The sequence below is a fragment of the Pseudomonas sp. 22515 genome (genome assembly GCF_052044625.1).
GTDB classification, from domain to species: domain Bacteria; phylum Pseudomonadota; class Gammaproteobacteria; order Pseudomonadales; family Pseudomonadaceae; genus Aquipseudomonas; species Aquipseudomonas alloputida.
Window position 1 is genome coordinate 188,697 of sequence record NZ_JBQENN010000002.1, and the last position, 110,516, is coordinate 299,212.

Genomic DNA, 110,516 nt, shown 5'->3' on the forward strand with positions numbered 1-110,516 from the left:
GCGGGCTTGCCCGCGAAGGGCCGCAGAGCGGCCCCATTTTCCCAGAAAGCACAAACCCCGGTGCGTGGCCGGGGTTTGTGCTGTTACTTCAAGCGAACCTTACAGGGCAGCGATGGCGCTGTTCAGGGTCTGGCTTGGGCGCATCACCTTGGCGGTCAACTCGGCATCCGGGGCGTAGTAGCCGCCGATGTCGGCTGGCTTGCCCTGAACGGCGTTGAGCTCGGCGACGATGGTCGCTTCGTTCTCGGCCAGGGTTTTTGCCAGTGGTGCGAAGCGTGCCTGCAGGGCAGCGTCGTCCGTCTGAGCAGCCAGGGCTTCGGCCCAGTACAGGGTCAGGTAGAAGTGGCTGCCGCGGTTGTCGATACCGCCGACTTTGCGCGACGGCGACTTGTTGGTGTCGAGGAACTTGCCGGTAGCCTGGTCCAGGGTGTTGGCCAGAACCTTGGCGCGCGGGTTGTCGTAGGTGTTGCCCAGGTGCTCCAGGGAAGCGGCCAGGGCCAGGAATTCACCCAGCGAATCCCAACGCAGGAAGTTCTCTTCAACCAGCTGTTGCACGTGCTTCGGAGCCGAACCGCCGGCGCCGGTTTCGAACAGGCCACCGCCGCTCATCAGCGGTACGATCGACAGCATCTTGGCGCTGGTGCCCAGCTCCATGATCGGGAACAGGTCGGTCAGGTAGTCACGCAGCACGTTGCCGGTCACCGAGATGGTGTCCTTGCCTTCGCGGATGCGGGCCAGGGAGAACTTGATGGCGTCGACCGGTGCCAGGATGCGGATGTCCAGGCCGGTGGTGTCGTGATCTTTCAGGTACTTCTGCACCTTCTCGATCATGACGCCGTCGTGGGCGCGAGCCGGGTCCAGCCAGAACACCGCCGGGGTGTTGCTCAGGCGGGCACGGTTGACGGCCAGCTTGACCCAGTCCTGGATCGGCGCGTCTTTGGTCTGGCACATACGGAAGATGTCACCGGCTTCGACGTTCTGCTCCAGCACCACGTTGCCCTTGCCATCGACTACACGAACCACGCCGTCAGCCTTGACCTGGAAGGTCTTGTCGTGGGAGCCATACTCTTCGGCTTTTTGCGCCATCAGGCCAACGTTCGGCACGCTGCCCATGGTGGTCGGGTCGAAGGCACCGTTGACCTTGCAGTCTTCGATGGTGGCCTGGTAGATGCCGGCGTAGCAGCGGTCCGGGATCACGGCCTTGGCGTCTTGCAGTTCGCCTGCGGTGTTCCACATCTTGCCCGAGTCACGGATCATGGCCGGCATCGAGGCGTCGACGATCACGTCGCTCGGCACGTGCAGGTTGGTGATGCCTTTGTCGGAGTTGACCATGGCCAGGGCCGGGCGCTCGGCGTACAGGGCCTGGATATCGGCTTCGATCTCGGCCTGCTTGTCGGCTGGCAGGTCCTTGATGCGGGCGTACAGGTCGCCGATACCGTTGTTGGCGTTGAAGCCTACTTCGGCCAGGGCAGCGGCGTGCTTGGTCAGCACGTCGTTGTAGAATTCTTCGACGATGACGCCGAACATGATCGGGTCGGAGACCTTCATCATGGTGGCTTTCAGGTGCACCGACAGCAGCACGCCAGCGGCCTTGGCATCGGCGATCTGCTCGGCGATGAAGGCTTTCAGGGCCTTGCGGCTCATGGTGGCGCAGTCGATGACTTCAGCGGCTTTGACGGCGGTTTTTTCTTTCAGCACGGTGGTGCTGCCGTCTTTGCCGACCAGCTCGATGCGCAGGCTGTCGTCAGCTTCGATCAGCGCGGCCTTTTCGCTGCCGTAGAAGTCGCCTTGAGTCATGTGGGCAACGTGCGACTTGGAGTCGGCGGCCCAGGCACCCATCTTGTGTGGGTGCTTGCGGGCGTAGTTCTTGACCGACAGCGGCGCGCGGCGGTCGGAGTTGCCTTCGCGCAGCACCGGGTTCACGGCGGAACCCTTGATGCGGTCGTAGCGGGCACGGGATTCTTTTTCTTCCGCGGTGGCCGGCTCGTCGGCGTAGTCAGGGATGTTGAAGCCCTTGCCTTGCAGTTCCTTGATCGCGGCTTTGAGCTGCGGTACCGAGGCGCTGATGTTCGGCAGCTTGATGATGTTGGCTTCAGGGGTGGTAGCCAGCTGGCCCAGTTCCGCCAGGTGATCGCCTACTTGCTTCTCTGCGCCCAGTTGCTCCGGGAAGGCGGCAAGGATACGGCCAGCCAGGGAGATGTCGCGAGTTTCGACAGCGATGTCAGCCGAAGCGGTGAACGCTTCGATGATCGGCAGCAGCGAGTAAGTGGCGAGGGCGGGGGCTTCGTCGGTGAAGGTATAGATGATCTTGGAACGGGTGGGCATGCGGGTTAACTCTCTGTGTGCTGAGCGTGCTCGAGTCTCGTGGTGCGCAGGGTAGGCGCATCGCCCTGGCAGCGCCATGAGCGGAAAGTCGAGAGGCTGCGAGCGGTGATGGTGGATGCATCAGTCGAGCGTCAAGTGCTGAGCTGCGGTAACAACCCAGGCTTTATGGCCATTCATGGCCTAGGGCGGTCCGCATTTTCCTGGGATTCGCCCCGATGACCCTTCGGTCGCGGCGGAGTATACCAAACCATTCGGGCTAATCAGCAAGGCCAAGTGATATCGGCCCATTTATAAGACCAAAGACTAAGCGGCAATGCGGCGGGTTGTCGCATGCCTTGCAGGTCGGCAGATGTGGTTTAGGCTCAGTGGATCGCACAATGTCCAAACCACACCCGACAGCGGAGTAGTGCAAGCATGGGATACCAGAAAATCAAGGTTCCGACCGACGGCAGCAAGATCACCGTCAATGCAGATCATTCGCTCAACGTGCCTGATCATCCGATCATTCCTTACATTGAAGGCGACGGGATCGGCGTCGATGTTTCGCCGGTAATGATCAAGGTGGTCGATGCCGCCGTGGAGAAGGCCTACGGCGGCAAGCGCAAGATCGCCTGGATGGAGGTATACGCTGGCGAGAAAGCCACCCAGGTGTATGACCAGGATACCTGGCTGCCGCAGGAAACCCTCGATGCCGTGCGTGATTACGTGGTGTCGATCAAGGGCCCGCTGACCACCCCCGTCGGTGGCGGCATCCGCTCACTCAACGTGGCCCTGCGCCAGCAACTGGACCTGTATGTATGCCTGCGGCCGGTGCTGTGGTTCCAGGGTGTACCGAGCCCGGTGAAAAAGCCGGGCGACGTCGACATGGTGATCTTCCGCGAGAACTCCGAAGACATCTATGCCGGCATCGAGTGGAAGGCCGGCTCGCCCGAGGCGAACAAGGTGATCAAGTTTCTCAAGGAGGAAATGGGGGTCACCAAGATCCGCTTCGACCAGGATTGCGGTATCGGCGTCAAACCGGTGTCGAAGGAAGGTACCAAGCGTCTGGTGCGCAAGGCCCTGCAATATGTGGTGGATAACGACCGCGAATCACTGACCCTGGTGCACAAGGGCAACATCATGAAATTCACCGAGGGTGCCTTCAAGGACTGGGGGTACGAGGTGGCGCGTGACGAGTTCGGCGCTGAGCTGCTCGATGGCGGCCCTTGGATGAAGTTCAAGAACCCCAAGACCGGTCGCGAGGTCATCGTCAAGGACGCCATCGCCGACGCCATGCTGCAGCAGATCCTGCTGCGCCCTGCCGAGTACGATGTGATCGCCACCCTCAACCTCAATGGTGACTACCTGTCCGATGCCCTGGCGGCGGAAGTGGGCGGTATCGGCATTGCCCCGGGCGCCAACCTGTCCGACACCGTGGCCATGTTCGAGGCCACTCACGGCACGGCGCCCAAGTATGCCGGGCAGGACAAGGTCAACCCGGGCTCGGTGATCCTCTCGGCAGAGATGATGCTGCGCCACATGGGTTGGACCGAGGCCGCCGACCTGATCATCAAGGGCACCAATGGCGCCATTGCGGCCAAGACCGTGACCTACGATTTCGAGCGGTTGATGGAAGGCGCCAAGCTGGTAAGCAGCTCAGGCTTTGGCGATGAAATGATCAAACACATGTAAGGCAACAGAAAACCGGCCGTCTCCTGTAAAGAGGCGGCCGGTTTTTTCGTCTATCGGCACAGCGCAGGCAGTCAGGCTTTTGCAGTTTCGCTTTGCGGCTCACCCACGGGTCTGGCAGCCTCTGCCGCGGCGGCCGCAGCATCTTTGATTTCAACGGCGTGCAAGCCTTTGGGGCCCTGGACGATGTCGAATACCACGGCCTGGCCAGCCTTCAGGGTCTTGTATCCGTCCATTCGGATGGCGGAATAATGGGCGAACAGGTCATCGGATTTACCTTCCTCATTGATGAATCCATAGCCCTTGGCATTGTTGAACCACTTGACTTTACCGCTTGCCATCCCTATGTCCCTCTGCAAAGGACTCCATCACTGGAGTATCATCCACTTCATCCGCATACGAACCTTGCGAAAAATCTGGTTGACTGCGCGGATCTTTATCGACCACGGTGGGTTCTTATTGGTTGTAACACCGTTTTGCCGATAGTCAAGGTCACGCGGCGCCTGCGCTGGCGGTGGCCTGTGCAGTCAACCCGCAACCTTAACCTGACGCTCATGATGAAATTCTTTCCATGCATGCACCTAGTGAGATTCGACTAACATTCAATCAGGATCGCCCGCAATCGAATGAGGACGACGGCTCAGGTCTTGCAGTTCAGGAAGCCAAGCCGATCCTGCAGGCGCCACCGATGTACAAGGTGGTTTTGTTCAACGATGACTACACACCAATGGATTTCGTCGTCGAAGTGCTCGAGACGTTCTTCAGTCTGAACCGCGAGCTGGCGACCAAGATCATGCTGACTGTCCATACCGAGGGGCGGGCAGTGTGCGGATTGTTTACCCGTGACATCGCCGAAACAAAGGCCATGCAGGTCAACCAATACGCCAGGGAAAGCCAGCATCCGCTACTCTGTGAAATCGAGAAGGACGGTTAATCGCCGACCACTTGGGTATGAGGTGAAGCTATGTTAAACCGCGAGCTCGAAGTCACCCTCAATCTTGCCTTCAAGGAGGCCCGTTCGAAGCGTCATGAGTTCATGACCGTCGAGCATCTGCTGCTGGCACTCCTTGACAATGAGGCTGCCGCGACCGTTCTGCGCGCCTGTGGCGCCAATCTCGACAAGCTCAAGCATGACCTGCAAGAGTTCATCGACTCCACCACGCCGTTGATCCCTGTCAACGACGAAGACCGTGAAACCCAGCCAACCCTGGGCTTCCAGCGCGTGCTGCAGCGTGCCGTGTTCCACGTGCAAAGCTCTGGCAAGCGCGAAGTGACCGGCGCCAACGTGCTGGTGGCGATCTTCAGCGAACAGGAAAGCCAGGCCGTGTTCCTGCTCAAGCAGCAGAGCGTGGCCCGTATCGACGTGGTCAACTACATCGCCCATGGCATCTCCAAGGTGCCAGGGCATGGTGCGCAATCTGAAAGCGACCAGGACATGCAGGACGAAGAGGGCGGCGAAACCTCCTCTTCGAGCAACCCGCTGGACGCCTACGCCAGCAACCTGAACGAGCTGGCCCGTGCCGGCCGTATCGACCCGCTGGTCGGTCGCGAGCAGGAAGTGGAACGCGTGGCGCAAATCCTGGCCCGTCGGCGCAAGAACAACCCGCTGCTGGTGGGTGAGGCTGGCGTGGGCAAGACGGCCATCGCCGAAGGCCTGGCCAAGCGCATCGTCGATGGTCAGGTGCCTGACCTGCTGGCGCAGAGCGTGGTGTACTCCCTCGATCTGGGCGCCTTGCTGGCCGGTACCAAATACCGTGGTGACTTCGAGAAGCGCTTCAAGGCGCTGCTCGGTGAGCTGCGCAAGCGTCCGCAGGCCATCCTGTTCATCGACGAAATTCACACGATCATCGGTGCTGGTGCGGCGTCGGGCGGGGTGATGGATGCCTCCAACCTGCTCAAGCCGCTGCTGTCGTCGGGTGAAATCCGCTGCATCGGTTCGACCACGTTCCAGGAGTTTCGCGGCATCTTCGAGAAGGACCGTGCCCTGGCGCGTCGCTTCCAGAAGGTGGATGTCAGCGAGCCATCGGTCGAAGACACCGTGGGCATTCTGCGCGGCCTGAAAGGGCGTTTCGAAAGCCACCACAACATCGAGTACAGCGACGAAGCCTTGCGCGCCGCCGCCGAACTGGCTTCGCGCTACATCAACGACCGGCACATGCCTGACAAGGCCATTGATGTGATCGACGAGGCTGGGGCCTACCAGCGCCTGCAGCCAGAGGCCAATCGCGTCAAGCGCATCGATGTGCCGCAAGTGGAGGACATCGTCGCAAAGATTGCGCGAATTCCGCCGAAGCACGTCACCAGTTCCGACAAGGAGCTGCTGCGTAACCTTGAGCGCGACCTGAAACTGACCGTGTTTGGCCAAGACCAGGCAATCGACTCGCTGGCCACCGCGATCAAGCTGTCCCGTGCAGGCCTCAAGTCGCCAGACAAGCCGGTGGGTTCGTTCCTGTTCGCCGGCCCTACCGGCGTCGGCAAGACCGAAGCGGCGCGGCAACTGGCCAAGGCGCTGGGTGTGGAGTTGGTGCGTTTCGACATGTCTGAGTACATGGAGCGTCACACCGTGTCGCGTTTGATTGGTGCGCCGCCGGGTTATGTTGGTTTTGACCAGGGTGGCTTGTTGACCGAGGCGATCACCAAGCAGCCGCACTGCGTATTGTTGCTCGATGAAATCGAGAAGGCCCACCCGGAAGTCTTCAATCTGCTGCTGCAGGTGATGGACCACGGTACCTTGACCGACAACAACGGGCGCAAGGCCGACTTCCGTAACGTGATCCTGATCATGACCACCAACGCCGGTGCAGAAACCGCGGCGCGGGCGTCGATCGGCTTCACTCATCAGGACCACGCGTCCGATGCCATGGAAGTGATCCGCAAGAGCTTCACGCCAGAGTTCCGCAACCGTCTGGATACCATCATCCAGTTTGGCCGCCTGAGCACGGAGACGATCAAAAGCATCGTCGACAAGTTCCTTATCGAATTGCAGGCGCAACTGGAAGACAAGCGTGTGCTGCTGGAAGTCAGCGATGAAGCGCGCGGTTGGCTGGCGGTTTCGGGCTATGACGTGCAGATGGGTGCGCGGCCAATGGCGCGGCTGATCCAGGACAAGATCAAGCGGCCGCTGGCCGAGGAGATCCTGTTTGGCGAGCTGGCCGAGCATGGTGGCGTGGTGCATGTCGACCTGCGCGATGGCGAACTGGTGTTCGACTTCGAAACCACCGCTGAGGTCGCGTGATGTGCAGGGGCTGCCTTGCAGCCCCTGCAGTTTCAAAAGGCACAAAAAAGCCCGGCACCTGGCCGGGCTTTTTCATGGCTTGAGTTTAGCGCGCACGGTAGGTGATGCGGCCCTTGCTCAGGTCGTACGGCGTCAGTTCGACGCGGACCTTGTCGCCAGTGAGAATACGGATGTAGTTCTTGCGCATCTTTCCGGAGATGTGCGCGGTTACGACGTGCCCGTTTTCCAACTCCACGCGGAACATGGTGTTGGGCAGGGTGTCGACGACAGTACCTTCCATTTCGAAGCTGTCTTCTTTCGACATGCAGTTGAGCCCTCGGATCCAGTGTTAGCCCGACGCATATCCGCACCGGGCAAAAAAGTGGCGTGGATTATGCCGGAAAACTGCGTGTCAAGCCAATGCTTTCAGTTGAGGGTGACCCAGCGCTGGTTTATCAGCAGCTCGATTGGTCGGTACTGCGTCTTGTAGTTCATCTTCTTGCAGTTCTTGATCCAGTAGCCTAGGTAAACCGCCTCCAGGTTCTGGCGCAGCGCTTCGGTGATCTGCCAGAGAATGGCGAAACGGCCAAGGCTGCGGCGCTCCTCGTCCGGCTCGTAGAAGGTGTATACCGCTGACAGGCCATTGGGCAGCAGGTCGCACACTGCCACCGCCATCAACCGGCCTTCCAGGCGAAATTCGTAGAACCAGCAGAACGGCAGGTCGCGTACCAGGAAGGTGGAAAACTGATCGCGGCTGGGCGGGTACATGTCGCCATCGGCGTGGCGCGTTTCGATATAGCGCCGGTACAGCTCGAAGTACTCTTCCTTGAACGCCGGACGCGCTGCGGTTACGGTCAGGTCGGCGTTACGTTTGAGTATGCGACGCTGCTGGCGGTTGGGGATGAAACGCGCCGCCGGGATGCGCGCCGGCACGCAGGCGTTGCAGTTCTGGCAGTGTGGGCGGTACAGGTGGTCGCCACTGCGGCGAAAGCCCATTTCCGACAAATCGGCGTACACGTGCACGTCCATCGGCTGGCTGGGGTCGAGGAACAGCGTGGTCGCCTGCTCCTCCGGCAGGTAGCTGCAGGAGTGGGGCTGAGTGGCATAGAACTTCAACCGCGCCAACTCTGTCATGATCAACCCCTTCGGTGAGACTTTGTTTTAAGTGTAAGCCAGCTACGGGAACTCGCCTAGGCAACCCATGAAGCACTGTTGGGTTGGTCAAGGTGGCGTGCCAGGTAGCTGGCGAACTCGGCACGGCTGATGGCGTGGGCGCCCAGGCTGTGCAGGTGGTTGGTCGGCATCTGGCAGTCGATAAGCACGAAGCCGGCGTCTCTCAGGTGGTTGACCAAGGTCACGAAGCCGACCTTGGAGGCGTTGTCGGCGCGGCTGAACATCGATTCGCCAAAGAACAGCTGGCCCATGGCGAGGCCGTACAGGCCCCCGACCAGTTCGCCGTCCTGGCGAACTTCGACCGAATGGGCGATGCCACGGCGGTGCAGCTCGCAGTAGGCGTTGCGCATGGTGTCGGTGATCCAGGTGCCGTCAGCGTAGTCGCGAGGCGCGGCGCAGGCGGCGATCACGGCCGGGAAGTCGGTGTCGAAGCTGACCTGGTAGCGGCCTTGGCGCATCAGCTTGGCCAGCGAGCGTGACACATGTAGTTGGTCAGGCAACAACACCGTGCGCGGGTCGGGTGACCACCACAGGATCGGTTGGCCGTCCTGGTACCACGGGAAGCAGCCATGGCGATACGCCTGCACCAGGCGCTCGGGGCTCAGGTCACCGCCGGCGGCCAGTAGGCCGTTGGGGTCGTGCAGCGCCTTTTCCAGGGGCGGGAAGGTCAGCGAGTCGCGGGTCAGCCAGGTGAGCATGGTCTATCGTGCGGTGGGGGAGGGGAGAGGGCAGCATGGCTTGGGTCAAAAGCGGGGTCAATCTCTTTGGGTGCCTCAAAGCCTGCGCGGTAACCTGCACAAGCTACCCCCTACAGGGAGGTGAGGCCGTTTTGCGGCAATTCAGGGCAATTTCCTACACATTCATCCAACCGCAGGCACCATCCGCTACATTTGCTGTCACACCTGTGCAAAAACACAGCATAAGCCTTTGTCACAAAAGAAAATGCATGCTCAAATTGCAGCTATATGAATTCGCCCCCGGCCAAACCCCCATACGGCGTGCCGCCATGGCGGCTGGCGGGCAGTAATGTTAAAAGTAGTGGTTCGTTGGTCGCGCAGCGGCCGATCACTATTGGACGCGCACCACGCGCAGGAATAGACGCGTTTTGAAGAAATCCACCGCAACTCCAGCTCCATTGCCTGTGCCACTGTGGCGGCAGCAGCTGCATTATCGCCTCAAGGAAGGTGCGTTGATCGCTGTCGGCGCGCTGTGCCTGTACCTGTGGATGGCGCTGCTGACCTACGATACGTCGGACCCGGGCTTCAGCCACACCAGCAACGTCGACCAGGTGCAGAATGCGGCCGGGCGTGCCGGTGCCTACTTCGCCGACATCCTGTTCATGGTGCTGGGTTACTTCGCCTATATTTTCCCGCTGCTGCTGGCGGTCAAGACCTGGCAGATTTTCCGCGAACGCCACCAGCCGTGGGATTGGAGCGGCTGGCTGTTCTCCTGGCGGCTGATTGGCCTGGTGTTCCTGGTGCTGTCGGGGGCAGCGCTGGCGCATATCCACTTCCACCCGCCCGCCAGCCTGCCGTTCTCCGCCGGTGGTGCACTGGGCGAAAGCCTGGGCGACCTGGCGCGCAACCTGCTGAACGTGCAGGGCAGCACGCTGATGTTCATTGCCCTGTTCCTGTTCGGCCTGACCGTCTTCACCGACCTGTCGTGGTTCAAGGTGATGGACCTGACCGGCAAGATCACCCTCGACCTGTTCGAACTGGTGCAGGGGGCTGCCACCCGCTGGTGGGAAGCGCGCAACGAGCGCAAGCGCCTCGAGGCACAGCTGCGCGAGGATGAACCGGTGTTCAAGGCCGCGCCGATGGCTGCCGAGAAGCGCGAGCCGGCCAAACCGTCACTGCGCGAGCGCATCCTCAAGCGTGAAGAGCCACCCGCTCAGCCGGTCGAGCCACGTGAGCCAACCCTTGCACGCGAACCGATTGTGCCGCCACGTGAAACGGCGCCTGAGGCATTGGCGCCGCGTGAAACCGTGGTGCCCCGTCAGCAGCACGCAGCGCCCACCATTGTGCCGCCTTCAGCCGCCAAGGCGCCGGAGCCGAGCAAGCGGGCGATGAAGGAAAAGCAGGCGCCGCTGTTTGTCGACAGCGCCGTGGAAGGCACCTTGCCCTCGATTTCCATCCTCGACCCGGCCGAACAGAAAAAGATCGAGTATTCGCCAGAATCCCTGGCCGGCGTCGGTCAGTTGCTGGAAATCAAGCTCAAGGAGTTCGGTGTGGAAGTGGCGGTGGATTCCATCCACCCCGGCCCGGTGATTACCCGTTATGAAATCCAGCCGGCCGCCGGCGTGAAGGTCAGCCGCATCGCCAACCTGGCCAAGGACCTGGCGCGTTCGCTGGCCGTGACCAGTGTGCGAGTGGTTGAGGTCATCCCTGGCAAGACCACGGTAGGTATCGAGATACCCAACGAAAACCGCCAGATGGTGCGCTTCTCCGAAGTGCTGGCCACGCCGCAGTACGACGAGCAGAAATCGCCTGTCACGCTGGCGCTGGGCCACGACATCGGCGGCAAGCCGGTGATCACTGACCTGGCCAAGATGCCACACCTGTTGGTGGCCGGTACTACCGGCTCCGGTAAGTCGGTGGGTGTGAACGCGATGATTTTGTCGATCCTGTTCAAGTCCAGCCCGGAAGACGCGCGGCTGATCATGATCGACCCGAAAATGCTTGAACTGTCGATCTACGAAGGCATCCCGCACTTACTGTGCCCGGTGGTCACCGACATGAAGGACGCCGCCAACGCCCTGCGCTGGAGCGTGGCGGAGATGGAGCGGCGCTACAAACTGATGGCGGCCATGGGCGTGCGTAACCTGGCCGGTTTCAACCGCAAGATCAAGGACGCCCAGGAAGCGGGCGAAATCATCCATGACCCGCTGTATCGCCGTGAGAGCATGGACGATGAGCCACCTGCGCTGAAAACCTTGCCGACCATCGTGGTGGTGGTGGACGAATTCGCCGACATGATGATGATCGTCGGCAAGAAGGTCGAAGAGCTGATCGCCCGTATCGCGCAGAAGGCACGGGCGGCCGGTATTCACCTGATCCTCGCCACCCAGCGCCCGTCGGTGGACGTGATCACCGGCCTGATCAAGGCCAACATTCCGACCCGTATGGCGTTCCAGGTGTCGAGCAAGATCGACTCGCGTACCATCATCGACCAGGGCGGTGCCGAACAGCTGCTGGGCCATGGCGACATGCTGTACATGCCGCCGGGCACCAGCCTGCCGATCCGGGTGCACGGCGCATTCGTGTCCGACGACGAAGTGCACCGCACGGTCGAGGCGTGGAAGCTGCGTGGCGCCCCGGACTACAACGACGACATCCTCAACGGCGTCGAAGAAGCCGGTAGCGGCTTTGATGGCGGCGGCGGCGGTGGCGAGGGTGACGATGCCGAAACCGACGCCCTGTATGATGAGGCGGTGCAATTCGTGCTTGAGAGCCGTCGCGCCTCCATTTCTGCCGTGCAACGCAAGCTGAAGATCGGCTACAACCGTGCCGCGCGCATGATCGAGTCGATGGAGATGGCCGGCGTTGTCACCCCGATGAACAGCAACGGCTCGCGGGAAGTGATAGCCCCGGGCGGCCCGCGCGACTGATGAACACCCTGCCGGGTGCCAACGGTGGCGCCCGGCCTTTTCAACGCTCAATGAGGATTCCCATGCGCGCGATTCGCATGCTGTTGGTTTCTGCCCTTACCCTGGGCTCGGTTACTGCTTATGCCGGTGAGCAAGACGTACAACGCCTGACCCAGTTACTGGAAAAGTCGCAGACCATCGAGGCCAACTTCTCCCAGCTGACCCTGGGCGCCGATGGCACCAGCCTGCAGGAAACCTCGGGCAAGATGACGGTCAAGCGCCCTGGCCTGTTCTACTGGCACACCGATGCACCGCAGGAGCAGGTGGTGGTGTCGGACGGCAAGAACGTCACCCTGTGGGACCCGGACCTGGAGCAGGTCACCATCAAGAAGCTCGACGTGCGCCTGAACCAGACCCCGGCGCTGCTGCTGTCAGGGGATGTGTCGAAGATCAGCCAGAGCTTCGACATCGCCTCGAAGGAGCAGGGTGAGGTGATGGACTTCACCCTCAAGCCAAAGACCAAGGACACGTTGTTCGACTCGCTGCGCGTGTCGTTCCGCAAAGGCCTGATCAATGACATGCAGCTGATCGACAGCGTCGGCCAGCGCACCAACATCCTGTTCAATGGCGTCAAGGCCAACCAGGCGGTGCCGGACAGCAAGTTCAAGTTCGACATCCCCAAAGGCGCGGACGTGATCAAGGAGTAACCAGAGCTCGCCATGGACCTGTTTCGAAGCGAACCTGTCGCCCAGCCCCTGGCCGCCCGTCTGCGCCCGTCCAGCCTGGATGAGTACGTCGGCCAGGAGCACCTGCTGGCGCGCGGTAAACCGCTGCGCGAAGCGCTGGAACAAGGTGCGCTGCACTCGATGATCTTCTGGGGGCCGCCCGGGGTCGGCAAGACCACGCTGGCGCGGTTGCTGGCGCAGTTCTGCGATGCGCACTTCGAAACGGTGTCGGCGGTGCTGGCCGGGGTGAAAGAGATTCGCCAGGCGGTGGAGGTGGCCAAACAGCAGGCTGGCCAATATGGCCGTCGCACCATCCTGTTCGTTGACGAGGTGCACCGTTTCAACAAGTCGCAGCAGGACGCGTTTTTGCCCTATGTCGAGGACGGCACCCTGCTGTTCATCGGTGCCACCACCGAAAACCCGTCGTTCGAGCTGAACAACGCGCTGCTGTCGCGGGCGCGGGTGTATGTGCTCAAGAGCCTGGACGAAGCGGCCCTGCGCAAGCTGGTCAACCGTGCGCTGACGGAAGCGCGTGGCCTGGGCAAGCGCAACCTGCGGGTGGGCGACGACGCCTTCAAGATGCTGATGGCCGCCGCCGACGGCGATGGCCGGCGCATGCTCAACTTCCTTGAGAACGCCTCGGACCTGGCTGAAGACGGCAGCGAGATCGACGTCGAGATGCTACAGAGCCTGCTGGGTGACAGTCGCCGCCGCTTCGACAAGGGCGGCGAGGCGTTTTACGACCAGATATCCGCGCTGCACAAGTCGGTGCGCGGCTCCAACCCCGATGGCGCCCTGTACTGGTTTGCACGTATGCTCGACGGCGGCTGCGATCCGTTGTACATCGCCCGCCGCGTGGTGCGCATGGCCAGCGAAGACATCGGCAACGCCGACCCGCGTGCGCTTAGCCTGTGCCTGGCAGCCTGGGATGTGCAGGAGCGCCTTGGCAGCCCCGAGGGCGAGTTGGCGGTGGCACAGGCCATCACCTACCTGGCCTGTGCACCCAAGAGCAACGCGGTGTACGTGGGGTTCAAGACCGCCCTGCGCGAAGCGGCCGAGCATGGTTCGCTGGAGGTGCCGTTGCACCTGCGCAATGCCCCGACCAAGCTGATGAAGCAGTTGGGCTATGGCGACGAGTACCGCTATGCCCACGATGAACCTGACGCCTACGCCGCCGGTGAGGATTACTTCCCCGACGAGCTGGAACCGCGCCAGTACTATCAGCCGGTGCCCCGTGGCCTGGAACTGAAAATTGGCGAGAAGCTGCGCCATCTGGCCGACCTCGACCGCAACAGCCCCCGCCAGCGGAGAAAACCGTGATTGCACTCATCGCCGCGGTCAGCGCGGGTGGTATTGCCGGCACCTTGTTGCGCTTTGCTACCACCAACTGGGTAGCGGCCCACTGGCCACGGCACTTCTATGCCGGTACGCTGGCGGTCAACCTGGTTGGCTGCCTGCTGATCGGCTTGCTCTATGGCTTGTTCTTGCACAAGCCGCTGGCGCCGGTCGAACTGCGCGCCGGCCTGATTGTCGGCTTCCTCGGGGGCCTGACGACCTTTTCCTCCTTCTCGCTCGATACCGTGCGCCTGATGGAAAGCGGGCAAGTGCCCCTTGCCTTGGGCTATACCAGTATCAGCGTAGTGGGCGGGCTGCTCGCAACCTGGGCTGGCCTGTCCCTGACCCGATTCTGAACCAACACCTACACATAACGAGAGAACGATATGCTCGATTCCAAACTGTTACGCGGCCAACTTCAGGAAGTGGCGGATCGCCTGGCCTCCCGTGGCTTCAGCCTGGATGTCGCGCGCATCGAATCACTGGAAGAGCGCCGCAAGGCGGTGCAGACCCGCACCGAACAGCTGCAGGCTGAGCGTAACGCCCGTTCCAAGTCCATCGGCCAGGCCAAGGCCAAGGGTGAAGACATCGCCCCGCTGATGGCGGACGTCGAGCGCATGGCCAACGAACTGGCCGCCGGCAAGGCTGAGCTGGACGCCATTCAGGCCGAGCTGGATGGCATCCTGCTGACCATCCCCAACCTGCCGGACGCCAGCGTGCCGGTCGGCGCCAGTGAAGACGACAACGTCGAAGTGCGCCGTTGGGGCACGCCGAAGGCGTTCGACTTCGAAATCAAGGACCATGTGGCCCTCGGTGAAATCAGCGGTGGCCTGGACTTCGAAGCGGCTGCCAAGCTGTCCGGTGCCCGTTTTGCTGTGCTGCGTGGTCCGGTTGCCCGTCTGCACCGCGCCCTGGCGCAGTTCATGATCAACCTGCACACCGGCGAACATGGCTACGAGGAACACTACACCCCGTACATGGTGCAGGCGCCCGCGCTGCAGGGCACTGGCCAGTTGCCGAAGTTTGAGGAAGACCTGTTCAAGATCACCCGCGAAGGCGAGGCTGACTTCTACCTGATCCCGACCGCCGAAGTGTCGCTGACCAACCTGGTGGCGGGTGAAATTCTCGACGCCAAGCAGCTGCCGCTCAAACTGGTTGCCCACACCCCTTGCTTCCGCAGCGAAGCCGGCGCTTCTGGCCGTGACACCCGCGGCATGATCCGCCAGCACCAGTTCGACAAAGTCGAGATGGTGCAGGTGGTAGAGCCGTCCAAGTCGATGGAAGCCCTGGAAGGCCTGACCGCCAACGCCGAGCGCGTGCTGCAGTTGCTTGAGTTGCCATACCGCGTGCTGGCCCTGTGCACTGGCGACATGGGCTTTGGTGCGGTGAAAACCTACGACCTGGAAGTGTGGGTGCCAAGCCAGGACAAGTACCGCGAAATCAGCTCGTGCTCCAACTGTGGTGACTTCCAGGCGCGCCGCATGCAGGCTCGCTGGCGTAACCCGGAAACCGGCAAGCCAGAGCTGGTACACACGCTCAACGGCTCCGGTCTGGCCGTAGGCCGTACCCTGGTGGCTGTGCTGGAGAACTACCAGCAGGCCGACGGTTCGATCCTGGTGCCGGAAGTGCTGAAGCCTTACATGGGCGGCGTCGAGGTCATCCGCTAAATGGATTACCTGCCGCTGTTCCACAAGCTGCAGGGCGGCCGCGTGCTGGTCGTCGGTGGCGGTGAGATCGCCTTGCGCAAGGCGCGCCTGCTGGCCGATGCCGGCGGCGTGCTGCGCGTGGTGGCGCCGGACGTCGACGGCCAGTTGGCCGCGTTGGCCCGGGAAGGTGGCGGTGAGGTGCTGGTGCGTGGCTATCAGGCAGCCGACCTGGTCGGTTGCCGGCTGGTGATCGCGGCCACCGACGACCCTGGGCTGAATGCCCAGGTGTCGGCTGATGCGCAGGCCCTTAGCGTCCCGGTCAATGTGGTGGATGCGCCAGCCCTGTGTACGGTGATCTTCCCGGCGATCGTAGACCGCTCGCCGCTGGTAATTGCGGTTTCCAGCGGCGGTGACGCCCCGGTACTGGCGCGCCTGATTCGCGCCAAGCTCGAGGCTTGGATCCCTTCGGCCTATGGTGAACTGGCCGGGCTGGCGGCACGCTTCCGGCACAAGGTCAAATCCCTGTACCCGGACGTCAACCAGCGTCGTGGCTTCTGGGAAACCGTGTTCCAGGGGCCGATCGCCGAGCGTCAGCTGGCCGGGCAGGGTGCTGAAGCCGAACGTCTGTTGCAGGCGATGGTGGACGGCGCACCGGTGCAGCAGGGCGGTGAGGTGTACTTGGTTGGTGCCGGCCCGGGTGATCCGGACTTGCTGACCTTCCGTGCCTTGCGCCTGATGCAGCAGGCCGACGTGGTGCTGTACGACCGCCTGGTCGCACCCGCCATCATCGATATGTGTCGTCGTGATGCCGAGCGCATCTATGTAGGCAAGCGCCGCGCTGATCATTCAGTGCCGCAGGACCAGATCAACCGCCTGTTGGTCGATCTGGCTTGGCAGGGCAAGCGGGTGCTGCGCCTGAAGGGTGGCGACCCGTTCATCTTCGGCCGGGGCGGCGAAGAGATCGAAGAGCTGGCCGAGCATGGCATTCCGTTCCAGGTGGTGCCGGGCATTACCGCGGCCAGCGGCTGCTCGGCGTATGGCGGCATTCCGCTGACTCACCGCGACTATGCCCAGTCGGTGCGCTTCGTTACCGGGCACCTCAAGGACGGCACAAGCAACCTGCCGTGGACTGACCTGGTGGCGCCGGCGCAGACCTTGGTGTTCTACATGGGGTTGGTGGGCTTGCCGACCATCTGTGCCGAGCTGATTCGCCACGGGCGTGCCGCGAGTACCCCGGCGGCGTTGGTGCAGCAGGGGACCACGCGTAATCAGCGCGTGTTCACCGGCACCTTGGCGGACTTGCCAGACCTGGTGGCCCAGCACGAGGTGCATGCGCCGACCCTGGTGATTGTGGGGGAGGTGGTGCAGTTGCGTGACAAGCTGGCCTGGTTCGAAGGTTCGCAGAACAGCTGAAATCGTGGGGGCCGCTTTGTGGCCCATCGCACATGCCCCAGGCATTGCAAGGTCCTTGTGTGTGGGCCTTGTGTCGCGATGGGCTGCAAAGCAGCCCCGGCTTTCTCAAGCCTGCCAAATCCCTTTGCCCACCAACCGCTCTCGATCATGCGGCAAGCCAAAGTCCTGCAAAGGCCCTTTAGGCACAATCCCGTTCGGGTTGATGGTCTTGTGGCTCATGTAATAGTGCTTCTGGATATGCTCCATGTTCACCGTGCCCGCCACCCCAGGCCACTGGTACAGCTCACGCAGCCAGTTCGACAGGTTGTGGTAGTCGCTCAGGCGGCGCAGGTTGCACTTGAAGTGCCCGTGGTACACCGCATCGAAGCGCACCAGTGTAGTGAACAGGCGTACATCAGCCTCGGTCAGGTACTCACCCGCCAGGTAGCGATTGCGGCCTAGCAAGGCTTCCAGGTAATCCAGCTCGTTGAACACGTCGTCGAAGGCAGCCTCATAAGCGTCTTGCGTGGTAGCAAAGCCTGCGCGGTACACGCCGTTGTTCACCGCGGGGTAGATACGTGCGTTCAGTGCTTCGATGGTCGGGCGCAGCGATGCGGGGTAAAGGTCCAGGGTATTGCCGGTCAGCTCGTTGAATGCGCTGTTGAAAATGCGGATGATTTCTGCCGACTCATTGTTGACGATGCGCTTCTCTTTCTTGTCCCACAGTACAGGCACCGTCACGCGTCCTGTGTAGTGCGGGTCATCCTGGGTGTAGCGCTGGTGCAGGTACTGCAGGGCGTCTAGGTGGTCCCCGCTGGAGCCTTGCTGCTGATCGAAGGTCCAGCCATGGTCCTGCATCAGCCAGCTGACCACCGACACGTCGATCAACGGCTCCAGGCCTTTCAGCGCGCGAAAGATCAGGGTGCGGTGGGCCCATGGGCAGGCCAGCGACACGTACAGGTGGTAGCGGCCGGCCTCGGGGGCGGGCAACTGATTGCGGCGCTGGGCATTCTCCCGCTTGAACGTGCCGTCCTTGCCGTTTTCATACCACTGGTCGTGCCAGCGGCCGTCGATCAATAGGCCCATTGTGAGCTCCTGAAACAAAGTTGTTTGTCGTTGGAGCCCAGTCTAGGCCAAATCGTTCGAAGAAATAACGCAAAGATCGCGGTTCTATTATCGGCTAAATCGATCTATTTCGAGTGTCCCAGTAGCCTTGCGCTGTGACGAACGCCTGCTCGCGGTGCTGTCCCAAGCCACGCAGGGCCAGCGCCATGGTCGCAATCAGGGCCTTCTCGCCATAACTGTCTTCCACTTCGCCACGCCAGAACGCCAGCAAGTGTTCTGCCTGCAGGCTGGGCGGCTTGACATGGCGACGTTCGCTCAGCGCTGGCCACTCTTCATCCCACGCCTCACCCGCCGTGGTGCCGTAGAGATGGCTGATGACATCGGGATTGACCTCGATTTCGCCGCCATCACCCTTGATCACCACGGCATGGTCGCCCAGCAAGCGGCTGGCTTCGCGGTGCACGGCCTGGTAACCGGGGTGAAAGATGCTCTGCAATCCACAGCGAGCGCCCAGCGGGTTGAGCACTCGCGCCAGCGAGTGGATGGGCGAGCGCAGGCCCAGGGTGTTGCGCAGGTCGATCATGCGTTGCAGCTGCGGCGCCCAGTCGTGCAGCGGGAAGAATGCCAGCTGGTGCTGGTCCAGCGCGTTGCCGACGGCGGCCCAGTCGCGGCACAGCGGAATCTGCAGCAGGTCGAGCAGTTGTTCTGTATACATACGCCCGGCAGTGTGTGCGCCGCCGCCGTGCATCAGAATGCGCACGCCATTGTTGGCCAGGCACTTGGCGGCCAGCAGGTACCAGGGCAGGTGACGCTTCTTGCCGGCGTACGTGGGCCAGTCCAGGTCAACGGCGATGCGCGGCGCCTGCAGGTGGGCGCGCAAGGCCTCGGTGAAGCCGGCCAGCTCTTCGGCGCTTTCTTCCTTGTGCCGCAGCAGCATGAGAAAGGCACCGAGCTGGGTGTCTTCGACCTTGCCTTCCAGCAGCAGGGTCATGGCTGCACGGGCCTCCTCGCGGGTCAGGCCACGCGCGCCGCGCTTGCCTTTGCCGAGAATGCGCACGAATTCGGCGAACGGGTGTTCGGCGGGGGTTTCCAGAGTGAGCGGACGAGGTTCAGTCATATGCAGTTGGTCGGCTTGGGCAGGCCCGCCAGCTTGGCGGCAAGTTTGGCGGGGGTGCCGTTGAACAGGCGGTTAAGGTGCGGGCTGTTGCCCTTTTCAGGGCCCAGCTTGAGGGCTGTGTACTTGATCAGCGGGCGGGTGGCCGGAGACAGCTGGTATTCCTGGTAGAACTGACGGAGCAGTTCGAGGATTTCCCAGTGGTCCGCCGTCAACGGGATACCCTCGCGCTTGGCCAACGCCTCGGCGGCGTCGTGGGACCAATCTTGCAGGTCGACCAGGAAGCCATCCTTGTCCAGGGCGATCACCTGATCGCCAACGGTGAGCGTATTCATAGCCAGCTGTTGACCTTGTCGTATTGCAGCGACAGTTCGACGAACCCGGCGTAGTCCACGGCCTTTGCCAGGTCGTTGCCGACCGCGCGGGCCTGTACATCCTCGTCCAGGGCGAACAGGCGCTGGGCCAGGCCGGCGGCTTGCAGATGGCCATGCGGCTCGCTGCCGCTGCGCAGGGCATACACGGCATCGCCGCACAGCAGCAGGGCATCTTCGGCACCGAGCAGGCGCAGGCAACTGGCCAGGCGCTCGTCGCCAAACGGGGAATGGGCAATTACATGCAGGGTCTTCATCAGAGCGTTATCACCTGGTCGAAACGGGCTATCAGCGCGGTCAGCGCTGCGTCATCGAGCACTTGCACCGGCAGCGCCAGGGTCTCGGCTGCCAGGCCACGGCGGGCCAGGCTGTGGTTGCAGGCGAACAGTTCTTCGACACCGAACATCGGCAGCGCCTGCAGGTTGGCGGCCAGGTTCTTCTGTTGCACGGCGGCGGGTTGCTGGTCCGGCGCGAGCTGGAACACACCATCGTCGAGGAACAGCATGCCCAACGGCAGGTCGAACGCGCCGCCGGCCAGGGCGATGTCCAGCGCCTCGCGGGCAGAGGGGCCATTCCACGGTGCCTGACGGCTGATGATCAACAAAGACTTGGCCATATCAGTCGCCTCCGAAGCAGACAAGACGATCGGCCACTTGCGCGGCCTCGTGCAGCTGGCCCAGCCCCGACAGTTCCCAGGGCTTGGGCAGGTTCACGGCCGGGCGCTGGTAGCGGTTGGCCTCGGCTTCGTCGAGCACGCCACGGCGCAGGGCGGCGGCGATACACACCACGGCGTCCAGCTGATGGGTCTGTATGAACGTGCGCCACTGGCCAGCCACGTCCAGTTCGTCCTGGGGGGCGACGACGTTGGCCGAGGCACTGTGCACCCCGTCCTGATAGAAGAACAGTCGGGCAATCTCATGCCCGCCGGCCAGCACCGCCTCGGCGAAGCGCAGGGCGCGTCGCGAAGAGGGCGCATGGGCCGGGGAGAACACCGCGATAGCGAATTTCATGGCTAACTCATGCAAAGGAATGGTGCCATGATAAAGCAAAAAAGCCCGCACCCGCTTGTGCAAGCGGGTGCGGGCTTATCATTCAATCTCCAGGTTCAAGCCTGCTCCTTGCCCTCCGGCAAGAACCAGTTCAGCACCAGCGCACAAATCCCCCCGGTAGCCACACCCGACTCCAGCACGTTGCGAATCGCCGCCGGCATGTGCGCCAGGAATTCCGGCACCTGCGCCACGCCCAGCCCCAGCGCCAACGACACCGCAATAATCAGCAGCGCCCGACGGTCCAGCCGGGTGCTGGCCAGAATATTGATCCCCGACGCCGCAACCGCGCCAAACATGACCATCGCCGCGCCGCCCAGCACCGGCTCCGGCACGGCCTGAATCACCCCGGCAACACTCGGGAACAGACCCAGCAACACCAGCATCACGGCAATCCACATACCGATATGACGGCTGGCAATACCGGTCAGCTGAATCACCCCGTTGTTCTGGGCAAAGATCGAGCTAGGGAAGGTGTTGAACAGGCCGGCCAGCAGCGAGTTGGCGCCGTTGACCAGCACGCCCCCCTTGATCCGCTGCATCCACACTGGCCCTTCGACCGGCTGGCGCGACACCTTGCTGGTGGCGGTAACGTCACCGATGGCTTCCAGCGAGGTGACCAGGTAAATCACCAGCATCGGAATGAACAGCGCCCACGAGAAGCCCAGGCCAAAGTGCAGTGGTGTCGGCACCTGGAACAGCGCGGCCTCGTGCATGCCGGTAAAGTCCAGGCGGCCCAGGAAACCGGCCAGCGCATAGCCGACCGCGAGGGCGATGACGATGGCGCAGCTGCGCATCCACACCACCGGGATACGGTTGAGAACGACGATGATCGCCAATACCACGCCCGACATCAGCAGGTTTTCGCCATTGGCAAAGGTGCCATTGGCCATGGCACCAAAGCCGCCTCCCATGCTGATCAGGCCGACCTTGATCAGTGTCAGGCCGATCATCAACACCACGATGCCAGTCACCAGCGGGGTGATCAGGCGTTTGACGAAGGGCAGGATGCGCGACACGCCCATCTCGACGAACGAGCCTGCGATTACCACACCAAAAATGGCCGCCATTACGCCCTCAACCGGCGTACCTTGCTTGACCATCAGCGCACCGCCGGCAATCAGCGGGCCGACGAAGTTGAAGCTGGTGCCCTGAACGATCAGCAGCCCCGCGCCAAATGGGCCGAAGCGTTTGCACTGGACGAAGGTGGCGATACCCGAGATCACCAGCGACATCGAAACGATCAAATTGGTATCACGTGCAGATACGCCCAGCGCCTGGCAGATCAGCAGGCCAGGGGTGACGATAGGTACGATGATCGCCAGCAGGTGCTGCAGGGCTGCCAACAGGCCGATCAACAGCCGTGGCTTGTCCTCCAGACCAAGCACCAGTTCATTGGCAGGCGCCGCTGCGCCTGGGCTGTGTTCGTGTGAGCTCATTGCTGAAAGCCGCCCCGGAAGAAAAAAGGAGCGCATTCTACGGGGTGATGAAAGATAGCGGTAGAGAAAAGCAGGATGGCGACATGATCGGCGACCATTTGCCTGGTTATCTGACTTTTTGGTCAGTTATTGCGGTTGCCGGCATAATTGGCTCGAAACTGATGTAGGAGCGAGCTTGCTCGCGATGCGCTGCGCGGGCGCCGCTCGATCTATCAGGCGCTGAACCTCTTCCGACGAACATCCCGCAGCCCGCCCCATTTCCAGCGCCTACAAAAAAGCCCGCCTAAGCGGGCTTGTTGCGGCACAGCAATCAATCAGTCATCACGACCCATGATGCCAAACAACTGCAGCAGGCTGACAAACAGGTTGTAGATCGACACATACAGGCTGATGGTCGCCATGATGTAGTTACGCTCACCACCGTGAATGATCGCGCTGGTCTGGAACAGGATGCAGACCGACGAGAACAGCACGAAGCCAGCGCTGATTGCCAGTTGCAGGCCGCTGATCTGGAAGAAGAAGCTGGCAACGACAGCACCCAGCAGAACGAAGAAACCTGCAGTGATGAAGCCGCTGAGGAAGCTCATGTCCTTGCGGGTGATCAGCACGTAGGCCGACAGACCACCAAATACCAGCGCAGTCATGGCGAACGCGGAGCTCACTACCTCGGCGCCACCGGCCATGCCCAGGTAACGGTTGAGGATCGGGCCGAGGATGAAGCCCATGAAACCGGTGAGCGCGAAGGTGGACACCAGGCCCCAGGCCGAATCACGCAGTTTGTTGGTAAGGAAGAACAGCCCGTAGAAGCCGATCAGCACCACGAACACGTTCGGGTAGCCGACGCGCATCTGCTGGGCAACGAAAGCCATGACACCGCTGAAGGCGAGAGTAAGCGCCAGCAGGCTGTACGTGTTGCGCAGGACCTTGCTGATCTCCTGCTGCTCGACCTGCTGGCCGTGGTGGACGGCGTAATCCTGTTCGCGCATGGCGACACTCCTTGGTAAACCTGTGGTTTCGGACGTTCAGATGCTAGGAGTCTACCATTGCTCCTGCAACCCGCGACACAGAGAGTTTGACAGCGTGTTTCATTAAGGTATTATGGCGGCCGCAAAACGAGCTGGAAGCGTGGCCGAGTGGTTTAAGGCAACGGTCTTGAAAACCGTCGATGGGCAACTATCCTAGAGTTCGAATCTCTACGCTTCCGCCATATTCAAAGCCCTGATTATTCAGGGCTTTTTGCGTTTTTGGGACTTCGATTTTCTGCCCTTGTCTTACGGATCGCGCCCGCATTTCTCTGATCATTTCCGCATGCTGTGTGTGAGCTGTTGGTATTGGCCAAGTGGTCCTGGGCGCTGCGCAACATTCTTCCTCGGCGACCGCAGGCGGTAACCCGTCGTTGAGCTGATGCGGCCGTTTCTAGATGTGCCGTTGTTTCAGGAATCTACGATATCCTGCTGGGCTGGCGATGCGTTCATGTCAAAGACCGAGCACAACAGGTCAGCCGGCGCTTCGGAGCAGAGTTGATCTATTAACGCGAGCGCACCTGCTCCTCGGTCATCAAGCGCTCGGTAGCTCTTTAGGATCGATTTCTCCTGCCCCTGCCAATTGATCCGCGCTTCCAGTTCCTGGATTTTTTGCTGCTCAGGCGTTAGCGCTTTACTGGTCGGTGTGACACCGCCACGTTCCTGCAGAGGCTGGGCGATTCACCTGGGCAAGGCTGACTCAACCAGTCCAAACCACCGAGCCGCCTCGATGTTGTAGCCTAGTCGAGCACCAAGCGGACGCCTTCGGGCACTTCTCTCTGGTGGGCAGGTGTAGCTACTCGTAAATATTTATGTGATGGAAGGATGGGTGGGAAATTTGACATTACCCATACATTTCACCTCTGTTGTGAGTTCAGTGGTTGTCGAGCCCGCGACTATTTCCTCTGGCGTATATATAGAAGTCAAAAGTTGTTCTGTATTCGACGTAGTCACTACTTATTTGCTGTGAAGACCTCTCGGCATGCCACCCTAATATGGGGCTTCAGTTGGTGCAGTTGCTCACGCTGGCTTGTGTGAGGTTTCCTCTCCTAAGCACGAGTTTTTATCCATTGCGCAAAGCCCCCTGGCAGCTCTAGCCTTCAGCCATCCAATAAGCCTTTGGCGATCATAACAAGAGAGGGTTTCGATGAAGTACGCAGACAAGAAAATCGCCGTGGTTACAGGCGGTGCGATGGGTATCGGTGCTGAAGCTGCCGTTTCACTGGCAAAGGACGGGCATCATGTCGTCATTTGTGACATCAACGTCGACGCGGCTGAGCAATTTTCGCGACAGCTCCGTGCGGAGGGCTTCACAGCTGACGCGTGCCAGGTAGATGTAGCCTCGGTGGAGTCTGTAAGAGATGCATTTTCTTGGATCGATAGCGAGTTCGGCAGATGCGATGTGCTGGTGAATTCCGCAGGCATCGCCAAGACCATGCCGTTCCTGGAGTTTGATCTAGACGTTTTCAACAAGACCATGCACATCAACGTCACTGGCACGTTCATGTGCTGCCAACTCGCCGCTCAAATCATGCGGAAAAATGGGTTCGGCAGAATCATCAACATCGCGTCGGTCGCTGGTATGCGTGCCGTGGGTAAGGGGCGAACCGCTTACGGTACCTCTAAAGGTGCAGTCATTGCGTTGACCCGGCAGATGGCTGTGGAACTCAGCGAATACGGGATCACTGCTAACGCTATTGCGCCGGGCCCGGTCGATACCCCGATGACCAAGGAGTTGCACAGCGACACCTTCCGCCAGGCTTATAGCAATGCTATTCCGGCTAAGCGCTACGGAACGACTCAAGAAATTGCCGGCGCAGTTAGCTATCTGGCATCTGACGTAGCCGCTTACGTGAATGGTGTTGTGCTGCCTGTGGATGGCGGGTTCCTGGCCTGGGGCGCAGGCGACCTGTAATCGGCACTATTGCAAGCGCCCAAGCGGGCGCTTGTCTAGCTTTGCGCCATCTCTTTTTTTATCCACTTTTCCAAATCTGCTGTATCGGGGCGTAGCCTTGCATTGGGTGAAACCCACAGAACCAACTTTGCCGCCCCTTGTGCAAAGCCAAACGGGGCCAACAAGGCGCCACTCTCAAGCTCTGCCTCCACCAGCATGCGTGGGACACAGGCGAACCCCAAGCCGAGCTTGGCTGCCTGAATGAGTAAATAGAAGTGCTCGAAAAACTCCATCTCAAGCAGCTCACCAGGTTCTTGCTCAATAGACGCATACCAGTCCTTCCACGCGTGGGGACGGGTTTTTGTGGTTAGCAAGCGTTCCTTGGTTAAGTCGCTCACCTCTGTGACGCCGGACGCAGCCAGATAAGCAGGCGAACAGATCGCACCTACCCATTCGTTGGTTAAGGGTATCGGCTCGATCCCTGGAGGTGGTTCGATGCTGTCGAGGCGTATCGCTACGCTGACGCCTTCGTGGGCGAAATCAATGGGGCCGTGACCCGTTTTCAAGCCTAATTCCATGGTGGGAAAGCTGCTGTGGAGCTTGGCGAGTCGAGGTAGCAGCCAATGCATCATGATCGACGCCGAGCAGGAGAGCTCAAGCGGGCGAGGGCGAACTTCATCAATGCTTTCTTGTATCAAGGCAAAAGCCCTGGCCAAGCCTGAGGCGAGGCGTGCTCCCTCTGGAGTGAGTTTGGTGCCATGTGCATTTCGGGTCAGCAAAATTACACCTAGGGCGTCTTCCAGGCTTCGAACATGACGGCTGATAGCCCCGTGAGTCACGCACAGAGCATCCGCTGCATCGCTGAACGATCCTTTGCGCGCGATCATTTCAAACGCTCGTAGGGCATTGAGCGAAGGCCTGACTGGCGACGTCATATACGCACCTCCGTAAGACCGAAGCCTCGGCCATAGCTAGAATTCTAGTGTGAGTTTTTCTCACGATCGAAGGAAATCATATCGGTTGGATTGATACAGGGTCAATGTATATTGATTTGAAACTGCCTTGGGCATTTCGGGCAGATTCACAATAACAAATAGATTTGAGGCACCCATCATGGTCGATCACAAGGCCGGGCGAGAGGAGTTTACTGCCCGATTTTTTGTAGAGAGCAGCTACCCGATTGAACGGGTTAGCGAGGTAATCGCAGGGGAGCAATCCAGCGGTACCTTCCTCTCACTTCCTGGCGAATCGGCGGAGCTTAAAGAACGCTCTCGTGCTCGTGTCGTAGCTATCGAGCCGCTGCCATCCGTTTCCAGCCCTTCTCTGCACAGCGACTACCTGGCTCGCCACAATCCCTCTGAGACCTACCATCGAGGTGAGGTCACAATCGCGTTCCCTACAGCCAATATCGGAACGAATATCCCAGCGTTGCTCACCACCATTGCCGGCAATCTCTTTGAGATTGGCGAGGTGAGCGGGCTGAGGGTGCTGGATCTGGAGCTTCCCGAGCGGTTCGCATCGGGATTCATTGGCCCTCAATTCGGAATTGAAGGCACCAGGGCGCTAGCCGGTGTTCATGACCGACCTATCATTGGAACCATCGTCAAGCCGAGTATCGGCCTTACTCCAGAGCAGACAGCTTCTGTGGTCGATGAGCTCTGCGCCGGAGGTATCGATTTCATCAAGGATGATGAGTTGCTTATCGATCCTACCTACGCTTCGTTCGATGCCCGTCTCGGTGCTGTGATGCCTGTGCTTCACAAGCATGCAGATCGCCTCGGACGCATGCCTATGTACGCTATCAACATCTCGGGCAGCATCGACGAGATGATGCGCCGCCAAGATGCAGTGCTTGAGGCGGGTGGTACCTGCGTGATGCTTTGCCTGAATTGGGTTGGGCATTCGGCGGTTGAGCACATTCGAAAGCATGCCCAGTTGCCTATTCATGGTCATCGTAATGGCTGGGGAGCTCTGACTCGTTATCCCCAGCTAGGTTTCTCATTCGAGGTGTATCAGAAGATCTGGCGGCTGGCCGGGATCGACCATCTGCACGTTAATGGTATTCAAGGCAAGTTCTATGAGGCGGACGACTCCGTAATCTCCTCTGCCAAGAGTTGCCTTGCTCCATTTGCCGGCATGCGCCCCTTGATGCCTGTCTTCTCCTCCGGTCAATGGGCGGGCCAGGCGCCTGAGCTTTTCAACAGGCTTCAATCTGTTGACCTGATGCACCTCGCTGGCGGCGGCATCATCGGTCATCCGATGGGGATCGAAGCAGGCGTTCAAAGCATGCGTGAAGGCTGGGAAGCTGCTGTACAGCATGTGCCTCTTGAGCGTTACGCAGAGGGTAGGCCAGCCCTGTCAGCGGCCCTTCAGAAGTTTGGAGGCAACTAAGTCATGACCTCCCATCACGTTACCAAGCTGCCGTTGGTCTTTTATGGTGATGACTTCACTGGCTCGACCGATGCTCTAGAGGTTCTGACGGCTGCTGGACTTAAATGTGCCCTGTTCCTCGCTCCTCCGACCCCAGAACGCCTGGCGGAACTCGGCGAATTTGACGCCATCGGCATCGCTGGTGATAGCCGTGCTTTGTCCAATGGCGAGATGGATGCGGTGTTGCCCGGGATTTTTGAGGGCATCAAACGTCTATCGCCAGCGTTGATTCACTACAAGGTTTGCTCGACTTTTGACAGTGCCGACTCCGTGGGCAGCATTGGGCACGTCATTGAGCTGGCATCTCGCATCTATGATGTCAAAGGGATCCCGATCATTGCAGGCAATCCCGCATTGGGCCGCTACTGCGTTTTCGGCAACCTCTATGCCTTGTCCAAGACAGATCACAAGGTTCACAGGATTGACCGGCACCCTATCATGAGTGCCCACCCGATTACCCCGATGCATGAAGCGGACTTGAGTATCCATATCGGCAAGCAAAAGAGCTTGTCGATTGGCAAAGTCGATATTCGCCAGCTCGAAAAGACTGCAGAGCTCAGCCGATTAGTCGACGAGATGACACAGCAGCATGATGCAGTGCTGTTTGATGGTACCGACGACTCTCATATGACCACCGCTGGCCAAGTATTGACCGAGCTTTCATCAGGCGCAGCTCCAGTCTTCGTCGTCGGTTCTTCCGGCGTGGAGTACGGCCTCACACAATATTGGCGTACCGCTGGGGTGTTTCCGCCACGAGCGTCGCTGGCCGTACCTCTGAAACCTGCAGACCAGGTACTGGTTATCTCAGGCAGTGCTTCGCCGTTGAGTCAGTCCCAGATTGAAACGGCAATTGATTACGGGTTTGTAGAGCTTGAAGTCGATGCTGCCGCATTGATTACTGAGTCCCGAAAAAGTGCCGCAATACGAGATGTGGTCATGGCCGCTGTATCCCACCTGGAAGAGGGGCGGTCGGTTCTGATTCACACTGCCAAAGGCCCATGCGATTCTCGGATCGAGCAGATGATCGAGGCAATGCTGCAAAAAGGCCTGCCTCGTGATGAGGCGAGGGTTCAGGGTGGGAAGCAGCTAGCAATGGAAGTGGGTCAAGTTGCGCTTGAAATCCTTAAGGCATTCCCGTTGAAAAGATTGGTGGTTTCGGGCGGCGACACATCGAGCCAAGTAACCAAAGTGCTTGCACCCGATGCTCTGGTTATCAAGTCTGATATTTCTCCCGGCGCTCCTTTGTGCCAAATGCACTCTCGCGAGCCGTACCTAAAGGATGTGGAGATTGCTCTCAAAGGTGGGCAGATGGGAGATCGTGATTATTTCGTCAAAGCACTCAGAGGTCTTGAATAATCTCTGAGGGTCTTTCAGCAAGAAAATACTTGCATATCTACAATAACAAAAGGTGAAACCATGCATACCTCTATATCGAGCCCTGTCGAAAGTGACCTCGATCACATGGATCATGACGAGAAGAAATCCATGAAAAATGTTGTGGCCGGAAGCCTGTTCGGAACAGCATTAGAGACCTACGACCTCTACCTTTATGGCACCGCAGCTGCCCTTATTTTTGGGCCTCTGTTTTTTCCAGGGACTGACGAAACAGTTTCCCGACTGGCCTCTCTTGCGTCATTCGCAATTTCTTTCGTGGCGCGTCCACTAGGGTCGCTTGTACTTGGTCATTTCGGGGACAGGATTGGCCGTAAAAAGCTGCTGTACCTCACGCTCATCATTATGGGCTTGAGCACTGTAGGTATTGGTCTTTTGCCTACCTATGCCAGCATTGGCATTTGGGCACCTATCATGCTCTGCGTGCTCCGCTTCATCCAAGGCTTCGCTTTTGCGGGTGAGTACAGTGGCGCTGTGCTGATGCTCTTAGAGCATGCCCCAAGAAGAAGGAGGGGATTCTATGCGGCGATCAATAACATCGGCCCAGTCTTTGGTTTCATCGCATCCGCTGGCATGCTTTTGATCGTGAGTGCCTTGCTTTCTAAAGAGGATTTCACCGCTTGGGGATGGCGTATTCCTTTCATCGCCAGCCTTGCGCTGCTGATAGTAGGGGTGTTTGTCCGCTCCAAAGTCCCTGAGTCTCCAGTGTTTGAAAAAACTGCTGAGAAGAGGGCTGCAACCCCAGGCGATTCGCAATCTCCAGCGCTCCGCTTGTTCACTCGCTATCCTAAGCAACTGATGTTGGTTGCAGGCGCTAACATCTGCCACTTCTCGACCTTCTACCTCTTCACTGTATTTGCCCTGAGCTATGGCCAGCGAGAGCTAGGCCTGTCCAATGCCTTCGTGTTGTCAGTCGCAATGGTTGCAATCTGTACTCACCTGGTAGTCGTACCCTTTGCAGGGGCGCTGGCAGATCGTATTGGCCGCCGTACCATGATGCTGATTGGTTTTGTCGTGACGGCACTTGCCGCCTTTCCTTTCTGGCACCTCTTTTCAACCGGCGAGTTCTGGCCGATGGTCGCTGGATCATGCCTGTTCATGACCGGATATGGCTTGGTATACGGTGCAGTGCCATCGTTCACTGGCGAAGCTTTCGGGCCTAGCGCTCGCTTCACTGGTTTCGCGATGTCTACTAACGTTGGTGGAATTGTAGGCGGTGGTACTGCTCCAATTGTAGGGGCATTCCTCCTCAGCCATTACGGTACGCCTTACGCGATCTCGATGCTCACGATAGCTCTCGCGGCGTTCTCTGGACTCTGTGTCTACCTGTCTGCTGAGACAAAAGACGTGGACATCGTCGACGAGTGACCCTGGCATTTGCGTGCCTCCCCGGGGGCACGCAGTCTCGGCTGTAAATCCCACCTTGTATTGCTGAGTGCTCAGCCAGCATAACTTTTCGAACTTACTCAGTGAGATGAGAGAATCCTCGTCCCTGGAAGGTATCGGTATGACCATCCGTAGAACCAAAATTGTTGCAACTCTAGGCCCTGCTAGTAATTCGCCGCAAGTCATTGAAGCGCTGATCTTGGCCGGGCTAGATGTAGCGCGTTTGAATTTTTCTCATGGCACTCCAAGTGAGCACATTACTCGCGCTCGCTTGATTCGTGAGATCGCTGCCAAACACGGTAGGCACGTGGCTTTGTTGGGCGATTTGCAGGGCCCTAAAATTCGTATTGCGAAATTCACTAACAAACGGATCGAGTTGAAGGTTGGCGATACCTTTTCGTTCTCCACGAGCCATCCCCTCATGTCAGGCAATGAGCAGGTTGTAGGGATTGATTACCCTGACCTAGTGAAGGACTGTGGTGTCGGTGACGAGCTACTGCTTGATGATGGGCGCGTGGTTATGCGTGTTGAGTCAACTACGCCCGAAGCCTTACATTGCATCGTCACTGTGGGCGGGCCTCTGTCAGATCACAAGGGGATCAACCGCAAGGGGGGCGGGCTCACTGCTCCTGCCCTTACCGAAAAAGACAAAGCTGATATCAAACTCGCTGCCCAAATGGATCTCGACTATTTGGCCGTTTCATTCCCTCGGGATGCCAAGGATATGGAGTACGCCCGCAAGCTGCGTGACGAGTCAGGAGGGACAGCCTGGCTGGTGTCGAAAATCGAACGAGCAGAGGCTGTTGCCGATGATCAGACGCTCGATGAGCTGATCGCAGCGAGTGATGCGGTCATGGTCGCTCGGGGAGATCTTGGTGTGGAGATTGGAGATGCGGAGCTAATCGCTATCCAAAAGAAGATCATTCTGCATGCCCGGCGTAACAATAAAGCGGTGATCGTTGCGACCCAGATGATGGAGTCGATGATCTCCAGTCCGATGCCTACCCGCGCTGAAGTGTCAGATGTGGCCAATGCGGTACTCGACAATACTGACGCCGTAATGCTGTCCGCTGAAAGCGCTGCCGGGGCATACCCCATCGAGGCAGTACGTGCCATGGCTCGTATTTGCAGCGGTGCTGAAAAGCATCCAACCAATGTAAAGTCTAGTCATCGATTGCATACGACCTTTGGGCGTTGTGACGAAAGCATTGCGCTGGCCGCACTCTACACAGCGAACCACTTTCCTGGTGTTAAGGCAATCATCTCGCTCACAGAGAGTGGCTTCACACCCTTGATTATGTCTCGGCTTCGTTCTCATGTGCCGATCTATGCGCTTTCGCCTCATCGCGCTACCCAGGCTCGCTCCTCGCTGTTCCGTGGTGTTTATCCAATAGCGTTTGATCCTGCCTCACTGCCCTCTGAGACAGTAAGCGAGGCCGCCATCGGCGAATTGCTGAAGCGTGATTTGGTACAGCCTGGAGACTGGATCATTCTCACTAAGGGTGACAGTTACAATGTGGTGGGTGGTACGAACGGCATGAAAATCCTCCAAGTCTAACTCTCAGTTAATTTAAATAATTCTAGAGGCGGATGCATCAGCTTTGATGCTTATAAGGATCTGCCTCTAATCCTTGTCGGATATATACGGCGGTGCCACGCAATCGGTACTCACCTAGGTGTAGCTCCGGGGTATGGTCGCTATTGTCAGGGAGTTTCCAAATGGTTGTTCAACAGAAAATTTTTGAGTCTGGTTTGGATCAAGATTTGAAGCCTAATGACTGGCCACGCGATTTTGATATTCGAGCTGAGTTTGCCGAACAACAAGAGTTGCTGGACGCTAATTATCAATATGCTGGATGTACATCGCAATGGGAGGAAGTAGTGATGAGTGAGTTCACTCGCATCAAGAAAGTCTTCGCTCGCGAGATCTTGGACTCTCGAGGCAACCCTACCGTAGAGGCTGTGGTTACTTTAGGTTGTGGAGTAACAGGTGAGGCAAGCGTACCGTCAGGCGCTTCCACCGGCTCCCGTGAAGCCCTTGAATTGCGTGATGGCTCATGGCGTTACAAGGGAAAAGGCGTAATGCGTGCCGTCGAAAATGTGAATGTCGCGATTCACGAGCGCATTCTAGGCCTGGACGCACTGGATCAGCGCATCATTGATCAAGCGATGATCTCTCTTGATGGTACGGACTCGAAATCTATTCTTGGTGCTAACGCAATTCTCGCTGTTTCTTTGGCCGCGGCTAAAGCTGCCGCAGCATCCCAAGGTATTCCATTGTACGAACACCTTGCGAAACTATTCAGTGCGACCCCCACTTACTCTATGCCTGTGCCGATGATGAATATCCTCAACGGTGGTGAGCATGCGGATAATAATATCGACATCCAAGAGTTCATGATTCAGCCAATTTCAGCTCCGAATTTTAGGGAGGGTTTGAGAATTGGTGCTGAAATATTTCATACCTTGAAGGCCGTGCTTTCAGAGCGTGGTTTGAGTACCTCTGTTGGTGATGAGGGGGGCTTCGCACCCTCCTTGGCCTCGAATGAAGAGGCGCTCGTTGTTATTGCCGAGGCTGTTAATCGCGCAGGCTACGAGTTAGGGCGAGACGTAACGTTAGCATTAGATTGCGCGGCTTCCGAGTTTTACAAGGATGGTAAATACACGTTGGCAGGTGAGGGGAGGTCTCTGACTTCCGAGCAGTTTGTTGACTATTTAGCTGATCTCTGTAGCAAATATCCGATTGCTTCTATCGAAGATGGTCTGGATGAGAGTGATTGGGATGGATGGGCATACTTAACCGCTCAGCTGGGCCAGAAGGTTCAACTGGTGGGGGATGATCTTTTCGTCACTAATCCAAAAATTCTGCGCAGGGGTATTGAGCAAGGAGTTGCCAATTCCATTTTGATTAAACTTAATCAAATCGGAACTCTAAGTGAGACGTTTGATGCCATACGTATGGCGCAAGAGGCTGGTTATGCTGCTGTGATTTCCCATCGATCCGGGGAAACGGAGGATACAACGATTGCCGATTTGGCCGTAGCGACTAACGCCGGGCAGATCAAAACCGGCTCGCTGTGTCGTTCAGATCGTGTTGGGAAGTACAACCGCTTGCTTCGTATTGAAGAGGCTCTTGAAGGCCAGGCGTCCTAAGGTGCTGGGACGATCCTCGTAGATGCCGACTGACCATTGCGCGCACGGTTTAGCTCTAAGTAGATGTATGAGTCGTGCGCGCCAGGAATATCATTCAGAGGTTCTCATATGACAACCTGCACTCTAATTGTTTTGGATGGAATTGGACTGAGGTCTCAGCAGGAAGCCAATGCAGTAGCTGCTGCCAACACTCCGACCCTGGACTACCTTTTCGAAAATTACCCTTACAGTGAGATTGCGACGTCCGGTATGGCTGTAGGGCTTCCTGATGGTCAAATGGGAAATTCCGAGGTCGGTCATATGAACCTCGGAGCGGGCCGGATCGTTTATCAAAATTTTTCGCGGATCAACAAAAGTATCGAAGATGGCTCATTCTATGAGAACGATGCTTTTCTAGAGGTTTTGAAACGTACAAGGCAACGAGGTGGTTCAATTCATCTGCTTGGCTTATTGTCACCTGGCGGTGTTCATAGTCACTTGGAACATTTTGTTGCAGCAGCCAGTTTGGTTGCGGCGAATGGTATCGAACAGTGCTATGTTCATGCGTTCCTTGATGGGCGAGATACCCCACCCAAAAGCGCTTCAGAATCTATTTCTGCCCTTGAGCTTGAATTGGCCAACAATGGCGGAGGTAGGATCGCGTCGTTAGTAGGGCGTTACTATGCGATGGATCGCGATAACCGCTGGAGTCGGGTAGAGGCGGCCTACAGGTTAATTGTTCAAGGGCAAAGCAAGTTTCACTATGAAACTGCGCTGGAGGCTCTTCAAGAAGCCTATGCACGTGGCGAAAGCGATGAGTTTGTCCAGGCAACATCGATTGGCAGCCCTGTTATAATTAGTGGAAACGATGCAGTCATACTATTAAATTTTAGGCCTGACCGATCTCGTCAAATGTGTAAAGCGCTCACTGACTATAATTTTTCTGAGTTCAAGAGACCTTTTGTCATAGGCAAAGAGCAGATGCTCACTATGACGCGCTACGCAGAAGAGTTTGATGTATTGTGTGCTTTTCCGCCAGAGCCTATTAGGAATAGTCTGGGTGAGTACATGGCCCGGCTGGGAAGGTCTCAACTTAGAATTGCCGAAACAGAAAAGTATGCCCACGTTACGTTTTTCTTTAATGGGGGGCAGGAAGAGCCATTCTCATTGGAAAAAAGGATTCTTGTTAAATCTCCGCTGGTGGAGTCCTACGATCTTCAGCCCGAGATGAGTGCCTTTGAATTGACGGATAATTTAGTCGCAGAAATCTTAAGCGCCAATCATGACTTGATTGTATGTAATTATGCAAATGGGGACATGGTTGGTCATAGTGGTGTTTTTGAAGCTGCTGTAAAAGCTGTGGAGGCCGTCGATCAATGCCTGCGGCGTGTTGTAGACGCAGTGCTTGTGTCGGGTGGCAATTGCCTGATAACTGCAGATCACGGCAACGTTGAGCAGATGTGGGATCCGGAGTCTGGACAAGTTCATACTGCCCATACTCTTAATGCCGTACCTCTTATCTACATTTCCGGTGGGAAGAAATTCGGCCTAAGTAATGGGCGGCTGTGTGATATCGCTCCAACCATTCTAGATATCCTAGATCTTCCGCAGCCCAAAGAGATGACCGGTGTTTCGTTATTGAAGTCCAGGTTCAATAATATTTAGGTTGTCTGTGTTCGAGTTGTTAAGGCTTGGTGTATAAAGCTCCCAAGCCTATAGCTCAAGTCACCACTTAGGACTAACAGCCGGTAGCGAGTTCGGTCAGAGGTAGCAGGCTCGGAGACACATTAGCTAGGGTGAGGCGTGGCGTTCGTCAATCACGGAGCTGTTGGCGAATGCTTCAGCTATAAACTCCATGAATACCAGCGCTCTTTTAGGCATTAGCCGATCCGCAATGTAAACAAACTGGATAGGTACGGGAGGCGGATAAAACTCCTGAAGTATCAGTTTAAGATTTCCATTGCTCAAGCCCGCCTCGTATAGCCATTCGGGCCCTTGTGCTATCCCCACACCCGCATTGACCAACTCTCGGGTAGCTTCTGGAGAGTTTACTCTGAGCTTTCCGGTGACAGGTATGTCCACATTACGAAAACGCCATGTGGCCCCGGTGCTTAACAATGTATATATTATACAGTCATGATTTTCGAGATCTTCTGGCGTCGAAGGGGTGCCACGCTTGGCCAAATAATCTGAACTAGCGATGCATACGCGCTTGAATGAACCTAATTGTTTAGTTCTAAGTGTCTTGTCATCGAAGTGACCGATCCGCAGTGCTAGGTCAGCACCCTCATCTACAAGGTTTACGAAGCGATCATTAATCTGCAGGTCTAGGGTCATTTCCGGATAAAGGCTTAGAAATCTGGGTATTTCAGGAACGATAAAGGTATGTGCCAGAGCAGTAGGGCAGGCCACCCTCAGCAACCCAGAAGGCGTAACGTCGTTCTTCAGTGCTGATTCCGATTCAGCTACTGCATCGAGAATTCGGCGTGCATCCGCGTAGTACCGCTCTCCTTCAGACGTGAGTGACAGCTTCCTGGTAGACCTGTGAAGCAATCGAGTTTTCAGATGATCTTCCAAGGCGGCTACATAGCGGCTTACGTTCGGTTGGCCAAGGCCTAAATCTCGACCTGCCGACGAGAAGCTACCCGTTTCCACAGTGCGTACAAAGCATGTCATCAGTAGCAGACGATCCACGTTCCATTCTCCGATTTATGCTTGGAGGGCATGAATGCTATTCAATTTCGCCATCTTATCAATTATTCGGCATAGGTACATAGTACACCTAACCGGGGCATGAAGGCCCCGCACACCAGGAGAATTTCCAATGGCAAGATTGCAAGGCAAACGCGCACTGATCACCGGTGGCACCAGCGGAATTGGTCTCGAAGCCGCTAAACATTTTCTGAATGAGGGGGCCAGAGTTGTCGTTACAGGCGTGAACCCAGATTCAATCGCTAAAGCTAAGAATCAGCTAGGGAGCGAGGTACTTGTGCTCCAGGCGGACTCCGCTGACGTGGAAGCCCAGAAAAAACTCGCTCTCGACATCCGTGATCATTTTGGACAGCTTGATATCGCTTTCCTCAATGCTGGTGTTTCTGTATGGATGCCTATGGAAGCGTGGACTGAAGAGATGTTTGATCGGTCTTTTGACATCAATGTCAAAGGGCCTTACTTCCTGATCCAGGCACTCCTGCCGGTGTTCGCAAATCCGGCTTCCGTAGTATTGAATACTTCTGTGAGTGTTCATGTGGGTGATGCCAACTCTTCGGTTTACGCGGCGACCAAAGCAGCGCTGCTGAATATGTCGAAAACACTTTCAACAGAGCTGCTTGATCGCGGTGTTCGTCTGAATGCTGTGAGTCCTGGCCCTGTGGATACACCACTTTATGACAAGCTCGGTATTCCAGTTGAGTACAGGGAGCAGGTAAACGCTGAAATCGTTTCTTCCATTCCCGCAGGTCGTTTCGGCACGCCAGAAGAGATCGCCAAAGCGGTAGTGTACCTAGCATCTGATGAGTCCAAATGGACGATTGGGTCTGAAATCATCGTGGACGGCGGACGTCGACTGTAAAAGTCCCTTACTTATCACTTCAGCGCGTGGGCGGGGCAGTGTAGGGCTTAGTAGGCCTAGATGTACTCGCTGTCTCGCCCTCCTTTCAATATAGGCCTAAGAAATGCCCAATAACCTCAAGCTCGTGAGCCATGGATTGTGTCCGTTTGTCCAGCGTGTCGCCATTGCGTTGCTCGAGAAAAATATTGCCTTCGAGCGTGAAACCATCGATTTGGCTAACAAGCCAGAATGGTTCCTCGCAATCTCGCCGTCCGGCAAGGTACCGCTATTGATCGTAGGTGAGGAGGAGGAAAGTCAAACTGTTTTATTTGAAAGCTTTCCGATATGTGAATTTATTGAAGACGAGTATCGCCAGGTACCATTACACCCGACTGTGCCTTTGAAGCGAGCTAAACATCGAGCATGGATGGAGTTTTCCACAGCCGCAATGGGGGATGCTTGGGGAATGATCAACTCTCCCGATAAAGAGGGTTTCGTTCATAAGGCATTCGAACTTCGTGGAAAACTAATGAAGCTTGATTCTGCCTTGGTCGCTGGGCCGTACTTTGAAGGGGCTGAATTCAGTATGGTCGATGTTGTTATGGCACCGATTTTCAGGTTTTTTGAAGTGCTTAACTCCCCAGCCCAGAATGTCGTGCTGGATGGGCTCCCTCGAGTTGAAGCCTGGAAGCAATCGCTAATGACTCGACCAAGCGTGCGTCAGGCTGTATCAGCGGACTATTCCGAAAATTTAAGAAAATTCTTGATTGATAAAAGTACTTACGTGGTCAGTGATTGCCCCGTTTAAGTCATTTTCTTGAAAGGCGTTGCCTTGTCAGGTCAATTTTGCAAATGGTGCGCCGAGAGCATTTTCGAGTTCTTCTATGGAAAACAACTCTTTCCGATTTGCCTGCAACGGATGTGGGGTCTGCTGTAAAGGACGGCTGATTCCACTTACGCTGTATGAAACGAGGCAGTGGCTAAACAGAGGGCATGAGGTAGCAATTCTGCTTGAGGCATTTGACGAGCTTCATTGGAGTTCAAGTCCGGAGGAGTTTGCTCATGCCAAAGGCCGAGCCGTGGAGGTCACCAGTGGTCATGCCTCAATCTATGTCATTGCAGTATTCGCGGGCAATGCCCTAAATGGCTGTCAGAACCTGGGTGATAACAACCTTTGCGGCATCTATGACGAGCGTCCGTTGGTATGTCGAATCTATCCTGCGGAAATAAATCCGTTCATCCCACTGAATCCTGCGAGCAAAATCTGTCCGCCTGAGGTATGGGATGAAGGTGAAGTATTATTTACTGACCGTATCATTGACCCCGTTCTGGCGAAACAGATTGAGTGCTCTCGAAAAGCAGATAGAGACGATGCTCGGGCTAAAATCGCTGTCTGTGAAATCTTAGGGCTAAATGTTGCTGCGTGGAAAGGCAATGCATTTACTGTGTACCTGCTTGATCGAGAACAGCTACTCGATGCTTTTGTTTTTTACGACGCACTCATGAGAGCTAGCCAAATTCGAACGGATTGGAAAGTCCGGGTCGACATTCCAGTTCTGCGGCAGAGACTTAAACAGGCTGGTGTGGCATTGGATGGCCAAGAGGGAGGTGACTATATATTTCATCCGCTTTAGTGCTTTGGGGCGTCAACGTCATTGTAATATCAGAATGATTTCCATGTTCTAGAACTAGGGGCTAATGATTTTGGATTCGTTGGCCATTCGAATGCTAATTTGAGGGAACTCAGAACAAGTTGCCCATCAGCCGGAAATGGACGGCTTGGGGATGCCGAGAAGCCCGATTTTCAGCCGCTGATTATTGGAAAACCAAGGCGCAAACTTAATTTTTTGCCCTCACGGACGCACCTCTCCCGCAGCAGGCAATAATTGCCGGCGCACCATCCACAGATTAGACAGCGCAAATAGCGTGGTCAGTTGCGCCATGTTCTTGGCCAAGCCACGAAAGCGAGTCTTCACATAGCCGAGCTGGCGTTTGATCACCCGGGACGGGTGCTCCACTTTCGCACCCTTTGTCTCGCAGGTACGCGTTGATGGTTTCCAGAATACCCGCCGCCAACGGGTGCTTCTGGGATAGCACACCTGACTCTGCTAAATGGGCTGTTGCTGCCAAGCCTGCGGCGTCATCCCAACGGATCTCATAAACGTCCGACAGAAGTGCGGCTGGTCGTAGAAGCCGCATTCCAGAGCGATCTCGGCGAGCATCATCGTCGACGCCTGCAGCAAGTCCTTACTCTTCCTGAGCCGCTGCTCCCGCAACCACTGCTGCGCAGAGATCTGTGTGGATTCCTTGAACATTCGCGAAAAATGGCTGCGCGACAGCCCGCATGCTGCAGCAAGCGCGGTGACCGATATGCCGGTATCCAGATGATCCAACATCATCTGCTTAGCCGTTGTGACCTGCCAGGGTTTGAGCCGCCCAGTCGACTGAATCGCGACGGTGGCTATAACGATGCCTTTAGTACTGTGCATGGGATCAATTCATCCTGAAAATCTGTAGATGGCTTGATCCGGGCAGCACGATTCGCTGAAGCCTCGTCTGACGCTTCAGAACACTCCGTAACGATTGGTAGCCCGGATCAGCTCGAGCTAGCCCCGCTTGTTGATCAGGAACCAACTTTGGGGCTGATCAGGCATCAGACCGATGCGGGCACGGGGGCCAGGGTTGGGCCGTGTTGAACGCGCTCTGGCGCTTTGTGCACCATGGTGTAGGCATAGTCGACGCCCATGCCGTAGGCACCCGAATGCTCTTTGACCAGTTCCATGACCGCATCGTAGGTGTTGCGGTTTTTCCAGTCGCGCTGCCACTCCAGTAGCACCTGCTGCCAGGTAACTGGTACCACGCCCGCCTGGATCATGCGCTGCATGGCGTAGTCGTGAGCCTCCTTGGTCGTGCCCCCGGAAGCGTCGGCAACCATATAGATCTCATAGCCTGCATCGTGCATGGCGGACAGCGCGAAGGTGGTGTTGCAGACCTCAGTCCACAGGCCCGAAACGATGATCTTGTTTCGACCATTCTTCTTCAGCGCGTCACGTACCTTTTGGTCGTCCCAGGAGTTCATGGACGTGCGCTCGAGCAGCGGAGCGTCAGGGAAGACCGCGAGCAGCTCGGGGTAGGTATGCCCGGAGAAGCTCTCGGTTTCGACTGTGGTGAAGATGGTGGGAACATTAAAGATCTTGGCTGCTTTGGCCAGGCCCACGGTGTTGTTCTTCAGCGTCTGCCGGTCAATGCTCTGCACGCCAAAAGCCATTTGCGGTTGCTGATCGATGAAGATCAGTTGGCTGTTGAGCGGGGTCAGGACTTCAGTGTGTGGCTTGCTCATTGTTCTTCCCTTTTGCTGAACGGTGGCGAGAGTTTTTCGGCGGGATGTCGCCGAGTGCCAGCACAAGATAGCGAAACACTCAGCGAAATAGTGGCGCACATTTGCGCTCTTGTGGGCGCATTAATGCACCATGGATGACGTTCAATCCGGTGCTAGGATCTCGGCCAGTCGGATCACGTCGATCCATTTTTCGCCAAGGAGAATCCAATGGCTGCTTCACGACCTTTCAACGACGACACCGCCTACTGGGGCGTTTCATGGGAAGAGGGCTACGGCTATCCGCAAGCGCGGCGAGTTGGCAACGAGATCTTCATCTCGGGGCAGTTCAACCATGACGAAGAGGGCAACCTGGTAGCGCCGGCGCCACTGGATGCTGACGGTCGTCCGAGCGATTTCTCGTCAATGGGCGAACAGATGCGGGTTTCCTACAACAACATCGCCAAGCTGTTGGCCTTGTATGGCGCTACGATGCAGGATGTCGTTGAGGAGACGCTGTATGTGTTGGACATGGAGGCAGCCTTTGCCGTAGTCGGCAAGGTGCGCAAGGCGGCCTATGGCACCGAGCGACCGCAGGCGGCCAGTAATATCATCGGTGTATCGCGGCTTGCACAGCGCCCCCAGCTGATCGAGATCGTGTGTCGTGCTGTGATCGGCGCCCAAGCCAAATAAACGGCGCCTCCGATTTCAACTAGGAAGCAGGGATGGCCTGCTGACCTTCGACCAGAGGTTTAAGGTCCGCCACGGCAGCCGCGCAGAACGTCATGAATGCTTTTACCCGCCAGGACTTTCTGATGTCCTGGTGGGTGAGCAGCCATAACTCATCCTGAAGCTCCTGCACCACTGGGCCGGCTCGAACCAAACCTGGGGTGATGTCGCCCAGCATGCAGGGGAGGAAACCAAAACCGAGGCCCGCCGCAATAGCGGCACTTGCTGCCGCCACGGAATCAGTGCGGTAAGCAATATGCTCCGAGGGCACTCGACATTCGACGTAGCTCGTTGCCTTCAAACCGCACAGGCCTCCCGAGTAGGATACCCATGCCTGACCCTCAGCGAAGGGATCGGTAATCGCCGCCTGCTTGACGCTGCCATATGCCGCCCACGCGATGTTGGCGAGCTTGCGGCCCACGAGGGTGTCCGTTGGTTTTTTGGTCGCGCGTACCGCAATATCCGACTCGTCCCTTGCCAAACTCAACGTCTGGTTGCCGACCAACACCTCGATGGAAATCCCCTCATTGAGGGCTTTGAAGTCCGCGATGATCGGCGTGAGAAAGTACAACAGCAGCGAGTCGCTGGTGGTGATTCGCAGCTTTCCCAGGGGGCCTTGGCCGGCGCGGGACACCCTGCGGGTGACACTGACGATGTCCAGCTCAACGCGCTCGGCCAGTGCACGCAGCTCGACGCCTTCGGCAGTCAGCAGATACCCCGCCTTGCGATGATCGAAAAGCGCGACCCCAAGCGTCTTCTCAACTTGCGCGACCCGGCGCGAGACGGTGGACACATTGATGCCGAGCTTCTTGGCCGTGGCAGAGCGGTTGCTACAGTCACTTAGCGTTTTAATGATCCGCAAGTCGTCCCAGGAAAGTTGGCTGACAGCTTCGCCGACATCCCACTTCGGGCCGTTGGCATTCGCAGGGATGGACTGGGCACTTCCAGGTGACGGCTTCACGACAATCATTCCAGGTGGGGAGGGCTGATGATACGAGAAGGAGCTTGGCCAACCAAGGTGGGGTTAGAAGGCGTGCCTGGTTAATGGGCAGAAGAATGCCGGCTGCTAGGCGGGCAAGCACTATCACGCGGGGATAGCTCGAGTCACTCGATCCAACGATTTATGAAGCCTCACCCGACTGCTTGTCTGCCGGAGCTCCATGAAGAGACCTCAGTTTCGGTGTCGACCCGCACTCAAACTGAACGGCGAGATCAGCGTGAGGGTCGGAACGATAACTGTCACGAAAAAGGATGTTAACGATGAAAGCGATGACTCGACTGTTCACAGGCTTCGCCATGGTCGCCGCAATGGCAAGCACTGCAGCATGGGCGGATCAGCCTGGAGCAGATTGGAAAGTAACCAAGGATCAGGCCGAAGCTACCTTAAAAGGCGCCGGCTACACGCAGATCACCAAGATCGAGGCCGATGATGGTCATTGGGAGGGCGAAGGTATGAAAGCTGACGGCAAGCAGTACGAGTTTCAGGTCGATCCGCACGACGGCAAGATCATCAAGGACGAGCTGGATAACTAATCAGGGCGGTTGTTGCTCTCTGATCGGCCCGCGATTTGTGCGCGGGCTTTTTTTCGCCTATCAACTGGGAAAACTGTACTGTTTCGTTAGCCGGTCATTCCGTCATTCTTGAATGGTGGCTTCGAAGATATTGGGGAAGCCAGGGTTATCCCTCTCCCTGGCTATTTGCTCAGCGATTGTCTTCCGTCATTCCGCTGTCTTCGTCCTGAATCGCTTGCGACTCATCGTCCATACTTTCCTCCCGGTCAGATTTAATGCCGGTGGAATGGCCTCCTTGGCCACCCCGTTGGGTTGCACCACCGGCACGCTGAGGATCGTCTTCCTGAAGGTTACTGCCGCTGCCATGCCCCGTTTGCTGATTCTCAGGTCTCCCGCCGGACATTTGACCACCTTTCTGGCCGGCTTCAGACGCCCGTTGTGGATCATTGGCAAAATTGCCAGGGTTGTTTTGAGCGGTGCCGCCTTGCTGACCAGCCTTGTCTTGATCGTTAGCCATGATCTCGCACCTCGTGTGTTCACACAGAGAGTCTGTGTTTTCTTCGGATGCCGGGAGAGTGCGGGATGCTTCCTTTACTTTCGTGCGAGCTGACCGGGGGCGCGAAAGATGGTAAAGCGCAACGTATCGTGTGATAAAGATCGTTGCAATGGTATAGGTAGGTGTGGCTATCTGAGCGCGGCTAGATAACTTCCAAGAGTGCCAGACGCTGCCGGATGTCGGCGATGAGCCGTCTGCCTTCTGCCTGCATCAGATCGCCATAATTGGCAATTGCGCCACACCTTCGGCACGTGAGGATGGCCTTTTTGTTCAACTTTATTGGTGTCACAAGGTCTTGCCCATCGCATTTCCCTATTGGCTGGAACGGCTGTTCGCTTTCTCAGATGTCGACGTGGCGGGACGATGCAGATGAGCACCTGTTGGATCGGTGATCTGAATAACGTTGCCGTGTTGCCAACCATCCGCCTTGGGATCAGCCGCAGGGATTTGAATGTCAGCCCGCTGAGCTTTGGTTTTTGCCGCATCCACCCCCAGACGGCGATTGCGCTGCTCGACCATCGCCGGGTCAGCCTGGCCATCCATTGTGAACCCCATCATCAACTGCGGAACGCCCACAGGAAGAGCTTTATCCTGGTCGGTGTGCCACGTGTGCCATGTCTTCCCGTAGGTATGGGCAAGCCGCTCCATCAGCGCATGTTCAGCAGTCGCGGGGATGCCTGGTGCAACCAACTGACCGGACGAGACTTCATAGCCGTGGCTGTGCCACATCGCCTTCTCGTTGGCCGGCAGACCAGCAAACAGCTTTTCGTCGATGATGTACTCGACACCCATGATCTTCGCTTCCTTGGTATTACCGTCGAAGATGACGCACTGGATGACATCCTCATTCAGGATGGAGCAGTAGTGATGCGCTTCCATCTGCACATCAGGATGTCCGTTGTAAAAGTGGAAGCCATCCAGATAGGCGTTGATGGCCTCAATGGGCGGCTTCGCCTGCAAGGTCGCGGCGCCGGCTTCCAGCAACTGAGTCTTTGCGGATTCGGGCCTGCCAGGCGTCTCCACAGGCGACTTCGTCTCAGGAACAGAGCAAGCCCAAAGAAGACTACAGGCCAGGGGAAGGGCTACGAATTTGATGAGTTGTGGCATGAGAGTGGCTCTAGCTAGTGTCCTCAAGGGACAGCCTGGGCCTGTTGAACGGACAACTCAGAAGACAAACGGCCGAATTCTAGGCAAAAGAAAGCCCGCTGCTAGGCGGGCTAATGGGAGCTTCTATCACACGGGGGATAGGACGAGTGTTGCCTAGGTGTCGTGAAAATGGGGTGAAAGAAAAGTCCCTACAATGTCATCGCAGGGTTCTCCAACGCAGGGCCAGCCTATGCGCGTTATCTGCGACAGAGATATGCGACGGTTCACGTCATTGAATCTTGTGGTCAAATGGCAAGCGCAGCGCGCCGGCCCAATGGGACAAAGGCGTGAGGAAAGCCCTGATTATTCAGGGCTTTTTGCGATTCTTAACCGATGCACGTTCCCCTCCTGCCGCAAGGTCAGGGCTTGGTTTACCGTGGCTTCCCCGACTTTCACTTCCACGGCAATAGCGATTCGTAATCCTCAATCTTCGCGGCATGCGGCAAGTCCTCCAGTACGTGGCGAAGCCATGCATAGGGTTCTTGGCCGTTGGCTTTGGTGGTTCAAGCAAGCTCTACAATTGTGCGCTGACTGCAGCGACGTTCGTGGCAACTGGCCTGCGGGCCTCATCGCTCACACCTTCAACTCTCGCTCAACGGCGAACGAGTGTTCGCCACACGCAAGGCGTCACGGGGCAGGGCGGCTGAATAAGGACGTTCCCCGTCGAGTATTTACATTCAATTCGTATGATAATAAGGTTTTAATCATACGAGCTGTATGTATTTTACCTTGAGCGTGACTGCACAAGGGCCTTTCGATAAGGAGAGTCGAGCGTGTTCAGTACCTACCGCGAGTTGTTCCAGGCCAGAGGCGCCAAGGGCTTCGCCTTGGCCGGCCTGCTGGCCCGGCTGCCGTTGCCGATGACCGGTATCGGGATCATCACCATGTTGTCTCAGATCACCGGCAGTTATGGCCTGGCCGGTGCGGTGGCGGCCACCTTCGTGCTGACCTATGCACTGATGTCGCCGCAGATCTCGCGCCTGGTCGACCGCCATGGCCAGGGCCGCTTATTGCCGGCCGCCGCCGGGCTCAGTGTGCTGGGCATCCTTCTGCTGTTGGCTTGCAGCTATTGGCGGCTGGCGGACTGGACCCTATTCGTCGGGGCCGCGCTCGCCGGCTTCATGCCCAGCATGTCGGCGATGGTGCGCGCGCGCTGGACCGCGATTTACCGCGGCAAGGCGCAACTGAAGACAGCCTACTCGCTGGAAACCGTTCTTGACGAAGTCACCTTCATTGCTGGCCCGCCGATTTCGGTAGGGCTGAGCGTGGCGGTACTTCCGCAGGCCGGTACATTGGCTGCTGTCGTGTTCCTGGCCGTCGGCGTGTTCGCCTTGGCGGTGCAGGTCGGCACCGAGCCGCCAGTAGAGGCCGATGCCGCCACCGGGCAAGACAGCATGTCGGTGTTCAGGCTGGCCGACGTACGCCTGCTGACCTTGCTGATGGTCGCTATGGGCTTGATCGTCGGTACGGTCGACATCGTCAGCGTGGCATTCGCCGAGCAGATGGACATGCCGGCTGCGGCCAGCGTGGTGCTGTCCTGTTATGCCATCGGCTCCTGTGTCGCGGGGCTGGTGTTCGGTGTCCTGAAACTCGATACCCCGCTACACAAGCTGCTACTGCTGGGTGGGTTGGCGACGGCGGCGACAACCTTGCCGCTGCTGGTGGTGGGAGACATCATCGGGCTGGCCATTGCCGTGCTGGTTGCGGGCCTGTTCTTCGCCCCGACCATGATCGTGGCGATGTCGCTGGTAGAGCGCATCGTTCCCGAAAGCAAGCTGACTGAAGGGATGACCTGGTTGCTCGCCGGTCTCAACGTTGGAGTTGCCGGCGGTGCCGCAGCGTCTGGGCAGGTGGTCGATATGTGGGGTGCCCAGGCCGGATTCAACGTGGCCTTGGCCGCCGGGGCCGCAGTGTTGTTGGTCGCGCTTTGGGGCTACCAGCGCATGCGCGCCCGAGCCCGACAGGCGTCGTATTCGCTTTGATCGGCTTCAGGGCTGGCCGCCAGGCTTGGTGGCTCGGTCACCGCGCGACGATACGACAGGCTTGTCAGTGCGCCTCGCGCCCAAGACAATGCGTGCAAGCGGTATGAATACTCGTATACGCCTACCCCATGCCGCCAGAACACAAGGAATAGCTGGATGGTTCGCCGCACCCGCGCCGCAATGCAAGAAACCCGAGCCCTGTTACTGGCCACCGCCCGCCAGATGTTCAGCGAGCAGGGGTTTGCGCACGCCTCGATGGATGATCTGACCGCTCGGGCGGGATTGACGCGGGGGGCGTTGTACCACCACTTTGGCGACAAGAAGGGGTTGCTGGCAGCCGTCGTTGAGCAGCTCGACGCTGAAATGGACGAGCGCCTGCGTGCTATTACCGAGACCGCCGATAACGCTTTGGACGGCTTCCGCCAACGCTGCCACGCCTACCTGGAGATGGCGCTGGAGCCCGAGATCCAGCGCATCGTGCTGCGCGACGCCAGAGCGGTGTTGGGGGGCGGCTCGCCTGAGGCCCAGCGGTATTGCATAGAGTCGCTGCGCCAGTTGATCGACAACCTGGTACTACAGGGCGTTTTCGTCAACGCGCACGCTCAAGCGCTGGCTGCGTTGATCTACGGCAGCTTGGCTGAAGCGGCTGTGTGGATCGCGGAGGCCCAAGACGGCAATGCTCGCTTGGCGCAGGCCGTCAAGGCGTTCGACCTGCTGTTGCTCGGGGTGCTAAAGCGGCCAACAGACTCTACGGAGGCGTGAATGCGCGCGACAGTTCCGCCCTGTTGGGAGCCCCGTACCCCTCAGGGCAGTTCCGCTACCTGACTACCCGTTAACGTCTGGCAGGGCAGGCTTGGTGCTGCTCAAGGTTTTTCGGTAGCGCTCGGTTGGCGAGCGGCGGGTTCTGTGGAAGAAGACGCGGCAGCATGAAGCTTGTCGGTAATCTGCTTGGCCAAGGCATGGTAAAGCGAGACTGGAGACACCCATCCAGAGATCGCCGCCGCCATCAGTGTCGCGGCCAACATGGGAATGGCCAGGTCCGGGCTGTGTGTCAGTTCAAGCACGATGACCGAGGCGGTCAGTGGCGAGCGTGTCACACCGGCCAGGTATGCGCCCATGCCGAGAAGTGCGCCTGCCTGAGGGTCAACATCGGGCAGCAAGCTCAACAGCGGCGCAAAGGCGGCGCCGATGCTCAGTGACGGCGAAAAGAGCCCGCCTGGAATCCCGGAGAGATAGGACGCGACGTTGGCCAGAAACTTCCACAGGAGAAAGCTTGTGTCTGTGATCGGCTGCCCCTCCAGCAACGCACGTGTTTCTTCATACCCGGTGCCGAATACATGATTCCCAGAGACGAGCCCCAAGGTGGCCAGCAGCAACCCACAGGTGGCAGCAAAGCGCACTGGATAGCGTCCGCGTAACGTACAGACCTGGCCGAGTATGCCCTTGTCGGTGGGCAGCACAAGCTTGGCGTAAAAACCACCCAGCAGCCCGCCCAGCACTGCACAGGCAGGAACGACGCTCCAGCCCCAGCCCACCGGCATCCGACCGCTGATCTCTCCAAAGTAGGCGTAATGCCCCATCAGCCCCAGCGTCACGACCCCGCCGATCAGCACCGCAGTGAGCACCAAGCCACTGAAACGTTGCTCGAACGTGCGGCTCAATTCCTCAATGGCAAAGACTACCCCCGCTAACGGTGTGTTGAAGGCTGCCGCAATACCCGCAGCGCCTCCGGCTAGCACCAGGCCAGCGATGGTGCGCCGGCCGTGCAGGCCTAAGCGTCGGCCAAAGGAATAGAGCACTGCGGCGCCGATGTGGACGGTCGGGCCTTCCCGGCCAACCGAACCGCCGACCAGCAGGGCGCCCAGCGTCAGGCTCATGCGTGCTGCAGCCACAGGGAGCGAGAGTAATCGGGCGCGCAGCCGGCGAGAGGGCATTTCCAGGGCGGCGATGACTTGGGGAATGCCGCTACCCTTGGCATTTTCAAACCATCGTTGCGTCAGATAAGCCAGGGCCGCGAAACCCAGCGGAGTGATGAGAAGAGGTGACCAGGGTGCCCATTCCAGCAAGCGCTTGAACGAAGCGAATGCCGCGTCGGCTAGCCAGGCGAATGCCAGCGCAACGAGCCCCACCAGCAATGCCCCGATCCAGAACGCCAGTCGCTGACGCCATTCTCGCCAGCGTGAACGGCGGGGGAGTGAAGGAGCAGGTCGGGTAGGGTCGGACATTGCCCACACATGGCTGACTTGGAATACCGAGAGTATGGCGTGTTTTCCCGCACAGGCCTACCCGACACAGGTTGTAGCCGCGCCGGGAGTGGCGATCCGCTTGCCCAACTGCAAGGGATCGCCAGTCCGGATGTAGCTAGGTGGGCGAACCTGCTTTGGTAGCAGACGCTGCGCTACGTAGGCTCCACACCCCCCAGGTCAAACCCAGCACGGCCGCGATCAACGATGCAGATAGCACGCCGAGTTTCGCTGCCCCAAGTGAGCCAGGGTCGACGAACGCGAGGTTGGCGATGAAGATCGACATGGTGAAACCGATGCCGGCCAGCAGCCCGACCAGGACAATGCTACGCCAGTTGACCTCGGCGGGAAGCACGCACCAGCCCAGGCGGACCATCAGCCAGCTGACGCTGACGATGCCCAACGGCTTTCCTGCTACCAGGGCGACAGCGACGGCGATCATGACCCACTGGGGGCCTTCAACGGACAGGTCGACACCCGAAAGGCTGACCCCGGCGTTGGCCAAGGCAAACACCGGCATGATGCCGAAGGCTACCCAGGGGTGCAGGGTACCTTGCATGCGCACCACCGGCGGCAGCAGTTCGCGCTGGGCCAGGCGCAGTCGTTTCAACGGGTCCATGAGGTCGCTGGCATCTTGCTCAGGCGCCTTGGCGCGCCCCAGCAATTCGCCGGTGAAGCGGGTAATGGCATCCAGTGGGCGCTCACGCATCGGCATCGCGGTCACAGGTGTCATCAGGCCCAGCACGACGCCTGCGAGGGTCGGGTGGGCGCCGGTCAACAAGATGCCCAGCCAGACGATCGCACCGGGAAGGACGTAGGCGTAGGCTGAACCCACACCGATCTTTTGAAGCCCGATCACCATTAGCAGGCCGATCAGTGCAACGCCGAAACCGGTGTAATCAAGGCCGCCTGAGTAGAAGAACGCGATGATCAGGACTGCGATGATGTCATCGATGATTGCCAGGGCGAGGAGGAACACACGTACGTTGGACGGGATCGACTTGCCGAGCAGTGCCAATACGCCCACCGCAAAGGCGATATCCGTCGCCGTTGGCACGGCCCAGCCTTGCTGGTCTGCCGACGCGTGACCAAAACTCAGGTAGAGGAGTGCGGGTACCGCTACGCCGCCGACAGCGGCTGCCATGGGGAGTGTGGCTTGGCGCAGGCTGGACAGTGCACCCTCGTGGATTTCGCGGCGGATCTCCATGCCCACGACCAGGAAAAAGATGGTCATCAAGCCATCATTGATCCAGAAATGCAGAGACTGCGAATAGACATGCGAGCCCACGCCGAATGTCAACGGCGTATGCCAAAGGGCTTCATAACTGTCGGCAGCCGGGGAATTGGCCCAGATCAGGGCAGCGACTGCGGCAATCAACAGAACGATGCCGCTGACCGCTTCAATGTGCAAAAAGCGTTCAAGGTTGGCGAAGGCGCGCTCAGCCAGTTTCTGGGCGCGAGGTAATTCTACTTTATGCATAGGCACAGGTGCTCCCGCATGGCGGCCCGACCTGCGCTGTTCTTTAACCTGCCCCACTGCACCGTGCAGCTGGCACCCGTGCGGTAGTCTACCGAATAACCACTCTCAGATGAACAACAAGCGCCAAACCATTCACTCCCATGGGGCGTCGGTCTGGGATTTTTCCCTGCGGACGTTACGGTTTATGGTGATTACCGAGCACACGGGGCTTGGCGAACGGCAATTTATCCAACTGATCACCGCCACCTGCACATTGTGAAGACAGTGCGCTCGCCTTGTTTGCTTTCCTGGAGCATTTTCCGTTCTTCAGCATCATTGTCGTTGGGCGCGGTACTTAGGGTGGTCGTGTTCTGTCTCAAGGTGCTGTGCACGCTGCGACTTTGGGGTTCGGTAATGCCTTCGCCCAGCGTTCGACACCGTGCTGCCACGCGAGGGTAAAATCGAGCAGTGGCAGGCTGGCCCAGGCTACACCGCCTAGCCCACCGCAAAGGCGGGGCATGCGGGGAGTCCAGAGGTCTTCTGGCTGATTGGTTGTATGACCTCAGGCCTAGAATCGCCAGAAGGCCGGCGAGACCAGTACCAGTACGGTGAGGATCTCGAGCCGTCCAAGTAGCATGCCAACCGTCAGCAACCATTTCGCTGCGTCCGGCAACGAGGCGAAATTACCTACAGGCCCGATAATCGTCCCCAGGCCTGGGCCGACGTTGCACACCGCGGTGGCCGCCCCGCTCAACGCCGTCATCCAGTCGAGCCCTATCAGAGAGAGGCCAAGGGCGATGACTGCGATGGTGACGGAGAAGAAGAAGGAGAACGTCAGCAGTGACCGTACGATCTCTTCATCGATGGGGTGCCCATTGTATTTCTTCGAGATCGTTGCCCGTGGATGGATCAACTGCTTCAGGCTGCTGACAAGCAAGGCAGCGGCCACCTGGAAACGGAATATTTTCAAACCGCCGGCGGTGGAGCCCGAGCACCCGCCGACGAACGTCAGGTAAAAGAACAGCATGATGGCGAAGCTGCCCCAGAGCGTGTAATCACCCAAGGCAACGCCTGTGGTGGTCACCACCGAGGTCACATTGACCGCAACGATACGAAACGCATCCCACCAGGCCAGGTCGCTGTGCAAGCAGAGCCAGGTTCCGACCGTGAGCCAGACGAAGACGAGAAAACCAATGAAACCGCGAACTTGATGGTCCGTGAGCAGGATGCCTCGATGGCCACGTAGCGTGGCGACATACAGCGTGAAGGGCAGGCTGCCGAGTATCATGATGACCACAGCTACCCAATGCACCGCAGGCTGTGGCCAATGAGCCAGCGAGGCATCCGAGGTCGAGTAACCACCGGTTGAAATCAGCGACATCGAATGATTGATGGCTTCGAACGGGGTCATGCCGGCAGCCCACAACGCCCCTGTTCCCAATGCTGTCAGGGCCAGGTAGACCAGCAGTATCATCTTGGCAGCCACATGCGAACGTGGCGTCACTTTGTCAGACCAATCCGAAGACTCGGTCTGGAACAGGCGCATGCCGCCCACGCGCAGCAGTGGCAGGATCGCCACGGCCATGCCGATAAATCCAATGCCTCCCAGCCAGTGCAGCAGGGAACGCCATATCAGTAGCCCCGGTGATGCACTGTCCAGGCCTGTCAGCACGGTCGAGCCGGTGGTGGTAATTCCCGACATGGTTTCGAAGAACGCGTCCGTGTAACTGATGTCGCGAATTAACACCATCGGCAGCGCCGCAAATGCACACACGATGACCCAGCTTGCCGTCGTGAGGAAATACATGTCCCTGGTCCGCAGTTGCGGTATGTCGGGGACGCCCCGGGCTACCGGAAGCAGGCCGACGCACAGAACGATCAGGCTCGACCAGACGAATGCGCCGAGGTCGTCGCTGCGGTCGTACCACAGCAACGTCAGCATCGGAATCACCATGCTGACGGCCAATGTGATCAGGAATACGCCAATAATGAAGGCAATGAAACGCAATGCAGGCAGCGGCATTGAGGGAGCTCGTTGGGACAGTGCCGGCAGTATTGCTTGCTTTACGGTAATGTCGAGTAAAAAAGGCGTAAAGTCGCGGTCGGGGATTTTGCACGCCGCTTTCTGGCTCTCGCTCGATGGCTTATTGGGCTGATCTCTACGCGTGTTCCCGTCTGTCAGCTCCCAAACGGTTGGAAGAGAGGCCTCAAGGCCGCGCGCCCCCTTCGCAGGTTGGCGGAAACAGCGCAAGCCTTGTGTCGCGAAAGGGCTGCGGAGCAGCCCCTGGATTTCAGCGTGGATACACGAATTGCCGGGGCTGCCGTGCAGCGCTAGTGCGGCACTGTTGAGAGTGCCGCAGTGGGCATGGAAAGCCCGCGGGCTTTCTGGATTACTTGATTAGCGGCACGCCACTGAGTTTCTGCAGTTCGTCAAAGTCGATGTCCGCGCAGATTTCGACCACTTTCAGCCCTTCCGGTGTCACTTCCAGCACGGCCAGGTCGGTGTAGATGCGGCTGACGCACGCGATACCGGTCAGCGGGTAGGTGCACTCGGGCACCAGCTTGCTTTCGCCGGTCTTGGTCAGGTGGTCCATCATCACGAACACCTGGCGGGCGCCGGTGGCCAGGTCCATTGCGCCGCCTACGGCCGGGATCGAACCTTCGGCACCCGTGTGCCAGTTGGCCAGGTCGCCCTTGACCGACACCTGGAAGGCACCCAGTACGGCGATGTCCAGGTGGCCGCCACGCATCATCGAGAACGAATCGGCATGGTGGAAGAAGGCACCACCGGTCAGCAGGGTGACGTGCTGCTTGCCGGCGTTGATCAGGTCATCGTCTTCCTCGCCCGGCGCAGGGCTTGGGCCCATGCCCAGCAGGCCGTTTTCGCTGTGCAGGAACACTTCCTTGTCGCCCAGGTAGTTGGCCACCAGGGTTGGCGCGCCAATGCCCAGGTTTACGTACGCGCCTTCCTGGATGTCTGCGGCCACGCGTTGGGCCATCTCGGTGCGGGAGAGCTTTTTGGTGATGGTCATGGCAGGCCTCAGACAGCTTTGGCAATCGAAGAAGCGGCAGCACCGGTGACGGCGACCACGCGCTGGACGAAGATACCCGGGGTGATGATGTGTTCCGGGTCCAGTTCACCGAGTTCGACGACCTGGTCGACCTGGGCGATGGCGGTCTTGGCAGCCATGGCCATGATCGGGCCGAAGTTGCGGGCGGCCTTGCGGTAGGTCAGGTTGCCCCAACGGTCACCCTTGTGCGCCTTGATCAGTGCGAAGTCGGCGTGCAGCGGCATTTCCAGCACGTACATGCGGCCGTCGATCTCACGGGTTTCCTTGCCCTCGGCCAACAGGGTGCCGTAGCCGGTCGGTGAGAAGAACGCACCAATGCCGGAGCCTGCGGCGCGGATACGCTCGGCCAGGTTGCCCTGCGGGACCACTTCCAGTTCGATCTTGCCCGCCCGGTACAGTTCGTCGAACACGTAGGAGTCGGACTGGCGCGGGAACGAGCAGATCACCTTGCGCACGCTGCCTGCCATGAGCAGGGCGGCCAGGCCGATCTCGCCGTTGCCGGCGTTGTTGCTGATGATGGTCAGGTCGCGGGCACCGGTGGCAATGAGGCCATCGATCAGCTCGGACGGCATGCCAGCCGTGCCGAAGCCACCGACCATGATGGTCGAACCGTCGGTGATCCCTTCCACCGCGCTGGCGATGGACTCGTACGTTTTATTGATCAAGGCGAGCTCCTGGTTGTTCCTGGAGTTGTGGTTGTCGGGCTGGCCGGAGCGCGTGAAGCGATGGGGCCTGTCAGCACTTGAAATGGCTTGCTGACTTTCGCTATAGCGTGCCGCAAGATAGGGCAACAGTAGAGAGGGTTTGGCTGAATTTGTGCGATTATCGAACTGTTGTGCGATCTGCGAGCAGTTCTGAAGGCTATTTGTCTCATTTCAGTTGAATGCTTAAACCCCTCATTTTTGCCCCTGCCTGGTGCGCTCCGGGGTTTACCTGCCGGCACCTTGCACTGATGAAGTGCATCCACTCCGCGGGACGGCCGATTAATCACGCCTCCCGCCGTTGGCGTGCGACTTGCTATCAGATTGCCATTCGATGTCGCGTATGGTGAAGATAATGTCGCTTTCCAGTGGTTCGATGCAGTTATCGTCGAGTGAAAAGGGTTGGCTGCCGTGGTTTGGCAAAACCGGCAAATTCAGCATGGGCTGGGCGTGCCGCCTTAATCGGGCCAGTTACCCGCAGGTCGAGCAAACGTTCGAAGCCATCGCCCAGACCCGCGTGCAGTTGCTGCATGAGTGGGTGCGCGAGCAGTGGGAACACCTGGCCGACCTGGCCGAGCAGGTGGCGCCCGGGCTCGCTCAAGTCGATAGCGCAATGTTGCGCAACACGCTGGCCCAGGCTGAGGACTTTTCCGAGCTGTTTGTCGTCGATGCCCACGGCATCGTCATCGCTTCGACCTGGCCCCAGCGTGGCACGCCACGCATCGAGCACTTGGCAGCCCTGGCGCAAGGGCTGAAAGCACCGTTTCTGCACGGGCCCTACAGCGACCCGCTGACCTTGCAGGTCGGCCCGTCTTCCTCGCGCTTCCACGATGAAGTCACGTTGATGTTCTACCAGCCCCTGATGCACGAGAGCAAAGTGCTAGGTTGTTTGTGTGGGCGGGTGCCCAACGATGTGCTGGGTGACCTGATCCAGCGCGAGGCAGGGCACATTTACCCCGAGTCGGGCGACAACTACCTGTTCATGGCGCAATCGCGCTTCGACCCTGGCATACAGCCCGGTACCGCGTTGTCCCGTTCGCGCTTCGAGGACGCCACCTTCACCCATGGCGAAAACCTCAAGAACGGTGTGCACACCCCCTGGACCACCGTGCAGGTCCAGCGTCATACCGAGCTGGAGCTTCGTTTCACCGACCCTTCCACGCGGGAACTGCACCCAGGCGTGAGGGAGACGATCAGGCGGGGTGCCAACCTGTTCGTGACCTACCCCGGCTATTCCGACTACCGTCATGTGCCAGTGGTGGGCAAGGGCGTGACCTTCCAGTTGCCAGGCTCACCCGACCGCTGGGGCATGATGTGCGAGGCAGATCTGGAGGAGGTCTATCGCCGGCGTTCGCTGAGCTACGGGTTGATGAAACCCTATGTAGCGATCATGGCGGGGCTGTTCGGCTGCAATTACTGGGTGCAGCACTATGCAGGCCTGCCGCAAGGACTGACTGACGCGATCGAGGCCTTGAGCATGCTGGGCGCCACCTTGTTGTTCGGCGTGCTCGGGCCCAAGCGCCTGGCCGCCAGGTTGAATGGCATGAGCAGTGTGCTGTGCACCATCGCCGAGGGTGAAGGCAACCTGCGCCAGCGCCTGGATACCAGTACCTTGGCCAATGATGAGAGCGGCGACATGGCGCGCTGGATCAACAGCTTCATCGACCGCCTGGACACGGTGGTCGGGCAGGTGGTCAAGGCCAGTCGCACGGTTGGCAGCACCAACCAGATGATGCTCGGGCGCAGCCAGGAGGCCAGCGTAAGCTCCGCCGACGTGGCCGACGCCGTGCACCAGATGATGATCATCATGGAAGAGCAACTCGGCGAACTGCAGCAGGCCTCGGTCAGCGCCGAGCAGATGAAACAGGCCATGGACGAAGTGGTCAGCCGCGCACGCGCGCAGTACCAGGCGGTGCAGGCGGGCACCCAGTCGATCCGCGATGTGGTGGCGCGCTCATCATCCAGCGTGCAACGGCTCGACAGCCGCATGGTCGAGATCGACAACATCACCGGGTTGATCAGCGAAATCACCAACCAGACCAACCTGCTGGCGCTCAATGCCGCTATCGAGGCGGCGCGGGCCGGGGAGCATGGTCGTGGCTTCGCGGTGGTGGCCGACGAGGTGCGCAGCCTGGCCGCACGCACCTCGCGTGCCGCCAACGACATTCGCCATATGGTCGAGAGCCTGCAGGGCGAAACCCGGCAGGCGGTAAGCTTCATGGAGCAGGGCGTGCAGGATGTCGACAACAGCCTGCGCCTGGCGGAGGACGCGTCTTCCGAAAATGTGCAACTGCACCAGGCGGTGGAGGGCATGTTCGCCATCATCCAGCAGCTCAACCGTCGCAGCGTGGAATACGGCAAGACGATCGAGCAGGTCAACCAGTCCTCCAGCGAGATGCGCCAGACCGCCCTGGTGCTGCAAAGCAGTGCGCAGAAGGTGAAGGTGGATGCTGGCAAGTTGCAGAAGCTGGTGGGGCAGTTCGAAGTCAGCGATGATGGCGAACGAGGCGTCGCTGCTTGAGTAACGCACCTGTCCGGTCATCGCCAGTTGATGATCGCCGTGGGGCTGGTGGCGGTGTTCATCCGTCGCCATGCTCGCCGGGCATACCCGCACGCCGATGCAGTTGTGCGTGGCGTTGCTGCTGATCAACGTTGGCTGGGTGCAACTCACGCCGCTGATCAGCATCTCGTCGATGGGCGCATTGCCCCTGAAACAGCCGCTGCCTGGCTTCATTCAGCCCTTGGCGATGGGCTCCGGCAAGCCTTTGACGCCTGGGTTCAATGCGAATACGCCACCGGCCAGGGGCTGGTCGCTCAGGTCGATGCCTTGCGGGCGAATCGACGTCACGAACAACGTTTCCAGTTGCGGGCCACCGAATGCGCACATGGTAGGTTTCTTCACCGGTAGCGGCAGGGCGCGGTCCAGCTTCCCGTCGGGAGTAAAGCGCAGTACCTGGCCGGCATCGATCGCACAGATCCAGTAGCAACCTTCGGCATCTACCGCAGCCCCATCCGGCCGGCCGGGGTGCTGGTTCATGTCGACGAAGACCCGGCGGTTGTGCGGGCTGCCGCTGTCGATGTCGTAGTCGAAAGCCCAGATCATCTGCACGCTCGGGTGTGAGTCGGAGACGTACATGGTTTTGCCGTCCGGGCTGAACGCCATGCCGTTGGGAACGGACAATGTGCCCAGCCGTGCCTGCAATGGCCCTGCCGTGCCATCTGCCATCGCGTCATACCGGTACAAGGCACCCACCGGTTCGGCGGCCATGCTGGTTTGCATCGTACCGGCCCAGAAGCGCCCCTGGCGGTCACAGCGCCCGTCATTGAAGCGCATGCCGGGTCTGGCGTGTTCGACACTGGCACGCTTGCCGGCCAGCAGACGGCCGTCTGCCTGGGGGGTGAGGTGGAAGATCCCGCTCTCCTGGGCCCCCAGCCAATGGCCTTGGTGGCTGCGGGCAATGCAGCCTAGCATTTCGTCTGCGGTCCAGTGGTGGGTCTGGCCGTCCGGTTGCCAGCGGTGCAGGCGGCCTGCCGGAATGTCCACCCAGTACAAGGCATTTTCCTGCGGGTGCCAGACCGGGCTCTCGCCCGTGACATTGCGTGCATCGATAATCAGTTCGGCTGTCATGGAAGCATTCTGCACTCTATCGGGGGTCAGTCGCCAAAAGGTCCGGCAGCGGTGAAGGCGCCACCTTGCAGATGAGCAGTCGGGTCATTCGCGGCGGGTTTCGGCTGCTGCTCCAGTGCCGGGCGGAAGCGTTCGGCACTGTCCTTCGGGTTGAAACCCAGGTGCGCGGCGTAGCGGTTGCTCCACCACAGGTCGCGGTTGGCGGAGACGCCATACACAACGGTGTGGCCAACGTTCTCGGCCAGCAATGCGCGCTCCACCAGGTGTGCCAGGTCGCCATAGCTCAGCCAGGTGGACAACATGCGCACATTGCGGGGTTCGGGGAAGGAGGAGCCGATACGCAGGCTGACGGTTTCGATGCCGTAGCGGTGGAAGTAGAACGTTGCCAGGTCTTCGCCGTAGGCCTTCGACAGCCCGTAATAGCAGTCCGGCCGGCGCGGCGAATGCGCATCCACTTGTTCGCCCTGGGGGTAAAAGCCGGTGACGTGGTTGGAACTGGCAAAGACCACACGTTTGATCCCGTGCTTGCGGGCAGCCTCGTAGATGTGGAAGGTGCCGATGATGTTCGCTTGCAGGATTTCTTCGAAAGCGCGTTCGGTAGAGATCCCACCCAGGTGCACGATAGCGTCTACACCGTTGGCCAGGGCCAGTACGCCGGCCTTGTCCGCCAGGTCGCAATGGATAACTTCTTCATGCTCGTCCTCGGCCGGTGTCATTGGGCTGATGTCCGATACGCGCACGATGTCGGCGTGTGCTTGCAGTGCTTCGCGAAGCACGTGTCCGAGCCCGCCGGCAGCACCGGTGAGCAGCAGGCGGTTGAAGGGTTTGCGGGTGGTCGTGGTCATTGTGCTGGGGCCTTTTACGGAAATTGCATGAAGGTGCCGTGCAGGAACGACACCGGCATGGGCGGGCGGTAGCCCTTACAGGAAGTTGTACTGGATACCCAGGCGCCAACGGGCCTGGCGATCGTCCGTGTAACTGTTGACCTTGATGTCGCCCACCTCCATGAACGGTGCCCACTGTTTGTTGAGCTTGTACTTGATGATCAGGTTCTGCTCGTAGTCGCGCTTCTTGTTGTCGTAGCGGATGTAGTCGGTGGTGAAGTGGATGTACTGGTATTCGAATGCCCATGGGCCGCTGGGGGTATAGCCGAGCCAGCCTTCAAGGCGGGTGGTGTTCTGGTTGTCCTTGGCGCGGTCCGGCTTGCTGTGGTCAATCTGGTCGCGGTCGAGGTTGCGTGCGTCGTGGCGCACGCGGGTGGCGACGTACCAGGTGTCGCTGAGCTTGTAGTTGTACTTCAAGCCGAACTTGTAGGTGGTCGCATCCTTGGTGCTGTCCATCTGGAAGGCGGGTGTCCAGGTCGACCGGGGGCTCATCTTGTAGTTGTAGTCCACGGTGAACTCATGGCCGTTGTTGACCATGTTGTCGTAGGCGACGTCTTCGCGGTCGCCGGCAGTCTTGTATTTGATTTCTGCGGCAAACCCCAGGCCGCTGTCCTTGCGGTAACTCAGCTTTATCCGGTCGGAATGAATGCTGTCATCTTCGGTGAACGTGTGCCGGTAGTTGATGCTGGCGGAGTCTGCACAGGCGTAGAACGACAGGCCGAGCGTACTGGCGGCGATGAGGCGGCGAAGTGTGATGTTCATGCGATCTCTTTTTTTGTTTTTGTTGAGGACGTGATGAGGCGGGTGAGCAAGGTGGTCGAGGTGGTCGAGGTGGTCAGCGCTCCGTGATTTTTAAAATAAGTTATCGTACGACTGTGGGGCTGTCTACGAATTATTGAAATGTTGTCTGATCACTTTGATTGATGGCTCTATTCGGCGTGTTTCAAGGGTGTGTTTGCTTTTATATCGGGGTCTCATGATTGCTGTAGGCATCATGAACCGGAGGTTTTATCGGGTTTTAACTGGCGCTTTTCAAATGTTGTATGATGACGTAGGATGGCCCCAGAGCGTGACTCACTCGCCACAAATCCAATAAGAAGGCTCAGACGTCCATGATCATTACTGCTGTAACCGTCCAGGTATTTTCCTACCCCACGCGCCGCGCCGTAGACAGCGCCGGCCATGCCCACCCAGGTGATGTGACCCAGGCCAGGATGGCCCTGCTGCGCATCAGGACCGAGTGCGGCAGCGAAGGCTATGCGCTGGGCGCACCCGAGCTCATTCGCCCTTATGTGCTGGATAATTTCGTGCGCAAGGTGCTGGTTGGCGCCAATGCCTTTGACCGCGAAAAAATCTGGCACGACCTGGCGCACTGGCAGCGCGGCAGCGCCAGCCAGCTGACCGATCGTGCCCTGGCGCTGGTCGAGCAGGCGCTGTGGGATTGGGCCGGTCGCAAGCTGAACCTGCCGGTGCACAAGCTGATCGGCGGCTACCGCGACAAGGTGCCGGCCTATGGCTCGACCATGTGCGGCGATGAGCTGCCCGGCGGTCTGTCCACTCCGGAAGAGTACGGTCGCTTCGCTGAAACCCTGGTCAACCGTGGCTACAAGGCGATCAAGCTGCACACCTGGATGCCGCCGGTGTCGTTCGCGCCCAGCGTGAGCATGGACATCAAGGCATGCGCCGCCGTGCGCGAGGCCGTGGGACCGGACATTGCGCTGATGATCGATGGCTATCACTGGTACAGCCGCACCGAGGCCCTCACTATCGGCCGTGCCCTGGAGAAGCTGGACTTTGCCTGGTTCGAAGAGCCGATGATGGAAGACTCCGCCGAGTCCTACGCCTGGCTTTCCGGGCAGCTGGATATCCCGGTGCTAGGCCCGGAAAGCCTCGGCGGCAAGCACCTGAGCCGGGCGAGCTGGGTCAAGAATGATGTGTGCGACATCCTGCGTGCGGGGGTTGCCGGTGTGGGTGGCATTGCACCGTGTCTGAAGGTTGCGCACATGGCCGAATCGTTCGGCATGGATTGCGAGATCCATGGCAACGGCGCCGCCAACCTGGCGGTCGTGGGGGCAATCAAGAACTGCACCTGGTACGAGCGCGGTCTGCTGCACCCCTACCTTGACTACGACGAGGTACCTGCCTATCTCAAACGCCTGGTCGACCCGATGGACGAAGACGGCTATGTGCACCTGTCGAACTTGCCTGGCCTTGGGGAAGATATCGACTTCGACTACGTCGAAACCAATACGCTGCAAAGCTTCTGATTCGTGCATGGCGGCACGCGTCGCTGCGTGCCGCCCGAGCGTCCAATAACTATAAGAAGGCGATCTCACATGAGCGTTATCCCCACACTCTGGGCGGGGGTCTTTGCTGCGTCTCTGGCGCTGACCTCGGTACCTGCTGCTTTAGCGAAAACCCCGGCGGATCAGTTGATCGTCGGTATGAGCATGATCAACCTGCTGTCCCTCGACCCGGCGGCGGCCACCGGGCTGGATGTGTCCGAGGTCAATGCCAACCTCTACGACATGCTGCTGGTGCAGGACGTGCGTCAGCCGGACCGGCTGCTGCCAGCGCTGGCAGAAAGCTGGCAGGTCAGCGATGACCGCAGGACCCTCACGTTCAACCTGCGCCAGGGCGTAACGTTCCAGTCCGGTAACCCGCTAAGTGCCGAGGATGTCGCTTGGTCGCTGCAGCGCGTACTCAAACTTAACCTGGCCTTGGCGTCGACCTGGAAGGCCTACGGGTTTTCTGCGGGCAATGTAGACCAGCACATGCGCGCTGTTGATGACTCAACCTTCGTCATCGAGCTACCACGGCCGACTGATCCGTTGCTGGTGCTGAATACCCTGGCAACTTCGCCCAGCGCATTCATCCTCGACCGCAAGGTGGTGCAGCAGCACCAGAAGGGCGATGACATGGGCAGTGCCTGGCTGGCCACCCACGCGGCTGGTAGCGGGCCGTTCGTGCTCAAGGAGTGGCGCGCCAACGATGTCATCCTGATGAACCGTTTTGACGGGTACTGGGGTGGCCCAGCCAAGCTCAAACGCATCGTCATGCGCAACATGACCGAGTCGCAGTCACTGCGGTTGATGGTGGAGCGGGGCGACCTGGACCTGGCCAAGGGCATGTCCGCGCCAGACATCGAGGCACTGGAGAAGTCTGACAACGTTCGTACCCAGACCGTGCAGCGCGGAACGTTGTACTACGTTGCCCTGAGCGTGAAGAGCAAACCCTACGACGATGTGCGCGTACGCCGGGCGGTTCGTTCGCTGATCGACTATCAAGGCATCAACCAGACCGTGATGCCGCACTATGGCCAGCTCAATCAGCGCCCGCTACCGCTTGGCCTGGCAGCAAGGCTGGATGATCCGGGCTATGCCCTGAACGTGGCCGAAGCGAAAAAACTGCTGGCCGAAGCGGGCTACCCCGAGGGCTTCAAGACCACCATCCGCGTGCTCACCGAGCCACCTTTCATCAACATTGCGTCCAGCCTGCAGTCGACCTTGGCCCAGGCCGGTATCAAGGCCACCATCGTCACCGGTACCGGCAACCAGATCTACGGTGCCATGCGTGAGCGCAGCTTCGACATCCTGGTCGGGCGCGGCGGCGGTGGTGCTGAACGGCATCCGCATTCAAGCCTGCGCACCCTGGTGTACAACCCGGACAACCGCGACGAAGCCAAGCTGAGCAACTTCCAGGGCTGGCGTACCTCGTTCTACAGCCCCGAGCTGAACAACCTGATCGAGCAGGCGGAAGTCGAGCCCGACAAGGCGCAGCAACTGGCCCAGTACCAGCAAATCCAGAAAACCCTGGACGAGCAGGTGGGGGCCATTCTGCCCGTGTCGCAGATGACCGACACCGTGGTGCTCTACCACGATGTGCAGGACTACCAAGGCCATACCGCGGCCACCACCCGTTACAAAGACGTCTACAAGTCGCGCTGAGGTCAAGCCTGCGTGATTGGTGAATGCTTTTTCAGGAGCCTGTTATGTTTGCTTCGACTGCCTCTGTAATGGGTGCCCGTGTATCGGGTACTGCCCGCCGGGCCAGCACGGTGCTGGTGACCTTGCTTGGCCTGTTGGCGCTGACGTTCTTCATCGGCCGGGTCATGCCGCTGGACCCCGTGCTGGCGGTAGTTGGCCCGGATGCCGACAGCTCCACCTACGACCAGGTATACCGGGCGATGGGCCTGGACAAACCGATCTGGGCCCAGTTCGGGCTGTACTTGAACGACTTGCTGCACGGTGATTTCGGCAATGCACTGCTCACCGGCCACCCAGTACTCGATGACATCAAGCGGGTGTTCCCGGCCACCATCGAGCTGGCAACGCTGGCCATTCTGTTTGGCGTGCTGATCGGTCTGCCACTGGGCGTGGTGGCTGCCAGCAATCAGGGGCGGGTCGGCGACCATGTCGCACGGGTCATTACCTTGTTCGGCTATTCCACGCCTATTTTCTGGGTCGGCATGATGGGCCTGCTGGTGTTCTACGCCTGGCTGGGTTGGGCGGGTGGCGCAGGGCGCATCGACCTGGCCTATGACGGCATGGTCGATGAGGTTACCGGCCTGCTGCTGATCGACACGGCGCTGGCGCGTGACTGGGAGGCCTTCACCAGCGCGTTGCGCCATATCGTTCTGCCGGCGTTGATCCTGGGCCTGAACTCGGTGGCCTACATCAGCCGCATGACCCGTAGCTTCATGCTTGAGCAGCTGTCACAGGAATACATCATCACCGCCAGGGTCAAGGGGTTGTCGCGGCGCCAGGTGGTCTGGAACCACGCGTTCCGCAATATCCTCGTGCAGTTGCTTACGGTGGTCGCCCTGGCCTATGGCTCGTTGCTGGAGGGGGCGGTGCTGATTGAAACCGTGTTTGCCTGGCCTGGCTTCGGCCAATACCTCACCAGCAGCCTGATGCTCGGTGACATGAACGCGGTGATGGGCTGCGTGTTGATCATCGGCCTGATTTTCGTCGCGCTCAACCTGATAAGCGACGCCCTGTACAAGGTGTTCGATCCAAGGACCCGCTAATTCCCGATCAGCGTGAACACATTGAATAACTATAAAAAAGGATGCGCCATGAAGACTGTATTCCCGCCGCTGCGTATGGCTTTGCTGGGCGCAGCGCTGCTGCTTGGCCCGCTCACTGTGGTGCAGGCGAAAACCCCTGGCGACCAGTTGATCGTCGGCATGAGCATGGTCAACCTGTTCTCCATCGACCCGGCCAACGCGCCCGGCCTGGATGCCTCCGGCATCAATGCCAACCTTTACGACACGCTTATCAAGCGCGACCAGGGCAATCCGGACAAGCACTTGCCACAACTGGCTGAACGCTGGGACGTCAGCGAAGACGGCAAGCAGATCACCTTCCACCTGCGCGGTGATGTCCTGTTCCATTCCGGCAACCCGCTCACTGCCGAAGATGTGGCCTGGTCACTGTACCGGGTGATGAAGCTCAACTATGGCCTGGCTACCACCTGGAAGGCCTACGGCTACAGTGTCGAAAACATTCAAAAGCTGATCCGTGCGACCGATAGCCATACCTTGGTGATCGACCTGCCGCAGCCGACCGACCCGTTGCTGGTGATCGACTCGCTGGCTGTGTCCCCCAGCGCTGTCGTGGTCGACCGCCAGCAAGTGCTCAAGCATGAGAAGAACGGTGACCTGGGCGCGGCCTGGCTGGTCACCAATGAGGCAGGCAGCGGGCCGTTCACCCTGACCAAGTGGAGCGCCAACGATGCGCTGGTGATGACCCGTTTCGACGGGTACTGGGCAGGCCCGGCGAAGATGAAGCGAGTGCTGGTCCGCCACATGACCGAGTCGCAGTCACTGCGCCTGATGCTCGAACGCGGTGACCTGGACCTGGCCTACGGTATGGCTGCGCCGGATATCAAGGCCATCGAGAGTTCCGACACACTCCAGGTGCAAGCGTTGCAGCGCGGCACCCTGTACTACGTGGCGATGAGCATGAAGCAGCCGGAGTTTGCCAACCGCAAAGTCCGCGAAGCGGTGCGTAACCTGATCGACTACCAGGGCCTGGACCAGCAGGTGATGCCGCATTACGGCAAGCTCAACCAGCAGCCGATGCAGCTAGGGCTCGAGGCCCGGTTGCCCGACCCTGGCTACAAGCTGGATGTCGCCAAAGCCAAGGCACTGCTGGCAGAGGCGGGCTACCCACAAGGTTTCAATACAACCATTCGCACGCTGTCCGAACCTCCCTTCATTGATATCGCCGCACGTATGCAGTCGACCCTGGCTGAAGGTGGCATCAAGGCCACTATCGTCACCGGTACCGGCAACCAGGTGTATGGCGCCATGCGCGCGCGCAACTTTGAGATGATCGTGGCGCGGGGCGCCGAGCGTTATCCGCACCCGTATTTCAGCCTGCGCACCTTCGTCTACAACCCCGACAACAGTGACAGTGCTGGCCTGCCCAACTTCCAGGGCTGGCGAGCGTCGTTCTTCAGCCCCCCGCTGAATGACCTGATCGACCGGGTGGGGGTCGAGCGCGATGCGGCCAAACGCCTGGCCATGTACCAGCAGGCGCAGAAACTGTACGACGACGAGGTGGGGCCGATCATGATGATTTCGCAGATGACCGACACCGCCGTAAGCGCAGCCGACGTCAAGGGTTTCACTGGCGACGACGCCGAAGCCACCCGCTACCTGGGCGTCTACAAGCAACGTTGAGTACCGCCCGGGGGCTCACGGGTACCCCGAGCGGCCATGACTCCACATCGAGAACTTGCCGATGATTGCCAACATATCTTCTACCGAATCTACCGCCAAGCGGCAGGCCGATGCCCCGGCGTCCAGCCTTGAGGCCCTTGGCAAAAGCAGCCTGCGGGTGTTGCGCCTGCTGGTCCGCAACCCTATGACCCTGGCGGGCTTGCTGGTGGCCTTGCTGCTGGTCGTGGTAGCGGCGTTCGCGCCGTGGATCGCCACCCACGACCCGGTCATCCAGAACCTCGCCAACGCCTTGCAGGCACCCAGTGCCGCGCACTGGTTCGGTACCGACGAATACGGCCGGGATATCTTCAGCCGGCTGGTCTATGGCGCGCGTATCACCCTCTACATCATCGCCCTGGTGACGGTCATCGTCGGCCCGATCGGCCTGTTCATCGGCACGGTATCGGGCTACTTCGGCGGCATTGTCGATACCGTGTTCATGCGCGTCACCGACATTTTCATTTCGTTCCCCAGCCTGGTGCTGGCGCTGGCCTTCATCGCCGCATTGGGCCCTGGCCTTGAGCATGCGGTGGTGGCTATTGCGTTAACCTCCTGGCCACCGATCGCACGGCTGGCCCGGGCCGAAACCCTGTCGCTGCGCAAGGCCGACTTCGTGGTGGCGGTCGAACTGCAGGGCGCGTCTTCGACACGCATCATCCTGCGCCATATCGTGCCGATGTGCCTGTCGTCGGTGATCATCCGCCTGACCATGAACATGGCCGGCATCATCCTTACCGCGGCGGCGCTGGGCTTCCTCGGGCTAGGGGCGCAGGCGCCTTTGCCGGAGTGGGGGGCGATGATCTCCACGGGGAGGCGCTACATGCTCGAGTGCTGGTGGCTGGTAGCCGTACCCGGTGCGGCAATCATGCTGGTGAGCTTGGCGTTCAACCTGCTGGGCGATGGCCTGCGGGACATTCTCGACCCGCGTAGCGAGTAACCGGAGGCTTTATGTCAGCAGTCAAACTCAATGTCGAATCGCTCAATGTGCGCTTCGTCAACGGCAAGAAAGTGATGCACGCGGTGCGTGATGTGTCCTTCACCCTGGGCCGGGAAAAGCTCGCCATCGTGGGTGAGTCCGGTTCGGGCAAGTCCACCGTGGGCCGCAGCTTGCTCAAGCTGCACCCCGGCAGCGCGCAGATCACCGCAAAGGCCCTGCAGTTCGGCGATGTCGACCTGCTCAGTGCCAGCGAAAAGACCATGCAGAAAATTCGCGGCCAGCGCATCTCGATGATCATGCAAGACCCCAAGTATTCGCTCAACCCGGTGGTGCGGGTGGGTGACCAGATTGCCGAGGCGTACCTGGCGCACCACAAGGCCAGCCGCAACGACGCCCGTGAGCGGGTGCTGCAGATGCTCGACAAGGTGCATATCCGCGACCCGAAGCGCGTCTACGATCTTTATCCGCATGAGGTGAGCGGCGGCATGGGCCAGCGCATCATGATCGCGATGATGGTCATCACCAGCCCGGAAGTGATCATCGCTGACGAGCCGACCTCGGCGCTGGATGTTTCGGTGCGCCAGCAGGTGCTCAACGTGCTCGAAGAGCTGGTGGTGGAGCAGCAGATGGGGCTGATCTTCGTTAGCCACGACCTGAACCTGGTGCGCAATTACTGTGACCGGGTGCTGGTGATGTATGCCGGGCGCGTGGTGGAGTCGCTGGCTGCCAGTGACCTGCACCGTGCCGAACATCCCTACACCCGAGGCCTGCTGGCCGCTTTGCCAAGCATGGACAACCGCCGCCCGCGTTTGCCCGTGTTGCAACGCGACCCACTGTGGCTCTCCTGCTGAGGTAACTGACCATGTCCATGATCCAAGCACACGCATTGAACCTGAGCTTTGGCGTTGGCGCCACGCTCAACCAGGTGCTGCACAATGTCGACCTGAGTGTCGAAGATGGCGAGTCATTTGGCCTGGTGGGGGAGTCCGGCTCTGGCAAGACCACGGTATTGCGCTGCCTGGCCGGCCAGTACCGGCACTGGAGCGGAGCCCTGAGCATTGACGGCGTGCCGTTGCAACACAAACTCCCCAAGGAGCACTTTCGCAAGGTGCAGATGGTGTTCCAGGACCCCTATGGTTCGCTGCACCCGCGCCACACCATCGACACTGCACTGCGCGAGCCGCTGGTGATCCACGGCATGGATGAGCGCAACGATCGCATCAACGACATCCTCGTCAAGGTAGGTCTCAACGACAGCTACCGTTACCGCTACCCGCACCAGCTGTCCGGTGGCCAGCGTCAGCGCGTGGCTATCGCCCGGGCGTTGATTCTTGAGCCTAGGGTGCTGTTGCTCGATGAGCCCACGTCGGCGCTGGATGTGTCGGTGCAGGCAGAAATTCTCAACCTGTTGTCCGACCTGCGTCAGCGCGAGAAGCTCACCTACCTGATGGTGACGCACGACCTGGGTGTGGTCAGCCATCTGTGTGACAAGGTCGCGGTGATGCAGCAGGGGCGTATCGTCGAGCAACTGGACTGCCAGGCACTGAGCCAGGACCAGGCCACCCACGATTACACACGAATGCTGGTGCAAGCCAGCCGCGACTTCAGTGCAGATCGTGCCCCGGCCATGTCGGCCTGAACCCGGCAATTACAAGGAAGACAAGAACATGCCGAATGCCAACCTTGCGCCCGCTTCGCTGGTGCGTGCTGCCGTGGTTGCCCTGGCCATGGGCGGCAGCTTGCCGCTGTGGGCCGTAGAGGCCCCTGCAAAGGTCCAGGTGCCGACGCTGGCCTACGACGACCGGCAGATCATCCTGGTGTGGGAAAAGCCCGCCAGCCATGCCGAGATCGTCGACTACCACGTGTACGCCAATGGCCGGTTGCTGGGTGCAAGCAACGCCAACAACGAGCATGTGTCACCGGCCAAACCGTACATCGACCGGTTCTACGAGCAGGACCTGCACAACTTCCACCACCGCATCGCCATTCACAGCTTCACCGCCCAAGGGCTTGCCCCCGATACCGAGTACCACTTCACCGTGCGCTCGGTCGATCGCAATGGCAAGGAGTCTGCTGACAGCCCCGTGGTTGTGCAGCGAACCACGGCCATACCGGCGCTGTTCAACGTGCAGCGCTACGGTGCCAAGGGCGATGGCAAGGCGCTCGACACGGCTGCCATTCAGCGTGCCATCGATGCTTGCAGCAAGGGCTGCAAGGTGTTGCTGCCTGCCGGCACGTACAAGAGCGGGGCGCTCTACCTCAAGAGCGACATGACCCTGGAAATCGCCGAGGGCGCTACCCTGTTAGGTTCCGAGCGTGCCGAGGACTACCCGCGCCAGGGCTATATCCAGTACCCGTATTCCACCACCGTGCGTCCGGCCTCGCTGATCAATGCCTTGCCGCGCGACCCGCGTGCGCATCAGGCCTTCGAGAATATCCGCATCGTTGGCAAGGGCACCATCGACGGCAATGGCTGGAAGCGTAACCCGGATGTGCTCGACGAGCGCGGGCAAGCCTTGCCCTTCTACCTGCCCAGCGACAACAGCCGCTACATGCACGATGGCGTGCTGGCCAAGGCTCAGGTGGAGCGAGCGGTGGCCGAGGGCATGAACGTCAAGGACGCCTACGGTCAGATGCGTTCCTCGCTGATTACCCTGCGCAATGTGAAAAACGTGTTCTATGGTGGCTTCACGGTGGTCAACCCGGCCTACCACGGCATCATGAACCTGGAGACGCAGAATGTGGTGCTGGCTAACACCACGCACCGTACCTACGACGCCAACAACGGCGACGGTATCGAGTTTGCCAACAGCCGCGGTGCCCTGGTGTTCAACAACTTCTTCGACACCGGAGACGACTGCGTCAACTTCGCCGCTGGCACCGGGGCGGATGCGGTCCACCAGAAGGCGCAGGAGGAGGCCTGGATCTTCAACAACTATTTCCGCAAAGGCCATGGCATGGTCGTGGCGGGCAGCCATACCGGCGCGTGGATTCAGCACATCCTGGCCGAGGACAACGTCTCCGATGGCACCGATGCCGGGCTGCGCATGAAAAGCACCAACTTCATGGGCGGTGGCGCACGCCACGTCACTTTCCGTGATTCGGCCATCCGCAATACGGCAAAACAGGCCTTCATCTTCACCCTGGATTACAACGACCCGAATGCCAAGCTCGATTACAAGCGCTCGGCGGTGGCGGGGCAGTTCCGGGATATCACGGTCAGCGACGTAAGCGTGGAAAACGCCCGCACCGCTGCCATCGAGGTGAAGGGCGATAGCAGCCATGGCGCCTGGCATCAGGGCCTGGTGTTTGAACGAGTGCGCTTTCGCGGGCCAGCCCCGGTGAAGATCGATGGCCTGAAGGACTCGCGTTTCGACGGGCTTCGCTTCACTGACACCGGGGGTGCCAACCCTTGGCAGGTGCAGGGCAGCCAAGGGCTTGTCTATACGGACGTAGAGCCCGCGCCGGGGCCTCAGGCCTCGCTGTAGAATGCCTGTAGCCGTTGCGCCTCACGCAGGCGCATACGGCTGTTGCTCAGGTGCAGGTACATGGCGGCGCGCGCCGCATCCACCTGGCGGCTGGCGATGGCGTCGTAGATCTGCTGATGTTCGGCGTTGATACCGGCCAGGTAGGTACTGCGGTTGCTCTGCCCGGTATAGGCAGAGTTCATGCGCGTGCGGGGGATCATCTTGGTGCCCAGGTGCTTCATGATATCGATCAGGTACTGGTTACCCGCGGCCTTGGCAATTTTCAGGTGAAACTGGAAGTCGGCGTTGGTCGTGCTGCCGGATTTTTCCGGGCCTTGCATCAGGGCTTCCAAGGCTTGCTGCAGTTCTTCGAGTGCCTGTGGCGTGGCCCGTTCGGCGGCCATGCCGGCGGCTTGTACTTCAAGGCTTAGGCGGTATTCCAGCAGGTCGAGCACATCGGACAGCAGGCTGATGGTTGCCGGCCCCACGTTGAAGCTCTCCGGTGCCGGCATGTCCAGCACGAAGGTGCCCACGCCGTGGCGGGTCTCGACCAGGCCCGCTGCCTGCATGCGCGACAACGCTTCGCGTACTACCGAGCGGCTGACGCCTTCGGTTTCGATCAGTGTGGCTTCGGTCGGCAGCTTGTCACCACGCTTGAGCGTGCCCTCACGCATGCGTTGGGCGAAGCGCTCGACCAGTGCTTCGGCCAGGCGGCGAGGCTGTTGAGGGGGGCTGGCGGTCGGGTTCGGCATTACTGTGCTCTTGTGTTGGCAGCGGGCAGTATAGTGCGTTTTGGCCCCGGGCAGCGGGTATACTCCGGGATCTTCCGCTTAGCAAAGGTTCGCCCAATGGCTTCTGCCACCCCGGAAAAACGCCTGAATCTCGCCCAGCAACTGGTGCATGACCTGTCGCAGCAGATTCTCTCGGGCGAATTGCCAGCGGGAAGCAAATTGCCCACCGAAGAAGCCGTGACCAAAGCGCGTGGCGTAAGCCGTACCGTGGTGCGCGAAGCCATGTCACGGTTGCAGGCCGAAGGCCTGGTAGAAACCCGCCGTGGTATCGGCACCTTCGTTGTAGACGCCATCCCGGCAGGTGACTTCCAGAGTGCCAACCCTGGAATGGGGGGCGCATACAACGAGGTGGCGATCATCGAGCTGCGGCTTTGCCTTGAAGTCGAGGCGGCTGCCATTGCTGCCCAGCGTGCCACCTCAGAGCAACTGGCTGCCATGCGGGCGGCGCTGGATGGGAGTGTCGCTACGCAGTCTGCACCCTGCATGCGTACCGACTTCGAGTTTCACCTGCAGATAGCCCAATGCACGGGCAACAGCTTTTTCATCGACACCATGACCCATCTTGGGCATACCTTGTTGGCTGCGGCCCAGCAAGCAGTGCCGGGGGGCGATACCGAGCAACGGGCACTGGAGGCGCGGGAGCGTGAGCAAGTGCATGCCGCGATTACCCGCAAGGACGCCGGTGCTGCTCGCGCTGCCATGCGGCTGCACTTGGTCAACTGCCTGACACGCGCCCAGCGAGCGGTCAGCGGGTGTCCGAAATCAGATCGAACATCAATTGCCTGAGCCACCGGTTGGCCGGGTCCTTGATGTACCGTCTGTGCCAGAACAGGTTGATCTCGATGTTCGGCAACTCCACGGGTGGTGGCAGTAAGTGATGATTTGCAGGGCGACCTGAACCGGGCCAGTTGTTGGGGGGGCAGGCGCAGGCTGCTTGATGGCTTGGGGCGGTGGCTGGCCTCACAGCGCATCCCGCGCCTTGCCCCGATACACCCGCAGCACATCCGCCATCACCGCCAGCGCGATCTCCGCTGGCGCCTTGCTGCCCAGGTCCAGCCCAATAGGCATGTGCAGCCGTTCTATCTGCTTGTCGGTCAGCCCGCCAATCCGCTGCAGCCGCTCGGCGCGACGGGCTGACGTGGCCGCCGAACCCATGGCGCCTATATAGAACGCTGGGGTATTCACCGCCTCCATCAATGCCAGGTCATCGATCTTCGGATCATGCGTCAGCGCCACAATGGCGGTAGCCGCATGGCAACCACCCGCAGCAATGAACAGCGAAGGCAGCACCCGATGCATCTGTGCGCCCTCGATTTCGACGTGCGCCATCTCCTCGCGCGGGTCGCAGGCGATGACCTCGCAGCCCAGTCGAAAAAGCCGCGCAATGGCTCAATGTCTGTGGCAGTGTTGGGTATCTGGCCAGCCCCACAGGGACCGACATGCAAACTCGCAAAACCGGTGTTCGCGCCCAGCAGGCCGACCGCACCCGGGACAATATTCTCAAGGCCGCAGTGAAGGTCTTCAGCAAGGAAGGCTTCACTGGTGGGCGCATCGAGCAGATCTCCACACTGGCCAAGTCCAACGACCGGATGATCTATTACTACTTCGGCAGCAAGGAAAAGCTGTTCATCAGTGTGCTGGAGCACATCTATGCCAGCTTCAACCAGGCCGAAGCGAAGCTGCGCCTCGACCTCGCCGACCCTGAGCAGGCCCTGCGCGAGCTGGTGGCGTTTATCTGGGACTATTATGTGCGCCACCCCGAATTCGTCACCATCCTCGCCACCGAAAACCTTCACCAGGGCTTGCACGCGCGCAAGTCGCAAAACCTCAGGGCGCTGTCCGGCGAAGCGGTCGGCGTGCTGCGGCCGATCATCGAGGCCGGACAAGCAAAGGGCCTGTTCCGCGACGATATCTGCATTACCCACGCCTACCTGATGATTGCCTCGCTCTGCTACTTCTATAACTCCAACCGCCATACGCTCAGCTCGTTCCTGGCCGTGGACCTGGCCGACAAGCAGGCCAAGGCCGATTGGCTGGCCTTCATCAGTGACCTTGCGCTGCGCGGCTTGCGCCGCTGAGCCTCAGTGGCTGCCAGGGTTGGCGCGTACCTGCGCAGCCTTGGACGCCAGCCCTTGCCAGGCCGGTTTGTCGGCGGCAAAACGATGGCGCAGGTAGGCCGCGAGGTCGGCTACCTGGCGGTCCGACAGGCTGTCCTTGAAACCGGGCATGTAGCCCAGGTCGCGGGTTGCCGGGGTCGGAATGCCGTGCAGCACCACGCGCAGCAGGTTGTCCGGCAGGTCACTATGGACGTTGCTGTTGACCGCCATCGACGGGCTGACGCCAAACAGCTTCGGCCCCAGCCCATCACTGTGGCAGGCCAGGCATGCACCTTTGAATACCCGCTCGCCGTTGCTCAGCGACACTGGCGAGTCCACCTGAGGCGCGGCATTGGCGGCCAGTGCCTGCGGCTCGCCATCCAGGGAGCTGAGGTAGTGGGCGATGGCGCGCACGTCGCTTTTTGGCAGGGTGGCAAGCTCACTGACCACCGGGCCCATGGGGCCGGCCGCCACGCCATGTTTTTCGGAGAAGCCAGTGCTGAGGTAGTTGAACAACTCGTCTTCGCTCCACGGCGTCGATGACTTGGCCAGGGCATTCAAGGCCGGGGCCTCCCAGCCATCGACCATGCCGCCGGCAAGGTAGCTGCTACCGCCTTTTTCTGCGCCCATCAGGTTGCGCGGCGAATGGCAGGCCGTGCAGTGGCCCAGGCCGTCGACCAGGTAGGCACCGCGGTTCCACTGTGCGCTGCGCTGCGGGTCGGGCTGGTATTCGCCGCGTTGCAGAAACAGCGCATTCCAGCCGGCCATCAGCGCCCGCTGGTTGAACGGGAAGCGCATCTGGTTGGCGGGCGCTTCCTGGCGTACCGGGGTCTGCGACATCAGGTAGGCATACAGCGCTTGCATGTCGGCGTCGTTGATGTTGCGAAACGAGGTGTAGGGAAACGCCGGGTACAGGTGCCGGCCATCGCGGCTGATACCTTCGCGCATGGCCCGCTCGAAGGCGGCGAAGGACCAGCGGCCGATACCGGTTTCTGGGTCGGGGGTAATATTGGTGCTGTACAACGTGCCAAAAGGCGTACCCATTGCCAGCCCCCCGGCATTGACCTTGCCGCCGCCGACCGTATGGCACACGGCGCAGTCGCCGGCCGCCGCCACCTGGCGCCCGCGCTCGAGCATGGCGGCGCTCCAGCTGCCGACACCCGGTGGCGTTACCGGGGCGATTTCGGCGCGCCAGGGCAAGGCGGTGGCAAGCATGCCCAATGCGGCGCCGAACACCCCGGCCAGCGAGCCGAACCACCACTTCGAACGCTTGGTTGGCGGCTGCGCTGGCGCGGGTGCATCTGGCCCTTGGCCTTCGCCACCGAGCGCAGCGCGCACGCGTTCGGCAGTGATCGGCAGCTCGCGAAAACGAATGCCGGTGGCGTCGAAAATGGCATTGGCGATGGCCGCTGCGCTGGGTACCGAGGCTGACTCGCCACTGCCCATTGGCGGCTCGTGCTGGCGCGGCAGCATCATTACGTCGATAGCTGGCACCTCGGGGAAGGTCAGGATCGGGTAGCCGCCCCATTCCTTGCTCGCCACTGTCGACTCTTCGAAGCTGACCTGCTCCTTGAGTACCCGGCTGGTGGACTGGATGACGTTGCCGTGGATCTGGTGACGCACACCTTCGGGGTTGACCATCATCCCGGCATCGTGGCCAATCACCACGCGGGTGACGGCGACTTCGCCTGTGCGCCGGTCCACCGCGACATCAGCCACCCAGGCTGCCCAGGCCGCGCCGAAGCCGGGGAATTTACTGTGGATATAGCGCGCATAGGCAAAACCCCGGCCGCGCAGCACATCACCTTCGGCCTGTGTCTGCATGGGCCGGGTATGTGGCTGCCATTGCGCACGTTCAGCGGTGGCTTTGACCAGGTCGATGGCGCGCGGGTCGGACAGGTGCTTGAGGCGATATTCGACCGGGTCGACGCCAGCGGCGAAGGCCAGCTCATCAATGTACGACTCGTGGGCGAAGCTGTTGGGCATGGCCGACACCCCCCGCATCCACGAGGCGCGCACCAGTGGCGTCATGTCATTGATGGTGACGCGCATGTGTTCGTAATCGTAAGGCGGGATCGACGTGCGATCGCCCATCTCGAACAGCGCCGGCACCGGTTCCACGGCACCGGTCAGCAGCAGGGCCAGGGTGGGCGCGCCATTGGACGGGTAGCTGGTCTGGAAGTCATAGGCGGCCACGCTGCCATCGGCGTTCAGGCCGCCGTCGATTTCCATCAGCTGCGCGGTGCCCTTGGGCTCCCACACGTGTTCCTGTTCGCGGGTCAGCTGCACCCGCACCGGGCGCTGCACCGCACGTGACAGCAGCACCGCGTCGGCGCACACGTCATCGGCGCAGTTGCGGCCATAACAGCCGGCTGCCTCCATGCGAATGATCTCGATGCGTGCTTCGTCGCACGCCAGCAGCCAGGCCAGGTCTGCGCGCAGCAGGTGCGGGTTCTGCGTACCTGACCACACGCGGATCTGCCCTGCGGTGAAGTCGGCCAGCGCACATGATGGGCCGATCGATGCGTGCAGTTGGTACGGCCACAGGTAGCTGCGGCTCAGGCGCTGGCTGGCATTGGCGATGCCGCCGTCGACATCGCCCTGGTCCAGCACGGTGCGCTGCACGCGCGGGTTGTCGCGGATGGCCTGGGCGACATCGCTAAGGTCGGGCAGCTTGCCTGTGAATGGCTTCCAGCTGATTTTCAGCTCATGGGCTGCACGGATGGCTTGCTCTTCGCGCTCTGCCACCACGCCGACGAAGTCGCGGATGACCACCACGGCGACCACGCCGGGTAGATGGGCGATGGAGGATTCATCCACCGCCAGCAGGCTGTTGCCGACAAAGTCGCCGCTGTCATGGCCGGCATAGGGCGGGCGGATGACCCGACCGTGAAGCATGTCGGGCAGGCGCATGTCGTGCACATAGGTCAGCTCGCCGGTGGCCTTGCCTGGGATGTCTACCCGTGCGGCGCTGCGTCCGACCAGGCGGTAGTCCTCGATGGCCTTGAGTCGGGCGTCCTCGGCAATGTGCAGCCGGTGGTTCTCACCTTGCACCAGTTCGGCAAAGCTCAGCGTGCTGCCGTTACTGGCGATAACCGTGCCGTCTTCAATGCGCAGCATTTCGGGCGGGCAGCCAAGGCGTAGGGCGGCCTGTTGCAACAGATAGCGTCGCGCTGTGGCTGCGGCCTTGCGCAGCGGTACCGCGGAAATCTGCAGGGTGGCGCTGGCAATGGTCGCGCCCTGGTTGGGTGCCCGCTCGGTGTCGCCCAGCACCATGTGCACCTGGTCCATGCGCAGGTCCAGCTCTTCGGCGACGATTTGCGCCAGCGAAGTGCGGATGCCAGTGCCCAGGTCGACATGGCCATTGAAGGCGTAGACCATGCCGTCGTCGCTGACCGCGATGAACAACGCCAGCTCACGTTCCTTGGCTGGAGGTGTCACGCCTTTGGCCACAGGGCCTGAGGGTGGGGTGATCTGGTCGACGATCAGCAACACGCCGGTCTTGGCCAGCAGTTGGTCGCGGCTGGGCACCTGTTGTGAGTGGTTCATGGCTTTCTCCGGGTCTCGGCAGCGCGGCGCACGGCGCGCAGGATTTCGACGTGGGTGCCACAGCGGCACAGGTTGCCGGACAGCTCATTGCGAATCTGTTCGTCGCTGGGCTCGGGAATGCGGTCGAGCAGGGCCTTGGCGGTCATGATCATGCCGTTCATGCAGTAACCACACTGGGCCGCTTGCTCGTCGATGAACGCCTGTTGCACCGGGTGCGGAGCGGCCTTGCTGCCCAGCCCTTCGAGGGTGGTGATATCGCGGCCGGCGGCGCCGGCCAAGGGGATGACGCAGGAGCGGGCGGCCACGCCATCGATGATCACCGTACACGCCCCACACTCGCCCAGGCCGCAGCCGTACTTGGGGCCGTTCAGGGACAGGTCGTTGCGCAGGATCAGCAGCAGTGGGGTGTCAGGCATGGCGCTGACTTCGACGGGCTGGCCGTTGACCTGCAGGGAGATGGTTGTTTGCATTATTGGCTCATCTCTGAAGGTTGCTTGCGCTACCAAAGGACTCAAATGACGCAAGCGTTTCGGTAAGTACTCACTACATGAAATGAGTGAGCAAGAAGCAGGCCAGAGATGAATTTGCAGAGCGCTGTGGTGGGGGCAGGGAGGAAGATTGTCGGCGTCTGGGAAATCGAGCGCCGCCCGCGCGGCGCATCGCGCTGTGCCGAACCCCGATGCGTGTGTGTAGGAGCGGGTTTACCCGCGAATACGGTAGCGGCGGCAACGGTGATCGGCGGGTGGAGATTGGCCAGCAGGACCGGCCCATTCGCGGGTGAACCCGCGCCTACGGCGGCCTGTGTCCAACCACCGATGCGTGTCCAATGTGAGCGAGCTTGCTCGCTATGTGCTCGATCTCTCAGGCCGCGTCTCTGTGACGGCCACCGCGGCAGTCACAATAAATTTCAGCCCGCGTTCTCGTCGCTGTCGATCATCTTGCGCAGCAGGTACAAAATGGCTACGCGTTCACCGGCATTCAGGCTGCCCATGCTCAGTTCGCTGATCTGCCGGGCGCAGGGGATCATTGCATCGAGCAAGGCCGCGCCGCTCTCGGTGAGTTCGACGATGACCTTGCGCCGGTCGCCTGGGTCTGGCGAAAGCTGCACCAGCTCGCGCGCCTTCAGGCGCTCGACGATGCCGCGGATGGTTGCCTGGTCCACCGCGGTGGCCTTGATCAGTTCGGCCTGGGAGCTGGGGCCGTGGTCGCGCAGGGCGCACAGGGTGACGAACTGGATCGAGGTAAGCTGCGGGTCGCAGGCCTGCTGCTGGAAAATCGCCGTGTGCCGTTGGTAGGCCTTGCGCAGCAAGTGCCCGACCTGTTCGGTAACGTCGTAGGGGGTGTTGTCGAGCGGGGCGCTGCTGGGGGTGGTTTTTTTCGACATAGGATGGCTTGGGCTGGGTGGAAAGAGGCTGGCCGGCCGCCAATAGCGGAGCGCCCGGCCAGTATAACCCCTATCGCGCTCGCGACTCCTCTGGTGCAACCACGTCGCCGGCCAGCACTACCGCCTTGTCATCCAGGTAGATATCGCAGTTGCGCAGCGGGATGTCCAGGTGGCACGGGGTCTTGCGCTTGCCACCGACCTCGGTGTTGGGGCCAGTGGAGAACAGGAAGTTGCCGTAGAACGCACGGGCATCCATGCACATGCCATCGTTGCGGTCGTGCAGGCCCATGGCCGTCCATTGCGCGCGCGGCTGCAGGCCCCAGCCTATGTGCGAGATGCCGTATACCTCGGGGTCGTTGAAGTACTTCATGTAGTCACGCAGGTACTCGGCCTCGAAGCCGCCATGTATGCCGGTGATGAAGCCTTTTTCGATTTCCAGGGTGATGCGCTCGCGGCAATAGTTCTTGAACGGCAGGATGATGTCGCCCACGTCCAGCACCAGCGTGCCCTCGGCGCTGTCCTCGTTCGGCCAGGTGAACAGAAAGCCGCTGGGCCAGTGGTCCCAGCGCCCCGGTTCGTCGGCATAGCCGTACTCAGTCACGGCCGGGTACTGGCCGAGCGGGGCGTGGAAGTCGCTACCGGCCTTGGACCGCACATGCAGGCTGCGCGCCTGTTTCAACAGGGTTTCGGCAGCCAGCACCCGGCGTTTGTCGTCTTCGGTCGGCAGCATGCGCGCCAGCACCTCGGGTGGCTCCACGGCCAGCAGGATGCGCGTGCCGGTCTTGAGAATCTGCTCCTGCTCGGGTGAGTGCAGCAGCATCATGGTGTCGACGACCAGGTCGGCTGCTTCCAGCGCCCGCTGCGCCGCCAGGTTGCCGGTCAGCGCGGTGTCGCCGCAGTAGGCCGTCATGTCGTTGCCCATGGCGGTCGGGTGGTTGAACGCCGGCAGCTCTACCGCATACACCTTGGCCTTCAAACGCTGGGCGGCCTCCATGGCGGCGTTGACCGTGCGCGGGTCGGAGTAGTGGCTCTTGAGCACGGCCACGCTCTGCGTTTCGTCCACGCGAGACAGCTTCAGTACGTGCTCGAACATCTGGGTCAGTTGTGCATTGCTCACCGGCATCGGGGTTCTCCTGGGTGGCGTTGACAGGGGGCGCACCATGGCAGTGCCTGGTGCTTCATCTCGGTGCAAAATAATAGTGTGTACACCCTACTTTTGCAGATGAAAACGCATCCTGCCAGCGAGCGCAAGTTATCTGTTCAAACGTTACATATCCACACATCACCCAGTATTTACGGTAACAATAAGCCGAGTGTTGTTTCGATCAGCTGTTTGAAAAATATTTTCAGCGGGCTCTTTTCAAAGGTCATTTGTAGCGTATACGCTCTAAATCGTCAGGCGGTTGAACCGCTGGCCACCTATCAGAACAAGAGGAGACATACCCATGCGGGGTAGGCAGAAAATCGCAATCGTCGGTGCAGGTCTGGGTGGGGCAGCCGCCGCCACGTTGCTGCAACAGGCCGGGTTCGATGTCGAGGTATTCGAACAGGCTCCGGCGTTCACCCGCCTGGGCGCGGGCATTCATATCGGCCCTAACGTGATGAAAATCTTCCGCCGCATGGGGCTGGAGCAGAAGCTGGAGCTGATGGGCTCGCACCCGGACTTCTGGTTCAGCCGCGACGGCAATACCGGTGATTACCTGTCGCGCATTCCGCTGGGCGAGTTTGCCCGCCGCGAATACGGCGCCGCTTACATCACCATCCACCGTGGCGACCTGCACGCCCTGCAGATCGAGGCCATCCAGCCGGGCACCGTGCACTTCGGCAAGCGCCTGGAAAAGATCGTCGACGAAGGTGACCAGGTGCGCCTGGACTTCGCCGACGGCACCCACACCGTGGCCGACATCGTCATTGGGGCCGACGGCATCCATTCGAAGATCCGTGAAGCGTTGCTGGGGGCTGAAGCGCCGATCTACAGCGGCTGGGTCGCGCACCGTGCACTGATTCGCGGGGTGAACCTGGCACCGCATGCCGATGTGTTCGAGCCCTGCGTCAAATGGTGGTCCGAAGACCGCCACATGATGGTCTACTACACCACCGGCAAGCGCGACGAGTATTACTTCGTCACCGGCGTGCCACATGAAGCCTGGGACTTCCAGGGTGCGTTCGTCGACAGCAGCCAGGAAGAAATGCGCGCAGCCTTCGAAGGCTACCACCCCACCGTACAGAAGCTGATCGACGCTACCGAATCGATTACCAAGTGGCCGCTGCGCAACCGCAACCCATTGCCGTTGTGGAGCCGTGGCCGCCTGGTGCTGCTGGGCGACGCCTGCCACCCGATGAAACCGCACATGGCCCAGGGCGCGTGCATGGCCATCGAGGACGCGGCCATGCTGACCCGCTGCCTGCAGGAGACCGGGTTGTCCGACCACCGCACGGCGTTCGCCCTCTACGAGGCCAACCGTAAAGAGCGGGCATCGCAGGTGCAATCGGTATCCAACGCCAACACCTGGCTCTACACCCAGGAAGACCCAGCCTGGGTTTACGGCTACGACCTCTATGGGCAGCAGCTTGAAAGCGGGGAGGCGGCATGAGCACCTTCGTCGCTGGCGGTAACGTGAGCGCCAATGGCATCCGCCAGCATTACCTGCGCTATGGCGGCAAGGGCCATGCGCTGATCCTGGTGCCGGGCATCACCAGCCCAGCGATCACCTGGGGCTTTGTTGCCGAGCGCCTTGGGCAGTATTTCGACACCTATGTGCTGGATGTGCGCGGGCGCGGCTTGTCTTCAAGCGGCCCCGACCTGGACTACGGTACCGACGCTTGTGCTGCGGATATTCCCGCCTTTGCCGCAGCGCTGGGCCTGGATGGCTACCATCTGGTCGGGCACTCGATGGGGGCGCGTTTTGCCATCCGCGCTGCCGCCCAAGGGGCGCCGGGGCTGCAGCGGCTGGTGCTGGTCGACCCACCGGTGTCCGGGCCGGGCCGCCGCGCCTACCCGAGCAAGTTGCCGTGGTACGTCGATTCGATCCGCCAAGCCACGGTTGGCATGAGCGGCGATGACATGCGCGCCTTCTGTGCCACCTGGAGCGACGAGCAGCTGGCCCTGCGTGCCGAGTGGCTGCACACCTGCTACGAGCCGGCGATCGTGCGGGCCTTCGATGATTTCCACGTGGTCGATATCCACCAGTACCTGCCCGCGGTGCGCCAGCCGGCATTGCTGATGGTGGCCGGGCGGGGTGGAGTGATCGAGCCCCGTGACATTGCTGAAATGCGCGAGCTCAAGCCGGATATCCAGGTCGCGTACGTGGACAACGCCGGCCACATGATCCCCTGGGATGACCTGGACGGTTTCTTCGCCGCCTTTGGCGACTTCCTCGACCACCCCCTCGTCTGACGGAGCACGAGACATGACCCAGCTATACCGCATCGGCCAGATCGTGCCGAGTTCGAACACCACCATGGAAACCGAAATTCCGGCGATGCTCAACGCGCGCCAGGCGATCCGCCCCGAGCGGTTCACCTTCCATTCCAGCCGCATGCGCATGAAGCAGGTGAAGAAGGAAGAACTGGCCGCGATGGACGCCGAGTCCGACCGCTGCGCAGTGGAGCTGTCTGACGCCAAGGTCGATGTGCTGGGCTATGCCTGCCTTGTGGCGATCATGGCCATGGGGCTGGGCTATCACCGCCAATCTGAAAAGCGCCTGCAGCAGGCCACCGCCGACAATGATGCGCTGGCACCGGTGATCACCAGCGCCGGGGCGCTGGTCGAGGCCTTGCATGTGATGAAGGCCAAGCGCATTGCCATCGTCGCACCGTACATGAAGCCGCTGACCGAGCTGGTGGTGAACTACATCCGCGAGGAAGGCTTCGAGGTGCAGGACTGGCGCGCGCTGGAAATCCCCGACAACCTCGCCGTGGCCCGTCACGACCCGGCCAACCTGCCGGGCATCGTCGCCGGCATGGACCTTGAAGGCGTCGATGTGGTGGTGCTGTCGGCGTGCGTGCAGATGCAATCGCTGCCGGCAGTGGCCAAGGTCGAGGCGCAAACCGGCAAGCCGGTGGTCACCGCTGCAATCGCGACCACCTACGCCATGCTCAAGGCGCTGGACCTGGAGCCGATCGTGCCGGGCGCCGGTGCCTTGCTGTCGGGCGCCTACTGAAATCGGGAGACGGACATGAGCGACGCACAAAGCGCCCGTGACAACTACCAGGGCGTGTGGGGCCAGCGCATCGGCTTTGGCCGCAAGCCGGCCCTGCTGATGATCGACTTCATGCAGGGCTACACCACCCCGGGCGCACCGCTGTACGCCCCGGGCGTGGTCGCAGCGGTCGAGCAGGCCGCCGGCCTGCTGGCGCTGGCCCGCGACTGCGGTACCTTGGTGGTGCATACCAACATCCGTTACCAGCCGCCGCATTTTGCTGACGGCGGCGTGTGGGTGCGCAAGGCGCCGGTGATGAAGGACATGGTCGAAGGCAACCCGCTGGCAGCCTTTTGCGAGGCCGTTGCGCCACAGGCAGGGGAGGTGGTGCTGAGCAAGCAGTACGCCAGCGCTTTCTTCGCCACCAGCCTGGCCCCGCTGCTGCATGCACAGGGGGTAGATACCGTGGTGCTGGCTGGCTGCTCGACCAGCGGCTGCATCCGCGCCAGTGCGGTGGATGCCATGCAGCACGGGTTTCGAACCATCGTGGTGCGCGAGTGTGTCGGTGACCGCCACAGCGACCCGCACGAAGCCAACCTGTTCGACATCGACAGCAAGTACGGCGATGTCGTCACCCGGCAGGATGCCATGCAGCAACTCAGGCACCTGGCCGGCTGAACGCCGGGCAGCGCCTATCCAATAACAATCAAGGACCGGTGCGGGAAGCCCGTCCATGACCGCCTGCTGTCCGGGTGGTCGCCCCGCAGGAGCACTCGGGGTCTTCAGGCGCTGTCCAGGCTCGCCGCGTAGAATGCGCGGCGTGCCCGGCGCGTCGAAAACTGCTGGCCTTAAAACAACCACAAAGTCGCCCGCCAGGAGACAGGAAATGCCAATTGCGAATGCAACCACGGTCCACAGTGACATCGACCATGGCACGAAAGCGCTGTACAGCAAGATCACCTGGAGGCTCATCCCCTTCTTGTGTTTCTGCTACCTCGCAGCTTATCTGGACCGCATCAATGTCGGCTTCGCCAAGCTGCAGATGCTCGAAGACCTGCAGTTCAGCACAGCGGCCTATGGCCTGGGTGCAGGGCTGTTCTTCGTCGGCTACATCATCTTCGAAGTGCCGAGTAACCTGATCCTGCAGCGCGTTGGCGCCAAGCTGTGGATCGCCCGCATCATGATCACCTGGGGCCTGCTGTCGGCCTGCACCCTGTTCGTCACCAGCACCACCCAGTTCTATATCCTGCGTTTCCTGCTGGGTGCGGCCGAGGCCGGCTTCCTGCCAGGCGTGTTGTACTACCTGACCATGTGGTACCCCACCTATCGCCGCGGGCGCATCATTGCCCTGTTCATGATCGGGCTGCCGTTGTCGAGCGTGATTGGCGGGCCGATTTCTGGCTGGATCATGGGGCATTTCGACCAGGTTCAAGGTTTGCATGGGTGGCAGTGGCTGTTCCTGCTGGAGGCGATCCCCAGCGTTTTGCTCGGCATCCTCACGTTCTGGGCATTGCCTAACCATTTTCAGCAGGCCAAGTGGCTGTCGGCTGACGACAAGGCACAACTGGCGGCAGACCTGGCCGCCGACGATGCCGAGGGCAAGGACAGCAAACACAGCTTCCGCGATGGCTTCTTCAACCTTAAGGTGTGGATGCTCGGTGGTATCGACTTTTCGATCCTGCTCAGCGCCTATGCGATGGGCTTCTGGATGCCGACCTTCATCCGCGATGCGGGCGTCAGCGACACCTTCCATATCGGCCTGCTCACGGCCATTCCAAGCCTGGCCGCGCTGGCCGGCATGCTCATGATCGGGGCCAGCTCCGACCGCCACCGCGAGCGCCGCTGGCACATCATCGTGCCGTTCATCATTGGTGCAATCGCCATGGCCAGCAGCACCTTGTTCAGCCAGAACCTGGTGATGACCGTGGTGCTGTTCGCCATTGCCTCGGCGGCGATCATCGGCGCGGTGCCGGTGTTCTTCAGCCTGCCGGCGACCTTCCTCAAAGGTACCGCAGCCGCCACCGGCTTTGCCCTGGCCTGTTCGGTAGCCAACATCGCCGGCCTGGTGAGCAACTCACTGATGGGCGTGGTCACCGACCTCACCGGCACCTCGCACGCTGCGCTGTGGGTGTTTGCCGGCTGCCTGATCCTCAGCTGCTTCCTGGTCATTGCCTTGCCGGCCAAGCTGGTCAACCGCTAGCGGCCCAGCGCTTCGCGCAACGGCAGGGCAGGCGGGCCGGGGGCCCGCCTGCCGACCTCTCTCGATGCAACCCGCACGCCGGTGGCCATGCAGTGCCGCCGCGCCGGGTTGCTGTTGCCCAAATCCAGGAGTAGCCCTTATGCAAGGTTTCACTGCGCCGCGTTTTTCTTCGTCTGCACGCCTGGCCGGCGGTTGTATTGCCGCCGCTTTGTGTGCAGAGGCCACGGCAGAAGAGGCCGGTTTCATCGAAGGTGCCCGCGCCACGCTGCAGGCGCGCAATTACTTCTTCAGCCGCGACTATGCCGATATCAAGGGCGCCAGCACCCAGTCGCGTACCCAGGAATGGGCGCAGGGGTTTATCCTCAATGCCAGCTCCGGTTATACCCAGGGCACCGTTGGCGTGGGTGTGGATGTTACCGGCCTGCTGGGTTTCAAGCTCGACAGCAGCCCGGAACATGCCCGGTCCGGGTTGCTGCCCAGCCTGGACAGCGGCAAGTCGGCGGACGAATACAGCCGCCTGGGTGCGGCGATCAAGTTCAAGGTGTCGCAAACCGAGCTGAAGGTGGGCGAGTTGATGCCCAACCTGCCGGTGCTGCTGTTCAGCGATTTGCGCCTGCTGCCGCCGACTTACCAGGGCGCGATGCTGGAGTCGCGCGAGTTCGCCGGGTTGACCCTGAGCGCCGGGCAGTTCCGCTCCACCAGCCTGCGCGACTCGTCCAACAGCCAGAAGATGTACGCGCTGGTCAACGATCCGATCAACCCGGCGCGGCTGGCGCGCTTTACCAGCGATCGGTTCAACTACGTGGGTGCCGACTATGCCTTCAACGACAACCGTACCAGCGTCGGTGTCTGGCAGGCGCAGTTGGAGGATATCTACCAGCAGCGCTTCTACAGCTTCAAGCATGCCGAGCCGATCGGGGGCTGGACGCTGGGGGTCAATGCCGGCTACTTCGATGCCCGCGAGGACGGGAGCAAGGTGGCTGGCGACTACGATAACCATGCGCTGTTCAGCCTGTTCTCGGCCAAGACCGGCGGGCATACCTTCTATGTGGGCTATCAGCAGATCGGCGGGGATGACGGCTTTATCCAGGTAGGCGCCAACACCAACCCGATGGGTAATACGCTGCCGACCTATGAGTTCTCGGCGCCGGGTGAACGCTCGTGGCAGGTGCGCCATGATTACAATTTTGTCGCGTTGGGGCTTCCGGGGCTGACGTCGACCCTGCGTTATGTAAAGGGGCGAGACGTGGAAACAGGGCTGGGCTTTGAAGGGCGTGACCGCGAGCGTGACCTGGACCTGGCCTACGTGGTGCAAAGCGGGCCGTTGGCCGGGCTTGGGATACGGGTGCGCAACGTGATGGCGCGCTCCAACTACCGGACAGATATCGATGAGAACCGCTTGATTCTGAGTTACACGATCAAGGTGTTCTGAGGGGGTAGATGGCCCGGCGCCAGCTCGGTTCCCGAAGCAACCCTGTGCTGCGAAGAAGCAATAACTGCCTAAGGCAGTCGTTTGCCTTACCGCCCTCTTCGCAGCGCAAGGCTGCTCCTGCATGATGATGGGGAGGTCTGAGCTGTGGAACATGACAATTGCGCTTGCAGGTCACTGCAAGGTGTCGGGCTTCAGGCTATCCGGCAGTTGCCGAAGGGCCTCCTCAAACCGCGCGATCGGCCCAGTGAGTTGATCCGCTTCCTTGTCCTTGCCTTCACCTCTTAAGCGCTCACGCTCAACGCGCAGGTTAAGCAGATTTTTCTGCAACTTCAGTGCAGAGGTTTTGAACGAGTCCATGCTTTTCTCACGCTGTAGGCTTCCGTACCGTTGTAGGAAAAATGGACCGTAGCAGCTCGAATTTGCCGGAGAAACTGATGTTTCATACAGGCAAGACTCATTGCCACGCCATTTCCTACAGAGTGCGGTAAACAATCCTACAAACCGTGTTTCAGATCGTGTCCCCCCAAGCAAGCTCAATCTACCGTATTGGCTGGGTTCAGGCGCTTTCGAGGGGCCGCGCACTGAACGCAGGTACTGCGCAAAGCTGGAGGCGTGTTTAGAAACTTCATGTATCAATTGCCCGCCCGCGAGCGACACGTGCTCAGCGTCAACCACTGCGGCTGAATCCAGCCCAGCGGCATCTGCGCATGACATCTGATCCGCTTTTTTTCCATAAACCTGAATCTGTAACCGTATCAGCCCAAGCTCGACAATGTGCCCATTCCCGCATCACAACTGTAGAGGTTCCAATGGGCAAGCTGGCGCTGTTCCTGGGTGGTTTTCTGCTGCTGACCATTCTGATTGGTATTCTTGGCACCATTCCGCCAAGCTGAGTTCAACTGCGTTTTCCCCTGCGCGGCCCGTCCACTTCAAGCGACGGGCCCAATCCATCGGCAAATGGCCGATAATCTCTTTGATTGCACTGCTGGATCAGCAGTAGGTGCACGTCATTCTCAAGTGCAAAGTCCTCGTGTAGCCTCCCGCCGCCGCGCACTCGGTGGTGTTTGGCCTTGGCGTCGATACGCGCGGTACGCAGGCGTGGATCGAGCGGGTCAGGTTGGCCAATTCGGCGTGTCTGCTTGTGCGATAAGTCGTTCTTTACGCTGGGAAATCTGTCCACAAAAAACGTGGGTAGGTCTGTGGATAAAGTGCTGCAAGCCAGACCCGCGGCGGGCTCTGTTAAATTGAGCAGAAATTGAACAGTTGTTTTATGGCCTGTTTCAGTGGAGCGGGCCGGCTCGGCGTATGGCTGCCAGCAAGTCACGTACCCGCGTCGGCAACTCGCCGGCAGGGTACACAGCGTGCATCTGTGGGTCCTGACCGCTGCTGGACGTCAGGCGGTATTGCGGACACACCCGCACCAGGCGGCCGGCCTTGACCTGTGCTTCGCCGACCCAGGCGGCAAGGCGGGCGATGCCGGCGCCAGCCAGGGTGCTGTGGTATACCGCGCCTCCTGAGCCCAAGCGAAGCCTGGGCCTGGGGCGCAGGCTGGTGATCTGGTCATCGTGGCAGAAGTGCCAGGCCTTGAGGATGCGTGGCGCGGTATGCAGGATCAAGGTGTGGCCATCCAGGTCTTCCGGGTGTTGCGGTGTGCCAGCCAGGGCCAGATATGCCGGGCTGGCATACAGGTGGCGCTGGTAGGGCCAAAGCGGGTAGCCGATAAGTTCGCTCGATTGCGGAAAGGCACCGCGCACCACGAAATCGAATTTACCTTGCAGCGGGTCAAGGGCTTCGTCGCTGTACTGCACGTCCAGGGTCACCTGAGGGTGGCGGCGGGAAAACTCGGCAAGCACTTGCGGTAGCACATGCTCTCCCAGCAGTTGCGGCGCGGCAAAGCGAATCCAGCCTTGGGCGTTGCCGCTGAGCGCGGCCAATTCGTCGGCTGCATCGCGTTGCACATCCAGCAAGCGTTCGGCATGCGGCAGCAAGCGCTCGCCGGCCTCGGTCAGGGTGACGGCGTTGGCGTTGCGGTTGAGCAGTTTGCTTCCCGCATTGTCTTCCAGGGTTTGCACCGCGCGTGTAACTGCGCTGGGTGAACGCCCCAGGGCGCGGGCGGCAGCAACGAAGCTGCGCTTGTGTGCCACGCTGACGAACGCTTGGATTTCCCGCAGCATGTCCAGTGCCATTGCCTGCTCCTCGTTGCAGTTATCGCAATATGGCATTTCAACACAAGTGTGCCACTTTGATTAGCCTTGCAGGCGTCTTCACTGCCTGGAACCGCGTCATGATGGATATTGCTGTGCTTTCTGTGTTCGCCTTCGCCGCTGGGTTGATCGACGCTGCGGTGGGTGGCGGCGGGCTGATCCAGATCCCGGCCTTGTTCAACGTATTGCCCTCCGCGCAACCGGCCGCATTGCTCGGCAGCAACAAATTGGCGTCCGTGTGCGGCACGGCCTTCGCGGCCCGCTCGTTCATCCGTAAAGTGACGCTGGATTGGGGGTTGATCGTACCGGCGGCACTCAGTGCCTTTGTCATGTCGTTCGCGGGAGCCGCCACGGTGTCGCTGGTACCCCCCAGCGTGATGCGCCCGGCGGTGCTGGTGCTGATCGTGCTGATGGCTGTCTACACCTTCTGCAAGAAGGACTTCGGCACCTTGCACACACCTGCCCAGGTCGGCCGCAAGGAGCAGTGCCTGGCAGTGCTGATCGGCGGCGCTATCGGCTTCTACGATGGCCTGTTCGGCCCGGGCACCGGTAGCTTCCTGATCTTCCTGTTCATCCGCTTCTTCGTCCTGGACTTCCTGCACGCCTCGGCTTCGGCCAAGGTGGTGAACATTGCCACCAACCTGGCGGCGCTGGTGTTCTTCGTGCCGACGGGCAACGTGCTGTACGCCATAGCCTTGCCCATGGCGGTGTGTAACATTCTCGGCGCGTTGACCGGTACCTGGCTGGCGGTACGCAAGGGTGCCGGGTTTGTCCGCGGGCTGTTCCTGGTGCTGTTGTGTGTGCTGATCGCCAAGCTGTCGTGGGACCTGCTGGCCGGCTAGCTCAGATCACCAGGCGCTGTGCTTCGGCCTGTTCGACGCGGTTGCGGCCCCGGGCCTTGGCCCGGTACAGCGCCTGGTCGGCACTCGCCAGCAGTTCGTCGAGGCTGGGGGCCGGCATGTCTGCGTCGCAGCCTGCCACACCGATACTCACGGTAATCTGCAGGCGCTGGTCGGCCTGTGCCACGTGCAGGTCTTGGATGGCGCGGCGCAGGCGTTCGGCGATGAAGTTGGCCCGCTCTGGCGCAAGTCCAGGCAGGATGACAACGAATTCTTCGCCACCCAGGCGTGCGATCAGCTCATCGTTGTGCAGCTGGTCCTGAAGGGTGCTGGCGAATTGGCGCAGCACCTGGTCACCGACTGCATGGCCGTGGGCATCGTTGATTGACTTGAAGTGGTCGATGTCCAGCATCATCAGGGTCAGCGGCAGCGCCTGGGCGTGCTGTTGGCGGCTCTCCAGCAGCGCGTTGGCGCGGCGTGTGAAGGCGCTGCGGGTGAGCACACCGGTGAGGTGATCGACGGTGGCCTGGTGCGCCAGGCGGGCCATGAGGCTACGGTTGGCCTGGCTGACGCAGGCCACCACCAGCGGCCCGAGCACCAGCATGGCGATGCCCAGGCGCGCCGACATCAGCGTGGTAACCCCAGGTTCGCTCTGCGGCACGCTGAAATGCATGAGGTTTTGCGCCACAGCCACAATCAGCGTACTGCCGGCCGTGAGCGTCAGCAATGAAACCAGGAACGGTGAGTAGGTCCAGGCACACCACAGTAACGCGGCAATCGGGAAGGCAATGGCCCCAGGGCCACCAAAGGCGATGCTGAATGCCAGCGAGGCCAGCAGCACCAGCAACGGCGCCAGGCGGATGGGTTGCGCGCCGCCGCGCACCAAGGCCCGCACCGAGGGCGCTGTAAGCAGCACCGGCAGTACCAGCACACCGGTCGAGAACTGTTCGCTGAACCAGGCTAGCCAGGTGGCGCGCAACGACTGTTCGAACCACGGTGCGGCCATTACCGCTGCCATGCTGGCCGCCACCATGGCAGCGGCGGCGCAGGCAGCGAACACGCTAAGCACGCCACGCGGGCTGCGCATGCGCCGGTGCATGCGAGGCAAGCGCGACATCAGCTGCCAGAGGGTGACCACCACGCCAAGATTGCACAGGTTGAACCACAGAGCCGGCCCCCAGGCGCTGCCACACAGCAGGTCGGCCCCCACCATGGCCAGCCACACCAGGCAAAAGCCCGTAAACGTGGCTTGACGGGGGTAGCGCAGGAGTACGCCGGCCAGTACCGCATTCACTGGCCAGAACAGCGACAGCGATTCGATCGGGCGTGCCAGGATGCCGCCCAGGGTGAGGGCGAAGGTCACGCCAAGTACAACGACATAAGGCAACACGCGCGATTGGGCTGGAAAAACCATGAACTCGACCGGCAAGCGGAAACGAAATCCAGGACAACGCGATAGAGCACCTGGGACAATTACCCGCAGTGTGTTGGGTCAGGGTGGTTGATGTCAATCTGCCGCGATTGGCTGCGATAATGTCAAATTGCCTCTATTCCTGGCCGCTTTCCTCACAACCCGAAGAACCACGGCACCATCACGACGGTAACCAGCATCACCAGCACGGTGAACGGCACGCCAATCTTGACGAAGTCAGCAAAGCGGTATTGCCCCGGCCCAAGCACCAGCGTGTTGACCGGCGATGACACCGGCGTCATGAATGCCGCCGACGCGGCCAGCGCGACGGTCATGGCGAACGGGTAGGGCGACATGCCCAGCTGCGCTGCAGTGCTGACAGCCACCGGTGCCATCAGAACAGCGGTGGCGGTGTTGGAAATGAACAGCCCGATCACTGCGGTGACGGTGAACAGGCAGGCAAGAATGGCGCTGGGGCCGGCACCACCCAGCACGTTCACCAGCCCACCCACCGCCAGGTCGATGCCGCCGGTTTTCTGCAGCGCCTGAGCGAAGGGCAGCATGCCCACGATCAGCACCAGGCTTTGCCAGTGGATGGCGCGGTAGGCACTGTTCATGTCGATGCAACGGCCTGCGCCCATCAGCAGGCAGCCGATCAGCGCTGCAATGACATTGGGTACGGCGCCGCTGACCATTAGCCCGACCATTACCGCCAGGCTAAGCAACGCTTGCGGTGCGCGGGTGCGGGCTGGTGCGACCAGGTCGATCTCGGCGGGCAGGCTCAGGACCAGGAAGTCTTTGGGCTTGCTCTGCAACTGGCGTACCGCCTTCCATGGGCCGACCACCAGCAGGGTGTCGCCAAGGCGCAGCTTTTCTTCCACCAGTTGCTCTTCGATAGCGGCCTGATCGCGGCGCAGGCCAACCACGTTAAGGCCATAGCGGGTGCGAAACGCCAGTTCGAGAATACTCTTGCCGATCAACTGCGAGCCGGGTGGCAGCGAGACCTCAGCCATTCCCAAATCCTGGGATTGATCGATGAAGTAGGCGGCCTTGAAGTGCAGCGGCTCCAGTTGCATGGTTTGGCACAGGCTGCGCAGGTCGTCATGCTTGGCGAACAGGTCGAGCAGCAGCACGTCGCCCTGATGCAACACGGTGCCCGAGTCGGCCGCGATCACGCGCGTGGTGAACTTGTGCTGGCGCTCGATACCGATCACGTTGGCGCCGTGTCTGGTGCGCAGTTTCAGCTCACCAAGGTTGTGGCCGATCAGCGGCGACTGAGGGCGGATGCGCAGGCGTCGTTCACGGCCGTTGAGCTTGTAGTCCAGGACCAGGTCCAGCAAGGTGCGGCGGCTTTCCACCTGGCCGTCCTTGCGCACTTCACCGTTGAGCCAGTGGCGGGTCAGCAGCATGTACCCGATGCCCAGCACCAGCACCACCAGGCCGAACGGGGTAAAGCTGAAGAAGCTGAACCCTGCTTCGCCATGGCGTACCAGCTCGCTGTGCACCACCACGTTGGGCGGTGTGGCGACCAGGCTGAGCATGCCACTGATGAGGCCGGCAAAAGCCAGTGGCATCATCAGGCGGCTGGGTGAGAGCTGCAGGCGCGCAGCGATGCTCAGCACCACCGGGATAAAGATGGCCACCACGCCGGTGGAGCTCATGATCGATCCCAGCCCGGCCACCGCCACCATCAGCAGTACCAGCAGGCGCGCCTCGCTATTGCCGGCCCGCTCGCTCATCCATTCGCCGATGCGATAGGCAATGCCGGTGCGCACCAAGCCTTCACCAATCACGAACAGGGCGGCGATCAGCACCACATTGGGGTCGCTGAACCCGGCCAGGGCCTGTTCCACGGTAAGGATGCCGAGTAGTGGCAGGGCGAGAATCACCAGCAGCGCGACCACGTCCATGCGTGGGCGGTTGATGACGAACAGGGTAATCACGATGGCCAGCAGGCCGAGGACCCAGAGCAACTCATGGTTCATGGGGAGGGGGTGTTCCTTCACACGGGGGCACGATAGACAGTAGCAGTCAGTGTGCCAGCTTGTAGTGAAGGGGGTGTTGATGTGCTGCAACAAAAAGGGCCGCTATGCGGCCCTCCGGTCACGGGGTCAGTGACGGTGGCGGTGGTGCTTCTTGCTGCCGCGGTTGTTGTCGCCCAGATGGTTGCCGAGGGCACCACCGGCCGCGCCGCCCAGGCCGGCACCCACGGTCGAACCGGTCTTGCCGCCTACTGCGCCGCCCAGCAGCGAGCCGCCGGCCGAGCCCAGGCCACCGCCGATGGCGGCTTCGGTACGGTTGCCTTTGCGCGCACCGACAGCGCTGCCGGCTGCGCCGCCAACGCCGGCACCGATGGCTGCGCCGGTCTTGCCGCCGAGCTGTTGACCAACAACGTTGCCCAGGACACCCCCCAGGCCACCGCCAATGGCGGCAGTACCGTCACCGGCGAAAGCGCCCTGGCATAGCAGCAGGCCAAGGGCAAGGGAAGGCAGAGTCAGACGCATGATACGAACCTCAAAGGAATCATCAGGATAAGTCGCCGCGCAACGGGCGGCAGGTCAGGGCTGAAAGGACGCTTCAGCGGTAGTAGCGGTCACCGCGGTATTGCCGATCGTCATCGTCGTCGCGGTCATGGCGATGGTGGTGGCGATGGTCACGGTCGCGGTCACGCCAGCCGTCGTCATCATGGTAGCGATGGCTATGGCAACCTGCGGTCAGCAGGACAACAGCAACCAGAGAAAGGCTTGCAAGACGCGTGAGCACGATATAGGTCCTTGATCCGCATAGGTTTACGGGGCACCTTTTAAGACTGGGACCGATCGATTTGGTTTCCCGGGCGGGCAAAAAAATTGTGCTTCAAGTGATCAGCGCCAAGGCGTTCGCCTGAAAGAACGGGCTGTGGCGCTGACCGGCATTGATCGTTCCAAGCGTATCAACACGTTCTGGCCATGCTTGGCCGGCGGCGAAGTGCTGTGCAATGGGTCGCCTTGGCCGGGGCGTGTCGAATCAGGATGCCGGTTGAATCGCCAGCACCACGCCATTGGTGATCTGCACCAGCACATAATGCTTGCCCATGCGCACCCAGTGGCTTTCCTTTTCCGGTTCGGGCAGGCCTTTGGCTTTCCAGTCCTGGATGGCCTGGTCATCGCGTTTGTACTGGTCCGGGGCCTTGTCGCCGACGTTCAGTTCACGGTTGTGGGTTTCGGGGGCGGTGATGCTTTCTTCGCTCGAGGGGGCGGCGCTGACGCTCAGAGGCAGGCAAGGCAGGGCGGCGAGTAGCAGATAGTGCAGTTTCATGATGCGTTCCTCGTGATGGCATGTTTTATCTGCGACAGCGGCAAGTGCGCGGCAATTCACTCGGGATGCCTGCCAGTGCTAGAGTCGCCTTCTTTTTTGCGACCCCGAGGATGGAACATGCGTGCGATTCTGCCGTTGGCTGCGGTGCTGATGCTGGCCGGTTGTGCTTCTGCGACCATGGAAACGGCGCGTGGCGGCAAGCCGACTGCGCAGCTCGATTCGCACAAGGCGCCAGAGCTGGTGGCCCAGTGCATCCAGTTCAGCTGGCAGGAAGAGAAGGTGTTCGGTGATGACGCCAGCGGCTACCTGGAGCCTCGCAAGCAGGGCGGTTTCACCGTGTTTACCCGTGAGGCCGAAGCGTTCGTGGACGTTTACCCGCAGCCGGGCGGCACGCGTGTGGATTACTACGCGAAGCAGAACGACGGCGTGGCCTTGCAACGCCGAGCGGCTGCTGCAACCTGCCTGTAACGGCTGACGCTATCGCCGCTCCTGTAAGGGGCCCGTGCATTCAGGGTACTGAGCAAGGCAGTTGTTGCCACGGCAGAGGCGCGCGGGCTTTACAGTTTTTTTCAAGGCAGTTGTGTCGCAGGGCGCTCGGTGGCGGCTAGCATAAGGTGCTTCCACTCAAGGACGACACCATGGACCGTTCACTGCAACTCAACCGCATCAGCTGGGATGAGCGTGCCCCGTTGCACGCCGCTTCGAAGGACTACGAGGTCGAACGCCTGGTCCAGCAACACGGGCACTTGTCCGAAACCGTACGCTTCGACCTGCCATTGCTCGGTGACATCGACGGGCTTGATACGGTCCACTTGCAGTGCCACATCGGCACCGACACCCTGTCGCTGGCGCGCCTTGGCGCCAAGGTTTGTGGCCTGGATTATTCCAAGGCTTCGCTGGCCGAGGCACGGGCATTGGCCGAGCGATGCGCGCTGCCCATCCAGTATGTCGAGTCTGACGTCTATGCCGCCGACAAGGTACTGCCGGCGGGTACGTTCGACCTGGTCTACACCGGTATTGGCGCGCTCTGCTGGTTGCCCCGCATCGAGCCGTGGGCGCGCACCGTCGCGGCACTACTGAAACCGGGCGGGCGGCTGTTCCTGCGCGACGGGCACCCGATGCTGATGGCTGTCAACGAAGATCATCAGGACCGCCTGCAGCTCGAATATCCGTATTTCGAACACGAAGCGCCGACGGTGTGGCACACCGACCAGACCTACGTCGAAACCGATCAACGCCTGGCCCACACCGAAACCCACGAATGGAACCACGGCCTGGGAGAAGTGATCACTGCCTTGCTGGCCCACGGCCTGCAGCTGACAGCACTGGTCGAGCACCAGAGCATCCCCTGGGAGGCGCTGCCGGGGCAGATGGTCAAGGGCGAAGACGGCGAATATCGCCTGCGCGAGCAGCCTGCACGCCTGCCCCTGAGTTACACCTTGGTCGCCGTCAAAGCCTGATCAGGACAGGAAGCCACCGTCGACATTGAGCGTGGTGCCGGTGGTGTAGCTGGAGGCATCGCTGGCCAGGTACAGCACCGCGCCCGCCATTTCCTTGGGGTCGGCCACGCGTTTGAGGGGGATCTGCTGCAAGGCGGCGTTAAGGATGGCTTCGTTCTTCACCAATGCCGAAGCGAACTTGGTGTCGGTCAGCCCCGGCAGTAGCGCGTTGCAGCGAATACCGAAGGGTGCACACTCTTTGGCGAACACCTTGGTCATGTTGATGACCGCTGCCTTGGTCACCGAGTAGATGCCTTGGAACAGCCCGGGTGAAACACCGTTGATCGACGCCACGTTGATGATGCTGCCGCCGCCGTTCTCGCGCATCAGCTTGCCAGCCTCCACCGACATGAAGAAGTAACCACGGATGTTCACGTCCACGGTCTTCTGGAACGCCCCTGGGTCGGTGTCCAGCACATTGCAGAATTGCGGGTTGGTGGCAGCATTGTTGACCAGCACGTCCAGTCGCCCGAACTGTTCGCGAATGCCGGCGAACACCTGCTGAATCTGTTCCAGCTCACCAATGTGGCAGGCTACAGCCGTGGCCTTGCCGCCGGCGGCAATGATGGCGTCGGCCACCTGCTGGCACCCGTCAAGCTTGCGGCTGGAAACGATCACATGGGCCCCTTGCTGCGCGAGCAAGTGGGCGATGGCCTCGCCGATGCCTCGGCTGGCGCCGGAAACAAAGGCAATCTTGCCGTCGAGGTCGAACAGGTGGGTCTTGGACATGCTGTTTTCCTTGTTATCCGTCGTCGTGGGCTGTGCTCAGAGGCTGGACTTGGAAATGACCTGCAAGGTCATTTGTTCCAGCAAGCGGTTCATGTGAATGAACTGGGCGAAACGCTTGTCCTGGGTCTGGCCATGGTAGTAGCGGTAGTAGATCTGCTGAACGATGCCTGCCAGGCGGAACAGGCCATAGCAATAGTAGTAATCGAAGTTGTCCAGGCGGATGCCGGCGCGCTCGGCGTAGTAATCGACGAACTGGCGACGGCTGAGCATGCCCGGCGCGTTGCTCGGCTGGCGGCGCATCAACTGCACTGGCGCCGGGTCGCCGGCTTCGATCCAGTAGGCCAGGGAGTTGCCCAGGTCCATGAGTGGGTCGCCCAGGGTGGCCATTTCCCAGTCCAGCACACCGATGATGCGCATGGGGTTGTCCGCGTCCAGGATGACGTTGTCGAACCGGTAGTCGTTGTGCACGATGCCTGGGCGCGGGTGGTCGGCGGGCATTTTTTCGTGCAGCCAGGCGGTTACCGTTTCCCAGCGTGGCGCATCCGGTGTCAGGGCTTTTTCATAACGGCTGGTCCAGCCCTCGATCTGACGCTGCACGTAGCCCTCCGGCTTGCCCAGGTCGGCCAGGCCGCAGGCGGTGTAGTCCACCTGGTGCAGCTCGACCAGGCGGTCGATGAAGCTTTTGCACAGGGCTTCGGTCCGGCTGGCGTCCAGGTTCAGTTCGGCCGGGATGTCCGAGCGCAGGATGATGCCCTCGACCCGTTCCATCACATAGAACTCGCCGCCGATCAGGCCGGTGTCGGTGCAGTGTGCATAGGCCTTGGGGCAGTAGGGGAAGCCGCTGTTCAGCTGGTTGAGGATGCGGAACTCGCGGCCCATGTCGTGGGCCGACTTGGCCTTTTGACCGAAGGGGGGGCGACGCAGCACGAAGTCGCGGCCCGGGTAGCTGACCAGGTAGGTGAGGTTGGAGGCGCCGCCAGGAAACTGGCTGATGCTCGGCAGGCCGAGCAGGCCGGGGATATTGGCTTTGAAGTAAGGGTCGATGACGGCCGCGTCGAGTTCTTCGCCGGGGCGTACCTGGGTGGACTGGTCGGTGAGCGTCATGCGTCTTCCTTATTCTCGATAGCAAGTACTATTGGGTAATCTAATGGTCCGCCAGGGTTGGAACAATCGTCCCATGTGCCAAATAGGTGAGGGTGTTGCTGTTGGATCACTGCACCGAATGCAGGGCAAAAAAAACCGAAGCCGTCAGGCTTCGGTTTTTCGATCATCCGGTATTCCCAGCCCTCAGGACGGGAACAGCTCGCTGAGTTTCATCGACAGCATCATGTCGCCCTCAACCCGCAGCTTGCCGCCCATGAAGGCCTGCATGCCGTCGGTTTCGCCGCTGACGATACCTTTCAGGGTTTCGGCGTCCATCACCAGGGTGCAGTTGGCATCCGGGTTTTCGCCTTCCTGCAGGTCGCAGGTGCCGTCCTTGACGATCAGCGCGTAGTGCTTGTCTTCGTCGGTGATGTTGAAGCCGAACACCAGGTCCAGGCCGGCGGCAGCGGATGGGTTGAATTTCTCTTGCATCTTTTTGACGGCATCAGCTACGGAGGTCATGGCGCATTCCTTATAGAGTGATTTACACGTCCCCGCAGGGACACAACAAGCCGGGCTTATCGGTAGGTGACAAGCTCCGGCGCCCTCAACAGCTGCACATGGGCCTGGCTGTTGAAGGAGGCCAGTGCCACGTCGCGGCCGCGAAACTTCAGCTGGCTGAGCGACGTGTTGATGATCTGCCAGTTCAGCGCGAACGCCTGGCTGGGGGTAATACCGGTAACCAGGTGGAGCAGGGCGGCAATGGTGCCACCCGAGGTGAAGATAGCAACATGATCGCCGCTGCCGGCGGTATCCAGCACGCGTTGCAGCCCACCTTGTACGCGGGATGTAAACGAATGCCAGGTTTCCAGGCCATTATCGGCATGCTCGCCATCGTGCCAGCGCTGCACCATCAACGCGAACAGACGCTGAAACTCGCTGCGGTGCTGCGCAGCATTGCGCAGCACATGCAGGGCATCGGGCTCTTCGGGCAGCAAGTCGGGCAACAGGGCGCGGATCACCCCGTCGGCATCGAACTCATTGAATGCGGCGTCGGTCTCAACCGCCGGCACCGGGCAGCCGTTGGCGTGCAGCGCCTGCAGCGCCAGCCGTGCGGTATCCTGCTGGCGGCGCAGGTCGCCAGCCACGCAGCGGTCCAGCCGCACGCCCAACTGGGCCAGGTGCTCACCCAGGGCCTGGCTCTGGCGCACGCCCACGGGCGAGAGGACGTCGTAGTCATCGGCACCGAAGGAGGCTTGGCCATGTCGAATCAGGTAGAGATTGCCCACGAAAGGTTCCGGCCTGTTGGAGGTTGCTGCGAGGTTAGGATGCGGCTCACGGGCTGTCAACGAAAAAACATACAAGCGTTTGAAAAGGTTGTTTGAAAGGTGTTGCCAGCGTTTACACCGGCTGGCAGCACCACAGACGCAACGGTATGCTTGCAACAGTGACGCGCCGTAGTGGCGCAGGTATTTAAGGAGTCAACGTGGAGTTTCTTGCCGAATACGCAAGCTTTCTCGCCAAAACCGCCACCCTGGTCATCGCCATCCTGGTGGTACTGTCGGCCATCGCCGGTCTGCGTGGCAAAGGTCGGCGCAAATCGGGCGGGCAATTACAGGTCACCCGACTGAACGATTTTTACAAGGACCTGCGTGAGCGCCTAGAGTCCGGCCTGCTCGACAAGGCCCAGCTCAAGGCCCTGCGCAAGCAGCAGGCCAAGGCGGAAAAACAGCAGAAGAAGGGCAAGGCCGAGGACAAGAGCCGGGTATTCGTACTGGACTTCGATGGCGACATCAAAGCCTCGGCCACCGAAAGCCTGCGCAACGAAATCACCGCGCTGCTGACGCTCGCCACCGCGCGTGACGAAGTGGTACTGCGCCTGGAAAGCGGCGGTGGCCTGGTGCACAGTTACGGCTTGGCTGCGTCGCAACTGGCGCGTATTCGCCAGGCGGGCATCCCGTTGACCGTGTGCATCGACAAGGTGGCTGCCAGCGGTGGGTACATGATGGCCTGCATCGGCGAGAAGATCGTCAGTGCCCCATTCGCCGTACTGGGGTCTATTGGCGTGGTGGCGCAGTTGCCCAACGTCAACCGCCTGCTGAAAAAGCACGACATCGACTTCGAAGTGCTGACTGCTGGCGAATACAAGCGCACCCTGACCATCTTTGGCGAAAACACCGAGAAGGGCCGGGAGAAGTTCCAGGAAGACCTGGACATCACTCACCAGTTGTTCAAGGATTTCGTCTCCCGCTATCGTCCGCAGTTGCACATCGATGAAGTGGCCACTGGCGAAGTCTGGCTGGGCGTGGCCGCCTTGAATCGCAAGCTGGTGGACGAGTTGCAGACCAGTGACGAGTACCTGAGCGACCGCGCGCGCAACGCCAACCTGTTCCACCTGCACTATGCCGAACGCAAGAGCCTGCAGGAGCGGATTGGCATGGCCGCCAGCGGTACAGTGGAGAACGCGGTGGTGGGCTTGTGGAGTAAACTCAGCCGCCTGCGCTAACACCTTGAACCCGTTGAAATTTTTTTTCGTTCAGGGGGTTGCAAGGTTAAAGGAATGAAGACATAATGGCGCCCATCGAAACGCAGCAAACTTTGAAAAAGGTTCAGCGTTTCAAGGAGATAGCAAAGCGCAAGCAGCTAGATCCGACCTTTGAGGCCGAGTAGCAAAGTGGTTATGCTCCGGATTGCAAATCCGTCTACGCCGGTTCGATTCCGACCTCGGCCTCCACCATTCGAAAGCCCCGCAGATTAACGTCTGCGGGGTTTTTCTTTGTACGCCAGAAAATGCCGAAGTCCCAAAACAAATTGCAACCAGTCCCAAAACTTCCTCATTTTGAAGGCTTGGCAATGGCCCCGACGCGCCGGTAAACGCGCTCGGTGATTCCCTCTTTCGAGTGCCCCAGCAGCACGCTCGCATCGCTCAGGTCGTTGATTTCCGAGGCAGCCTTCGGTCGGATATCGCGGAACTGAAACTGGGCGATTCGGTTGGCGAGGTCTGGCTTTTTCTCGACTTCAGCTTTTACCCTTGCGCTCTCGCGGGCGTCTGCCCACCGGTTGCGTAACATTGGCCAACTCATGCGTTTGCCGTGCTCGTTGAGGATGAAGAACGGCGACAGGTGCTCGCTGGTCCTGCGCATGATTCGCTCGAGCAGCTGGCCCAGACTGTTCTTCACCCCGTCCACTTCCAAGACGATCCTCAATCTCTTGCCGGTCTTGCCTTGGCTGACCATCAGGTAGATCCCCTCCACATCGTCCTTTCGCATGGACAGCACATCTGACGGTCGCTGGCCAGTCAGGTACGCCAGGTCCATCGCATCCTTGAGCTCCGGTGGAGCTTCCTCATATACCGCCTGCCACACCGTCTCGTTGGCATAGAAGTCGCGCGGCTTTTCCTTGTTCTTCCTCACGCCCAGGCACGGGTTGTCCCTGGTAGTGAGGCCCCATTCCCTTGCTGTGTTGAACACATGGGAGAGCAGGGCGATCTCCCTGTTTGCCCTGGTCTTGGCCGACCGCGAATCGCGGTACTGCGCGATCATCGCCGGCGTGATGGCATCGATTGGCGCCGAGTCGAACACGGTTCGCAGCTGCTTGAGCTCGTAGATGTTGTCCTTTTGGGTTCTGGCGGCCTTGCCCGGGATGATCTTTAGCAAGTACTCGTCGAAGATTCCCTTCATTGTGGTCAGCTCTTTCGGTACCGACTTGGCCTCCAGTTCCGCCCACTTCAGTTTGGCCTTCACCAAGTCATTGCCGAGGAAAATGTCCTTGCCTGACTTGTCTCTGTAGTACAGCGCCTCCCACACCTTGCCGTTGGCTTTTTGTCTCTTGCGGCGATACATACCTGGTGGCAGGTCGCGATTCTCGGTCTTCCGTGGGCGCATTTCACTTCACTCGGGAAAAATCAGGGGTCCACGCTGGCGCCGGTGGCGGGGCTGCAGTAACTGGAACGGTGTCGATCACTACGCCGCTGAGCTTCTGGCGGGCGTATTGGCGGCCTACTAGTGGCCTGCCGCCGCGGCTCTCGACAAAACCGTCCTCCTGCTGGTGAAGCTCGAAGCTGCTATCAGCGCTCCGCATGCTGGGCTTGATCTCGCGCCGCGTGACAGTCTTCTGGCCGTTTAGGATGGCGCGGACCATATGCCCGCTGAACAGGATCGGGCGTTCCTTTGCTTGAGACATAGCTTCGCCTTGGCCGCCATATCGCGGCAGTGAATAGAGGGGAGAGGGGTTATAGCTTCTAGATATTCAATGTATGTTGGCGCGAATAATTGAAGGCAAGGCAGGGCGCTGATGAAGGAGTTGTTTTTGTTTCCTAGCACCGAGGAGCTTATGTCCGAATCGGATAGAGGCTCCGTTATAGTTGGTGCAGCAATTTTAGAAAAGGCGCTTACTCGTATTATTGAGTTTGAATTCAAGAAAAACGGACTCTCTAATAGATATATTGTAAAAGCATTTGACGGGAACGGCCCATTAGGAACTCTGTCTTCTCGTATCCAAATCGCTAGAGGATTTGGTCTGATTTCTGATGATGCTTTTAGAGATCTGATGATGGTCAGAAAACTTAGGAACGAGTTTGCACACTCGGATAGTCACTGTTCGTTTGGTGACGAACTTGTCAGGAAGCAAATTGATTCTCTGAGCTTTTCGAAGGGGGCTCGCTCTCAGATGATGAACATGCCAGTCTATTCGGCTCTGCTTGCGATGGGGGTGAAAGAGTTGGCCAGGTTCTATAAATATTTGTTCTGTCTGACTGTGAAGGATATCGAAGTGAGCATTGCATCGACCTGGGGCGACCGAAACAGAACCGAACTTACCCGTTGAGATCAGCATTTTTCCACAGAACTGCTGATGGTTATAGTTCCCTGAGGAGGCGTGCCACAGAGCAATTCCTAGCGTCAGGCGGCAGCGGCTTTGTGATTTGAACGTATCCAAGGATCGTTAGCGCGGGCGATGGCGGCCATCGGGGGCGGGCTGACGCTGTTGCCGCACATGTGCACCTGCTCGGTCTTGGTGAACGGCTTGCCGTCGGCTCCCTTGTCGATGATGTAGCTGGCTGGGAAGCCTTGGGCCCGGTAGAGCTCGTGCGGCTGCAGCATGCGCAGGCAGATGTCGACGATGACGTACGGGGTGCCCTTCACGAAGACGGTGACCAGGCCTAGGCGGTCCTTGGTGGTAACCGTCGGCGCTGGGGCGTCGCAGGCGCTGATGTTCTCTGTGCCGTAGTAGCTGATCAGGAATGCCGCGACGCGCAGGGCGCCTTCCTCGTGCTCTGGCGACAGCTTGTACTCGACCAGGGCGTGATGCTCTGCGCCTGCGGTCATTGTCGGCACCAGGTCATCTACGGGACGGCCTACGCAGTTGCGCCGGAGCGTGGCTAGGCTGGCGGTCACGAGGCGCTGCTGGCTGCCGGTGTTGGTGACTGTGGTCAGTGGCTCGTCCGCGCCCTTGGCTGGCGTGGTGTTGAATCCGCCGTTGGCCTGCTCGATGAAGGCTGTGCACACGCCCATGGCATGGGCCGCACCCGCGGGCCTCTTGTAGTTGCCGCCGCTCGTGATGGTCGGCACCGGATCGGTGATGGCTGCACCTTCACTGTTGAACCTGAATTTGACCAGGTGCGCCGATGCCAGCGCCCGGTGGCTTTGGGTCATCAGCGTTCCCATGGGCTGGTCAGCGGCTACTGGCTTACCGGCATACACCGGGCCACCGGGCCCGACCATCACGGGGCTGGCCATCATCAGCTCGCCACGGTTGGTCGCAGTAACTGTTGGTAGTGGATCGCCCGGATCGTTCACTCGGTCGGCGCCCTGGTGTGTTGCTGGAAGAATCACCGGGCTTGCCATGGCAAACGACCCGCCGCGCGGCCAGGAGGTCACCGTGCGAAGTGGCTCATGCGCCGACTGGGCCAGTTCGCCCGACCAGTTGGCTATCGGCACGATGAAAGGCTGCGGGTTGTCCAGCACGAACTTCTTCATGCCCTTGGCCACGCGTCGCAGCGTTGCGGCTGCCAGCTCCTTCTTGCGACCAAAGATGCTCTTGCTCGGCACGCTCCAGTCAATGCAGTCGGCGGCGGTGCGCCACTTGTGCTGGCCCTTGGTTGGATGTTTGGCGTGGGTCGGCTCTGGCCACACGATGGGTTGCCCGTCGCAGCGAGCGATCATGAACAGCCGCTCCCGGCTGGTGGGAGCGCCGAAGTCGCATGCCTTGATGATCCGCCACTCCATCTGGTAGCCCATGCCTTCGAGCAGGTGCACGAAGCGGCGCCAGGTGATGCCGCGGCGCTTCGGGTCTGGCACGAGGAACTGCTGTTGCACCGGCACACGCTCTCCGACAGCAGCGACCGTGCCGTCCAGCTTCATCACCCGCCCGGTGTTCTTGTCGCGCTTGGCCATCAGCGGACCCCACTGAAGGATCTGCTTAACGTTCTCTAGGCTGATCACCCGAGGCTTCTTCTTGCCGGCCCACTTGAGGCCGATCCACGAGAGGTTGCGGATCTCGCGCTTGCGCGGTTGGCCGCCGGCAGCCTGGCTGTGGTGGGTGCAGTCAGGGCTCATGTGGAACCAGCCAACCGGCCGCCCCTGGCATTCCTCATCCGGGTCACCCTCGAAAACGTCGGTGGTGAAGTGGCGCGCTGCAGGGTGGTTGGCGGTGTGCATGCTGATGGCCGCCGGGCTGTGGTTCTTTGCCACCGTCACCGGCCGGCCCAGGCCCATCTCCAGCCCGGTACCGGCGCCGCCGCCACCGCAGAAGAAGTCCACCACGATCTCATCGTCTTGCGGATCGAAGCCAAGGCCGTACTGGGTTTTGAAGTCGAGCGGGTTCTTTTTCTGGAATGCAGACATGGGCGGTCCTCGCCAGGGTGGCGTGATTTGGTGAAGTCGGGTATTAGTGCGCGGCGTAGTGCTGAGCTAAAGAGGCGATGAATGAGCTGTGAAGGGGTTTTGTTTTGGATTGAGCATCATCCGGGTCTTGCATCTTGGGTGCAGGCGGTTGGATCTATTGGTGCGATTGTTGGAGCTTTTGCAATCAGCAGTGGGCAAAACAGGCGTCAGGGTAGGCTTGCAAAACGAACTGCTATAGATCGTTTCGACGCCTACTGTGCTGTCATAAAAAATGCGGTTGAAAGCGCAGAGTCGGTTTCCGGCTTGGCACGCGATAAGGCTGCTTATTTCGAGTTTCGCTCGGTTTGGGAAAAGTATTTGGGTGAATCGTTTAAGACCTCTTTGGAGGCAGCCAAAGCGATATTGGTGCACGATCTCGCCGACTATAAACTTGTTGTCTACTACAGCGGTTTGATGGGATCAATTTATAAAATGCACTATGAAGTTGAGAAATACATGGCCGCGACCCCGAGTCCGGACGCGACATCCAAGGCTTACGATGATTTGAAGCAACTGTCATCGCTCATCAATTTCGACTGGATTCAATTTCAAGAGCGCGCTGAGCTGAAGCGGATCCGGATGAAAAGGTAGCGTTCCCATTGCAGGCGCCGCCCTCGCCGGGGAGGCGTTATCGATGAATAGGGGAAGGCACTGGCGGGCAGCGCCGAGTGATATGCTTCGCCGCTCACCAAACAAGGATGGTGGTAATGGGGTTGCGAGATCGAGGAAGATCGCCAAGATCAGGAGCTGCCGCGATGAAGACCCGAACGGCATCATTCATAGGGCTCGCGATTTGGATAGCGTTTCTTTGGTTGGGAAAGCCATCTGCGTCGTTGATCAGCTATTCCGTGCCGTTTGGAATTGCTCTGATCGCCACAGGCCCCCTCGAACTGATCCCAGATCGTTGGCACAGGCTTAATTTCCTCGTCAATGCCCTGTCGACTGGATTCTTCTTCGTCAGCATCATGTTTGCGATAGTGGCAATCTCTTTCGACCTGTCATTGAGCACAAGCGAGCGTTCGATTTTCTGCCTTGCTGGATGGGCAACGCTGTTGATTGTTTACCATTTCGCAATCCCTCGGCTGAAGCGGTCGCCTTTTCACCGACTCAGCGAGGATAGGGGGATGTACAGCCCTCCAACGGATGACGATAAACGGAACTGAGATCAGATAGGCCAATGCCGGAGCAGATTAGTCGCTGGCGGGCAGCGCCGGATGGTCAGGCTCGGCGCACCTTGAAGCCGAACATGCATTCGATATCGTGGTACTCGCACCGCTCGTAGGCTTTGTACTTGGCCTGCGATGGCGTGCAGGCGAACACATCGACGATGGTGCGATTGGTGATATCCCACCAATCCCAGCCACTGACCAGAACCTGGTAGCGCTTCAGCGGAAGCTTCTAGGCCATCTCGCCGTACTGCATCTCCCAGGTGGGGTGGTAGTTACGGATGCGCTTCTTCGGGTCGCTGTCGAGGATTACGCCGATGTACTGACCGCGGTCGGCCATGATCACGCCAGGCTCGCCGTTGGCGATGACGCGCCGGCCTATCTCAGCTGGTACGCCGTAATGGCGTCGGACGTAGTCGCAGTTGTAGTTGCTCATGGCTTTCTCCATGCATACGCCGCCCTCCGTGGCCGGATGCGGCATGGTGTCAAAATGGGGCGATAGGGTAGGATTGCAGGGTCTTTTCAAGGATGAATCGCAGTGAAGAAGCTCAAAGACCTAGAGGCCGCAGCAACCCGCTACCTGAGCAGATATTCCCGCAAGCAGTTTTTCTCAGTGTTCGTTGTTATCACTGCGGCCAACTACTGGCTTGCCTACAACGTCGACGGGTACAAGTCGATATGGCTGGCAATGATCGGAGGTTGGTTTTTCGGCATGACCTTTGCGCCGTTCCACTCCCAAAACAACTCGCCAAACTGACCCTTTGCCATGGTGGCAATTTGGTTTGGGATGGGGTATTACGGGTGACCGGCATGGGATCGGGATAAGGATCAGTAATGAAGAAATGGCGCGTGTATCTTCATGGGAAAAAGCTCGGGACGGTTTTTGCTGACACTGAATCAGAGGCAAAGATCGCAGCAGAAGATGAATTCGGATTGACCGACGATGAAGGGGATTCGCTCGATGTCGATGAGGATAATTGATATCAGCGAGTGACTGCGATTGGACTGATAACTTCGTCGCCAGGATCCTGCTGAATCATCAGCATGCTCTTCCGGTCGAAGGCCAGGGCCAGGCGCGGCGAGATGCTGATCTCGTGCCGCGGCGGGGTTAGAAACTTCGCCGCGTGCACCCTGCCCAGTGCGTGGATGCCGTGGATCAGCGCCTCAATCATTTGGCTGTATGTGGCGTCAGCCCAGCCGCAGATCGCCCGCAGGTGCTGGCCAGTCCGCTTCCTTGCTGATAGCCGCAGCGGCTCAGTACGCGCCACAAAACGGTGAGCTTCGATTTCGTGGCGCGCAATCCTGAACAAGGCGTGATGCCCGAGCGCCTCGACGTGATGAATCATCAGCGTCATCGCCTCGCCTTGTTCCTCGATCCCGGCCCATTCCATCAGTTCCAGCAGGGCCTGTTTAGTCCCTGGTCGAGCCTTCAAGCGCAGGTCTTCTTCCTGCAGGCGCTCGGCCTTGGCCCTGCGCTTCTCGTCACGCTGCTGCTGCGTCAGAGCCATCATCGCCTCCATTGCGCACGAAGGTGGCGCCCGGCCCGATGTCGAGCAGGTCGCAGACCCGATTGATGATCTTGAGCGCGGCGTCGAACACCTTGGCGTCGTCAGCCTCACGAGCCAGGCGCTTCATGTTCGGCTGGTGCTCCAGGCAGACTTTGTCGACCAGGCGCCGTGCCAGCCTGCGCAGGTGATCGGCGCTGTCGTGCATGCGCAGGCTCAGCGCGAAGGCCAGGGCCACATCATCAGGCCGGTACTGGCCGCCGCTGCGGGTGATGTACAGCTTCTTGATCGGCCGATTCATCCAGGCCGGCAGGGTTACCACTCCAGAGGGTGCTTGCTGCATGTCTGTGCTCCGTGAGGCCGCTGGGCGGCAGGTGGAACTGTTCTTGCCGCCGGCGCTGGCGGACCAGGCTGTTGAGTCTTTTCATTTCCTGATGCGTACCCGCGGGAAGTCGATACTGTTGCGCTCAATGATCTTCACCAGCGTTCCGTAATTCAGGTCGAGCTGCTCGGCCACCTGGGCGCGGTGCAGGCCGGTATCGCGCAGGGCGCATATTTTCTGGACCACTTTCAGCTCCTCGATCCGCTTCAGGTTCCGCTGGATCTGGCGCTGGGCATCCCGCTTGCTGTTGGCTGACTTCTTCCGCTCGGCTCGTCGGAAAACAAAGTTGCCTTCGCGGGCGGCCCGGAATAGGGCCTGTTTGGAAATGCCGGTGGCCTCGTGAACCTGCTGGCAGGTCATGATCTTCGCCATCTCGGCCACCGTTGCAACTCGGGCCTTCACCTTCTCCTTTCGCGGGGCTGGGTTAGGTTTCTTGGGCCTCGCCTTAGCGGCTGGCTTTGGCTGCGTATCGGGATGCTTGCGCGGCGGCAGCGGTCGATGGGTGAAGCCTTCAAGGACAACGAGCTGGCCACCAGAGGCAAAGAAGGCCGCTTTGGCGGCCTCCAGGTCGATTGATGGGTTCATGCTGCCTGGCTCCTCAGCTGCTTTTCGTAGCCGTCCACGAGCAGCTTGAATTCCCACAGGTCCTGCTCAAGCTGTTCGATATAGTCGTCATCGCGCTTGAACTCACGCCACCAGAGCTGGCGGCCTACGGGCTTGAGGAGGGGGCAGTACATCCCGATGTGCCACCATTTCCGGCCAGTGATCCACATGCAGCCTTGCACCTGGTCGATGACGTCGCTGGCATCGTTGTCGATGTGGAGCGCGCGGAGCTTGTCCGGGGCCAGGAAGCACTTGTATTCGCTTCCGCCGTCTTCGCCGATGAAGCCGTCCGCGCTGGCGCCGAACGAGCCGTCGTCTGTTTTAACCAGGCCGACCTGCGTGACGATAAGGCCAGTCTGGATTTCATGCTCCATGCGCGCCTCCGGCTCCAGTTCATGGCCGCGGCGCATCTGCCAGGTCTCGAACCCTCCATCGAGCGGGGCGCCGCCTATGCGTTCGACGGCCAGCTCGAAGGCGTAGGTGAGGGCGGCATTCGATGGCTCGCCGACCGTTTCGCCATCTAGGGCGCGCTGCACGACCTCGGCCTTTGGACCGGCCTTGTAGCCTGCCAGCTCCATAGCCTTGGATTCGCCAAGGCCCGCAAGCATGGCGTCAACGTATTTCTTCTGCTGGGCGTTCAGTCCGTTCACCCGTGAGCGTGCGGTGCTAAACATACTGGCGGTGATCACTCCAGCGCGGGCCTGCAGCCACTCTGGCGAGCCCTGAGTACAATTGACGATGATCATTGGCTTGCTCCCACTTGTGGTGCTGCGCTGAGCTGAGAGCCGCGAGCGCTAACCGCTACCTTCAATGCCTCGTAGAGCTCGTCGGCCGTTTTCTTGTCGGTGGCCTTTAGGTCCTGGGCGAACTTGACGCCCGCCTGCCATACCGCTGTGAGCGAGTCTTTGGAGTCAGCGGCGTAGGCCTTCGGGATCCACTCATTCATAAGCTCCCCAAGGCTTTGGGGTTGCTCACCGCCGCCGTTCCCGTCGTTGTCTTCGTTCGTCAGCACGACGTTGAAGATCATCATCGTCAGGTAGCGCCGGGCATAGCTGTAGGTAGAGCCATTGGCGTGCACGCCGGTCTTGTTGACGCTGCCCTTGATGCCGGTCGAGTCGATTGGCAGGTCGACGTAGTAGCGCTTGGTGTGCCCGGCCTCGTGCATGCAGTCGCAGACGGTGCGGATGTGCCCGGCCAGCGGACTGTCATCGGTACCGAACGAGAGGGAAAAACCGTGCAGCGTGTAGGTTGGGGCGATCTTCTTGTCGATCGACTCAAGGGCAGCATAAGAGCTGTTGGTCTGGCTGTTGTACTTGTCGCGGAACACCGGTCCGATCTCGGCCTGAGCGCGCACCATCGCGGCGTTGAATGCGGCGGAGGCAGAGCGATCAGACCTCCGACATGATCTACAACACCATGGAGTCGGTGACCCAAGGGATTGGCGACAACACGGCGGAAGCAATCGTCCAAGGGAAAAGCCTCGAAGACTCCATGGCCAGTCTGGGGCGATCTATTGTCACGGACGTTCTGAGCTCGCTCATCCAGGTGGGTACCCGGTACGGCATAAACACCGCCCTGGAACTGGCCGGGATCGCCACCACCACGAGTGCCAAGGTAGCGTCCGAGGGCGTCAAGACCGCGGCCGAGGTTACCGGGATTGGCGTCGTCACTGGCGCCTCCCTCGCGGCTACCGCAACAACTACTACTGCACAGGTTGCAGCGGCAGGGACCACCTTGTCCGCCTGGCTGCCGGCGGCATTGGTTGCCTCGGTCGGTACGCTTGATGGATGGCATCAACGAGCGCTGGGGGAGGGGGACAGTGCGGGCCGCCAGCGTGCCGGCGATACCGGACTGGGGTATGAGGAGGGAGATGATGAGCCAATCCTATACGACACGGATCGACCAGCTATGGACGGTCAAATGTTAAGCCTGCCGTCCGCCTGGCTGGCCGAGCTGAATGACCAGCCGGCCTTGTTGACCGATCCCGATGGCAGGGCCGCGGTGCTCGTTGAGCTAGCGTTTTCCGCGCACCGACGCAGCGACGTTGACGAAGACCAGCTGGCAGACATGCTGTAGTTCACCTAGGCAGCTAGGCTGTGGGCGCTGATCGAGCATGAGGAGGTCGCTTGAGCCTCCTTGTGTGAACAACGGCTATGGGGAGAAAGCCCAGGGTAGCCAGTGACAGCTATCGACCCATTGCGCCGTTCGCGAAGGGCGGATATCGGCCAAAATCGGATAGTGATAGAAAAATAAATCTGTCGCCTTTCGATCGTCTTTTTTGGCTGTGGGTTGTCAGCAGTGGCAATTGCGGGCAACGTTGTATCGCTCGGTTATCACGACTTTGAAAATAAGGATGGATAATGAAACTCAAGGAATGGGCTCAACTCGAGGCCCTTTATAAAATCAGTCGCAAACAACCCAATAAACACATATTTAAACTCCACAATGCTCGCAAGTTATGGCCAATGTGGTCAGCGATAGGGTCAACCGCATTGCTTTTTGTGTTCGCAATGTTCGGCATCAAGAACCCTACGCTGATTCCTTACACCTACATGGCACTGGCTCCTTGGGCTCTTCTGCTCTATGTCACGCGCCTTAAAGCATTGCGCATGGTTTACCCGCAGCAGTTTGCAGATCACGCGATTGACCACCAGCCGAGCCTAGAAAGGGAAAACACCCTTTGTTATGCCTTCTTTCTGGAGGGATTGCGCAAGGAAGGCTACACGGTTGAGAAACTACGCGAGTTGTCAGCTTATGCTGGCCTGACCGGAAAACCCGCCAGGCCTGCTTTATCCCAGAACCTGAGTTTCGCCTCTCTGATCGCGCTGATGATCGCGTTGTGCACGGAAATTATTAAAGCCACGCCTTTGTTCACATGGGGCAAGGGCTCGGTGATCGTGGTGCTGGGTATGGGCGCACTGTTCTTGAACTGGCTGGTACTGGACGGTATTCGCAGCGTTTCCTATGAGCGGATGTGCATAAAACGCTATGTCGAAATGGCCGTTTTCGACTTGGATGAACTTCTTGATAAGACCGCCGAGTTACCTGTCGAGCAGCAGCTACCGGCGGTGTTGAGCATCGCAGAACGAGACAGTAGCGTCAGCCCTGTCGCTGATTTGTCCTAGCTTTTTGGCTGCGAGTTAGATGCAGCCCTTTCAAGGTATTTAGGTAGAACAGGCAACAAGTAACCTGTGGCGAGCGGGCTTGTCCCGCGTTGGGTTGCGAAGCAGCCCCAAAACCAGCAGTCGAAGAGTGCCTGACTCACCGCATTCTTTCTTTTGGGTTCGCTTCGCAAAACCAACGAAAAGGGGCCGCGAAAAGGGGAAGATTTATTTACCGCTCCTCAGTCCGCTTGTGGCCGATAGCTGCCCTTCACGAAGGGCAGCTATCGGCCAGAAGCGGACCTCAATGCTCGATACTTCAATCAGCCTTCACCCTCACAGCGCTCACTTGCCAACCCGGTAAAGTGCAGCTACTGTCAGCTCTATGAGTCAACTACGAATTGCCTTGACCACGACCGTCACGACCGCCAGAGGCTGGTCGTGAGGGGTTTCGTGAGCCAATAACGCACGAACTTCAAAGGCCCGCCAGTGATGGAAAGGGCCTTTTCTTTTGCCCTTGTGTCGCTGGCCAATATGCAAGGGAAAGCATTATGTATGCACTGTTGATTCTTGATATGCAGGCTGGATTGTTTTATGGCCCGGATAAGCCATGGGCTGGCGAAGCGCTGCTAGACACATTGAATAATTTATTGAGTAAAGCCCGAAGTGCAGGAGCACCCATTTTTCTCGCCCGCCATATTGGTCCACCTGGGTCGCCAATCGAGCCTGGAAGCCCGTTGACGCAACTGGTGCAGGCGCTGGTGTTACAAGGCGACGAAGTGATTTTCGATAAAAGCCGACCTAACGCGTTCTACAAGACCGCCTTGGCCGATCGGTTACGGGATTGTGGAACTCAGGGTGTGGTCATTACCGGAATGAAAACCCAATACTGTGTCGATAGCACCTGCCGCGCCGCACGAGATCTTGGATTCGATGCAGTGCTGATCGCCGATGGCCAT

At 60.0% G+C, this 110,516-nt stretch carries 106 protein-coding genes, 2 tRNA genes and 9 pseudogenes (1 of these 117 only partly in view); 58 read left to right on the plus strand and 59 right to left on the minus strand.

The window, feature by feature from the left end:
- Positions 1–99: 99 nt before the first annotated feature.
- Positions 100–2,325, minus strand: a complete 2,226-nt coding sequence (locus ACTJJN_RS03415) for an NADP-dependent isocitrate dehydrogenase (protein ID WP_143493791.1) — start codon at positions 2,323–2,325, stop codon at positions 100–102.
- A gap of 414 nt (positions 2,326–2,739) precedes the next feature.
- Between ACTJJN_RS03415 and icd the strand changes: the two genes are divergently transcribed.
- Positions 2,740–3,996 (plus strand): NADP-dependent isocitrate dehydrogenase, encoded by a 1,257-nt coding sequence (gene icd / locus ACTJJN_RS03420; RefSeq protein WP_014755963.1) that lies wholly within the window; start codon positions 2,740–2,742, stop codon positions 3,994–3,996.
- Positions 3,997–4,067: 71 nt separating this feature from the next.
- On the opposite strand, the gene cspD is transcribed toward icd, so the two are convergent.
- Positions 4,068–4,334, minus strand: a complete 267-nt coding sequence (cspD, locus tag ACTJJN_RS03425) for a cold shock domain-containing protein CspD (protein WP_012051825.1) — start codon at positions 4,332–4,334, stop codon at positions 4,068–4,070.
- 230 nt (positions 4,335–4,564) lie between these two features.
- Here cspD and clpS point away from each other — a divergent pair, with 230 nt between their 5' ends.
- Positions 4,565–4,927 carry an ATP-dependent Clp protease adapter ClpS gene (gene clpS, locus ACTJJN_RS03430; protein WP_003251220.1) on the plus strand — a complete coding sequence of 121 codons (363 nt, stop codon included), beginning with the start codon at positions 4,565–4,567 and terminating at the stop codon, positions 4,925–4,927.
- Between the two features lie 30 nt (positions 4,928–4,957).
- Positions 4,958–7,228, plus strand: coding sequence for an ATP-dependent Clp protease ATP-binding subunit ClpA (gene clpA, locus ACTJJN_RS03435; protein ID WP_012051826.1), 2,271 nt, complete (start codon positions 4,958–4,960; stop codon positions 7,226–7,228).
- A gap of 85 nt (positions 7,229–7,313) precedes the next feature.
- Here the strand turns inward: clpA and infA are convergent, their stop codons facing one another.
- The 3 genes from infA to aat all read right to left on the minus strand — a co-directional run bounded on the left by infA (position 7,314) and on the right by aat (position 9,078).
- Positions 7,314–7,532, minus strand: coding sequence for a translation initiation factor IF-1 (gene infA, locus ACTJJN_RS03440; protein WP_002553999.1), 219 nt, complete (start codon positions 7,530–7,532; stop codon positions 7,314–7,316).
- 101 nt (positions 7,533–7,633) lie between these two features.
- Entirely contained in the window at positions 7,634–8,341 is a 708-nt protein-coding gene (locus ACTJJN_RS03445; protein ID WP_003251215.1) for an arginyltransferase, read from the minus strand.
- A gap of 56 nt (positions 8,342–8,397) precedes the next feature.
- Complete coding sequence (aat, locus tag ACTJJN_RS03450; protein WP_003251213.1) at positions 8,398–9,078, minus strand: leucyl/phenylalanyl-tRNA--protein transferase; 681 nt, start codon at positions 9,076–9,078, stop codon at positions 8,398–8,400.
- A gap of 407 nt (positions 9,079–9,485) precedes the next feature.
- Here aat and ACTJJN_RS03455 point away from each other — a divergent pair, with 407 nt between their 5' ends.
- From ACTJJN_RS03455 to cysG, 6 genes are all read left to right on the plus strand, one after another.
- Positions 9,486–11,987, plus strand: a complete 2,502-nt coding sequence (locus ACTJJN_RS03455; protein ID WP_014859313.1) for a DNA translocase FtsK — start codon at positions 9,486–9,488, stop codon at positions 11,985–11,987.
- A 62-nt stretch (positions 11,988–12,049) separates the two neighbouring features.
- Positions 12,050–12,673: an outer membrane lipoprotein chaperone LolA gene (gene lolA, locus ACTJJN_RS03460; protein WP_017148218.1), complete on the plus strand. Its 624-nt coding sequence runs from the start codon at positions 12,050–12,052 to the stop codon at positions 12,671–12,673.
- Between the two features lie 12 nt (positions 12,674–12,685).
- A complete protein-coding gene (locus ACTJJN_RS03465; RefSeq protein WP_003251207.1) occupies positions 12,686–14,011 on the plus strand; it encodes a replication-associated recombination protein A in 1,326 nt (441 codons plus the stop codon).
- Positions 14,008–14,382, plus strand: a complete 375-nt coding sequence (crcB, locus tag ACTJJN_RS03470) for a fluoride efflux transporter CrcB (RefSeq protein ID WP_003251205.1) — start codon at positions 14,008–14,010, stop codon at positions 14,380–14,382. Before ACTJJN_RS03465 ends, crcB begins: the two co-directional genes overlap by 4 nt.
- A gap of 30 nt (positions 14,383–14,412) precedes the next feature.
- Complete coding sequence (serS, locus tag ACTJJN_RS03475; RefSeq protein WP_010954808.1) at positions 14,413–15,693, plus strand: serine--tRNA ligase; 1,281 nt, start codon at positions 14,413–14,415, stop codon at positions 15,691–15,693.
- Entirely contained in the window at positions 15,694–17,085 is a 1,392-nt protein-coding gene (gene cysG / locus ACTJJN_RS03480) for a siroheme synthase CysG (protein ID WP_440780957.1), read from the plus strand. It abuts the gene before it with no gap.
- A gap of 105 nt (positions 17,086–17,190) precedes the next feature.
- On the opposite strand, the gene ACTJJN_RS03485 is transcribed toward cysG, so the two are convergent.
- From ACTJJN_RS03485 to ACTJJN_RS03515, 7 genes are all read right to left on the minus strand, one after another.
- Positions 17,191–18,150 carry a glutathione S-transferase family protein gene (locus tag ACTJJN_RS03485; protein ID WP_004576098.1) on the minus strand — a complete coding sequence of 320 codons (960 nt, stop codon included), beginning with the start codon at positions 18,148–18,150 and terminating at the stop codon, positions 17,191–17,193.
- A gap of 94 nt (positions 18,151–18,244) precedes the next feature.
- Entirely contained in the window at positions 18,245–19,246 is a 1,002-nt protein-coding gene (locus ACTJJN_RS03490) for a glycosyl transferase family protein (RefSeq protein WP_010954805.1), read from the minus strand.
- Positions 19,243–19,578: a TusE/DsrC/DsvC family sulfur relay protein gene (locus tag ACTJJN_RS03495; RefSeq protein WP_010954804.1), complete on the minus strand. Its 336-nt coding sequence runs from the start codon at positions 19,576–19,578 to the stop codon at positions 19,243–19,245. The genes ACTJJN_RS03490 and ACTJJN_RS03495 overlap by 4 nt, the downstream gene beginning before the upstream one ends.
- Positions 19,575–19,871 carry a sulfurtransferase complex subunit TusB gene (gene tusB, locus ACTJJN_RS03500; RefSeq protein ID WP_003251193.1) on the minus strand — a complete coding sequence of 99 codons (297 nt, stop codon included), beginning with the start codon at positions 19,869–19,871 and terminating at the stop codon, positions 19,575–19,577. The genes ACTJJN_RS03495 and tusB overlap by 4 nt, the downstream gene beginning before the upstream one ends.
- On the minus strand, positions 19,871–20,230 hold the full coding sequence (gene tusC, locus ACTJJN_RS03505) for a sulfurtransferase complex subunit TusC (protein ID WP_010954803.1): 360 nt from the start codon (positions 20,228–20,230) through the stop codon (positions 19,871–19,873). Before tusC ends, tusB begins: the two co-directional genes overlap by 1 nt.
- Position 20,231: 1 nt before the next feature.
- Positions 20,232–20,624 (minus strand): sulfurtransferase complex subunit TusD, encoded by a 393-nt coding sequence (tusD, locus tag ACTJJN_RS03510; protein ID WP_003251188.1) that lies wholly within the window; start codon positions 20,622–20,624, stop codon positions 20,232–20,234.
- A gap of 95 nt (positions 20,625–20,719) precedes the next feature.
- Positions 20,720–22,099, minus strand: a complete 1,380-nt coding sequence (locus ACTJJN_RS03515) for a nucleobase:cation symporter-2 family protein (RefSeq protein WP_003251186.1) — start codon at positions 22,097–22,099, stop codon at positions 20,720–20,722.
- Between ACTJJN_RS03515 and ACTJJN_RS03520 the strand changes: the two genes are divergently transcribed.
- The gene (locus ACTJJN_RS03520; protein WP_014755972.1) at positions 22,090–22,266 is read left to right on the plus strand and encodes a hypothetical protein; all 177 of its coding nucleotides are present in this window, start codon (positions 22,090–22,092) and stop codon (positions 22,264–22,266) included. The genes ACTJJN_RS03515 and ACTJJN_RS03520 overlap by 10 nt on opposite strands.
- Positions 22,267–22,413: 147 nt before the next feature.
- On the opposite strand, the gene ACTJJN_RS03525 is transcribed toward ACTJJN_RS03520, so the two are convergent.
- On the minus strand, positions 22,414–23,085 hold the full coding sequence (locus ACTJJN_RS03525; protein WP_003251184.1) for a Bax inhibitor-1/YccA family protein: 672 nt from the start codon (positions 23,083–23,085) through the stop codon (positions 22,414–22,416).
- Positions 23,086–23,218: 133 nt separating this feature from the next.
- Between ACTJJN_RS03525 and ACTJJN_RS03530 the strand changes: the two genes are divergently transcribed.
- A tRNA-Ser gene (locus ACTJJN_RS03530) sits at positions 23,219–23,306 on the plus strand.
- Positions 23,307–23,562: 256 nt separating this feature from the next.
- Here the strand turns inward: ACTJJN_RS03530 and ACTJJN_RS03535 are convergent.
- A pseudogene (locus ACTJJN_RS03535) lies at positions 23,563–23,862 on the minus strand (IS3 family transposase); the annotation flags it as partial.
- A gap of 406 nt (positions 23,863–24,268) precedes the next feature.
- On the opposite strand from ACTJJN_RS03535, the gene ACTJJN_RS03540 reads away from it, so the two are divergent.
- A complete protein-coding gene (locus tag ACTJJN_RS03540) occupies positions 24,269–25,036 on the plus strand; it encodes an SDR family NAD(P)-dependent oxidoreductase (protein WP_012051834.1) in 768 nt (255 codons plus the stop codon).
- Positions 25,037–25,071: 35 nt separating this feature from the next.
- On the opposite strand, the gene ACTJJN_RS03545 is transcribed toward ACTJJN_RS03540, so the two are convergent.
- Positions 25,072–25,950: a LysR substrate-binding domain-containing protein gene (locus ACTJJN_RS03545; protein ID WP_012051835.1), complete on the minus strand. Its 879-nt coding sequence runs from the start codon at positions 25,948–25,950 to the stop codon at positions 25,072–25,074.
- A gap of 178 nt (positions 25,951–26,128) precedes the next feature.
- Between ACTJJN_RS03545 and ACTJJN_RS03550 the strand changes: the two genes are divergently transcribed.
- The 6 genes from ACTJJN_RS03550 to gpmI all read left to right on the plus strand — a co-directional run bounded on the left by ACTJJN_RS03550 (position 26,129) and on the right by gpmI (position 35,020).
- Positions 26,129–27,406, plus strand: coding sequence for a ribulose-bisphosphate carboxylase large subunit family protein (locus tag ACTJJN_RS03550; RefSeq protein WP_012051836.1), 1,278 nt, complete (start codon positions 26,129–26,131; stop codon positions 27,404–27,406).
- 3 nt (positions 27,407–27,409) lie between these two features.
- Complete coding sequence (locus ACTJJN_RS03555) at positions 27,410–28,801, plus strand: four-carbon acid sugar kinase family protein (RefSeq protein WP_012051837.1); 1,392 nt, start codon at positions 27,410–27,412, stop codon at positions 28,799–28,801.
- Between the two features lie 60 nt (positions 28,802–28,861).
- A complete protein-coding gene (locus tag ACTJJN_RS03560) occupies positions 28,862–30,205 on the plus strand; it encodes an MFS transporter (protein ID WP_014755976.1) in 1,344 nt (447 codons plus the stop codon).
- 139 nt (positions 30,206–30,344) lie between these two features.
- Positions 30,345–31,781, plus strand: a complete 1,437-nt coding sequence (gene pyk, locus ACTJJN_RS03565; RefSeq protein ID WP_017148220.1) for a pyruvate kinase — start codon at positions 30,345–30,347, stop codon at positions 31,779–31,781.
- A gap of 326 nt (positions 31,782–32,107) precedes the next feature.
- Entirely contained in the window at positions 32,108–33,376 is a 1,269-nt protein-coding gene (gene eno, locus ACTJJN_RS03570) for a phosphopyruvate hydratase (RefSeq protein ID WP_440781005.1), read from the plus strand.
- Between the two features lie 108 nt (positions 33,377–33,484).
- Entirely contained in the window at positions 33,485–35,020 is a 1,536-nt protein-coding gene (gpmI, locus tag ACTJJN_RS03575; RefSeq protein WP_440780958.1) for a 2,3-bisphosphoglycerate-independent phosphoglycerate mutase, read from the plus strand.
- Between the two features lie 126 nt (positions 35,021–35,146).
- Here gpmI and ACTJJN_RS03580 read toward each other — a convergent pair whose 3' ends face one another.
- Positions 35,147–36,049 (minus strand): LysR family transcriptional regulator, encoded by a 903-nt coding sequence (locus ACTJJN_RS03580; RefSeq protein ID WP_221100709.1) that lies wholly within the window; start codon positions 36,047–36,049, stop codon positions 35,147–35,149.
- Between the two features lie 130 nt (positions 36,050–36,179).
- Here ACTJJN_RS03580 and ACTJJN_RS03585 point away from each other — a divergent pair, with 130 nt between their 5' ends.
- From ACTJJN_RS03585 to ACTJJN_RS03595, 3 genes are all read left to right on the plus strand, one after another.
- Positions 36,180–36,926, plus strand: coding sequence for an SDR family oxidoreductase (locus tag ACTJJN_RS03585; protein ID WP_012051842.1), 747 nt, complete (start codon positions 36,180–36,182; stop codon positions 36,924–36,926).
- 103 nt (positions 36,927–37,029) lie between these two features.
- Positions 37,030–37,713 carry a glutathione S-transferase family protein gene (locus ACTJJN_RS03590; RefSeq protein WP_012051843.1) on the plus strand — a complete coding sequence of 228 codons (684 nt, stop codon included), beginning with the start codon at positions 37,030–37,032 and terminating at the stop codon, positions 37,711–37,713.
- Positions 37,714–37,789: 76 nt separating this feature from the next.
- Positions 37,790–38,539 (plus strand): YkgJ family cysteine cluster protein, encoded by a 750-nt coding sequence (locus ACTJJN_RS03595; RefSeq protein ID WP_221100710.1) that lies wholly within the window; start codon positions 37,790–37,792, stop codon positions 38,537–38,539.
- Positions 38,540–38,758: 219 nt separating this feature from the next.
- On the opposite strand, the pseudogene ACTJJN_RS03600 reads toward ACTJJN_RS03595, so the two are convergent.
- The 3 genes and pseudogenes from ACTJJN_RS03600 to ACTJJN_RS03610 form a co-directional block, all read right to left on the minus strand.
- Positions 38,759–38,929: pseudogene (locus tag ACTJJN_RS03600) on the minus strand (IS5/IS1182 family transposase); the annotation flags it as partial.
- 84 nt (positions 38,930–39,013) lie between these two features.
- Positions 39,014–39,394 carry a helix-turn-helix domain-containing protein gene (locus tag ACTJJN_RS03605; protein WP_012051845.1) on the minus strand — a complete coding sequence of 127 codons (381 nt, stop codon included), beginning with the start codon at positions 39,392–39,394 and terminating at the stop codon, positions 39,014–39,016.
- A 164-nt stretch (positions 39,395–39,558) separates the two neighbouring features.
- Positions 39,559–40,245, minus strand: coding sequence for a hydrolase (locus tag ACTJJN_RS03610; RefSeq protein WP_012051846.1), 687 nt, complete (start codon positions 40,243–40,245; stop codon positions 39,559–39,561).
- Between the two features lie 207 nt (positions 40,246–40,452).
- Here ACTJJN_RS03610 and ACTJJN_RS03615 point away from each other — a divergent pair, with 207 nt between their 5' ends.
- Positions 40,453–40,914 (plus strand): RidA family protein, encoded by a 462-nt coding sequence (locus ACTJJN_RS03615; RefSeq protein ID WP_324736898.1) that lies wholly within the window; start codon positions 40,453–40,455, stop codon positions 40,912–40,914.
- Positions 40,915–40,933: 19 nt separating this feature from the next.
- Here ACTJJN_RS03615 and ACTJJN_RS03620 read toward each other — a convergent pair whose 3' ends face one another.
- Positions 40,934–41,920 (minus strand): LysR family transcriptional regulator, encoded by a 987-nt coding sequence (locus tag ACTJJN_RS03620; protein ID WP_012051848.1) that lies wholly within the window; start codon positions 41,918–41,920, stop codon positions 40,934–40,936.
- Positions 41,921–42,210: 290 nt separating this feature from the next.
- Between ACTJJN_RS03620 and ACTJJN_RS03625 the strand changes: the two genes are divergently transcribed.
- Positions 42,211–42,483, plus strand: coding sequence for a PepSY domain-containing protein (locus ACTJJN_RS03625; protein ID WP_012051849.1), 273 nt, complete (start codon positions 42,211–42,213; stop codon positions 42,481–42,483).
- 169 nt (positions 42,484–42,652) lie between these two features.
- On the opposite strand, the gene ACTJJN_RS03630 is transcribed toward ACTJJN_RS03625, so the two are convergent.
- The 3 genes and pseudogenes from ACTJJN_RS03630 to ACTJJN_RS03640 all read right to left on the minus strand — a co-directional run.
- Positions 42,653–42,979 (minus strand): general stress protein, encoded by a 327-nt coding sequence (locus ACTJJN_RS03630; RefSeq protein ID WP_012051850.1) that lies wholly within the window; start codon positions 42,977–42,979, stop codon positions 42,653–42,655.
- A 351-nt stretch (positions 42,980–43,330) separates the two neighbouring features.
- A complete protein-coding gene (locus ACTJJN_RS03635) occupies positions 43,331–44,125 on the minus strand; it encodes an OBAP family protein (RefSeq protein WP_012051851.1) in 795 nt (264 codons plus the stop codon).
- Between the two features lie 431 nt (positions 44,126–44,556).
- A pseudogene (locus ACTJJN_RS03640) lies at positions 44,557–44,667 on the minus strand (transposase domain-containing protein); the annotation flags it as partial.
- A 270-nt stretch (positions 44,668–44,937) separates the two neighbouring features.
- On the opposite strand from ACTJJN_RS03640, the gene ACTJJN_RS03645 reads away from it, so the two are divergent.
- Together ACTJJN_RS03645 and ACTJJN_RS03650 are read left to right on the plus strand one after the other, a co-directional pair.
- Positions 44,938–46,146: an MFS transporter gene (locus ACTJJN_RS03645; protein ID WP_440780959.1), complete on the plus strand. Its 1,209-nt coding sequence runs from the start codon at positions 44,938–44,940 to the stop codon at positions 46,144–46,146.
- Positions 46,147–46,302: 156 nt separating this feature from the next.
- On the plus strand, positions 46,303–46,908 hold the full coding sequence (locus ACTJJN_RS03650) for a TetR/AcrR family transcriptional regulator (protein WP_012051853.1): 606 nt from the start codon (positions 46,303–46,305) through the stop codon (positions 46,906–46,908).
- Between the two features lie 101 nt (positions 46,909–47,009).
- Here ACTJJN_RS03650 and ACTJJN_RS03655 read toward each other — a convergent pair whose 3' ends face one another.
- Positions 47,010–48,371: a chloride channel protein gene (locus ACTJJN_RS03655; protein ID WP_012051854.1), complete on the minus strand. Its 1,362-nt coding sequence runs from the start codon at positions 48,369–48,371 to the stop codon at positions 47,010–47,012.
- 136 nt (positions 48,372–48,507) lie between these two features.
- Positions 48,508–49,869 carry a Na+/H+ antiporter NhaA gene (nhaA, locus tag ACTJJN_RS03660; protein WP_003251136.1) on the minus strand — a complete coding sequence of 454 codons (1,362 nt, stop codon included), beginning with the start codon at positions 49,867–49,869 and terminating at the stop codon, positions 48,508–48,510.
- 257 nt (positions 49,870–50,126) lie between these two features.
- Here nhaA and ACTJJN_RS03665 point away from each other — a divergent pair.
- A pseudogene (locus tag ACTJJN_RS03665) lies at positions 50,127–50,220 on the plus strand (hypothetical protein); the annotation flags it as partial.
- A 55-nt stretch (positions 50,221–50,275) separates the two neighbouring features.
- Here the strand turns inward: ACTJJN_RS03665 and ACTJJN_RS03670 are convergent.
- The 4 genes and pseudogenes from ACTJJN_RS03670 to ACTJJN_RS03685 all read right to left on the minus strand — a co-directional run.
- Positions 50,276–50,368: pseudogene (locus ACTJJN_RS03670) on the minus strand (DUF1850 domain-containing protein); the annotation flags it as partial.
- A 48-nt stretch (positions 50,369–50,416) separates the two neighbouring features.
- Complete coding sequence (locus ACTJJN_RS03675) at positions 50,417–51,871, minus strand: TrkH family potassium uptake protein (protein WP_012051856.1); 1,455 nt, start codon at positions 51,869–51,871, stop codon at positions 50,417–50,419.
- Between the two features lie 367 nt (positions 51,872–52,238).
- A complete protein-coding gene (locus tag ACTJJN_RS03680; RefSeq protein WP_003251131.1) occupies positions 52,239–52,880 on the minus strand; it encodes a 3-oxoacid CoA-transferase subunit B in 642 nt (213 codons plus the stop codon).
- Between the two features lie 8 nt (positions 52,881–52,888).
- Positions 52,889–53,584, minus strand: a complete 696-nt coding sequence (locus ACTJJN_RS03685; RefSeq protein ID WP_003251128.1) for a 3-oxoacid CoA-transferase subunit A — start codon at positions 53,582–53,584, stop codon at positions 52,889–52,891.
- A gap of 1,906 nt (positions 53,585–55,490) precedes the next feature.
- On the opposite strand from ACTJJN_RS03685, the gene ACTJJN_RS03690 reads away from it, so the two are divergent.
- On the plus strand, positions 55,491–56,141 hold the full coding sequence (locus ACTJJN_RS03690) for a methyl-accepting chemotaxis protein (protein ID WP_440781007.1): 651 nt from the start codon (positions 55,491–55,493) through the stop codon (positions 56,139–56,141).
- A gap of 213 nt (positions 56,142–56,354) precedes the next feature.
- Here the strand turns inward: ACTJJN_RS03690 and ACTJJN_RS03695 are convergent, their stop codons facing one another.
- The 3 genes from ACTJJN_RS03695 to ACTJJN_RS03705 form a co-directional block, all read right to left on the minus strand.
- Positions 56,355–57,248 carry an SMP-30/gluconolactonase/LRE family protein gene (locus ACTJJN_RS03695; protein ID WP_121783186.1) on the minus strand — a complete coding sequence of 298 codons (894 nt, stop codon included), beginning with the start codon at positions 57,246–57,248 and terminating at the stop codon, positions 56,355–56,357.
- A 26-nt stretch (positions 57,249–57,274) separates the two neighbouring features.
- Entirely contained in the window at positions 57,275–58,093 is an 819-nt protein-coding gene (locus tag ACTJJN_RS03700) for an NAD-dependent epimerase/dehydratase family protein (RefSeq protein WP_014756026.1), read from the minus strand.
- A gap of 75 nt (positions 58,094–58,168) precedes the next feature.
- Positions 58,169–58,894, minus strand: a complete 726-nt coding sequence (locus ACTJJN_RS03705; RefSeq protein ID WP_012051859.1) for an oligogalacturonate-specific porin KdgM family protein — start codon at positions 58,892–58,894, stop codon at positions 58,169–58,171.
- A gap of 350 nt (positions 58,895–59,244) precedes the next feature.
- Between ACTJJN_RS03705 and ACTJJN_RS03710 the strand changes: the two genes are divergently transcribed.
- The 8 genes from ACTJJN_RS03710 to ACTJJN_RS03745 all read left to right on the plus strand — a co-directional run bounded on the left by ACTJJN_RS03710 (position 59,245) and on the right by ACTJJN_RS03745 (position 69,284).
- Entirely contained in the window at positions 59,245–60,399 is a 1,155-nt protein-coding gene (locus ACTJJN_RS03710) for a mandelate racemase family protein (RefSeq protein ID WP_014756028.1), read from the plus strand.
- Between the two features lie 69 nt (positions 60,400–60,468).
- Positions 60,469–62,079 (plus strand): ABC transporter substrate-binding protein, encoded by a 1,611-nt coding sequence (locus ACTJJN_RS03715; RefSeq protein WP_221100712.1) that lies wholly within the window; start codon positions 60,469–60,471, stop codon positions 62,077–62,079.
- A 68-nt stretch (positions 62,080–62,147) separates the two neighbouring features.
- Positions 62,148–63,161 carry an ABC transporter permease gene (locus ACTJJN_RS03720; protein ID WP_017148229.1) on the plus strand — a complete coding sequence of 338 codons (1,014 nt, stop codon included), beginning with the start codon at positions 62,148–62,150 and terminating at the stop codon, positions 63,159–63,161.
- A 48-nt stretch (positions 63,162–63,209) separates the two neighbouring features.
- On the plus strand, positions 63,210–64,820 hold the full coding sequence (locus ACTJJN_RS03725) for an ABC transporter substrate-binding protein (protein WP_440780962.1): 1,611 nt from the start codon (positions 63,210–63,212) through the stop codon (positions 64,818–64,820).
- A gap of 61 nt (positions 64,821–64,881) precedes the next feature.
- The gene (locus tag ACTJJN_RS03730; RefSeq protein WP_012051864.1) at positions 64,882–65,796 is read left to right on the plus strand and encodes an ABC transporter permease; all 915 of its coding nucleotides are present in this window, start codon (positions 64,882–64,884) and stop codon (positions 65,794–65,796) included.
- A gap of 11 nt (positions 65,797–65,807) precedes the next feature.
- Complete coding sequence (locus ACTJJN_RS03735) at positions 65,808–66,647, plus strand: ABC transporter ATP-binding protein (RefSeq protein ID WP_012051865.1); 840 nt, start codon at positions 65,808–65,810, stop codon at positions 66,645–66,647.
- An 11-nt stretch (positions 66,648–66,658) separates the two neighbouring features.
- Positions 66,659–67,435, plus strand: a complete 777-nt coding sequence (locus ACTJJN_RS03740; RefSeq protein WP_012051866.1) for an ABC transporter ATP-binding protein — start codon at positions 66,659–66,661, stop codon at positions 67,433–67,435.
- A 28-nt stretch (positions 67,436–67,463) separates the two neighbouring features.
- The gene (locus ACTJJN_RS03745; protein WP_324736892.1) at positions 67,464–69,284 is read left to right on the plus strand and encodes a glycoside hydrolase family 28 protein; all 1,821 of its coding nucleotides are present in this window, start codon (positions 67,464–67,466) and stop codon (positions 69,282–69,284) included.
- Here ACTJJN_RS03745 and ACTJJN_RS03750 read toward each other — a convergent pair.
- Positions 69,269–70,015: a FadR/GntR family transcriptional regulator gene (locus ACTJJN_RS03750; protein ID WP_012051868.1), complete on the minus strand. Its 747-nt coding sequence runs from the start codon at positions 70,013–70,015 to the stop codon at positions 69,269–69,271. The two genes, ACTJJN_RS03745 and ACTJJN_RS03750, sit on opposite strands and share 16 nt — an antisense overlap.
- 96 nt (positions 70,016–70,111) lie before the next feature.
- Here ACTJJN_RS03750 and ACTJJN_RS03755 point away from each other — a divergent pair, with 96 nt between their 5' ends.
- Positions 70,112–70,840 (plus strand): FadR/GntR family transcriptional regulator, encoded by a 729-nt coding sequence (locus ACTJJN_RS03755; protein ID WP_014756033.1) that lies wholly within the window; start codon positions 70,112–70,114, stop codon positions 70,838–70,840.
- On the opposite strand, the pseudogene ACTJJN_RS03760 reads toward ACTJJN_RS03755, so the two are convergent.
- Positions 70,800–70,925 (minus strand): annotated as a pseudogene (locus ACTJJN_RS03760) (LysR family transcriptional regulator); the annotation flags it as partial. The gene ACTJJN_RS03755 and the pseudogene ACTJJN_RS03760 overlap by 41 nt on opposite strands.
- Before the next feature lie 89 nt (positions 70,926–71,014).
- Positions 71,015–71,422: pseudogene (locus tag ACTJJN_RS03765) on the minus strand (XdhC family protein); the annotation flags it as partial.
- A 71-nt stretch (positions 71,423–71,493) separates the two neighbouring features.
- Between ACTJJN_RS03765 and ACTJJN_RS03770 the strand changes: the two are divergent.
- Positions 71,494–72,132, plus strand: coding sequence for a TetR family transcriptional regulator (locus tag ACTJJN_RS03770; protein ID WP_012051871.1), 639 nt, complete (start codon positions 71,494–71,496; stop codon positions 72,130–72,132).
- 3 nt (positions 72,133–72,135) lie between these two features.
- Here the strand turns inward: ACTJJN_RS03770 and ACTJJN_RS03775 are convergent, their stop codons facing one another.
- The 4 genes from ACTJJN_RS03775 to ACTJJN_RS03790 form a co-directional block, all read right to left on the minus strand.
- Complete coding sequence (locus ACTJJN_RS03775; RefSeq protein ID WP_012051872.1) at positions 72,136–75,699, minus strand: molybdopterin cofactor-binding domain-containing protein; 3,564 nt, start codon at positions 75,697–75,699, stop codon at positions 72,136–72,138.
- Positions 75,696–76,169 (minus strand): (2Fe-2S)-binding protein, encoded by a 474-nt coding sequence (locus tag ACTJJN_RS03780; protein WP_012051873.1) that lies wholly within the window; start codon positions 76,167–76,169, stop codon positions 75,696–75,698. Before ACTJJN_RS03780 ends, ACTJJN_RS03775 begins: the two co-directional genes overlap by 4 nt.
- 437 nt (positions 76,170–76,606) lie before the next feature.
- Positions 76,607–77,083 (minus strand): MarR family winged helix-turn-helix transcriptional regulator, encoded by a 477-nt coding sequence (locus tag ACTJJN_RS03785; RefSeq protein ID WP_003251120.1) that lies wholly within the window; start codon positions 77,081–77,083, stop codon positions 76,607–76,609.
- Positions 77,084–77,153: 70 nt separating this feature from the next.
- Positions 77,154–78,206, minus strand: coding sequence for a 2,5-dihydroxypyridine 5,6-dioxygenase (locus ACTJJN_RS03790; RefSeq protein WP_004577272.1), 1,053 nt, complete (start codon positions 78,204–78,206; stop codon positions 77,154–77,156).
- Between the two features lie 322 nt (positions 78,207–78,528).
- Here ACTJJN_RS03790 and nicC point away from each other — a divergent pair, with 322 nt between their 5' ends.
- The 6 genes from nicC to ACTJJN_RS03820 all read left to right on the plus strand — a co-directional run bounded on the left by nicC (position 78,529) and on the right by ACTJJN_RS03820 (position 84,857).
- A complete protein-coding gene (gene nicC / locus ACTJJN_RS03795; protein WP_014756037.1) occupies positions 78,529–79,677 on the plus strand; it encodes a 6-hydroxynicotinate 3-monooxygenase in 1,149 nt (382 codons plus the stop codon).
- The gene (gene nicD / locus ACTJJN_RS03800; RefSeq protein ID WP_440780963.1) at positions 79,674–80,480 is read left to right on the plus strand and encodes an N-formylmaleamate deformylase; all 807 of its coding nucleotides are present in this window, start codon (positions 79,674–79,676) and stop codon (positions 80,478–80,480) included. Before nicC ends, nicD begins: the two co-directional genes overlap by 4 nt.
- A 13-nt stretch (positions 80,481–80,493) precedes the next feature.
- Positions 80,494–81,246 carry a maleate isomerase gene (locus ACTJJN_RS03805; RefSeq protein ID WP_003251112.1) on the plus strand — a complete coding sequence of 251 codons (753 nt, stop codon included), beginning with the start codon at positions 80,494–80,496 and terminating at the stop codon, positions 81,244–81,246.
- 15 nt (positions 81,247–81,261) lie between these two features.
- Entirely contained in the window at positions 81,262–81,903 is a 642-nt protein-coding gene (locus ACTJJN_RS03810) for an N-carbamoylsarcosine amidohydrolase (protein WP_003251109.1), read from the plus strand.
- Positions 81,904–82,111: 208 nt separating this feature from the next.
- Complete coding sequence (locus ACTJJN_RS03815) at positions 82,112–83,425, plus strand: MFS transporter (protein ID WP_014756040.1); 1,314 nt, start codon at positions 82,112–82,114, stop codon at positions 83,423–83,425.
- Between the two features lie 139 nt (positions 83,426–83,564).
- Positions 83,565–84,857 carry an OprD family porin gene (locus ACTJJN_RS03820; protein ID WP_014756042.1) on the plus strand — a complete coding sequence of 431 codons (1,293 nt, stop codon included), beginning with the start codon at positions 83,565–83,567 and terminating at the stop codon, positions 84,855–84,857.
- 171 nt (positions 84,858–85,028) lie between these two features.
- Here ACTJJN_RS03820 and ACTJJN_RS03825 read toward each other — a convergent pair whose 3' ends face one another.
- A complete protein-coding gene (locus ACTJJN_RS03825; protein ID WP_003251104.1) occupies positions 85,029–85,214 on the minus strand; it encodes a hypothetical protein in 186 nt (61 codons plus the stop codon).
- Positions 85,215–85,564: 350 nt separating this feature from the next.
- Between ACTJJN_RS03825 and ACTJJN_RS03830 the strand changes: the two genes are divergently transcribed.
- Positions 85,565–85,750 carry a hypothetical protein gene (locus ACTJJN_RS03830; RefSeq protein WP_014756044.1) on the plus strand — a complete coding sequence of 62 codons (186 nt, stop codon included), beginning with the start codon at positions 85,565–85,567 and terminating at the stop codon, positions 85,748–85,750.
- Positions 85,751–86,137: 387 nt separating this feature from the next.
- Here the strand turns inward: ACTJJN_RS03830 and ACTJJN_RS03835 are convergent, their stop codons facing one another.
- Positions 86,138–87,043 carry a LysR family transcriptional regulator gene (locus ACTJJN_RS03835; RefSeq protein WP_017148232.1) on the minus strand — a complete coding sequence of 302 codons (906 nt, stop codon included), beginning with the start codon at positions 87,041–87,043 and terminating at the stop codon, positions 86,138–86,140.
- Positions 87,044–87,141: 98 nt separating this feature from the next.
- Between ACTJJN_RS03835 and ACTJJN_RS03840 the strand changes: the two genes are divergently transcribed.
- A complete protein-coding gene (locus ACTJJN_RS03840; protein WP_440780965.1) occupies positions 87,142–87,903 on the plus strand; it encodes a sulfite exporter TauE/SafE family protein in 762 nt (253 codons plus the stop codon).
- Position 87,904: 1 nt separating this feature from the next.
- On the opposite strand, the gene ACTJJN_RS03845 is transcribed toward ACTJJN_RS03840, so the two are convergent.
- The 5 genes from ACTJJN_RS03845 to ACTJJN_RS03865 all read right to left on the minus strand — a co-directional run bounded on the left by ACTJJN_RS03845 (position 87,905) and on the right by ACTJJN_RS03865 (position 92,608).
- On the minus strand, positions 87,905–89,329 hold the full coding sequence (locus ACTJJN_RS03845; RefSeq protein WP_440780966.1) for a diguanylate cyclase: 1,425 nt from the start codon (positions 89,327–89,329) through the stop codon (positions 87,905–87,907).
- Between the two features lie 137 nt (positions 89,330–89,466).
- Complete coding sequence (locus ACTJJN_RS03850; RefSeq protein ID WP_440780967.1) at positions 89,467–91,296, minus strand: SLC13 family permease; 1,830 nt, start codon at positions 91,294–91,296, stop codon at positions 89,467–89,469.
- Positions 91,297–91,422: 126 nt separating this feature from the next.
- Entirely contained in the window at positions 91,423–91,815 is a 393-nt protein-coding gene (locus tag ACTJJN_RS03855; RefSeq protein ID WP_010954752.1) for a glycine zipper domain-containing protein, read from the minus strand.
- 73 nt (positions 91,816–91,888) lie between these two features.
- Positions 91,889–92,074 (minus strand): hypothetical protein, encoded by a 186-nt coding sequence (locus ACTJJN_RS03860; RefSeq protein WP_004577263.1) that lies wholly within the window; start codon positions 92,072–92,074, stop codon positions 91,889–91,891.
- Between the two features lie 243 nt (positions 92,075–92,317).
- Positions 92,318–92,608, minus strand: coding sequence for an RcnB family protein (locus ACTJJN_RS03865; RefSeq protein ID WP_010954750.1), 291 nt, complete (start codon positions 92,606–92,608; stop codon positions 92,318–92,320).
- Between the two features lie 117 nt (positions 92,609–92,725).
- Here ACTJJN_RS03865 and ACTJJN_RS03870 point away from each other — a divergent pair, with 117 nt between their 5' ends.
- Together ACTJJN_RS03870 and ACTJJN_RS03875 are read left to right on the plus strand one after the other, a co-directional pair.
- Positions 92,726–93,076, plus strand: coding sequence for a hypothetical protein (locus tag ACTJJN_RS03870; protein WP_003251087.1), 351 nt, complete (start codon positions 92,726–92,728; stop codon positions 93,074–93,076).
- A 170-nt stretch (positions 93,077–93,246) separates the two neighbouring features.
- Entirely contained in the window at positions 93,247–94,068 is an 822-nt protein-coding gene (locus ACTJJN_RS03875; protein WP_064492614.1) for a class I SAM-dependent methyltransferase, read from the plus strand.
- Here the strand turns inward: ACTJJN_RS03875 and ACTJJN_RS03880 are convergent, their stop codons facing one another.
- The 4 genes from ACTJJN_RS03880 to ACTJJN_RS03895 all read right to left on the minus strand — a co-directional run bounded on the left by ACTJJN_RS03880 (position 94,069) and on the right by ACTJJN_RS03895 (position 97,208).
- Positions 94,069–94,836, minus strand: coding sequence for an SDR family oxidoreductase (locus ACTJJN_RS03880; RefSeq protein WP_003251082.1), 768 nt, complete (start codon positions 94,834–94,836; stop codon positions 94,069–94,071).
- Between the two features lie 36 nt (positions 94,837–94,872).
- Positions 94,873–95,940 carry a phosphotransferase family protein gene (locus tag ACTJJN_RS03885; protein ID WP_440780971.1) on the minus strand — a complete coding sequence of 356 codons (1,068 nt, stop codon included), beginning with the start codon at positions 95,938–95,940 and terminating at the stop codon, positions 94,873–94,875.
- Positions 95,941–96,123: 183 nt separating this feature from the next.
- Positions 96,124–96,441, minus strand: a complete 318-nt coding sequence (locus tag ACTJJN_RS03890) for an SCP2 sterol-binding domain-containing protein (protein ID WP_003251077.1) — start codon at positions 96,439–96,441, stop codon at positions 96,124–96,126.
- A 56-nt stretch (positions 96,442–96,497) separates the two neighbouring features.
- A complete protein-coding gene (locus tag ACTJJN_RS03895) occupies positions 96,498–97,208 on the minus strand; it encodes a histidine phosphatase family protein (RefSeq protein WP_014756055.1) in 711 nt (236 codons plus the stop codon).
- 197 nt (positions 97,209–97,405) lie between these two features.
- Between ACTJJN_RS03895 and sohB the strand changes: the two genes are divergently transcribed.
- Together sohB and ACTJJN_RS03905 are read left to right on the plus strand one after the other, a co-directional pair.
- Complete coding sequence (gene sohB, locus ACTJJN_RS03900) at positions 97,406–98,425, plus strand: protease SohB (RefSeq protein ID WP_014756056.1); 1,020 nt, start codon at positions 97,406–97,408, stop codon at positions 98,423–98,425.
- Positions 98,426–98,579: 154 nt separating this feature from the next.
- Positions 98,580–98,653 (plus strand) — tRNA-Cys (locus tag ACTJJN_RS03905).
- 100 nt (positions 98,654–98,753) lie between these two features.
- Here ACTJJN_RS03905 and ACTJJN_RS03910 read toward each other — a convergent pair.
- Positions 98,754–99,803: a site-specific integrase gene (locus ACTJJN_RS03910; protein ID WP_041167305.1), complete on the minus strand. Its 1,050-nt coding sequence runs from the start codon at positions 99,801–99,803 to the stop codon at positions 98,754–98,756.
- Between the two features lies 1 nt (position 99,804).
- Positions 99,805–100,101 (minus strand): hypothetical protein, encoded by a 297-nt coding sequence (locus tag ACTJJN_RS03915; RefSeq protein WP_014756148.1) that lies wholly within the window; start codon positions 100,099–100,101, stop codon positions 99,805–99,807.
- Positions 100,102–100,212: 111 nt separating this feature from the next.
- On the opposite strand from ACTJJN_RS03915, the gene ACTJJN_RS03920 reads away from it, so the two are divergent.
- The gene (locus ACTJJN_RS03920; RefSeq protein ID WP_014756149.1) at positions 100,213–100,743 is read left to right on the plus strand and encodes a putative mannitol operon repressor; all 531 of its coding nucleotides are present in this window, start codon (positions 100,213–100,215) and stop codon (positions 100,741–100,743) included.
- Positions 100,744–100,817: 74 nt separating this feature from the next.
- On the opposite strand, the gene ACTJJN_RS03925 is transcribed toward ACTJJN_RS03920, so the two are convergent.
- Positions 100,818–102,761 carry a DNA cytosine methyltransferase gene (locus ACTJJN_RS03925; protein WP_014756150.1) on the minus strand — a complete coding sequence of 648 codons (1,944 nt, stop codon included), beginning with the start codon at positions 102,759–102,761 and terminating at the stop codon, positions 100,818–100,820.
- Between the two features lie 81 nt (positions 102,762–102,842).
- Here ACTJJN_RS03925 and ACTJJN_RS03930 point away from each other — a divergent pair, with 81 nt between their 5' ends.
- Together ACTJJN_RS03930 and ACTJJN_RS03935 are read left to right on the plus strand one after the other, a co-directional pair.
- Positions 102,843–103,391: a hypothetical protein gene (locus ACTJJN_RS03930; protein ID WP_014756151.1), complete on the plus strand. Its 549-nt coding sequence runs from the start codon at positions 102,843–102,845 to the stop codon at positions 103,389–103,391.
- A gap of 164 nt (positions 103,392–103,555) precedes the next feature.
- Positions 103,556–103,963, plus strand: coding sequence for a hypothetical protein (locus tag ACTJJN_RS03935; protein WP_014756152.1), 408 nt, complete (start codon positions 103,556–103,558; stop codon positions 103,961–103,963).
- A 55-nt stretch (positions 103,964–104,018) separates the two neighbouring features.
- Here the strand turns inward: ACTJJN_RS03935 and ACTJJN_RS03940 are convergent.
- Positions 104,019–104,402: pseudogene (locus ACTJJN_RS03940) on the minus strand (hypothetical protein).
- Positions 104,403–104,504: 102 nt separating this feature from the next.
- Here ACTJJN_RS03940 and ACTJJN_RS03945 point away from each other — a divergent pair.
- Together ACTJJN_RS03945 and ACTJJN_RS03950 are read left to right on the plus strand one after the other, a co-directional pair.
- Entirely contained in the window at positions 104,505–104,723 is a 219-nt protein-coding gene (locus ACTJJN_RS03945) for a hypothetical protein (RefSeq protein WP_014756154.1), read from the plus strand.
- Between the two features lie 77 nt (positions 104,724–104,800).
- Complete coding sequence (locus ACTJJN_RS03950) at positions 104,801–104,947, plus strand: hypothetical protein (RefSeq protein WP_014756155.1); 147 nt, start codon at positions 104,801–104,803, stop codon at positions 104,945–104,947.
- 2 nt (positions 104,948–104,949) lie between these two features.
- Here ACTJJN_RS03950 and ACTJJN_RS03955 read toward each other — a convergent pair whose 3' ends face one another.
- The 5 genes from ACTJJN_RS03955 to ACTJJN_RS03975 form a co-directional block, all read right to left on the minus strand.
- On the minus strand, positions 104,950–105,474 hold the full coding sequence (locus ACTJJN_RS03955) for a hypothetical protein (protein WP_012051889.1): 525 nt from the start codon (positions 105,472–105,474) through the stop codon (positions 104,950–104,952).
- Positions 105,449–105,814, minus strand: a complete 366-nt coding sequence (locus tag ACTJJN_RS03960) for a DUF7740 domain-containing protein (protein WP_012051890.1) — start codon at positions 105,812–105,814, stop codon at positions 105,449–105,451. The genes ACTJJN_RS03955 and ACTJJN_RS03960 overlap by 26 nt, the downstream gene beginning before the upstream one ends.
- A gap of 81 nt (positions 105,815–105,895) precedes the next feature.
- Positions 105,896–106,438 (minus strand): hypothetical protein, encoded by a 543-nt coding sequence (locus tag ACTJJN_RS03965; RefSeq protein WP_014756157.1) that lies wholly within the window; start codon positions 106,436–106,438, stop codon positions 105,896–105,898.
- Positions 106,435–107,202 (minus strand): lambda exonuclease family protein, encoded by a 768-nt coding sequence (locus tag ACTJJN_RS03970; RefSeq protein ID WP_014756158.1) that lies wholly within the window; start codon positions 107,200–107,202, stop codon positions 106,435–106,437. The genes ACTJJN_RS03965 and ACTJJN_RS03970 overlap by 4 nt, the downstream gene beginning before the upstream one ends.
- Complete coding sequence (locus ACTJJN_RS03975; RefSeq protein WP_012051893.1) at positions 107,199–107,813, minus strand: ERF family protein; 615 nt, start codon at positions 107,811–107,813, stop codon at positions 107,199–107,201. Before ACTJJN_RS03975 ends, ACTJJN_RS03970 begins: the two co-directional genes overlap by 4 nt.
- Positions 107,814–108,239: 426 nt before the next feature.
- Between ACTJJN_RS03975 and ACTJJN_RS03980 the strand changes: the two are divergent.
- The 4 genes and pseudogenes from ACTJJN_RS03980 to ACTJJN_RS03995 all read left to right on the plus strand — a co-directional run.
- A pseudogene (locus ACTJJN_RS03980) lies at positions 108,240–108,383 on the plus strand (DUF4113 domain-containing protein); the annotation flags it as partial.
- Positions 108,377–108,532, plus strand: a complete 156-nt coding sequence (locus ACTJJN_RS03985) for a hypothetical protein (protein ID WP_230623078.1) — start codon at positions 108,377–108,379, stop codon at positions 108,530–108,532. The pseudogene ACTJJN_RS03980 and the gene ACTJJN_RS03985, both read left to right, overlap by 7 nt.
- A 284-nt stretch (positions 108,533–108,816) precedes the next feature.
- Positions 108,817–109,581 (plus strand): hypothetical protein, encoded by a 765-nt coding sequence (locus ACTJJN_RS03990; protein ID WP_017148239.1) that lies wholly within the window; start codon positions 108,817–108,819, stop codon positions 109,579–109,581.
- A 527-nt stretch (positions 109,582–110,108) separates the two neighbouring features.
- Positions 110,109–110,516, plus strand: partial view of a cysteine hydrolase family protein gene (locus tag ACTJJN_RS03995; protein WP_088512417.1) — the 5' portion only. 111 nt of this gene lie beyond the right edge of the window; only the first 408 of its 519 coding nucleotides appear in the window; the start codon lies at positions 110,109–110,111; the stop codon falls past the right edge of the window.

Excerpts from the sequence above, each read along its gene's own strand:
- ACTJJN_RS03445 (WP_003251215.1), bottom strand. The coding sequence starts at position 8,341 with ATGACAGAGTTGGCGCGGTTGAAGTTCTATGCCACTCAGCCCCACTCC.
- ACTJJN_RS03730 (WP_012051864.1), top strand. The coding sequence starts at position 64,882 with ATGATTGCCAACATATCTTCTACCGAATCTACCGCCAAGCGGCAGGCC.
- ACTJJN_RS03950 (WP_014756155.1), top strand. The coding sequence starts at position 104,801 with ATGAAGAAATGGCGCGTGTATCTTCATGGGAAAAAGCTCGGGACGGTT.
- pyk (WP_017148220.1), top strand. The coding sequence starts at position 30,345 with ATGACCATCCGTAGAACCAAAATTGTTGCAACTCTAGGCCCTGCTAGT.
- ACTJJN_RS03975 (WP_012051893.1), bottom strand. The coding sequence starts at position 107,813 with ATGGTGCGCGCTCAGGCCGAGATCGGACCGGTGTTCCGCGACAAGTAC.
- ACTJJN_RS03790 (WP_004577272.1), bottom strand. The coding sequence starts at position 78,206 with ATGCCGGTGAGCAATGCACAACTGACCCAGATGTTCGAGCACGTACTG.
- ACTJJN_RS03555 (WP_012051837.1), top strand. The coding sequence starts at position 27,410 with ATGACCTCCCATCACGTTACCAAGCTGCCGTTGGTCTTTTATGGTGAT.
- ACTJJN_RS03830 (WP_014756044.1), top strand. The coding sequence starts at position 85,565 with ATGACATCTGATCCGCTTTTTTTCCATAAACCTGAATCTGTAACCGTA.
- ACTJJN_RS03870 (WP_003251087.1), top strand. The coding sequence starts at position 92,726 with ATGCGTGCGATTCTGCCGTTGGCTGCGGTGCTGATGCTGGCCGGTTGT.
- ACTJJN_RS03630 (WP_012051850.1), bottom strand. The coding sequence starts at position 42,979 with ATGGCTAACGATCAAGACAAGGCTGGTCAGCAAGGCGGCACCGCTCAA.
- clpA (WP_012051826.1), top strand. The coding sequence starts at position 4,958 with ATGTTAAACCGCGAGCTCGAAGTCACCCTCAATCTTGCCTTCAAGGAG.
- ACTJJN_RS03915 (WP_014756148.1), bottom strand. The coding sequence starts at position 100,101 with ATGTCTCAAGCAAAGGAACGCCCGATCCTGTTCAGCGGGCATATGGTC.
- ACTJJN_RS03745 (WP_324736892.1), top strand. The coding sequence starts at position 67,464 with ATGCCGAATGCCAACCTTGCGCCCGCTTCGCTGGTGCGTGCTGCCGTG.
- lolA (WP_017148218.1), top strand. The coding sequence starts at position 12,050 with ATGCGCGCGATTCGCATGCTGTTGGTTTCTGCCCTTACCCTGGGCTCG.
- ACTJJN_RS03590 (WP_012051843.1), top strand. The coding sequence starts at position 37,030 with ATGCCCAATAACCTCAAGCTCGTGAGCCATGGATTGTGTCCGTTTGTC.
- ACTJJN_RS03835 (WP_017148232.1), bottom strand. The coding sequence starts at position 87,043 with ATGGCACTGGACATGCTGCGGGAAATCCAAGCGTTCGTCAGCGTGGCA.
- ACTJJN_RS03715 (WP_221100712.1), top strand. The coding sequence starts at position 60,469 with ATGAGCGTTATCCCCACACTCTGGGCGGGGGTCTTTGCTGCGTCTCTG.
- ACTJJN_RS03930 (WP_014756151.1), top strand. The coding sequence starts at position 102,843 with ATGAGCTGTGAAGGGGTTTTGTTTTGGATTGAGCATCATCCGGGTCTT.
- ACTJJN_RS03825 (WP_003251104.1), bottom strand. The coding sequence starts at position 85,214 with ATGGACTCGTTCAAAACCTCTGCACTGAAGTTGCAGAAAAATCTGCTT.
- ACTJJN_RS03490 (WP_010954805.1), bottom strand. The coding sequence starts at position 19,246 with ATGACTGAACCTCGTCCGCTCACTCTGGAAACCCCCGCCGAACACCCG.
- icd (WP_014755963.1), top strand. The coding sequence starts at position 2,740 with ATGGGATACCAGAAAATCAAGGTTCCGACCGACGGCAGCAAGATCACC.
- ACTJJN_RS03620 (WP_012051848.1), bottom strand. The coding sequence starts at position 41,920 with ATGATTGTCGTGAAGCCGTCACCTGGAAGTGCCCAGTCCATCCCTGCG.
- ACTJJN_RS03495 (WP_010954804.1), bottom strand. The coding sequence starts at position 19,578 with ATGAATACGCTCACCGTTGGCGATCAGGTGATCGCCCTGGACAAGGAT.
- ACTJJN_RS03850 (WP_440780967.1), bottom strand. The coding sequence starts at position 91,296 with ATGAACCATGAGTTGCTCTGGGTCCTCGGCCTGCTGGCCATCGTGATT.
- ACTJJN_RS03585 (WP_012051842.1), top strand. The coding sequence starts at position 36,180 with ATGGCAAGATTGCAAGGCAAACGCGCACTGATCACCGGTGGCACCAGC.
- cysG (WP_440780957.1), top strand. The coding sequence starts at position 15,694 with ATGGATTACCTGCCGCTGTTCCACAAGCTGCAGGGCGGCCGCGTGCTG.
- ACTJJN_RS03680 (WP_003251131.1), bottom strand. The coding sequence starts at position 52,880 with ATGACCATCACCAAAAAGCTCTCCCGCACCGAGATGGCCCAACGCGTG.
- ACTJJN_RS03540 (WP_012051834.1), top strand. The coding sequence starts at position 24,269 with ATGAAGTACGCAGACAAGAAAATCGCCGTGGTTACAGGCGGTGCGATG.
- ACTJJN_RS03810 (WP_003251109.1), top strand. The coding sequence starts at position 81,262 with ATGAGCGACGCACAAAGCGCCCGTGACAACTACCAGGGCGTGTGGGGC.
- ACTJJN_RS03695 (WP_121783186.1), bottom strand. The coding sequence starts at position 57,248 with ATGACAGCCGAACTGATTATCGATGCACGCAATGTCACGGGCGAGAGC.
- ACTJJN_RS03735 (WP_012051865.1), top strand. The coding sequence starts at position 65,808 with ATGTCAGCAGTCAAACTCAATGTCGAATCGCTCAATGTGCGCTTCGTC.
- ACTJJN_RS03655 (WP_012051854.1), bottom strand. The coding sequence starts at position 48,371 with ATGTCCGACCCTACCCGACCTGCTCCTTCACTCCCCCGCCGTTCACGC.
- ACTJJN_RS03865 (WP_010954750.1), bottom strand. The coding sequence starts at position 92,608 with ATGAAACTGCACTATCTGCTACTCGCCGCCCTGCCTTGCCTGCCTCTG.
- ACTJJN_RS03985 (WP_230623078.1), top strand. The coding sequence starts at position 108,377 with ATGTTAAGCCTGCCGTCCGCCTGGCTGGCCGAGCTGAATGACCAGCCG.
- ACTJJN_RS03925 (WP_014756150.1), bottom strand. The coding sequence starts at position 102,761 with ATGTCTGCATTCCAGAAAAAGAACCCGCTCGACTTCAAAACCCAGTAC.
- ACTJJN_RS03855 (WP_010954752.1), bottom strand. The coding sequence starts at position 91,815 with ATGCGTCTGACTCTGCCTTCCCTTGCCCTTGGCCTGCTGCTATGCCAG.
- eno (WP_440781005.1), top strand. The coding sequence starts at position 32,108 with ATGAGTGAGTTCACTCGCATCAAGAAAGTCTTCGCTCGCGAGATCTTG.
- nicC (WP_014756037.1), top strand. The coding sequence starts at position 78,529 with ATGCGGGGTAGGCAGAAAATCGCAATCGTCGGTGCAGGTCTGGGTGGG.
- ACTJJN_RS03635 (WP_012051851.1), bottom strand. The coding sequence starts at position 44,125 with ATGCCACAACTCATCAAATTCGTAGCCCTTCCCCTGGCCTGTAGTCTT.
- ACTJJN_RS03550 (WP_012051836.1), top strand. The coding sequence starts at position 26,129 with ATGGTCGATCACAAGGCCGGGCGAGAGGAGTTTACTGCCCGATTTTTT.
- infA (WP_002553999.1), bottom strand. The coding sequence starts at position 7,532 with ATGTCGAAAGAAGACAGCTTCGAAATGGAAGGTACTGTCGTCGACACC.
- ACTJJN_RS03710 (WP_014756028.1), top strand. The coding sequence starts at position 59,245 with ATGATCATTACTGCTGTAACCGTCCAGGTATTTTCCTACCCCACGCGC.
- tusB (WP_003251193.1), bottom strand. The coding sequence starts at position 19,871 with ATGAAGACCCTGCATGTAATTGCCCATTCCCCGTTTGGCGACGAGCGC.
- ACTJJN_RS03885 (WP_440780971.1), bottom strand. The coding sequence starts at position 95,940 with ATGACGCTCACCGACCAGTCCACCCAGGTACGCCCCGGCGAAGAACTC.
- ACTJJN_RS03690 (WP_440781007.1), top strand. The coding sequence starts at position 55,491 with ATGGACGAAGTGGTCAGCCGCGCACGCGCGCAGTACCAGGCGGTGCAG.
- ACTJJN_RS03775 (WP_012051872.1), bottom strand. The coding sequence starts at position 75,699 with ATGAACCACTCACAACAGGTGCCCAGCCGCGACCAACTGCTGGCCAAG.
- ACTJJN_RS03515 (WP_003251186.1), bottom strand. The coding sequence starts at position 22,099 with ATGAGCTCACACGAACACAGCCCAGGCGCAGCGGCGCCTGCCAATGAA.
- ACTJJN_RS03750 (WP_012051868.1), bottom strand. The coding sequence starts at position 70,015 with ATGCCGAACCCGACCGCCAGCCCCCCTCAACAGCCTCGCCGCCTGGCC.
- ACTJJN_RS03780 (WP_012051873.1), bottom strand. The coding sequence starts at position 76,169 with ATGCAAACAACCATCTCCCTGCAGGTCAACGGCCAGCCCGTCGAAGTC.
- ACTJJN_RS03960 (WP_012051890.1), bottom strand. The coding sequence starts at position 105,814 with ATGCAGCAAGCACCCTCTGGAGTGGTAACCCTGCCGGCCTGGATGAAT.
- gpmI (WP_440780958.1), top strand. The coding sequence starts at position 33,485 with ATGACAACCTGCACTCTAATTGTTTTGGATGGAATTGGACTGAGGTCT.
- ACTJJN_RS03910 (WP_041167305.1), bottom strand. The coding sequence starts at position 99,803 with ATGCGCCCACGGAAGACCGAGAATCGCGACCTGCCACCAGGTATGTAT.
- ACTJJN_RS03935 (WP_014756152.1), top strand. The coding sequence starts at position 103,556 with ATGAAGACCCGAACGGCATCATTCATAGGGCTCGCGATTTGGATAGCG.
- ACTJJN_RS03965 (WP_014756157.1), bottom strand. The coding sequence starts at position 106,438 with ATGAACCCATCAATCGACCTGGAGGCCGCCAAAGCGGCCTTCTTTGCC.
- ACTJJN_RS03545 (WP_012051835.1), bottom strand. The coding sequence starts at position 25,950 with ATGACGTCGCCAGTCAGGCCTTCGCTCAATGCCCTACGAGCGTTTGAA.
- ACTJJN_RS03615 (WP_324736898.1), top strand. The coding sequence starts at position 40,453 with ATGGCTGCTTCACGACCTTTCAACGACGACACCGCCTACTGGGGCGTT.
- tusC (WP_010954803.1), bottom strand. The coding sequence starts at position 20,230 with ATGGCCAAGTCTTTGTTGATCATCAGCCGTCAGGCACCGTGGAATGGC.
- ACTJJN_RS03650 (WP_012051853.1), top strand. The coding sequence starts at position 46,303 with ATGGTTCGCCGCACCCGCGCCGCAATGCAAGAAACCCGAGCCCTGTTA.
- ACTJJN_RS03605 (WP_012051845.1), bottom strand. The coding sequence starts at position 39,394 with ATGCACAGTACTAAAGGCATCGTTATAGCCACCGTCGCGATTCAGTCG.
- ACTJJN_RS03970 (WP_014756158.1), bottom strand. The coding sequence starts at position 107,202 with ATGATCATCGTCAATTGTACTCAGGGCTCGCCAGAGTGGCTGCAGGCC.
- ACTJJN_RS03805 (WP_003251112.1), top strand. The coding sequence starts at position 80,494 with ATGACCCAGCTATACCGCATCGGCCAGATCGTGCCGAGTTCGAACACC.
- ACTJJN_RS03770 (WP_012051871.1), top strand. The coding sequence starts at position 71,494 with ATGCAAACTCGCAAAACCGGTGTTCGCGCCCAGCAGGCCGACCGCACC.
- ACTJJN_RS03955 (WP_012051889.1), bottom strand. The coding sequence starts at position 105,474 with ATGGCTCTGACGCAGCAGCAGCGTGACGAGAAGCGCAGGGCCAAGGCC.
- ACTJJN_RS03465 (WP_003251207.1), top strand. The coding sequence starts at position 12,686 with ATGGACCTGTTTCGAAGCGAACCTGTCGCCCAGCCCCTGGCCGCCCGT.
- nicD (WP_440780963.1), top strand. The coding sequence starts at position 79,674 with ATGAGCACCTTCGTCGCTGGCGGTAACGTGAGCGCCAATGGCATCCGC.
- ACTJJN_RS03820 (WP_014756042.1), top strand. The coding sequence starts at position 83,565 with ATGCAAGGTTTCACTGCGCCGCGTTTTTCTTCGTCTGCACGCCTGGCC.
- ACTJJN_RS03525 (WP_003251184.1), bottom strand. The coding sequence starts at position 23,085 with ATGCGCGAACAGGATTACGCCGTCCACCACGGCCAGCAGGTCGAGCAG.
- ACTJJN_RS03815 (WP_014756040.1), top strand. The coding sequence starts at position 82,112 with ATGCCAATTGCGAATGCAACCACGGTCCACAGTGACATCGACCATGGC.
- ACTJJN_RS03720 (WP_017148229.1), top strand. The coding sequence starts at position 62,148 with ATGGGTGCCCGTGTATCGGGTACTGCCCGCCGGGCCAGCACGGTGCTG.
- clpS (WP_003251220.1), top strand. The coding sequence starts at position 4,565 with ATGCATGCACCTAGTGAGATTCGACTAACATTCAATCAGGATCGCCCG.
- ACTJJN_RS03595 (WP_221100710.1), top strand. The coding sequence starts at position 37,790 with ATGGAAAACAACTCTTTCCGATTTGCCTGCAACGGATGTGGGGTCTGC.
- ACTJJN_RS03415 (WP_143493791.1), bottom strand. The coding sequence starts at position 2,325 with ATGCCCACCCGTTCCAAGATCATCTATACCTTCACCGACGAAGCCCCC.
- ACTJJN_RS03990 (WP_017148239.1), top strand. The coding sequence starts at position 108,817 with ATGAAACTCAAGGAATGGGCTCAACTCGAGGCCCTTTATAAAATCAGT.
- ACTJJN_RS03785 (WP_003251120.1), bottom strand. The coding sequence starts at position 77,083 with ATGTCGAAAAAAACCACCCCCAGCAGCGCCCCGCTCGACAACACCCCC.
- ACTJJN_RS03700 (WP_014756026.1), bottom strand. The coding sequence starts at position 58,093 with ATGACCACGACCACCCGCAAACCCTTCAACCGCCTGCTGCTCACCGGT.
- serS (WP_010954808.1), top strand. The coding sequence starts at position 14,413 with ATGCTCGATTCCAAACTGTTACGCGGCCAACTTCAGGAAGTGGCGGAT.
- ACTJJN_RS03880 (WP_003251082.1), bottom strand. The coding sequence starts at position 94,836 with ATGTCCAAGACCCACCTGTTCGACCTCGACGGCAAGATTGCCTTTGTT.
- ACTJJN_RS03740 (WP_012051866.1), top strand. The coding sequence starts at position 66,659 with ATGTCCATGATCCAAGCACACGCATTGAACCTGAGCTTTGGCGTTGGC.
- ACTJJN_RS03610 (WP_012051846.1), bottom strand. The coding sequence starts at position 40,245 with ATGAGCAAGCCACACACTGAAGTCCTGACCCCGCTCAACAGCCAACTG.
- ACTJJN_RS03725 (WP_440780962.1), top strand. The coding sequence starts at position 63,210 with ATGAAGACTGTATTCCCGCCGCTGCGTATGGCTTTGCTGGGCGCAGCG.
- ACTJJN_RS03485 (WP_004576098.1), bottom strand. The coding sequence starts at position 18,150 with ATGGGCCTATTGATCGACGGCCGCTGGCACGACCAGTGGTATGAAAAC.
- ACTJJN_RS03920 (WP_014756149.1), top strand. The coding sequence starts at position 100,213 with ATGAAGGAGTTGTTTTTGTTTCCTAGCACCGAGGAGCTTATGTCCGAA.
- ACTJJN_RS03705 (WP_012051859.1), bottom strand. The coding sequence starts at position 58,894 with ATGAACATCACACTTCGCCGCCTCATCGCCGCCAGTACGCTCGGCCTG.
- ACTJJN_RS03840 (WP_440780965.1), top strand. The coding sequence starts at position 87,142 with ATGATGGATATTGCTGTGCTTTCTGTGTTCGCCTTCGCCGCTGGGTTG.
- ACTJJN_RS03560 (WP_014755976.1), top strand. The coding sequence starts at position 28,862 with ATGCATACCTCTATATCGAGCCCTGTCGAAAGTGACCTCGATCACATG.
- ACTJJN_RS03875 (WP_064492614.1), top strand. The coding sequence starts at position 93,247 with ATGGACCGTTCACTGCAACTCAACCGCATCAGCTGGGATGAGCGTGCC.
- aat (WP_003251213.1), bottom strand. The coding sequence starts at position 9,078 with ATGCTCACCTGGCTGACCCGCGACTCGCTGACCTTCCCGCCCCTGGAA.
- tusD (WP_003251188.1), bottom strand. The coding sequence starts at position 20,624 with ATGAAATTCGCTATCGCGGTGTTCTCCCCGGCCCATGCGCCCTCTTCG.
- cspD (WP_012051825.1), bottom strand. The coding sequence starts at position 4,334 with ATGGCAAGCGGTAAAGTCAAGTGGTTCAACAATGCCAAGGGCTATGGA.
- ACTJJN_RS03755 (WP_014756033.1), top strand. The coding sequence starts at position 70,112 with ATGGCTTCTGCCACCCCGGAAAAACGCCTGAATCTCGCCCAGCAACTG.
- ACTJJN_RS03890 (WP_003251077.1), bottom strand. The coding sequence starts at position 96,441 with ATGACCTCCGTAGCTGATGCCGTCAAAAAGATGCAAGAGAAATTCAAC.
- ACTJJN_RS03675 (WP_012051856.1), bottom strand. The coding sequence starts at position 51,871 with ATGCCGCTGCCTGCATTGCGTTTCATTGCCTTCATTATTGGCGTATTC.
- nhaA (WP_003251136.1), bottom strand. The coding sequence starts at position 49,869 with ATGCATAAAGTAGAATTACCTCGCGCCCAGAAACTGGCTGAGCGCGCC.
- ACTJJN_RS03625 (WP_012051849.1), top strand. The coding sequence starts at position 42,211 with ATGAAAGCGATGACTCGACTGTTCACAGGCTTCGCCATGGTCGCCGCA.